Raw genomic sequence first — 115,343 nt, 5'->3', positions numbered from 1 at the left:
TCCTTCAAGAAGGGCCGCTTCCGTGTCCTGGTTGCCACCGATGTCGTGGCCCGCGGCATTGATGTCGATGGGCTGGCCTTCGTCATCCATCACCAGCCGCCGGACCAGCTCGAATACTACACCCACCGTAGCGGCCGGACCGCCCGTGCGGGCAAGAAGGGCATCTCGATCACCCTGATCGAACCGCGCGAGCGGCCGAAGATCCAGCGGATCGGCAATGAGCTGGGCGTGGGTTTTACCGAGATGCGCTGAACGAGGCTTACTCCGCCGCCGCGATCCGCTTCCGCGTGGCTTCCGCGAGATCCTTCGTCTCGATTTTCGCGGCCCAAGCTTTCGCTTCCTCCGGTGCGCTGAGCGCCAGTGCTGCCGCATAAGCAGCGCAGGCTTCCTCTTTCGTGATCCCGGCAGGCAAACCCTCAATCCACTTTGCCGGAGCCTCACGTTCCTGCTTCACCCACAAACTTATCAGTGGCTCGACCGCTGCTTTCAACAAGCGCTCGTCCGCAAAAGATCCCACCCACTCTGCCGCCGTTGCAGGATTCCTCTGCGTCCAGCGTTGCACTGTGGCTGCGACCGCAGCCTCCATCACCTGTGGCTGGGCCTTTCCTTCGGACAACCAAGCAGCTACTCTAACAGGATCCTCCTCGGCCAAGGCCGGGAACACCATCCTCTCGATGAAGGGGCGCGCCTCTTCATCGTGTCTCGCTTCCAGCCATGCGAAAACCGCATCGGCATCCAACGCGGCCCATTGCGCCGCGGCAAAGCCCATCGTCTCGCCTCGCAACTTCGGATCCGCAATTGCCTCCGCCCGCTTGAGTGCCTGCACCGGGTCGCTCGTCGCCATCTCGATCACCGTCTCCACCAAACTGCGATCCTTCACTAAAGCAGGGGAGGCTGCCGTCGATTTGTTAGGTTCTTCTTCTCCTTCTGCCGGGTGTCTCCCCGGGTCGGAATTCCGCCCGATTTTGGCCGGGCGGGATTCCGCGGGTTCCCGGCGGCCCAGATCAGGGGCCACCAGCCAGACCCCGGCGGCAAGCACGGTCATCAGCACCGGAATGATCATCACGGATTTCATGCGCGTCATGTCTTGCCGTCGGGGCGGGTGGGGGGGAGTCGGGTCAGGGTGTAACTGTCACGTTGTCGAAGACCGCGGTGCAGTCCGTCGCATTGTTGTGGGCACTTACCGCGAGTCCGATTTGGATGCTTGCGGCCATCGTTACGGTATCACTGCCCAGCGTCGTCCACGTGCTGCCATTCGCGGAGTAAGACACGGTCAGCGTGTTCCCGGTGCGATTGATCTTCAGCCACTGCGGTGCGATGACTCCGGTGGTCGTCGTGCTCGTGCTCGATCCGCTCGCGGTCAGGCGTCGCTGGAAGGAGACCCCGCTGCTCGGCGAGACCACGATCATCGCGTGCTTCGATCCGGCCGTCAGACTCTCACGAATCATGACGCCCGCCTTCGCCCAGGCATTGGTATTCTCCACCGAGGCTACGCGGGCCACGATCTCGCCGTCGCCGCTCAGGCTCTGCCACACATAGTAGAAGGCATCCGCCGTTCCCCAGATGTCAGCGCCGGAGCCATTCACCGTGTAGGTGCCCGCGGAATGCGTAGCACTGCCGGCCACACCTACGCTGCCGAGATCCTGCTTGGCCCAGACCGAAGGCAGTGCCGTCGGATCGTAGATCGACATCACTTCATCCGTGCTGAGTGCGCGCGAGTAGATCCGCACGTCATCGATCGCCCCGGTGAAGTACTTGTTCGAGTCGCGGTAGTCGTAGCCGATCGCCACGGCGAGCGCATTCAGCGACTGCGCGGTGCCGGTGGCCGTGGCTGCCTGCACGCCGTCGATGTAAACGCTGCCAGCGGTTCCATTGCGCACCGCCGCGAGGTAGTGCCACTGGCCGTTGTTCACCGTGGTTGTGGTGGTCAGGTTCACCTGGTAGCCGCCGCTGCCATAGATGAAGAAGCTTACCGTGCCATCCGCGTTCACATTCAGCGAATACTCGCCGATGTAGCCGCTGCCACCCGGTTCGCGCTGCTGGATCACCGTGCCCAGCGGCGAGCCGGCATTCACCTTCACCCAGGCACCCAGCGTGAAGTTGCCAGTGCCGGTGATGGCTGCCGCCGATCCCGCGACCATGCCGTCGTTCACACCGTCGAGTTGCAGGGCATTGCCCTCCTTGCCCGTGGCCCAGGTCGCACCGCTTACTGCGCCAGTCCGGGCGTAGCCGGAGCTGTCTGCTGCCGTCGTGCCGGAGCTTTCATTCAAGCGCCACCAGGACTTCAGCCCGCTGTAGATTGCGGCCGGTTGTGATGCCGAGCTATTGGGGTTGGTGCCCAGCGCGGTCTCCAGCGCATCGGCGTAGCCATCGCTATCGGAATCCGCCGGTGTCGTGCTCACCGTCACGGTGGCCGTGCTGGAGTCCAGGCTGGATGCTCCGTAAACCAGTTTCGCCTTGATCGGGTGGCTGCCCAGCGTCGAGCCGGTTAGCGTCGTCGAGTAAGGCGGTGCATAATCTTCTGCCAGCAAGGTCGCCCCATCGAAGAACTGCACTTTGGTCACGTTGTTGCCGTTGTCGCTCACCGTGGCGTTGATCACGATCGTCGCCGGGCTGGCATAGACCGCGCCATTGCTCGGAGAGCTCAGGCTGATTGTGGGAGCAGATGGTGTGTAGTCGCTGATCGTCACGCCTGGGGCCGCCGGCACCAGCGCGGAGCCCGGGATGACCTGGCGGGTGATGCCTGGTCCTTCCCACGCCACCGCCACGTGGTCGCCGCCGCCGCCTTCGTTCTGGATCGCCTCGATGTAATAAGGCGTTCCGCCCGCGAGGAACATTGTCACGCTCTTCTGCGAGGTCTTCTCATCCCAGGATTGGAAGCTGGTGTAGCCGGAGACCGAGGCGATGGCCGCCTTCGATGCCGAAGTCGCACCCGTGCCCAGCGACAGAGTCGAGCCGTCATCCGAGGCAATCCAGAAGGTATAGAGACCCGAAGTCGGTGGCAGCAACCAGCCGCTCAAGCGGCGGATGTAGTTGTCAGCGACACCCGAGGTCGAGGTGAAGGAACTGAGATAGCCGGTGTAGCCCGGCGATCCCGAGATGACCTGTCCGGTCCAGCGTTCCTCACGCACGCCCAGGCTTCCGTTGGCATACACGATCACCTGGCCGTAACCGGATTGACCGGAGCTGTCGGTGGCGCGCACCGTGAGCTGATAGGCTGCAGGCGAGCCCAGCGAAGCCGGTGTCTGCAGGGTCACCTGACCGGAGGCATTGATCGCGAAGATCCCGCTGCCATTGCCTGCCGTGATCGCCCAGCTGCCCAAGGTACGCGTCGGATCAAGCGCCGCGGTCGCCGTGCCCAGCACCGTGCCGCTGCTCATCGCGGAGGTCGCGGTGAAGAGCTTGCCCGCCACCACCGGGGAATCCGGGGTGTCCGTCACGTTCACCGTGAAGGTTCGCGTGATGCTGTTGCGAGTGCCGCTCAGCGGGATGCTGTCGCCGTAGGCCGTGACCGTCAGCGAGTAGGATGTAGCGGTCTCGTAGTCGAGACTGCGCACCTTCAGCACGCCGGTTTTCTTGTCCAGGGTGAAGGCTCCGTTCGCGTCGCCCGACGTGAGTTGATACTCGTAAGTCTCGCCCGGATCGGAGTCCGTCACCGTGAAGCTATGTACGACGGTGCCCGTAGGGGCATCCTCCGCCACGCTCACGGTTCCCGGATTGCTGATCGCGGTCGGCGCGGCGTTGTCGCTCCACACCGGGTAGCCCTTGGAGGTCACCAAGTCTTTCACCGATTGGGTGATCTCATAGCCCGCACCCACCTTGCCCAGGCCGTAGCGCTGGAAGTAGGTGTCCAGGTTGCGGCCGGTTGCGTCGCAGAACAGCAGGTAGAAGCGGTTCCGAATGAAATTCGGGTCGCTGCTGCTCAGGTTCTTCAGGTCGGTGTCGGTCGAACCGCTCGGGTTCTGGAGGTAGTTCATCAGCCGCGTGAAGGCAGTCTTGTAGGCCACCCAGCCGAAGGCATCGGACAGATTGTAGTAGAAGTCGTAGGATGCCCGGTTGGCGGAATTGATATCGCAGGCACTGGCCCAGGTCTGTTGGGCCGTGGGCAATGCCAGGAAAGCATTGCGGCTGCTGATCCGGTCCGCCGCGCCATAGAAGCTCTCCGAATACTCCCAGGTCGTCTGCTTGTGGACGATCGAGTAGATGATCGCCGGCATCAGGTTCACATCCACCTCGGCGTGAGTGGGGATGCGGAAGGCATTGTCGAAGTTGTCCTGATAGCCGTGGCCGAGTTCGTGGTAGTTGCCCCACGAGCCGTTCACCCGCGCGCCGTCGAGCTGGCCGTTGTCATCGGTGCCCCAGCCCGCTTCAATCGGATAGCCGGCATAAGCGGCCCCGGCCGAGACGTAGCGCGAGGTCGCGATCGCTTCGCCGCGCTTCCGCCAATTCGTATAGCCATAGTACTCGTCGGCGGTATCCATCACGGACTTCCAGTAGTTGCCCACCGCGGTCGGATTGGTCATCGCACTGAGCTGGGCCTTCGGCACGTAGAGCGTCAGCTTGTCGGTCTTCAGGTAGCCGTAGGGCGCCGGTTTGGTGCTCAGGCCGCTGTTCCACTCGCTGTCGGTATTGGTCCCGAGCACGAAGCACGGAGCTTCAAGCGCGCCGCTCACCGTGACATTGAAGGTCCCAAGGCTGCTGCCGGCGGGCACCAGGATCGTTACAAGGCCCCCGAAGACGTTGCCCGTCTGCGTGCTCGTCGCGGTCAGCGGCACGCGCCGCCACAGTTTCGGGAAGTAGCTCCAGGTCGATGCATTCCAAGTGACGTCCTCACTGCCATTGCCAGCGATGTGGACCTGCAAGCCAGCGGCGGTCTTGTCGGAGGGAATCGTTACCGTGATCGTAGCGCCCGGTGCGGCATACACGCCGGTCTCGATCCTTGTCGGCTTGCCGCCTTGATTCATGTAGAAGTCGGTGGCGGTGTTGCCATTCACAGAGACTGTCTTGTTCACCGTGGATCCTGCGGAGGGAGTTCCCGGGAAGTCGCTCGCACAAGGGTGCGCGAACAACTGCGCCGGCGTCATCGCGTCGAATTTCTTCGACTGATAGCGCGCCAGCATTGCCTCCACCGGCTTCGAGGCCCGCGAGATCGTCGCGGAGTTCGTCGGCGCAATCCAGCTGTAGTGGGTCGCGTTGCCCAGCGTCTCCATGTCGTTGTTCAGCGTGGTCACATCACTGCGCACGGCCAGCACTTGATCGATCGAGTTCGCGGCGATGGTCTTGTTCGCCAGAGTCATCGTGATCAGGCCCTCCTTGTCGCGGATCAGGTCGTTGCTGCCATTCAGAGCGCTGTAGTAGGCCGAGGGTGCCGTCGACGGCACCGTGGCCGGGGAGGTTCCATCCCACCCGGAGCCGCTGAAGGTCAGGCCGAAGCTGCCGAGCACGTTGTAGGCATCCGCGCTCGGCGTCGCCCCCAGTGCCCACGGCGTGGCACCGCAGACGATTCCTCCGCCAGCTGCCGTGAAGGTCTGGATCTTGGTCACGGCCGCGGCGCTGTAGCCCGAGTGCCAGTCGAAGACGAAGACATCCACGCCGCTCAAGTCGTTCGTGGATGAGCTCATCGTCGTCGTCACCGACTTCGTCAGGTAGCCGCGGCTGGTCCAGAAGCTGGTCGCGATCCCCGCACCGCAGCCCACCGTGATGGTGGAGGGCGTGGTCTTGCGGCTGGCCCACTTCGCGCTCGCCTCTAACAGGGCGGGCATCGAGTTCGCACCGCCGCCCAGCGGCCCGTTGTGGGCGAAGGCCACCGCGCAGGCGGCTGTTCCGGCGTAGCTGTCACCGTAGCGGCCCGCGGCCATGATGGCCACGCCGTTGGCGTCCATCAGCACCGGGAAGGCCGCAGTGCCATGGCGGGCGATGCTGCCGGGCGAGCCCCAGCCGGAGACAGTTTGTCCGGCAGTGGTCCCTGTGATGCTGGCGAAGTCGGCAGCGAGATCGGCGTGCACAACTAGGGTCGCGGCAGCCGTGGCGGCGAAAAACAGGAAGATGGTCGAGGTCTTCATGCCTTCTGGGGGTGGGAGTTTGGTCGAGGATTCATGTGGTTTTTTTGTCACCCCGCAGCATCCCAAAACCGGCTTTGGGGATTCCTAACCGCTAGATCCAAATCCTCCGAGGTGTCAAGAACGCCTCGCCATGAAGGTTTCGAATATATCCTAAAAGAGCGCAAAAAGGACAATAATGTTGATGTAAGTGTCCGAATTTGGCGATTTTATCTGCTATAAAGACGCCTAATGTCTGTTTTTGCGATGTTGGGCAAAGTGAGCGCCTGTGACGTCGGAGTTCCCGTGAAGTTTTTTTGGCCCAGACCCTGCCGACGCTGATTTGATCGACCTCGGATGCCCTCGGAGCGCATTTTCCGGGCGTGGACAGCAGCGAGCTTCACCCCGCCCTCGGTATCGATCACGGCGACGCCCGCATTGGCATTGCCGCCACCGATCCGCTAGGAATCCTTGCCCACCCGGTGGAGACGATCGACGTCCGCAAGACCGATGCCATCGAGCGTATCGCCGCCTTGGCCGCCTCAAGATCGATCCGAACCCTGGTGCTTGGCCTACCCATTCGCATCGATGGGACCGAAGGCAGCTCAGCAGAGAAAGTCCGCAAGTTCGGCAACCGCCTCGCCAAGCGCCTTCCTCAACTGCCGCTGCTTTACGTCGACGAAGCCTACACCACCATGGATGCTGCAGCGAAGCTCCACGAGGCGGGTCGCAATGCCAAGCGGCAGAAGGCGGTGATCGACCAAGCGGCGGCCGTGGCCATTCTCGAAGCTTGGCTGGCGACCCTCTGATTGCAATATACTGCAATCCTAGTATTTCGGGAGATGGCCCGCCATTGATCCCTCTCCTGTTTCTGGCATGGGGAAATGAGGATTCCGCATGGCGCTTTCCGCAATGACGGAAACATACAGAAGTTCGCTACACCTTGCTTGTTAGGTTGTTGGGCAGCTTCCTGAGCGTTCTCTGCGGATTGCGCCGGTTTGTTTCGTTTTGTGCCGATTCTCCAGTGCCCGGAGCGATCCTTCGGCCCGTGGTATCGGCGTTGCTGGTTCGCAGTCAAAGCACTCCCCGGCGGCGCAGGTACCCGTCGCCGGCCCCGGGGAGTTGCTTCGACCAATCCAACAAAAAATGAACCCCGACCTCAACTTCCCCGAACTCATCATCCCTCGCGGGCCCCGATCCCGAGGCCGCATTCACCTGCTCCTTGCCCTCGCGATGGCATCGCCGCTCCACGCCGCGACTGTTACCCTGGGTGCTGGCAATGGCATTGGAACCACCTCCTTCAATACCAATCTTTCGTGGTCGAATGCCGCGGTGCCAGCCTCTGGCAATGCCTACGTGGTGCCTACCACGATGACTCTCCGCACCCCTGCGGATAGCACTGCCAGTCACACCTTCGCTGGCGACTCGCTGTCGCTGGCGGCTGGAGCGAGCTTGACCTACAAGGGCGGCACCAATGTGAACACGATCACCATCAATCAGTTCACGATGGATGGTGCCACGGTCAACAACGCCAGCAATAGCAGCACGGCCTTCATCCTCGCGGGAAACATCGTGATCGCCGGCACCGGAACCACCACGCTCTTCTCCAATAACGCGACCATCACTGTCACCGCGCCGATCTCCGGCAATAGCGGGACCCTCGCGCTGACCACCAACAACACCACTGGCCGCCAAGTCATCCTCAGTGGTGCGAATACCTACACCGGCAACATCACCGCCACCGGCAACAGCGGCGCGGTGCTGACTTCTGCCGGCAAGCTCGCCTTCGCCTTCAATGCCGGCACGGCCACCTACAATACGATTTCCGGCACGGCTCCCTTCGAGTTCAGCGGCATCTTCACCATCAATCTGACCGGTGCCGGAAACCAGATCGGCGACAGCTACACCTTGGTCAATACCGGCACCCTGACGGAGAACTTCACCGCCACCTTCGCCGTCGAAGGCTGGTATAAGGTCGGCACGGTCTGGGTCTCACCGGATGGCAATTACCAGTTCATTCCCGCCAACGGCATCCTGGCCCGCGTCGAGACCGATGCCGATCATGATGGTCTGCCCGACTCCTGGGAGATTGAGGAATTCGGGTCGATCGCCGCTTACTCCGGCACCGATGACCCGGACCTCGACTACTGCGACAATCTCTCCGAGTACTACGCATTTAGTAGCCCGACCGACATCGCTGACTTCCCGGATACCGATAGCGATGGCCTGCCGGATGGCTGGGAGACTTACAACTTCAACAACCTCGCCGCGCTCCCGGGAGAAGATCCGGACGGCGACTACGCCAACAATCTCCAGGAATTCCTCGCGGATACCGGCCCCGCGGTCCGCAGCAGTTTCCCGGATGTTGACGGTGACCTCATCAGCGACGGCTGGGAGGCGCACTACTTCCCGCCCACCGGCAATTGCGATCCGGCTGCCGATGCCGATGGCGACCTCTACGACAACCTGACCGAGTTCACCTCCGGCAGCGATCCGCTGCAGCAGATCTCATCGCCGGACGGTGATCTCGACGGCCTGCCCGACGGCTGGGAAGTGAAGAACTTCCGCAGCGGCGCGGAGAGCCTCGAGGCAGCACTCGCCCATACCGACGGCACCACCGATGCCGATGGCGACGGCCGCAGTGATGCGGTGGAGTACCACGGCGGCACCGATCCGAAGAGCACGGCGAGCTATCCCACCGCCCTCGCTTACTGGCGCTTCGAGGAGAAGGCCACCGGTGCAGTCGCCTATCCGCAGGTCGCCGATGCATTGGTGGACGTCACCGGTAATGGCAACGGCATGATGACCTGGGCCGACTACACCGCTCCCGCGCACAACGCCCGCGTCTCCGGCAGCATCGTCACCAATACCGGTGCCATGAACGGCAGCTCACTCGTCTTTGCCGCCGTAGATGGCAACCGCTACACCAGCGACAACATCTATACTATGGGTACGGCTCCGATCAATTCGACCGTCTTCACCGGCCTCACCGTGGAAGCCTCCTTCCGCACCACCCGCACCGGTCTCGCGCAGGGGATCATCGGCAAGGGCGGTAATCCGACCGGCGCGGCGGCACCCTACCAAGCGCCCTTCACCCTCAAGCTGAATGCCGCCAACAAGGTGGTCGCCGGTTTGGTCGATGGCTCGCTGACCGCCCGCGAGGTCGTCAGCACTCGCACCGTCGCCGCCGGCAGCTGGTATTCCGCCGCAGTCACCGCGAGTCCCACCACCCTGAGCCTCTGGCTGAAGGCTCCCGGCGATAGCAGCTACGTCCTTGAAGGCTCACTCGCGATCACAGGCGCTTGGCCCGCCGCGGGTGGCACGGCCGCTTGGGTGATCGGCCAGACGGAATACAACGCCGCAGGCAACTTCGTCGGCTTCGACAGCTTCACCGGTGACCTCGACGAAATCCGCATCAGCGGCAGCGCCCTGCCTACCGGCAAGTTCCTCGCGAATGTCGCCAGCGGCACCCCGGACTCCGACGGTGACGGCATGGACGACGCTTGGGAACAGGCCCACTTCAATGGCAGCCTCGACCAAACTGCCGGCGGTGACTTCGATGGCGACGGCACAAAGAATCGCGTCGAGTTCCTCCTCGGTCTCGATCCAGCCAAGGGCAGCTCCCGCTTCCTCGCCAGCCTCAGTGGCAGCACCCTGACTTGGCCCGCCGCCCCTGGACTGAGCTTCACCATCCAGCGCAGCACCACGCTGGGCGCATGGAGCGACGTGACCACCGTCATCGCCACCGGCACGACCGCCACCTGGACCGACCCCGCGCCACCGGCCGGCAAGGTCTTCTACCGCCTCCAGCTCGCCGAGTAGGCCAAACCAGCCTTCACGGGTTGTATCGTCACAGCGGGCATCCGGACCTCCGGGTGCCCGCTCTCTTTATGGCGCGTAGCGGAGCGGCCCAGCTACCGCTTCGCCGGAAACATCTCCGAACACAGCAAGCACGACTTCCCGTCACACCCGCGCGCTGAGCAATGCCCGCGGCCGTAAAAAATAATCTGCAAATGCAGCGCGTTCCACCGCGCCTTCGGGAACAGCTTTTTCAAATCTCGCTCGGTCTGCTCGACGTTCTTCCCTTCCGTCAGCTTCCAGCGCTTTGCCAGCCGGTGAATGTGCGTGTCCACCGGGAAGGCAGGGACCCCGAAGGCCTGCGCCATTACCACCGAGGCCGTCTTATGACCCACCCCCGGCAGTTCCTCCAGGTCCTCGAAATTTTGAGGCACCTCACCGCCATGCTTCTCCACGAGAATCACGGAGAGATCCCGGATCGCCTGCGACTTCCGCGGCGAGAGCCCACAGGGGCGGATGATGTCCTTGATCTTCTCCACCGGCACCTTCGCCATCTCCTGCGGCGTGTCCGCCAGATCGAAGAGCGCTGGCGTCACCGTGTTCACCCGCGCGTCCGTGCACTGTGCGGAAAGAAGAACCGCGACCAGTAGCGTGTACGGGTCGCGGTGATCCAGAGGGATCGGCGTCTCGGGATAAAGCTCCGCAAGCCGCCGGTCCACGTGCGCGGCTCGTTCCGAGCGCGTCATTGGCAAATCAAGAGCTGCTTAGCGGGATGCCGTGGAAGCGGTCTGGCCGGCGGTCATCCGGTTGATCGCAGCATACATCTGCGCGCAGTGCGGGAACTGGGTGCGCTTGGAGAGCACCTCGGCGCTGCGGGCGTAGGAGCCCCACTGCACCACCGTCATCTCCACATTGCGGCGGCCCCAGAGACCCATGTAGTCCTTGGACGGAGTGTAGATGTCCACAGTGCCGGTGCCGGTGAGGGCGGAACCGTAGTCATCCACCACGAAAAGCTGGGACATGCCCTTGATCCGGAAAACGGTGCCGAGCGGGTAGACGGCCCAGTCAGCGGCGGCGCTGCGGACGCGGTCGGTGTAGCGCAGCGGAGTGCCGGCGGCATTCATCGCGCCGTACTCGATATGGTCGGACTCGGATTGAGTGTAGGCCGTGGTGCGGACCAGGCGGGTGCGCTCGGAAGCCTTGTAGAAAGGCATGCCGTGTTTGTCCTTCGCGTGACCGGCGGCACCTTGGACCACAGCAGCGGACGGCTCCGCAGTGCTGTAGGCACCGCCTTGCGCGGTGGCACCGTAGGTGCTCGAACCATAGCGGCCGATGTTGGACTTAGAGAGGACCTTGAGGTCGGAATCCGAGGCGCAGCTGGAGAACAGCAGGGCAGCTAGTGCGGCGGCGGAAGCGAGGCGGAAAGTCATGCAGTAAGTTGGGCGAGCTTGATAATGAATGGATCGCGTTAATCGAGGCTCCATTTACTAACGGTCTCGGAAGGCCGGGGCAACCCTAAAATGGACTGTTAGTGGTATCCGCCCAGAAGCTTCTTGCGTGCCAATACGTATCGTTTAGATTCCCCAACCCCGGATTCTGTTCATGAATAACGGTTAGTAAAATGCCGGAAACGGCTGCCCCGGAACCCCTTCCGCCTCCCGTTAGGCGGCCCTAACATGGTTAGAAAAGGCCGGCTCCCGAGCCCTTCCGGGCCGGCGAACGGGCTCACTGTTTTTTCGGATTTTCAAAAAATTCCCGGCAGCGGGCGACCACAAAGTCCACCGAACGGGCCTCTTGGAGCGTCGTTCCTCGTTTGGCGTCCCAGCCGGAGACGCTGTCCTGAGCCATCCAGTTCTTCTCGATAGCCAACAGCAAGGGATTGAACGCCAATAGGATAGTGATCGCGAGAAGCAGCGGCAGGCTGGCGGCTCGAGCGGCCAGCACCCCCGGCAAGGCATTCAGCTTCGGCCCGCAGAGCAGCGCGCAGCCACGCCACAGGATCCAGAGCAGCGGGATGCCGCCGGCTGCGCTGAGGATCTTGATGAAGTCCTCGATCTGGCTCTGGGGCAGCCAACGGCCGATGCCGGCCGCCGGGACCAAGGCCGCCGCCATCCCCACCATCAGCCATCCCAGCCAAGGCAGCCCCGCGCGCAGGCCGATCACCTTGGCCCGGACTCCCACCCGCCACTGCGAGGTCTGGATCACCAAGCTCAGGCCCAGCAGGAGCGTAGCCGCGGCTTGGAAGAGGATGGTCGGATACTTGAACTGGACTATCCCCACCTCGCGCAGGCCCATCGGTGTCAGCCGGGTGATCAGCCAATACCAGGCAAGGGGTGCCAGCAGGCCGAGACCGATCAGCCAGAGCCCGTCACGGCCGTCGAAGAGCGGAGACAGCCCTGAAGCCAAGCCATTCACCCGGCGACCACGACGCACGCCTTCGATGCCGAGGACCGCCAGGAAAGGTAGGAGCAGGACAGCCGCGCAGAGGGCCAGGAAGCGCTCGGCAGCGGCATACTCCATCATCCGGCCCGGCTTGTAGGCTTCGGTCGCCGGGAGAGGGCCCGCGAGATAGATGCGCTGGGCGATCACTCCCAGCTCCGGAGGAGAGGTCGACTTCGTCAGAATCTGAGACGCCGCGAGGGCTTTGATCTGGGGAGAAAGCCTTTCCTGCTCAGCCGTCAGTCCCAGGGACTTGGCAGCCGAATACAGGCTCTTCCCTGCCTCGGACATCTTGAACAAGAGGATCAAGTCCTGGCGCTGAGTGCTCTCTTGGGCGAGGCGCAGGCAAAGTGTCTCCCAAGTTTGGATTGCAGACCTCAGGCCATCGGCATCCCTTGCAGCCTCCTGGGATCCCGCCACATCGTAAAAAAGCGAAGCCATAAGCTCGCCCTGATCTCCTCCCCGCCGGTGGTAGGACAAGCGGGCACGGTTCCCCAAGCCGATGCAGGTCTCGGGAGGCCCAAATGCTGCGATGGCCTTGGCATCGTGTTCGGGCCGGTAGAATTCAAAGCGGGGCGCCGCCGCCGCTTCCTCGATGAGCTTCCATGCCTCCTGGACGCCCTCCTGTGGCCGGGAGGACGAGGCCATCCAGCGATCGAACTTGAGGAGGCCTTGCCGCCAAAGCCAGGCACCGTTGCCCGGATCGAGCTTCACCCCCCAGGCTTCAGCGTCGTCCGGGGTGGTGCTGCCTCCCGAGAAGCGGCTGTCGAGATACGCCTCGAGCTCCGCGAGATCAGTTGACGGAGCCAAGGCCGAAGAACCGGAAGCGGTGGCCTCCTGCTGAGCTTCGTAGCGGAGAATCTTCTCCTCGTGGATCTCACCGTAGAATTCAAAGCCCAGCCCAACCGCGATCCCGGCCAAGACGAACCAGGCGGAGACGATCCCGAGCGCCTTGCCGCGCCATGAGCCGGGCTGGACTTTCGCGAGGCGTACGAGCGCCGCTTCTGCCATCGCTTCCCGCTGGCTCGGATCCTGGCGGGACAACCGCTCCATCAGCTCGCCCCGCGCCTCATCGCGAACGTCCGGATGATCTTCGAGCGGTCGCGTCGCCAACTCGATGAAGTGGCGCTCGGCTTGGGATTCGGCTGTGGGCTCGGGAGGGGTCATACGCTGGGCCTATCTTTCCTGCTGGGTCATGCCTCGGCTGGTCTCGCTAGCTGATCAATAACAACCGCGCCGGCTCACCGGGAGGATTCTCCGGTGCGCGGTGGACGCAGGGCGGCACCAAGCTTCCCGGCCAGTCCACGGCGATGCGCCAGAGATTGCCGATGCCAAAGGAGAAGGGCTGAGCTCCCGGGAGCGGGGCGTAGTGGAGGTCATAGCTGCACTCGCTCAGGTATTCGCGAAACTCCTCGCCATCTTCGCCTCCGAATTCCTCCAGCAATGCGGCCCGGATCCCGGGCAGGTCGATGCGGCGTTGGGCTTCTTCTTGGCGCAGGCCCTCGCTCGGCGCCCCGTGATAGGTGCACAGCCAGGTATCGGCTTCCACCGGGGCGCTGTCGGCGTGGAAGGAATACACGTCGGTGGCCACCACTCCTGGTTCCTCGTCGCGCGGATAGGCGCGGATGCAATTGAGCTCGGGCAGGCGGCCTTGCTCCCGCAGCAAGCGCAGGTCTTCGAGCATCACCCCGATGGCCAGCTTTCCCGCCGCACTCAGCGGGAGACTCTCCAAAGTGGCTTCATCCAGAGGAGTGATCCCTTCGCCTGCGGCCAATGTTTCGACCACCTCGGCGAAGTCCCCCGCCAGTTCGCGTGGCCAGCAGAGCGCATTCACTCCGTCTTCGAAGCGGGTCGCGAGTAGCTCGTCGAAACTGTTCACCAATTGAATGCGGGGATAGGCGGGCGGGAGCATTGGCGGGAAAGGCAGGAAGAAAGGCAGTGTGCCGAGTGATCAGTGAGCGGTGATCAGTGAAAATGCAGGATAAGGTCGCGAAGGGACGTGGAGAAGATGAACCGCTTCCTCCTCTGCGTTTCCTCCGCGACCTCTGCGCCTCTGCGGTGATCTTCTTCGAACCCATGGCGGATTCCGCTTGGAGCATTCACGGCTCTGCGAGATAGGCCCGCACCTCCTTCGGCACGAACTCCGCATCCGTCGCCTCCTCCGCGGCGATCCGCATCTGGGCGCGGATGATCGCGGGATCGACCGGCGGCAGATAGCCTTCGAGCGAAGCGCGGAGCGCATCCACGGCGGCGGGGGTGCCGGTTTTGGTGAGTCGGTAGGCTTTCACGGCGAGCGCTTCGGCCGCACCGGGCGTCAGCCATTTGGGAACGAGCGGGAGTAGCGCGGTCTTGGCCGAATCGTCGAGCGGAATGCCACGGCGTTTGCACAGAGCGGCGAGCAGGATCATGCCCTCCTCCGGCGTGGAAGTAGGGAAGATCGGCACCTTCACGTCGATCCGGCCGGGGCGCTTGAGGTCCACCTCGATCAAGTCCGGGCGGCTGGAAGCGAGGACCCAGAGGATCTTGCCGCGGTTGCGGGTGTTCGACATCTCGGCGGCGAGCATCGAATACACGCGGCTCGAAACTCCGGAATCGCCGGAGCCTGAAGCGCGCTGGCCAAGGGCTTGGTCCGCTTCGTCGACAAAGACAATGCAGCGCCCGAGCGCATGAAGCAGGGCGAAGATCTTCTCAAGATTCGCCTCGGTGGAGCCGACCCAGCGGTCGCGGAAGTTGCGCAGCACCACCACCGGCACCCCGGCCTCACCCGCCAGGCATTCGGCCAGGTAGGTCTTGCCGGTGCCGACCGGGCCGCAGAAGAGATAGCCCATCGGCAGGGCCCCTACTTCATCCTGCTGCCAGAGTGCGAGGTCTTGCTTGAGGCGTGTCTTTACGCCTTCCAGGCCGATCACGTCGTCGAGGCTGCGGTCGGGCTCGATGAAGTCGATCAGGTCCCCGGCGTCGCGCTCGACCAGGGCCTTGCGCAGCTCGCCGAGATCAGCTTCTAACAGAGGCTTGCCGGCATGATTCTGCAGCCGCAGGAATCCTTCCAGCGCGGCGATCGAGGTGCCGGAAAGGCGCGAGGCGATTCGGGCGAAGTCGGGGCTGCCTTCTAGCGCCTTCGGGCATTCCGGGGCGAGGACTGTTAGCCCCCCCTCCAGCTCCGCGGACTCGGGCAGGGGAATCTCGATCGCGGCGGCGCGCGGGTTGGCGGCGACGAGCGGATGGAGGTTGTTGAGGCGGTCGGCAATCAGGAAGACCGCCTGACCGTTGGCAGCGAGAGTGGTATCGCTGCCCCAGGAGCGGATCAGCGAGACGATGGCGCTGAGCTCATGGTTCAGCGTCTGCGGCAGCACCGGTGCATAAAGCTGCGCATCCCGCATCACCACCGCCACGGTCACCGGCTTGGCCCCGACGGCCCGCAGGTTGCGGGCGAACTGGAGATAGCGCGCGATCACTCGCACCGCAGGCAGCGGCAGGGAAGGGATCTCGCCGAGTTCCTTCAGCGCCGGCCAAGTCGAGAAAGTCTCCTGCCCGCGCTCGACCCGCAGGCCGAAGCCGGGATCGTAGCTCAGCACCACCTGGAAGCGCGGCAGCAGCACGTCTAGCAGGTAGTCGTTCAAGCGGCCGAGCTTGGGGCCGCCGGGCAGTTGCATCAGCATCCGGTCGGCGACGTTGCCGTGGAGAATGAACTGGCCCGCCGCACCGCTATCGTAGCGTGCGACGATTTCAGTGGCCCAGAGGGGCAGTCGGGAAGCGTTCTCCATTCGCGTGATTCAGAAGCGGTGGAGGGAGCGCTGTCGATGGGAAAGCGGGGGCCGCATTTCCACGACCGGCTGTCATGGATAAGGAGCGGGGACATTCCTGTCCCCGCAGCGGGCCCCAAGCGCGGCTTCGCCCGGATGGTGCCAGCGACAGCAAGGTCGCTGCTCCTTATCTCAGCACTCTCGCTTAGCGAGCCCCTTACTTCACCTTCACGGTGACCTGCTCCTTCGGCTCGTTCCGCACTCCCGGGGTGTCCTTGAAGAGAGCGGCACCGGCGGCGGGGTTTTCACCGCCCATTTCGACGAGCTTCTTCAGCTTCTCCGGGTCCTCGATCAGCTTGCCGAAGTCCACGTCCATCATCACCACGGTATTGCCGCCGTCCACATAGGTGGCATCGGACTCGGAGATGCCCCCCGGAAGCTCGACCTTGAAGGACATGCGCATGTCCTTGAAGACGTCCTTGGCCTGGGCGATCTTCTCAAGATCGATGTCGGGCTTCGGCGCGGGTTTGGCATTCGCGTCAGGAACCGGAGCCGGAGCGGGAGCCGCCTGGCTGGACGGATTGACGATGGTCAGGGTGCCGTCGGCATATTTGAAGGTCACCGGCTTCTGATCGGCCTTCGCTTCTTCCGGCAGGTTGGCGGGGATGGAGGCCTTGTTCGCTTCCTGCATGGAGCCGCCCATGGTGTAGGCCACGGAGTTGATGTCCTTGAAGTGATAGACGATCTCGGTGCCCTTCTTGTCGCCACGTTCGACCACGCCGGCTTTTTCCAGCTCCACACCCGGGCCGATCTTCGCGGCGTAGGCACCGGCCTTCGCCTTGTCGGTCATCTTGGAGAGCGGGCTTTGCTCGCCCATATTGTCCAGGAGGGCGCTGATCTTCGCGCTGAGGAGCGTGGTTTCGGTGATGGTGCCGCTGCCGTCCTTGTTCACCTTGATGACCACGGATTGCTCGAAACAGGAGGTGCTGAGCAGTGCGAGCAGCAGGGTCGCGATGCCGCCAAGAAGCTTTCGGATCATAAGTGCCGGAAGCTGCACCCGTGCGGGACCGATGACAAGGAATCCCGCGTGCCGGTTTTGTCCGTTGTTTGTAGGTCGGCTCCGCCCTTCACGCAAAATTCACCGCCCCTCCTCGGTCCGGGGCAATTGGGCTCGGCGAAACACGTTGCCTGCGTCGCTCTGCCCTCTACAAGCTCCCCGCGCATCCATGGACCTAGCAGTCGAAATCCAAGACCTCGTGAAGGAATTCCGCCCGGCGGGTCGCAAGGAACCGCTGCGGGCCGTGGACCAAGTGTCGATCCGGATCGCGCCGGGGGAGGTCTACGGGTTGATCGGGCCGAATGGCTCCGGGAAATCGACCACCATGAAGGCCCTGCTGGGGCTGGTCCGGCCGGACTCGGGGATCTGCCGGATCTTCGGGAATGACTCGATGCGGGTGGACTCGCGGCAGGACGTCGGCTTCCTCCCGGAGAACCCCTATTTCTACAAGCACCTCAGCGGCTCGGAGACCCTGCGTTTCTACGGCAAGCTCTGCGGTCTGCGCGGGTCCAAGCTGGAGGGTCGCGTGAAGGAGCTGCTGGCGCTGGTGGACCTGACCGAGGCCGGCAACCGCCGCCTGGGCGGCTACTCGAAGGGGATGCTGCAGCGGATCGGGCTGGCCCAAGCGCTGATTCAGGAGCCGCGGCTGGTGATTCTGGACGAGCCGACCGCGGGTGTGGACCCGGTGGGCTCACGGGAGATTCGCGACCTGATCCTGGACCTGAAGCACCGCGGGATCACGGTTTTCCTCTGCTCCCACCTGCTGGAGCAGGTGCAGGAAGTTTGCGACCGGGTGGGCATCATTTTCCGGGGCCGGATGGTCAAGGAGGGCCCGATCGAGGAACTGCTGGCGGTGGGCGACCAGAGCGAACTGGTGCTCAAGGATGCCAGTCCCGAGCTGATGGCCAAGCTGCGCGAGCTGGTGGCGGCGGACGGGAAGGCCGAGCTGGTCCGCTCCGGACGGCCGAAGACGACGCTCGAGCGCCTCTTCCTCAAGGAGACCGTGAACCGCGACGAACCCTGATCTTTTCCTGACGCTACTGATGAGCCGACCCGCCAAGAACCGTCCGCTGAATCCCCGCCGCATTGGCGTGATCGCGGGGCATACCTTCACCCAGCTGGTGCGGATGAAGATCTTCTACTTCCTAGGGATCTTCGCGGTGATCATCCTGGCTAGCAATCTCTTCAACATCCAGGGCCTCGGCCGCCCGGACTTGGAGGGGATCGATGTGCTGCGCATGATCCGCGGCACCTCACTGGGGACGATGACCCTGTTCTCAGTCGTGATCGGGGTGGTGGCCACAGCCCTGCTGCTGCCGAAGGATGTGGAGGACCGCACGCTCTACACTATTTTGGCGAAGCCTGTGCCGCGGCTGGACTATCTGCTGGGCAAGCTGGCCGGGGTGATGCTGCTGATTTTCGTCTCACTGGTGGTCATGGACTTGCTGATGACCGGTGTCCTATCACTCCGCACCAACATGGTGATCGGCGAGCAGGCACCCCGGATCGCCAACCTGTCGCAGACGGAACGGGACGCATTTCTAGCAGAGATCCGGGCGCAGGGGGCGACTTGGAGCCTGCACGGGGCGACGCTGGCGGTGTTCTTCCGCGCGGCGGTAATCTCCTCGATGGCGCTGCTGCTTTCCACGGTCTCCACCAGCACCCTGTTCACCACGATCACCTCCTTCGTGATCTTCTTCATCGGCAACTTCCAGGCGGATGCGCGCGAGTTTTTCCTCTCCTCGGGGGATGGCATCACGTTACCGGCCCGTCTGTTGGGTCTGGGAGTGGCGGTGATTTTCCCGGATTTCCAGCAATTCAACGTGATCGATGCGGTGATCGAGGGCCAGACCCTGCTTGGCATGGATCTGGTGGCGCTGGGCGGGATCGCGCTGTTCTACGTGGTGCTGCACAGCTTCGTGTCCTGGCTGGTATTCGCCGGAAAGGAGTTTTGAGATGATCTCCCGCCGCCTTGTCCACATCACGGCACTGCTGGTCATGCTGGCAGGGGGTGCCCTGCGCCTGCCGCTGGAGGCGCGGCTGACGGCGAAGTTCCGGGACCAAGGGCTACTGGCCAAGCCGATCGACATCGATCTGCGGGAGAAAATCGGTCAGGAAAAGTGGTCGGTGGCGCTAGCCGGGCTGCGGACCCTGGTGGCGGGGTTTTCCGCGCTGCGAGCGACCGAGCAATTCCACAACACTGACTGGCCGGGGCTGGCGGAGTCCGTGAACACCACGGTCGAGCTCGCGCCCAAGACGGAATTCTACTGGGACATCGGCGGCTGGCACATGGCCTATAATGCCGCCTCCTCCTACCGCTACGACAAGGATCAGGACCGTAGCAAGTTATGGCGGGAGGCGAAGGCCCGGGCTTGGGTCGAGAAGGGCCGGGAGTTCTACCACCGGGGTGTCCGCAACAACCCGGGGGACCCGAAGCTGGCAATGCTACTGGGGGACCTCTACTCGGACCTTTTCCGCTTTCCGGACGATGCGGAGGCGCTGAAGGCCTACCGCCAGGCGGAGGCGACCGGGAAGGCGCCGCCGCAAGTGAAACGGCGGATCCTGCAGGCCCGGGCGCGGCTCGGGGAGGACCCAGCGACCCTGCTGCCGGACCTGAAGAAGCTCTTCATCGAGGACCCGACCAGCCGGGTGCCGACCTTGCTGTGTTTGGCCTACGTGCTGGAGGCCCAGCTTTCGCCGCCGGACGACTACCTCGCCCGGGCGGTGCAGATTTTCGGCTCGGAGAAGCGGGCGTGGCAGCTACTGGGCACTTATTTCGGAAATGTGGGCGACCGGATGCCGATGACGGCGGTTGAACCTGCTGTCCGCCTGCTGGAGCGGAAAGCCGGGATTTCCCCGGACGACAGAGAAAGCTATATCCACGAGCGGGAGAAAAATGAAATGATCGCCAGATCGCGCCGTTTGGGCCGGTAAACCCGGTTGAGTTTGACTCGACAGGTCCCCGGCCCCTCTCCTAAAGCCTCTCCCGCCTTACTGATTCCCCATGCGACTCGCGCTCTTTGGAGACATTCACGCCAATCTCGAAGCCCTAGAGGCAGCGCTGGCGGATGCCGAGAAGCAGGGCTGCACCGATTACGTGTGTCTGGGCGATGTGGTGGGCTACAACGCCGATCCGGCCGCCTGCCTGGAGCGGGTAAGGGCGATGAACTGCCCGGTGGTAAAGGGCAACCACGACGAGGATGCCTCCGGGACCCACTCGCTGGACGCCATGAACCCGGTGGCCGCCGCCGCGCTGGAGTGGACCCGCCAGCAACTCAGCGATGAGCAGCGGCAGTGGCTGCGCCGCCTGCGGATGGTCCGCCAAGTGGAGGATTTTACGGTGGTGCACAGCACCCTCGATCAGCCAGCGAACTGGAACTACGTGACGAACCGCTTCGACGCGATGTCGAACTTCTCCTACCAGTTCACCCAAGTCTGCTTCCACGGCCACACCCACGTGCCGCGGGTGTATGTGAAGACGGACAAGGTGCAGGAAGTGCCCGCGGAGTCCGTGGTGATCGAGGAAGGCTCGAAGTATTTCATCAACGCCGGCTCGGTCGGCCAGCCGCGCGATGGCGATTGGCGGGCCTGCTACGCGATCTACGATCTGGATCACCACCTCGTGGTCTTCCGCCGCGTGGAATACGACATCGCGACGACGCAGAAGAAGATCCTGGATGCCGGGCTGCCGCCGATGCTGGCCGAGCGCCTCGCCGACGGGCGCTGAGTGAGCCATGATTGAGGTCGTAGCCGGGCTGATCCTCGATGAGACGGGGCGGCTGCTGGCCTGCCGCCGGCCGGAGGGCAAGCACCTCGGCGGAAAGTGGGAATTTCCCGGCGGCAAGCTGGAGGAGGGCGAAGACGCCGCCACCGCGCTGGTCCGGGAGCTGGAGGAGGAGCTGGGAGTCACCGTACAGACCGGAGAGTCGCTGACGCCGGTGATCTGGGACTACGGCAAGGGCCCCATCCGTCTGCACCCGATCCTATGCCGGATCGCCAAGGGTGAGCCGCATCCGCACGAGCACTCGGAGATCTGCTGGTGCGACTTGGAAGAACTGACACTGCTGGATTGGGCGGCGGCCGACTTGCCGATCTTGGAGGAGTGGCGGGCGTTGCTGCAGGCTTGTCCCGATGTGGGCCAGCTTCTCGAGAAAAAGCTCCGGCCACAGCTTTCCCCGGTGGAGAGGATCCGGGAACTGGTGCTCGAATTGATCGGGGCGCATGAGCAGGGGGGGCAAGCCTCGGCCTACCTGAGGCAGAATGTGCCCGGGATCGAGGACGGCACCTTTTTCGACCTGCCGGATCACCGGAAGCTCGAAGCCTTGCAGTGGCTGAGTGCTGCGTATTTCGGCCGTGGGGAAGCTGCCAACGAACTCTTGGAAACGGGGGCATTGCGCCCCGATTTTCCGGGGGAGTTCTCCGCGGCCCTCAAGGCGCTGGGGCCGTGAATTAAATTTGCCGGCCTCTGCTTTATCGGCGTTGTGAGCGACGAGTTGCCGCTCCCGCGGTTTTTCGTCCGGGATGAGCGACTCTCCCTCCTCTGGATTGGGCTTGGTGGGGATGATTCTGCTCGTGCTGATGATTCTGTTCGGCCTGCCCTTGGTCCTGTCGCTGCTGGTGGACACGGGTGGCCTACCGGGAAAGGAAGAGACCGTTCAGTCGATCGGATTCCATCTGACGCTGGGCTTCGCCTTGTTCCTCTTCCGGGAATTTTCGGCAATCGTCGCGGATGTCCGTGTGTGGATGGCGTTCGCGGTACTGGTCGCAATAGCCGCAGCGCTCACCTGGATTCTCGGCAGGCTCTGGATGCGGAGCCATGGGAGTCATTGGTCCGCAAGGCAACGGCTTTTGCTGACCCTTCTTCTTACGACCTGGTTTGCGGTTTCCTTGTTCGTCTGCGAAGGAGCCCGGCGTGCCGCTGAGTTCAGGCACATGCGATGGACCACCGCCACCTATGCCACCCACCATGGCAGCGTGCAGGGCATGATGACCCAACTGCGCTTCAAGCTCTGGCTCATCGCGAAGGAAAAGGACCGCTTTCCGGAATCCCTCGCAGGCCTGCAGCCCAGAGGCTCGGGCCTTGAAGGACTTTTGTTCCACCCGGATGCGGAACTGCCTCCAGAACTGCCAATCTATCTGGCAGGCGGCCTACCCACCAGGCTGGATCCTTCCTTTACATTGCTCATCTCTCCCTGCTACCGCGGGCAAGCGGGCATCTGGAAGCGCACGGTCAACACGGCGGATGGCAAGGACCGTGAGATTGACGATTCGGAGACCGCCGAGTGGATTCAGCGTGCCCTCGACCTGCGGCGGAGCCTGGCTTCCCCGTGAATTTCACGCGCTCTTCACCGCCGCCGCCTTGCCAAGCCTTCCCTAACAGGACCATCTTATGACCGTGGCAAACCCGAGACACGCCGCTGCCCTCATCCCCTTGCTCTGGCTTGCTACCTTGGGCCAAGCCTCGGCGGGGATGACGGTGATCACCCTCACGGACATCGCACGGGCGCGGCTGGATGCGCTGTCCTTTTTCCTCTTTGCCTACCTCTTCATCTCCTGGCTGGTGAAGCTGCTGTGGAACTACCTCGGCAAGACCTTCACGGCGCTGCCGAAGCTGAACTACCGGCGTGCACTCGGCTTGGTATTCCTCAGCGGGATGATGTTCTACGTGGTGCTGACCATGATCTCCGGCGCGCGGGAGGTGATGACGCCCGGCGCATGGGAGAAGCAAGGCATCGGCTATCGGACGCGCGAGGGCGGAGTGGCTTACCTTGGCAAGGACGAGCGCCGCAGTGCGCTGCGCGAACTGCAGGAGGCGATCTGGGCTTACGCCAAGCAGCACGGGGGCAAGGCTCCGCCGGGGCCTTTGGTCGAAGGAATCACGCCCGAGCTATGGCAATTCCGTGGCGGCGGCCTGTATTGCCTGATGTCGGATGTTCGCCCGGGAGGCGGGCGCGAGGTGTTGGTCTATGAGCCTTCAACCGCAGGTGGGCGACGCTTCATCCTGCTTGCGGATGGGAATATCGAGGACCGCGACGAGGGGACTCTGAAGAGTGACCTGGAAAGGCAGTTCCGCAAATGAACGGCAACGAAGAGCTGGGCCCGCCCAAGCGATCCTCCGCCCAGCGGTGGCTGCGATGGATCGGCGGCCCGGTCCTTTTCCTCGGGCTCTGCTTCCTGTTGGCCTTGATGGGAAATGCGGTTCCTTTCTTGTTTGTCAGCCACATGGGGATCGGCTGGTGGTGGCATGCGGAGAATGTCTTGCCTCCGCTACTGCCACAGTGGCCTGCGCTCCTGCTGCCTTTGGCTTGTCTGGGGATCGCAATCCCGGTCGGGCATCGCTTCATGCTCTGGCTAGTGGCTTCCAGGGAGCGGGCTACGATATGGCGGCTGCCGCAGACCCTTTGCGTGATTGCACTGCTGCTCTTGGCGAGTGCCGCCGCGATCGCAATGAGCGGGATCACCCATCAGCTTGCCTGGCTGCTCAGCACCCAGTCGATCGATTCCACGGGGCCACGTTCGAGCTCCAGCAAGGTCAGGGACGCCACGAGGGATTTGTTGGATGGCGTGCTCGAATTCAAAACGAGCAAAGGGAGATATCCCGAAACCTTGGCGGAGGTGGAGGAAGCATTCCCGAAGCTTCGCGGCTGCTCGCGGATTGCCCCCTCCGCGGGGCGGCCGCTTGAGCCCTTCATCTATCTCAAGCCGGGCTCTCATGAAGTGACGGAGAACTACGTGCTACTCGTCTCCCCCGGACGTCCTGGCCTGGGTGGGATGGTCGTCGTTGGATTTGCCTCGGGCTCGGTCTCGATGCAACCGGCATCGAAAGTCCAGGACCTGATGGAAGGGGAGGTCGAGCCATGACAACCGAGCGGAAAACATGGCGAAGCAATTCCCTGGCCCTGGTGGTTTCCATCTTCTGGGCGGTCGTGATTCTGGTGGGGCTTGTCGTCGCGCTCTTTCTCTTGGCCCTCGGCAGTCAGTTTGGAGCGACGCAGCTCTTGTTCAGACTGCTCGTTGGTTTCTGGTTCTTCCTCGCGACGAATCTCCCCTTGATTTCCACGAATGCAGCGACCTGGGTGCCGGGTCTCGCAGCCTTTGGGCTCGCGGTGGTGGGGATTCACGTCTTCTTGCGCCCGTGGGCGGTGAAGAAGGGGAAGCGCTGGCCGGTAGGAAACTCGCTCGCCTTGGGCGCCGTGATTCCGGTGCTCTTCGTGATCGCCTTCCTCGTGCCGGGGATCTTGCTACAGTTGCAGGGACTTTCCGGGTGAGCTGGTTCTACCGGGAGCAGGGGAAAGGCAATAGCAGCGCCAGGGGTCTCGTGAGAGGCTACTCTACCGCAGCTCTCATGTACTCCCTGGATCACGACGGAAAATTCCCGGAGACGGTTGCGGAACTGCCGGTCGATAGCGGGATCCGATACCTCCAGGACCTTGAGAAACGCGGGCAGCACTACTGGGACCGGGATATGCCGCACGAGTCGGTGATCTACTTGGGAGGGGGGCTGACGACTGACAGCGACGCTTCCCTCGCGCTGGCGATTTCTCCGCCTTTCTCGGGTTCGCACGGTAGGGAACGCTGCGTCGCGACAATCGTCGGTGAAGTGAAATCAATTCCTGCGGACGAGGCGGACCTTTGGATCCAGCGCTCGCTCGAAGCCCGTCGGGGCGAGCCCCGGCCATCTCCGTAGATTCCGCATTGGCCCCGCAGCGAATCGGGTCCATGCTGCCGGCGTGCTGCCGGCGTTGACAGGTTATGACCCCGCTGCCTTGGAGGCCTATTTGGCTACCGAGGGGCAACCGGCGTTCCGCGCCGGGCAGATCCTCGACTGGATCTGGAAGAAGAAGGCCGACTCGGTCGCCGCGATGAGCAATCTGCCCGCCACCCTGCGCGAGAAGCTCGCCGCTGGCTTCCGCCTGCATGCCTTGGAGGCCGCTCGGACCCAGGGCAGCGCGGACACCACCCGCAAGTTCCTCTTCAAGCTGCAGGACGGGCGCTATGTGGAAAGCGTGCTGATTCCGGCGAATCCGGCGCTCTATGGCGAGAAGTCGGACCGGCGGACTCTCTGCGTGTCCTCGCAGGTCGGCTGTGCCTATGGCTGCAAGTTCTGCGCCTCCGGCTTGGCAGGCTTCAGCCGGAATCTGGATCCGGCGGAAATCGCCGGACAGGTGCTGATGGCGGAGCGGATCTCCGGCGAGCGGGTGGACAACCTGGTCTTCATGGGCATGGGCGAGCCGCTGGCGAATCTGGACAATCTGCTGGCAGCGATCTCGATCATTACCTCGCCCTGGGGCTTGCACCTCGGCGCGCGGCATCTCACGATCTCGACCTCCGGTCTGGTGCCGCAGATCCGCAAGCTGGCGGATCACCCGCAGCAGATCCGCCTGGCGATCTCCTTGCACGGCGCGACGGATGAAGTGCGCGGGCAGATCATGCCGGTGAACAAGAAGTGGGGCACAGCGGAACTCTTCGAGGCGCTGGACTACTGGAACTCGAAGAAGAAACAGCACCTCACTCTGGAGTACATCTTGATCGAGGGCGTGAATGATCACCTCGAGCAGGCGCGCATCCTCTCCAACCACGCGCGGCGGCTGAAGGCGAAGGTGAATCTGATCCCCTACAACACGGTGGAGGGTCTCGATTGGAAGCGGCCTTCCGAGGCCCAGTGCCGGGCCTTCCGCGATATCCTCAAGAACGCGGGCGTCTCCGCGACCCTGCGCTTGGAGAAGGGCCACGACATCGACGCAGCCTGCGGCCAGCTCCGGCTCAAGCAAGAGACGGAAGAGGGGATCATTGAGGCTCCGGTGAAGAGGAAGTGAGGTCGGGGTCGGAACGAGGTGTGGGCGCGCTGGTTTGACACTTGGGAGCCGTGTCCGTATGAATGTCTCTGTGGAAATGATCGTCGAGCTTCCCGACGAGCTCCTGCATCGCGCCGAGAAGGTGGCGATGCAGCGGAAGACCACGCTCAATAAGTTGATGATTGAGGGTTTGGAGAAGGCTATCGAGGTGCCTCAGGCCGTGAAGGCGGAGCCAGTTCAATTATCCCCGGAGGAAGCGGAGTTCTTTGAGATCGATAGCTACGGAGTTCCGGTCCTCAAAAGGCGAGATGTGGAAGATTGTTTCGAGATTTGTGAACTCGGATGCCCAGTGCTGAAGAAGGAGCGTGGCGGGGTGATGACCAACGAAATGGTCAATCAAATGCGCGATGAACTGGGCATTTGATCCGCTTCTTCGAGGTCTGTTCCGAGTAAGCCGATAGATCCGTCGAACGTGGTCAGGCTTCCATGATCCCGAAGGGATCAAAGCTGCAGTAGCCGGTGGTTGAGCGAAGCGACACCACCGGTATGCGGCCGGGAAGGATTTTCCGATCCCGAAGGGATCGCAGCAGGGCGGGTAGAAGGTCTAGATCCGCGGATGAAGGAAAGCACCGTGCGCTGGTGAAGGGTCTCGGGCTGACGAATCGGCAGATTGGGCAGCGCTACGATCCCTTCGGGATCGCATATTCTTTCAGGCAGGGAACCGGGGGGTGTCGCTCGTGCCTCGCTCAACCCCCGGCTACTGCCGCTGTGATCCCTTCGGGATCAACGGAAGACCGGAGTAGAGCGATCTAACAAAGTGCCCGGGCTTGATTGTCGAGCTCTCACGCCGCCGTCTTGCTCTCCACCAGCCGCCGACACGCCGCGATCTTCGGATGCCGTGCCGCCTCCAGCTCGTAGTAGGCTTGCAGCAAGCCTTCCTCCACGCCTACACGACGGCGCACTTCACGCAGCGGGTAATCCATGAGCGCATCGAAGTCGACCTGGTCGAGCGGCTGGCAATTCGAGATCGCGGCGAGATGCACCGCATCCCGGAAGACCCGACAGGCTAGCGGCGGAAAGCGGTAGGCTTTCGGGTAGAAATGTCCCGCGACCGTTCCGAAAAGCTCGGTGGCCGAGCTGCGCATCCTCTTGGTCGAGCCCATGGTGAAGCCGACGACGAAAGCCTCGTCCATCAGGGTCGTGCCGCGACCGAGCAGCAGATGGATGCAATCGTGCTGCTGGAGCGTGACCCGCCCGCGGAAGAGCGATAGCGGTGGCACGTTGAAGGCGGGGTTTTCCATCACCCGCACGATCCACGGCACCTCCGACTGGGGATTGCCGATGGACAGGAGCCGTTCCATTCCCTCCCGCAAGGTGACATCGCCTTCGCGGAGAGGCAGAAAGAAGGTCTGCAAACCAGGATGGTACTCTGGCATGGGAGACTATCTCATTTCTCGTGGCGCGAGGCAAGCCGCCAGCTCGCAAGAACCGGGATGTATCCGGATACTTTCAAATTGCAGCAAGCTGCGGGTCCCGGGAAAGATAGCGCATGGCCGATGACCACGCTTGGATCACTCCCGCGCTGATTGCAGTGGTGGTGCCCGTGGCCATGGCAGCCTTCGTGAGGGCTGCCGATCGTCCGGCCCGGGTCTCCGGCGAGGTGAAATGGGTGGAGTATGGAGTGGCGATGAAGGCCTTTTCGATCGCTGCCGGATTGATTCCGGTGGGGCTGATCGTCGCAATGTTCCTGCAGTCCGCCTTTTCCAAAGATCCAGTGATCGCCACCCTGCTCTTCACCGGTCTGTCCGTGCCGCTGCTGTTGGAGAGTTTCCTCGTGAAGATCAGCTTCGATGAAAACGCGATCTACACGCGCTCGGCGTGGCGGAGGTCGCGGGTGATCCCCTGGTCTGAAGTTGGGGCACCGATTCGCTCGGATCTCCTCCAGTGGTGGGTCCTTCCCACCAAGAAGCAGGGCTCGATCCGCCTCCACGACTTCATCTCCGGGAAGGGGGAATTCTTCGCCATGGCGTTGAACAAGCGGTTGGAATCGCAGAAGGATCTCAGCCCGGAAACGCCTCCCTGATCCGCACCAGCAGCGCATTCACCTCTGCGCGGTCAGGTTGCTCAGGCAAGGACGACTGCTCGAACGCCGCTTGCACCTCAAGCAGCTGGGCCTCCGCCTTTGCCACGAGTTCCTCATACTCAAATTCCCCGGCCCGCACCCGGAGTAGATACTCGCGGTTCGGTCTGCGGATGCGCAGTGCGCCTTCACGCGCGATCTCGCCGGCCATGTCGAGCAGTCGCAAAGTATGCATCAGGTTCTTCGAATCGTAGCCGCGGCCGTGCTGGGCATTGGTGGCGTAGCGCTCGGGGTTCCGTTGCTCGACCCATTCCCAATACTCGCGGTGGGCCTTGCAGTGGGCCTGGAAGGCGTCCTGGTTGAAGTGCATCCAAGTCACCGGCTGGGCTTCCTTGGCCACGCTGCTGAAGATCAGGGCGTCCGGGTCCTTCGGTGAGACCAGGCCGCGCGACTCACTACGGGGATCATCGTAGATGGCATACATGCCCGCCGCGTGCTGCACGGCGGTGAGGCTGCAGCGCTTCGGGTCGATGCCGCGGGCGGCAAGCCACTCCAGCACTGGCACGCTGCCCTGGCCTTCCGGCACGTGGCAGAAGTCGAGCATCGCGCGGCGCTGCTCCGGCTGTGGGTTCACGATCTTCTTGTTCAGGCCTCGGGCCTTGCGGATCTGGCCCATGGCATACTCGCCGAAGGTCTTGGCGCAGAGCTTGGAGAGGAAGATCCGAGGCTCCAGCAGCGCGAAGGCCGGGTGACGGTGGCGGATGCAGTCCTCCGGCATCGCCAGCAGTTCCAGGGCGTTCGGGTTGTTGCGCAGGAGCAGGGACACGAAATGGCCGAGTTCGTAGTAGACTTCGTCGCCACGCTCGTCGGAGACCTGCTCGATTTCGTCGAGGCCGAGCAGGAAGGGCCGTGGGGCGGCGAAAACTCCGCGCAGGTCTTCGTCGGAGTGATCTAGGTTCGTGCCATAGGCGCGGCTGCCCGCGACACTCTCCATCAGCAGGAGATCCGGCTGGCGGACTCTCTCCAAGGTGAGCTCTGCGGGCGTGAGGATTGCGACACTCTGGCGGAACTCGTTGCGGAAGAGCTGGTCGAGGAGGACTCCATCGGGATCGCCTGCAGGGATGTCCAGGCGTTCCTCCAGGATTGCGTTGAGAAACTCGTCCAGCGCGGCGATCCGCGGCATGCGTTCGCCTTCCATCGTGCGGACCTTGTGTTCCAGCAGGCCCGGGATCCGCGCCTGCACGTCTGACGGGGCGCTGGGGATGAGTTCGCCAAAGGCCACCGGCGGGATGCCCTTGCCCTCCGCGATCCAGCGTGCGCAGAGCGTGGAGCGCAGTGCGTAGAGGTAGTCCTTCGCGCGGACTTGCTCGTCCTGCAGCTTGCCTCTCACCATCTGGCGGGCGAGGCCGAGGTAGTGTTCGCGCGACGACTTGGGGGAAAATACGGCGCGCGCCGTACTTCGCCAGCGTTCGCAAAATCCGCCTTCATTGCGATAGACCACCGGTGAGTGTAGCCATTCGACCAGCGCGCCATTCGACTTGCCGAGCAGGCGTGCGGCCTTGCGGATATCCCAGCCACCGGCATCCAGCTCGTTTTCCAGGGGCAGATCAATCGCGTCCGTGCCTTCCCAGATCGAGAAATACGTGCTCTCAGGCCTCAGGAAGAGAAAGCGGATGTCGTAGTCGCTGTCCGGAGACGCAAAGCCCCAAGCCCTACTGCCCGATTCGCAGGCATAGGGAATGCGGATGCCGTGCTTCGCTTCGATGCGGCAGAGCAGGGCTTCGATCTCCGTGGTCATGGGAGGGGGATCATCACCCCAAGAAGCGCACCCGCACCAGAAGAAATAGGACCTATAGGTCCTATAGGTCCTATGGAAGAGCCAGAGGGACCATAGCCACCCAAGCGCTCACCCCAAGGGCGGAAAATGCCACGGCCGGCACCGGAGTTAAACCCAAGAAACTCCTCGCCGGCCGTGGCGCTAGCCGCGATGGACAGGCAGTTAAACCCAAGAAACCACCTATCCACCGCGGACCATCCGCTAACCAAGGAAAGCTTTCATTGTGCCAAGGCTGGCATATTTTCGAAAATAAACTCGTCGGGGATTTTGCCCACGTGGTCGATGATGATATCCGGCTGATAGGCGAAGTTCTTCAGGTCCTGGCGCTTGGTCCCGCCGCTCAGGACGAGCACGCTGCGATAGCCCATCTGCACCGCACCGAGGATATCAGTCTCCATGGTGTCACCGACCATGATGGTCTCATCGGTGCGCAAGCCCATCTCCTTGCGCGCGGCGCGCATCATGATGGGACTAGGCTTGCCTACCGAGAAGGCCTGCACGCCGGTGGCGCGCTCGATCATCGCGACGATCGCACCGCAGCCGGGGCGCGTTCCTTGATCCGTCGGGCAGCTCGGATCGATGTTGGTGGCGATGAGGCGCGCACCTTTCTCTACCAGGCGGACTCCGCGCTCGATCATCTCGAAGGTCATGGTGCGGCCTTCGCCGATCACCACGAAATCCGCGTCGTCATCGACCACTGTCAGGCCATTACGATGCAATGCTGCGGCCAAGCCGTGCTCACCGACCACATAAGCGGTGCCATTTGCCTTTTGCGAAGCGAGGAAACGTGCCGTCGCCATCGCACAGGTGAAGATCTCGCTCTCGCTGGCCTCGATGCCGAGACGGTGAAGCTTGAGCGCCACATCGCGGCGGGCGCGCTGGGAATTGTTCGTGAGGAAGCGGAAGGGAATTCCGTGCTTTCTTAATCGGGTGATGAAATCGGATGCACCGGGCACCAACCGGGAACCCCGGTAAATGACCCCGTCCATATCCAAGAGAAATCCAACTCGTGCCATGCCCCGATACCAGCGGCTGGCGTGCCACCGTGCCAAGTGCCGCCGCCGAAGTGCTGAGGCAACTTCATGCCCCCGCCGGATTCACGTGATCCGATTGAATGTTACGATAAATTAGCGAATCGATTCTGCGATTTTGCACCGGCGACTAAACGCCGGTGCCAATCTCGCGGTTACTCGCCCTGCTTTTGGAAGGGATGCTCCTTCAGTAACTGCTCTGCTTGATAAGGAGGCACGTGGTCCTTGAGCGCTTCGCGGACCTTCGCGACCTTCGCGGGATCCACTGCAGGTGCCTGATTGCCGAAGCTATTGCGAATATAGGTGAGTACACCCGCAAGTTCGCGGTCGTTCATGAGCAGACCGAGGGGAGTCATCGGTGGGACGCTTGCATTGATGCCGTACTTCTCACCCTTAACGGTGATTGGTCCTGTTAGACCGTGCAGGGTCAGCTTGATGAGGCGCTCATCATCGCTGCTAGTGACCCACTCGCTGCCGGCGAGCGGTGGATAGATCGCGGCCTGGCCCTTGCCATCCGGCTGGTGGCAGGTGAAGCAATGGGCATCGCGGCCGTAGACTTCCTTGCCGAGGCGCCAGAGTTCCAGCTCCGCGGCGGGCAGCTTCGGTTCCGGTTCCGCCTTGGTGGTTTCTTCCGCTTCGATCTTCAGCTTGCCGGAGAGATAGTCGGCGGCGCGCGGGTTGTTGGATAGGTCGAGCTTGCCGTCCTTCTTCAGCAGCTCGATGTCATCTCCGAGGGTGAGGAAAGCGGTCTTGATCGCTTCCGGCATCCACTTGTCGATCGGCGACTTCAGCACTTCTAGCGCGATCTTTGCGCCATCGGTATTGTCGAGCCATGATGCGGCGGCAAGGGCTTCCAGCCGCACCTGCGGATCGGGATCCGCGGCGGCCTTCATCAGGAGTGCAGCGTGGTCGGGGATCTTCCGCCAGGCGTTGCGGATCACCTCCACCGCGGCGGCGCGGGCCTGATGGGCCTTCGCGTTGAGACATTGCTCTAACAAGTCGTGGTCCACCTGGTTCTGGCCCCAGGTCACCCACAGTGCTTCGGCGACGTGGTGCTCGTAGCGCGGATCGGCCTTGTCGAGGGTCTCCACCCAGGCCTTCGCGGCGGGCACGATCACCTCGGCCTTGAGTCCGCGGAGTTCGCGGCGGGCACGGTAGCGGGTGCGGTATTCGGGCTCCTTGAGCAGTTCGAAAAGCTTCGGGATCTCCGCACCGGCAATGGTCACAGGCTTCACCAGCGGCTTGCCCTTGTAGGCCACGCGATAGATGCGGCCGTGCGTGTGGTCGCGGTTTGGGTCACGTGCCGAGTGCTGCATGTGGCCGATCAGCGCGTTGTGCCAGTCGGTGATGTAGAGCGAGCCATCCGGTGCGAACTCAAGGTCGGCGGGGCGGAAGTTCGGGTCGGAGCTCGTGACCAGATCGGCGAGGTGCTTGCCGGAGAAGCCGCCGCCATCTTCCCAGATCTTGTGGATGCTGGTGCCCAGGAAGCCGATCGAGTTGTTGGTCATGAAGCCGCCTTGCAGCTCATCCGGGAAGTTGCGCGAGGAAATGAACTCGGCACCGGCGGTGGGGCGGGAATACTTCGGCGCGAACTCGGCAATCTTCCCGGTCTCGTAGCTGAAGGGAGCCTTGATCGAGATCGGCAGCGCCCACCAGTTGTTGCCGCCAGATGCATCGGCGATGAAGCACTGCTGCCAATCATCGAAGGCGATGCCCCAGGGATTGTTGAAGTAGGTCTGCACGTAGCGCTCAAGGCGCCACGTCTTGGGATCGAAGCGCCAGATGCCACCGCCGGTGCAGCGTTGAGGGCCGTAGGGCGTTTCCACCTGTGAGTGCAGGAAGACGCCTTCACCCATGTAAAGCGCGCCGGCGGAATCGGTGGAGAAGGCGTGGATCGCGTGATGGGTATCGTGCGGGTCGAAGCCGTGCAGCAGGTATTCGCGGCGGTCGGCCTTGTCGTCGCCATCGGTATCACGCAGCAGCATCAGGTTCGGCTCCTGGGAGACGAAGAGGCCGCCGGGGGTGAGCTCGATGCCGATCGGCAGGTGCAGGCCATCGGCGAAGACGGTTTGCTTGTCCGCGCGGTTGTCGCCATCGGTATCCTCCAGGATCAGGATCTTGTCATTCGGCATCGGATCGCCGGGGCGATAGTGCGGATAGGACGGCATGGTCGCCACCCACAGACGGCCCTTGTTGTCGAAGGTCATCTGCATCGGATTGGCGAGATCCGGGAAATCCTCTTCGGAAGCGAAGAGGTTGATCTCGAAGCCATCCATCAGCTTGAAGCTCTGCAGGGCGGCCTTCTCGCGCAGGTACTTGATCTCGCCCGTGAAATTGGTGGGCACCGGGTCGAGCGGGCGGGTCTTGGCATCGAGTTCCGCCAGGTTGGGCGTCTCGCCCTTCGCCGTTTTCCAGACCGCGATGTCGCGGTTGGCGGTCATCTGGCGGATCTTCTCGATCTCCTCCGGGTAGTTGAAATCGCCGTAGGGCTTCCAACGCCGGCCGTAGGCATGCACGCCATTGAGCATGCGGTAGTCATTCTGCCAGAACCACGCCTTATCGTTCACGGCCTTGAGGACCTTCTCGGGATCGGCCTGGAGGATCAGATCCTTTGGCTGATAGAGGGCATCCGCCAGCACTTGGGAGAGTCGGCGGTCGCCCCCCGCGGTGAGTGAAAAGCCGTTCAAGGTGAGCGGCTCCTTGATGTCGGCGTAGAGCTTTTGGGTGGGGTGGAAGAGATCGATGAAGCCGACCTGACGCTCCGCGGCGATCTGTTGGATCACGCCGCCATACATCTCCAGGTTGGCGTTCTCCTGCTTGCCGTCGGGCAGGTCGAAGTACTGGGTCAGATCCTCGAAGGCGATCGGCGAGACCAGCACCAGCTTCGGGGCGGAACTGCCATTGTACTTCTGCGCGAGGGTGTGGGTGACGAAGGCGTCTAGCTCGGCGCGGAACTTGGCGAGGCCCTCGGAGCCTTCAAAGGATTCATTGTAGCCGAAGAAGGCGAGGATGGTGTCCGCCTTGCAGACCGTGAGCCACTCGTCCTCGGAGGGGTAGTGGCCCTCGCCCTTGTGCTGGGCATATTCGGGACGGAGCTTCTCAGCCCCCTCGAAGGCCCACGGCGTGCTGCGACCGGCGCGGGGGCGGTAGGCCGGGGTGTCGCCCGGGAAGCACATGTTACGGAAGACCAGATGGCTGTCCGGGTAGCGCAGGTGGAGCTGGGTCTCGAAGTTCCCGTAGTACTGCATCCGCTCTCCCAGGCCGTCGCCGATCATGACGATGTGCTCGTCCTTGGCGGGCTCTTGGAAAACCGCGGCATGGATCGGAAGAGCAGTGGCAAGGGCGAGAAGCAGCGAGCGAAGGTTCATGGCGAAAAGCGGTTCTGGGCCGGCAGCAAGCGACGCGGGATGCGCATTTTTGTCGCGAGAAGGCGATTCGGCTACCGCTTTTTCATGTGACGGCGGTCGCTTCCCGGAGCGCACTTGCAAGGATTCCCGGACCGGCTCAAACTGCAACCATCATGAGAATCATCGGCGGGGTGGCAGCGGCCTTCCTGCTCTCCGCCGGTCTCGCGGCGGCGGGCACTTGGGAGGACCTCTTCAATGGCAGCGATCTCACGGGCTGGGAGGCCCAGAGCAAGGCCGACTGGCGCGTCGAGGGCGGCGCGATCGTGGCCAGCAAGGGTCAGGATGGCCTGCTGACGACCCGGGCCACCTATCGCGACTTCGAGCTCGAGCTCAGCTTCCGGGCCGGGCAGGACACGGAGAGCGGGGTGATGCTCAACAGCCCCAAGGAAGTCGCGAACCCCGGCAGCGAGTGCTACGAGGTGAATATCGCGCCTACTTCCAGCGCCTACCCGACCGGCAGCCTGAACGGTCGCCTGCGGACCAATGACCCCGCAGACTCGCCGGACTGGCGGAAAATGCGGGTCAAGGTGGAGAGTGGCAAGGTGACCGTCTGGATCGACGGCAAGGAAGTGGTGAGCTACGCGGACCGCCGGCCGCTCGGGTCAGGCCACATCGGCTTGCAGTTCACGCGCGGGCGGGTCGAGTTCCGGGGCATCCGGGTGCAAAAGCTGGATCTGCCGTGAAGCCGGATGCTGAAACCCGCGCGATCGCGGCGGAAGTCAGGGCGATTTATGCCGAGTGGGAGGCCCGCCCGATCGAGCGCAATTGCACCGGGCGGGGCGATTGCTGCCGCTTCCGGATGACCGGCCGGACGCCCTTCCTGACCAAGGGCGAAGCCCTCGTGGCGGCGATGGCATGGCGGGCGGCGGGCCGCACCAGCGTGCCGGAGACTGCGGATGGGGCCTGTCCCTTTCTGAAAATGAACCGCTGCCAGATCTATGAGGGCCGCCCCTTCGGCTGCCGCACCCATTTCTGCGACGCGGCTGGCGGCCCCGCGACCCGCAAGGAAGTCAGGGACTTGATCCAGCGGTTGGAGGCGATCGACGCCCGGCTCGGCGGCAGGGGCGGAGTGAATCTCCCGGGGGCCGTGGCGGCGGCAATGGCTCCGCGGCCTAGAAAATAGGCCCTCGCAGGCAAAAAAATTGCCGCCGGGGTCCCACCCCCGGCGGCTAAAACCATCAACCCCAGCCGAAGCCGGGAGCTGACAATATATGCTGTTCACCCTTACATGAAAACTCACGCAACGCGCGGTCTTCATGGATTCAGACAGCGGTCCGGAGTGAATGTTCAAAGATTCCGAAATTATTTTCCGGAATTTTGCGGGGACCCTCAGGCCCTCCGGTAGACTTCGCTGTCGGCCACGCGGCGGCGGATCGCCTTGAGCAGGGGCCGGGTGCCTTCGTCGAGGCGCAGGGTTTGGACATGGGAATCCATTTCACAGCGCTCGGAGATGCGTTCGAGCAGCTGCTTCTGCATGCGTTCGGAGACCGCCTTGAAGGCGGGCCAGCGGGCATCGACGATGAGGACGAGGTGCTTCCAGCCGGGGAAGTGGTTGACCTGCTTGGCCCCGAGCCACGCGCGCTGGATAACCGGTTCTGCGGTCAGGACCTCCCTCAGGCGCTCCAGCTCGGCGGGGCTGAGGTCGTGGGGCAGGAAGCAGTCCTTCGGCTGCACCTGGCTGCGCTCGATCAGGGCGGCGCGGAGTTCGCGCTCGTGCTGCTCGGCGCGCTCCTTGAGCCCAGGCATGGCGGCGGGGTCCCCGAAGCGGGAGTGAAATTGCGCGAGGGTCTCGAAGGCGCGCGGGGCTATGATCGGATCCGCGGCGGCCCGTTCCAGGAAATCGGCGGACTGGATGTCGCCCTTCGCCGCCAGATGGCAGCCGCGCAGATAGAGGGCTCCGGTATGGTCGGGCCGGCGTTCGAGCAGGGCGACGACTTCCGGCTGGATCTTTTCCAAGCCGTCCAAGCGGGACAACGCGCTGATCCGCTTCCAAGCATCCCGCACGCCGCGGGCTTCCTGGGCATCGCCTGCATTGGCCGGGCGGAGGGCGGCGCGGGCACGCCGGGCCTCTGTGAGCCACTTGGCGCTGAATTGCCGTCGGGCACGGATGATGAAGTCCGGATCAAGGAGCTCTACGGCGGCGCTGGCAGAGGGCAGCAGCGGGCCGAGGTCGAAGGGAGGGTTGCCCAAGCGGACGAGACGCTCGGCCAGGGAAGGGTGGGTATCCGCCGGATCTCCCGGGGTGGCCATGGCGCGGGTATGCCAGTGCTCTTGGGTCTCTTCCGTGACAGCGCTGCCGATAAAGACAGAAAGCCGCTCCATGACGTCGCCGGGCAGCGCGCCGCAGCCCGTTACGGTGCATTCCAGCGGCTGCCAGAATTCCTCTTCGAGCCGCTGCCCTTGGATGGCCAAGCGTCGCAGTCCGCATGCGAGGGCTGCGGTGGAGACGATTTGGGCCGCCGCCCGGTCCGCTTCCAACTCGATGTGGCGGGAGAGCAGAAAGGCACGGGCGTTGAAGCGTGGCCAGAACCAGTGGACGAACTTCGGCAGCAGCGGGCAGATGCGGCTGGCGGTGAGGCGACCGGCGATCTTCTCCCAAGTCACGCGGGTACGGTGAAGCCAAGCGAGGATCCGGCCGTCGCGACCGGCGAGGTGGGCGAACTCGTGGGCGAGCACGGCACGGAACTCCTCCCGTGGAAGCATTTCCATAAGTGGCAGGCCGATCACCAGATAGCTGCGGTACCAGCCGAAGAGGCCGAGCCGGGGATTCTGCAGCACGGCGGCATTCACCTCCTCATCCAAGACCACCTTGTGGAAGCGCACGCCCCCGGCCAAGCGCCCGGTCTCGTGGATCAGGCGGAGCAGCTCCGGGTGCTCTTCCTCGGTGAGTTCGATGCCCTGTGGCGGCTTAAAACGCATCCACAGGCAGCCGATCACGAGCACGGCAGCCATGAACCCGGCCAAGGAGATGCTACCGGCGGCCAAGGTGTCCGGGATCGTGTCGAACTCGATGGCCAGGATCACTCCGGTCAGCGCGAACAAGGCGCAGGCCGCGAGAGCGGCGAGCAGCACCCCATAGCCGAGTAGGGCCCACGCCACCGTCTCTCGCAACAACTCCCGCGGCTGGTCGCTTCGGGAAAGCGCCAGCTCCGCCATGAGGTTGTGGAAACGATCACGGGTCATCCGAAGTAGGGGAGACTACGGGCGGTGGTTATTCTAACTACAATACCAATACAACCGAAAAATAATATCTGTGACGCGTCGAAGTTGAATCATGAATGGGATTGCGAATCCACGCATCCACAAGAGAATCAGCTGCATTTGAAGGCTTTGAGAGTCGTGTGAAAAAGCTGTGAAATAGGACTATAGGTGACATGGGGAAGAAGCTATCTTTCATGACTCCCTAAAATGCGGGGGTCAGATTATAAGCGGATAAACGGGGGCAAAAACGGCCATGATCTGCAAATGGGAGGGGCGCTTGCAGGATGCACGGCGTGGCGAAGCAGGGTGCATCCAAACAGGATGGGAGGATTCCAGGCTGATGCCCACGCAACCCCCGTAGCTGCACGGATTGTGGCCGCGCAGGGCGGCCCGGGCACGGGGTCTGCGAAGCGGGATGTCGCAACTGACACTACCATGAAAACCAAAATCGCTCTTCTCACCTTGGGCACTGCCACCGCGCTGCTGAGCAGCTGTGTGGAAACCTACACACCGGCATCCGGGGCCGTGGTCACCGCCACGACTTATCAGCCGGGCTACGTGGTGCACACCTTGCCAACAGGCTATCGCACCGAGGTCGTCTCTGGCACCCGCTACTACTCTCATGACAACGTTTACTACCGTCCGCAGGGCAGTAGCTACGTGGTCGTGAAGCCACCGCACCCGGGTGATGCTGGATGGGACGGCAAGCCGCGCGGCTATGACAACGACTGGGATGGCGTGGATCGCGACGGAGACGGACGCGACCGCGATGACTTCCAGCACGAGGGCCACGTAACGGTCATCCGCACCCTGCCGAGCGGCTACGTCGTCGTGAACCGTGGCGGCCAGCGCTACTACCGCGCGGGGAATGTTTACTACCAGGCTCGCTCCGGCGGGTATGTGGTGGTAGAGCGTCCGTTCTGAGGGCGGACTGCGGTTTCCCCGAATAGGTCTTATAGGTGCTATGAGACCTATCGGCGGACTCTAACACTCCACCACATTGACGGCGAGGCCACCGCGGGAGGTCTCCTTGTACTTCGACTTCATGTCGCGGCCGGTGTCGCGCATGGTCTTGATGACCTTGTCCAGGGAGACGAAGTGAGAGCCGTCGCCTGCCATGGCGAGGCGGGAGGCATTGATCGCCTTCACCGAGGCCATGGCGTTGCGCTCGATGCAGGGAATCTGCACCAAGCCCCCGACGGGATCGCAGGTCAGGCCGAGGTTGTGCTCCATGCCGATCTCCGCGGCATTCTCCACTTGGGTGGGTTTGCCGCCGAGGTATTCGACCAGGCCGGCGGCAGCCATCGAGCAGGCCACGCCGACTTCGCCTTGGCAGCCGGCTTCCGCACCTGAGATCGAAGCGTTGCGCTTGTAGAGCATGCCGATGGCGGCGGCAGTGAGCAGGAAACGGTGCACGCCGTCGGGATAAGGCGAGCGCCGGAACCGCACGGCGTAATGGAGCACGGCGGGGATGATGCCAGCTGCGCCATTGGTGGGCGCAGTGACCACGCGTCCGCCAGCGGCGTTCTCTTCGTTCACCGCGAGCGCGTAGAGATTGACCCAGTCGAGAATGGTCAGCGGATCAGTGAGCGAGGCTTCCGGGTTGTTGCAGAGCGCGGCATGGATCGCCTTGGCACGGCGCTTGACCTTCAGTCCGCCCGGCAGGGTGCCTTCCTGGGAGCAACCGCGTTTCACGCAGGCCTGCATCGCGTTCCAGATCGCATCGAGCCTGGCGCGGGTCTCTGCCTCCGGGCGGAAAGCCGCTTCATTCTCCAACAAGAGGTCGGCGATCGAGAGGCCGGTGACCTCGCTGCGCGCCATCAACTCCGCGGCACAGGTGAAGGGATGGGCGACCGCGATCCCGGGCGCGGCGGGCTGCTGCATCTCCGCGTCCGTGGCGATGAAACCGCCGCCGAGGGAATAGAAGATCTCATCCGCGAGCGGATTTCCCGCGGCATCGAGCGCGGTGAAGTGCATGCCGTTCGGATGCATCGGCAGCGGTTTGAGGCGCTTGAAGTCGAGATCCGTCTTCTCGTTGAAGGGCAGATCCGTACCCCAAGGCGTGCGCAGCACCCCGGCGCGGATGGCGGCGAGCTGGTCCGGAATGCTGTCGATCTCGATGGTCTCCGGTTCCTGGCCGCAGAAGCCTAACAGGATGGCGGAGTCGGTGCCGTGGCCCTTGCCGGTGGCGGCGAGCGAACCGTAGAGATCGCAGTGCAGGCGGGCGACCCGTGGGGCCAGGCCTTTCTGCTGCAGCGCGAGCACGAAGCGGCACGCTGCCCGCATGGGTCCCACCGTGTGCGAGGAGGAGGGACCCACGCCGATGGTAAAAAGGTCGAGCGCGGACAAGGTCATGGCCGCGGGCCATCATCCGCAGGCGGCTGGGTAGGTGCAAGAACGCGGGGAAAAATTGACCGAATCAGCAGAGGCCAGCGGGTGAAGCTGCCAAGGCTCAGGGGCAGGGCATATCCGGCTAAGGTCTTATAGGCAAAATTACGGAAATCTGCCATAAGCGTTCACCGGCAGAAACCAAGCCTGCCGCTTTCGTCGCCTCGCAAGCCTCCCAAGCCTCCCAAGCCTCCCAAGCCTCCCAAGCCTCCCAAGCCTCCCAAGCCTCCCAAGCCTCCCAAGCCTCCCAAGCCTCCCAAGCCTCCCAAGCCTCCCAAGCCTCCCTCACTCCAGCCATGCCCTCCTCCATGCAATCTAACAGGACACTCCTGCTCCTCGCCGCTGCTACCGCCATTCTCGTCCTTCCCTCCGGGGCCATCTGGAAGGACTTCGACGACGCCGAAAAGATCATCGGTCAGCCGGGCCTGCCCTCGCCCACCCGTCTCTTCCAGCCGGAGGACATCACGATCAGTCCGGCGAGCGGCAAGGTCTTCGTGGCGGACGGGGGTAACAACCGGGTGCTGCGCTTCAGCTCCGCTGCGGCACTGGCGAATGGCGGCGCGGCGGAAGCCGTCTTCGGGCAGCCGAACCTCTACAGCTCTGACCGGGGCCTGGCCCAGGACAAGATCGAATACCCGTCTGGCCTCGCCATTGATTCCGCCGGCCGGCTGTGGGTGGCGGACCACGAGAACAACCGGGTGCTGCGCTGGGACAATGCGGATACCGCGGCCAGCGGCGCGCCGGCCGCGCAGGTTCTCGGTCAGCCGGATTTCACCAGCCGCGTCGCGGATGCCACGGCGGTCAGTTTGTCGCGCCCGCAGGGGCTGGCGGTCGATGCCCAGGGAAGGCTGTGGGTGGCGGACTACTTCAATAATCGCGTCCTCCGCTACGATAATCCTAGTAGCAAGGGCAACGGTGGCACGGCCGACGGCGTGGTGGGCCAAGCGAACTTTACCAGCGGCGTTTGGGCCGCCACCGCCATCAATCTCAATCAGCCCTCCGACGTGGATGTGGACGCCCAAGGCCGGCTCTGGGTCTGCGACTTCAACAACGCGCGGGTGCTGCGCTACGACAATCCGACGGCTCAGAACCAGCCAGTCGCGAACGGCGTGCTCGGCCAGGCGGACTTCACCTCCGTCGTGAAGGGGGCCGGTCCGGCGCTCACGGATCGGGCGGTCACGATCAAGGTCACTCCCTCCGGGAGCCTCTTCGTGATGGACACCCAGAATTCACGGATCTTGCGCTGGGACAATGCCGCCGCCAGGGGCAACGGAGCCAATGCTGACGGGGTGCTGGGCCGCGCGGGCTTCGAGCAGAATGCCTTCTACTCGAACCTTCCCGGAGGCATCAGCGATGAAACCCGCGGGATGGCTTTCGATGCTGCGGGGCGCCTGTGGACAGTGGACCGCCACAACGAGCGCGTGCTGCGCTGGGACAACGCCACGGCCAAGGCCAACGGGGCCAACGCAGATGGGGTGATCGGCTTCGCGAATACTTCCTCGATCGCGAGTAGCCTCTACAATCCCGCGACCGCTCCCGGCCAGGTGCGGGGCGGACTGGAGGATCCGGTAAGCGGGAAATTCTTCCTGGCGGATTACGGTCGGGTACTCCGCTTCGCCAGCCGCGGTGATGCGGAAAACGGCAATCCTCCTGAGGCGGCCCTTGGCAAGCCCAGCCTGGGCGACATCAATTTTGAAGGTGCCTCTGCGACCGATCTCGGCAGCACTTGGGGCCTGGCCATGGATGCGAGCGGCAAGCTGTGGGTGAGCGATCCCCAGTGCAGCCGGGTGGTGGCCTTTGCCAATGCCACGACGGCACCTACAGGCGCGGCCATGGCGATCGTGCTGGGGCAGCAGAACTTCACCTCCACCGGCGACGGTTTGTCCTCGACCACCCTGGACACTCCGCGCGGCCTCGCACTCGATTCCGCGGGCAATCTCTACGTCGCGGACTACGGCAATAACCGGGTGCTGCGCTTCAATAACGTGGCGGCAAGGACCAGCGGTGCCGCTGTCGCCGCCGATGCCGTGATCGGGCAGCAGGACTTGGTCACCTCTGTCGGGGGCGCCAATGCAGCCCTGCTGAGTGGCCCGAGCGGGGTCGCTATCGACTCTGCAGGCCGCCTGTGGGTGGCAGATACCGGGAAAAACCGGGTCGTGCGCTACAATACCCCCCTGACCACTCAGCCGCTGGGCGCAGCCTCAGGCATCTTGGGTGGTGACGGTGTCGCGGAAGCCTACGGCATGTCGCTGCCGACTGCTCTGGCGGTGGACGCGACGGGGCGGCTCTTCGTGATGGACCGCGGCTTCAATCGGGTCCTCATTTTCAACAACGCTGTAGCCAAGGCGAACGGCGCGGACGCCAACAATGTTCTGGGGGCTCCTAATTTCAGCTATGCTCCCTACGGCGGCCGCAGCAGCCGGTCCTTCGCCCATCCCTATGGTCTGTTCCTTGATGCGGGCAGCAATCTCTGGGTGGGCGACGAAGATAATAGGCGCCTGATGCGCTTCTCGCCGGAGTCGACCGCTTACATTACGCAATCGGGTTCGAGTGGTGCGCAATTCACCCTCACCTTCCATGGCGAAGCCGGGATCCCATACAAGGTCACCTCATCCACTGACCTGAAGATCTGGCAGGAGGAGGGCAGCTACACCTTGGGGGCGCCGGGCCTGCAGGTGTTCGCGAAAAACCGCAGCGGAGTGAAGCGCTTCTACCGGGTGGAAGAGCCCTGAGGAAGGTGACGCACTCCGGCGGTTGACGCGGCGGGGATGCGGGGCGATGAGCAGCCCTGCCCGCCCGCCTACGCTGCCGCGATGTTGAAGGATTTCTCACTCTCCGCCCTTGTCGCGGGCTTTGTCTCTGTGCTGGTGGGCTTCACCAGCTCGGTGGCGCTGATCTTCCAGGCCACGCAGAGCCTGAACGCGACGCCCGAGCAGACGGCCTCGTGGATCTGGGCAATCGGGATCGGGATGGGCGTGCCGACGATTCTGTTTTCCCTGATCACGCGGAAGCCGATCCTGATCGCGTGGTCCACGCCGGGCGTTGTGGTGATCGCGGCTGCGGCGGGAGCGGGGCACCTCACCATGCCGCAGGCGATCGGGTGCTTCCTCTTCAGCGCGGTGCTGATCACGATTGCGGGTTTTAGCGGCGGCTTTGAAAAGGTGATGAATCGCCTGCCCTTGCCTCTGGCCTCGGCCCTGCTGGCGGGGGTCTTGGCGAAGTTCGCGCTGGATGCTTTCAAGGCGATCCCCGCGGATCCGGGGCTGGTGCTGCCGATGTTAGGAGCCTATGTGCTGGGGCGGCGCTTCTGGCCGCGGGCGAATGTGCCGCTGATCCTGCTCTTGGGAATCGCGATCGTGGCAACGCGCGGGCAGTTCCATGCGGAGAAGGTGCCGTGGAACATTACCGTGCCGGTGTGGATGAATCCGGAGTTCTCCGTGGGTGCCTTGATCGGGGTCGGGATCCCCTTGTTCATCGTGACGATGGCCTCGCAGAACCTGCCCGGGATCGCGGCGATCCGGGTGGGCGGCTATGAGGCACCGGTGTCGAAAGTGATCGGCTGGACCGGGATCGCGACCTTCCTGTTAGCTCCCTTTGGCGCCTTCGGGATCAATCTGGCGGCAATCACGGCGGCCTTCGTGGTAGGGCCGGAGGCCCATCCGAACCCGGCGCGGCGCTACTGGGCGCCGGTTTGCTCGGGCTTCTTCTACCTGCTGGTCGGGCTCTTCGGGGCCACGGTGGCCGGCTTGTTCGCGGCCTTTCCACGCGAGCTGGTGCTGGCGATCGGCGGGCTGGCACTGCTCGCGACGATCGGGAATGCGCTGTCGGCGGCCTTGGGCGAGGAGCGCTACCGGGAGGCCTCGGCGCTGACCTTCTTCGTGACCTTGTCGGGGATTACTTTGCTGGGAATCGGCTCGGCATTCTGGGGAATCGTGGCGGGGGGAGTGGTTCTCGCCTTGGCGAAGAGGAGAGCGTGAGACCGTCCCGGGAAAAGTTTCCAGGGTCCTGGAATCCAAGCATGGAGGGCAGTCTTCGTTGCTGCTTGACTAGGTGTTTTAAATAGTCAGGATACGGGTGCTATGAACCCTATTCCCTCCCTGTCACGTACCCTCGCGCTCACGGCTCCGGCCGTGGCATTGACCCTCGCCAGCGCCCACGCGGCCTCCGACTACCTCTTGGAGATCGAGGGCATCAAAGGCGAGTCCAAGGACTCGAAGCACCGCGATGCGATCGAGATCGAGAGCTTCTCTTGGGGCTGCAGCAACAGCGGCAGCGCGGCCAAGGTCATCAACCTCGTGCTCAGCAAGCCGCTGGATAAGGCGAGCCCGCAGCTCTTCTTGGCCTGCGCCAAGGGCAACCACATCCCGCAGGCGATCCTGACGCTGCGCAAGACCAACGCCAGCGGCGGAAAGACCGACTACTACCAAGTGACCTTGACGGATATCCTAGTCAGTTCCTACCAGAATTCCGCTGGCGATAGCCAGAGTGGTGGGGGCGGTGGTGCCGGTGGTACCGCAGTTTCCGCGCCGGCGGACCGGCTGTCCTTCTACCCTATCAAGCTAAAGGTGAGCTACACCCGTCTCGATGAGACCGGCGAGCCGATGGAAGAGCCGGTGGTGGCGGAATACGACTTCAGCGGGGCGCCACAATGAAAACCCCGCACCACCGCTGGCCGCGGCGAATCTTCGCGGCGCTTGCGGGATGGGTGGCGGCTCTGGCGTTTCCCGTCTCCGCAGCACCCGCCATTCATGGCTGGCTGAGCTTCGGCCCCGAGGTTCCGGGTGAATCGACTTCTCCGGGCCATCTGGAATGGATGGATTTCGAGGCCGCTTCCGTTGCCGGCGCTTCGCCGCTGCCGGGCAGCGAGCTCAGAATCCGCAAGGAGATCGACAAGGCCTCGCCGCTGCTGATGAAGGCCTGTGCCACCGGCAAGGTTTTCGAGGAGGCGAAGGTCCACTGGGCGGTCGAGTCGGAGAAGCTGCCTTCCGTTTTCTTCTCCCTGGTGCTGAGGAAGGTGCGGGTGATTTCCGTGAAGCACGAGGGACCGAACGGCAACGCCGGCGGGCCGCCCTTCGAGGATCTCGAACTGGCGCACGATGGCGTGCGGATGACCTACATCCAGCTCTCTGATCCCACGCAGCTACCGTTGATTACGAATCTGCCCTACACGGGCGATGCCGATGGCGATGGGATGCCGGACTCCTTCGAGGAGCAATACGGCCTGCAAGTCCACTCGGATGACGGTGATCTGGACTCGGACAACGACGGGCTGACGAACCTGGAGGAATCCCAGGTCGGCACGGATCCGACCAAAGGCACCTCCTTCTTCAAGGCGACAGCTGAGCCCTCCCCGGCCGGACTGGTCCTGACCTGGAACAGTGTGCCGGGCGGGAAATATAACATCCTCTACAGTGCGACTCTGGCCGAGCCCTTCGAAGTGATTGAGACGGTGCAGGCCACGGGACCGAGCACCTCGCACACGCTGCCGCGTGCGGGCATCAAGGGATTCTACCAAGTGGAAAAGGCCGAGCCCTGAATGTTCAGCGAAGCAATCCTGCAAGACTGGGATCCCGCGCCATTCCGCGCCGCATTGGTGCGGGCGGGCTACACGCCGGCGGACCTGGAAGCCGCCGATCTGCGCCGGCGGGGCGATCCCATGGCGCGGGTCCATCTGGCGGCCAAGCTGCTGCCGGCGGACTCGCCGATGCTGACCTGCGTGCAGCTCTTCGATCTCGGCGAGCCGGTCGGTGGCAAGGCGGCGATGGCAGTCTTCGGCTCGGAGATGCTCGGGCTGATGAGGATCGGGCTGTTAGAAGGGCTGGGCAATGACCTGGTGCGATCCGCCGCGAAGCTGGATGCGAATGAGCACGGCTGGTTTGCGTATGATCATCCGTCTGCTCTGGCTTCGGGCCGTGCGGACTATGTGATGGGTGAGGGGAATTCCTCGCGCATGCTGGCGGCGCTGGCGACGGCGCAGAAGGGCGAGCGTGTGCTGGATCTGGGCGCGGGAGCCGGTTGGGGGGCGCTGCGGATGGCGGAGAAGGGATGCCTGGTGACGGCTGCGGACTTGAGCGAGCGGGCGCTGGGCTTCGCACGCTTCAATGCAAAGCTGTTAGGGCGGAATGGCATCGAGTTGGCGCAGGGCGACCGCTTCGAGCCACTGGCCGGGCGGAAGTTCGATGCGATCGCGAGCAATCCGCCCTTTGTGATTTCACCGCAGAATACCTTCGTCTTCCGCGATGGCGGTGGGCTGAAGGGCGATGGCTTTTGCGAGTCGCTGGTGAAGCTTTTCCCGGACTATCTGGAGGACGGTGGGATCGCGATCATGGTTTTCAATTGGTACGACCAGGATGCCGATCAGTGGGACCGGCGTCCGTTGGAGTGGGCGCGGGATAGCGGCTGCGATGTATGGCTCTTCCGCAGCGAGCGCCACTTGCCGGCGGACTATGCCTTCCGCTGGTTGCGCGAGAGTGGCCGCGGGAAGATGCCGCCCAAGGAGGAACTGAATGCCTGGATCAGCTACTATGCGGAGCTGGGCGCGGTGGGGATCAACCTCGGCTTCATGGCGATGCGCAAGCGCCCGGGCGGGAGGAACTGGCAGCGCAGCGACTCGCGCACTGAGCTCAAGATCGTGGTGACGGCGGGCGAGGAAGTGCGGCGGATTTTTGAGTGCCAGACTTGGCTCGAGGAGAGCCCGGTGGCGGAGGATGAGGAAGCGATTCTCGCCAGTCGCTTCCGGGTGCCGGACGGGATCTTCGCGGAGACCGAGATGAGCCTGGAGAAGGGCTGGGCCATGCGGACGATCCGCCTGAAAAGCTCCGGCGGTCTCAGCTACGACGGGCAAGTGGATGAGTTCATCCTGCGTCTGTTAGAGTGCTGCCGCAAAGGTGGTACGCCTGGGGAGATGCTGACGGAGATTTTGGCCAAGCCGGAATTCGCCGGCGTGCAAGGCGTCGGCGGGCAGATCGCGGGGCTCGTGAGGGAGATGGTGAGGCACGGGCTGATGCTGCCCAAATAGCGGCGTAGCCCTTGGACTGCTGCGGGTTCGCTTCACCCCCCACACCCACTTCCGTGCATTCTGTGTATTCCGTGGTTTGATCTTCGGCTGTTCAACTTTCGCGGATTTCACGTCTTTTAGCGGTTGAGATCAAAAGGCTGCCGGGATGCGCGTTCGTCATTTGACAGCCCCTCTGCCCGCGCTTTCATGCCGGGAGCCATGAAGACCAAGACTCTCCTTCTCTCCCTGATGAGCGCAGCTACCACCGCAATCTCCGCCTCTGCCGCACTGGTTGAAAAGCCGGTGGAATACAAGCAGGGCGACACGACCCTCGAAGGCTTCCACGTCTATGACGATGCCGTGAAGGGCAAGCGCCCGGCGGTGCTGGTGATCCACCAGTGGACCGGGCTGACGGATTACGAGAAGGGCCGCGCGCGGCAATTGGCGGAGCTGGGCTACAACGTCTTCGCCGCGGACATCTACGGCAAGGGCATCCGTCCCGTGCCGCCGGCCGCGGGACAGGAAGCCGGGAAGTACAAGGGCGACCGTGATCTCTTCCGTGCCCGTCTCAAGGCTGGCCTCGAAGTCCTGCAGAAGGAGGAGCACACGGATACCTCGAAGATCGCGGCGATCGGCTACTGCTTCGGCGGCACCGGCGTGCTGGAGCTGGCACGCAGCGGTGCGGACATCGCGGGCGTGGTTTCTTTCCACGGCGGGCTCGATGCCGCAGCGGGCAAGGAAGCCACGGCCGGTGGGGTGAAGGCGAAGGTACTGGTGCTCCACGGCGCGGAGGACCCCTTCGTGCCGACCGAACAAGTCATGGCCTTCGGCAAGGAGATGACTGAGGCAGACGTGGACTGGCAGTTCACCGCCTACAGCGGTGCGGTCCACGGCTTCACCCAGAAGATGGCAGGCGACGACAAGTCGAAGGGCGCGGCCTACAACGAGAAGGCTGACAAGCGCTCGTGGGAGGCGATGAAGGTGTTCTTCGCGGAGATTTTCAAGTGAAGGTAAGAGGAGGTGGCGGGCCTTAGTAGGCCACCACGAGAACCGTGCAATCCGAGGCTCGCTCCATGGCGTCAACCGCAGATCCCGTAGCTGGCGCATCTACGGACTCAAAGGACACGGACTTTGACTTCAACAATGCCAATACCTGGCTCGCCTTGATGGCGTAGTTGACGTTTTGAGGCAACGTGCCAGTAGACTGAGCAACGGCGATCTGGTCGAGTCCAGCCACAACCACTCCAACCAGATTTCCCGAAGAATCGCAAAGTGGTCCTCCGGAATTGCCTGGTTGAACGGCTGCATCGATTTGGAACCTCGTCTCGTCATCTCCAAATCCTTTTCCACCGCTAATGATTCCTTTGGTGACCTTTACATCCTTGCCCTGAATTTCAGGTTGCGGGAAGCCGATGGCGAAGACGTCCAATCCCGTCTTTGCCTCCGGTTGGAGGACAGCGAGGCCTTTCATCTTCTTGGCCACCTTAAGGAGTGCGAGATCTGCGGTCTTGTTGACGGTAATAATCTCAGCGTCGGTCAGCGAGTCATTGAGCAAGATCTTTGCCGATTTCGCGCCATGAACGACGTGTTCGTTGGTGATTAGGTAGCCCTCGGAACCTACAAAAAATCCAGACCCGCTGGCTTTTGCTCCAGCTAGTACCCCGACGTCGGGATGCTTGGCAGGCTGATCTGCTACGCCTCCGCCCTGCTCCACTTCGCTGCCGCCGGGGTTAGTGGCTTGATTCTTTAAGCGAGTGATCGCGTCGTTCCTGTTGAGGCAATAGGAGTTTACTGTTCGGGTGGTGCGCCCTCTCGTAACATAGGTATAGTTTCCGCACCAAAAGAGATCGCTCCGGTAAGCATCTCCATCAGCCGCGCTCGCGGTGTTCACTCCGACGAGGTAAGCAAGAGATGAATTGATTCCACCCTGTTTCGATTGGCCGCTCTCTACCTCAATCAGGAAACCGCTTTCTGTGACTTGGAAAACTGAATAGATGGCCCCGGCAATAGTCTTCGAATCCACCGAATTTGCGAATCCAGCGTTGATTCGATCGCGTTCGACAAGTTTCCGCACTTCCTCCACCGGCAACCATAGGCCGTTGTATTCTTCGAGGCCTTGTGCCCTTTGCTTGGCTGCGAATTCATCCATGCTTTTCCGATCCGCAGTTCGCAAGGCGGCCATTCTCCTTTCCCTATCGTCGATTGCCCTTTGGGAATCATCTGCCTCTTCCTTAATTGGGGCATATTCCGCTTTGGTTATCCATTTGGATTCATACCGCACCATTCCTGTGTCAAAGTTTTTGACGTGAGTGGAGTAGGCCTCGATGTAGGGGCGCATTATAGTTTCGGATTTTGGAAACTTTGCAGCAAAGGCCTTCATCTCATCAAGAGTCTTGCGTAGGGGCTTGATCTGCTCCTCGTTTGCGATCGTCTTGGGGAGTTCTGCCGGAATGGTTACAATCCCGGCTACCTTGCCTCTATCGACATTCCGGGTCGATTTTCCAATCTTGAAGCTGAACATAGGGCCGCCACCGCCTCCTACCTCAGAAAATGCAAGAGGCTGTGCTGAATTGTCTGAGTGGAAGGGCTGCTCTTTCAGAGCGGCTACGCCCGCGCCCGAGGCCATATGGCAAAGCGCGGCAAACAGGAAGGGAAGTGTCTGATGTTTAGTTGTTCTAACAATTGATTTCAGCCGGGGGAGGTGCATGACGGTTAGGTTAAAAGTTATTTCGGGTGAATGCACAAGGATATTTGGCCATCTACAGTTAAGGGTAGTTGGGCGGCTTTCTTGAGCAAAACGAAAGAAGCCGCGAGTGGGGGGGCCGCGGCTTCTTTGTTTTACCGAACCTTACCGGATGCGCCCGGGGGATCGCTGGGAATTGTTTTTCTGTCGAAGGAAGGTCCGCGCTTGAGCTTGCTCTAACGCTCGTCGCCTTCCGCTTACCGATCACCACAGCACCTTGGCGCCGACGATGAAGTTGGTGCCGGGCTCGTTGGTGCCGGAGCCGTGGTTGCGGTAGTCCTCGTTGGTGATGTTCTCCACCCCGCCGGTCAGCTCGAGGTGCTCGTTCACACGCCAGCCGGCGTGGACCATGCAGACGACGTAGCCGGGGGTGCCGAGCGAGGGGATGCGCTGGTTGTCGGCGCGGTCGCTGGCGCTCAGGCGATCTTCTTCACCGGCGGCGAGCACCCGGCCTTCGACCCAGAGGACTTCATCGAGGGAGGTCCAGCGCAGCGCCACGGAGCCGGTGAGCGGCAGGAGGCGGGAGCCGGGTTCATCCACGATCGGACCGCCGAGATAGGCAGCGGTTTCGGTGCGGCCGTCTTGCCAGGCGGCGAAGCCGGAAACGGTCCACTGCGGGTGGAAGCGCCAGGCGCCTTCGAGTTCCACGCCATAGACATAGCCGTCGCGGCCATTGGTCGCCACCGTGGTCGCGCTGGCCGGGGCTACCGGCACGCCGACGATCAGGTCATCAATGTCCGTGTAGAAGGCGGAGAGGTTGACCGAGGTGCACTCGGTCAGGTGGCGGGTGCCGATCTCGTAGGTGATGTATTTTTCCGGATCCACATCCGCGGAGCCGGTGGAGTTCAGGCCCGAGCGGGCGGTCAAGTTGCCGGAGAGGTCATCCAGGTTTGGCGCGCGGAAGGCCTGCGAGGCACCACCGTAGACGCTCCAGCAATCGTTGAAGTGATAGATCGCGCGCAGCGAGCCGACCACATCGTCCCAATCGCGATCCACGCCGTACTGGTCCTGGGCGGCGGCAGCATCCCAGAAGCGGCCCAGCTCGGCTTGCGCATAGGTGTAGCGCAGGCCGCCGGTCAGTTCGAAGGGATCGACCGGCTGGTACTGGTACTGCACGAAGGCACCGAAGAGCTCGTAGTTCGAGTCATCCGCGAGCGGGCGGGTGGCCGGGTCATACTTCAGCGGCGGCGCGGCGCGGCGGCGGTAGCCTTCGGACTCGGTGGAGTCGTGGTAGTAGTCCACGCCATAGACCAGCTTGCCCGGCCCCATGTTAGACTCGAAGGAGGTGTCGAAGCCTACGGTATTGAGCTCCGCGATCTGGTAGCGGCGGTCGGTCTTGGTGCGGTATTGCTCTTCCGAGTCGCGGGTGGTCTGGTAGGAGACCGTGGCATTCCAGTGCTGGATGAAGGCGTTGTCGTCGTTGTTCTGCTCGATCCGGGCGTAGGTCAGCGAGCGCTCCTGGTCATAGGTGCGCGCCAGCCAAGTGCCGGGCTGCACGATATGACCGCTGTGCTGCCAGCCGGGATTGAAGAGGGTGGAGTGCCAGCGTGAGATTGCATCCTGGTTCACCTGCTGGTGGACGAGCGTCAGCGTGGTCTGCGGATTCAGCGCATAGTCCAGGCGGAAATCGAGGTCCTGCTCCGGGTAGCCGGTGTTCTTCATCAGGCCCACCGCGGAGTCGCGGATGTCGCCGTAGTCCTTCGCGGAGAGGCCGAGGTGGACGCCATACAGGCCGCCCACGCCAAAGGAACTCTCGATGTGGCCGATGTTGGAGTCCTCGCCATTGCTACGGTATTCGTAGTAGGCTTGGCCGTGGGTGAAGAAGGCGCCGTCCGGCTGATCGCGGAAGTCCGAGGACTTCGTGAAAACATTCATCGTGCCGCCGATTGCGTCCGACCCGTAGAGCACGGATCCCTGGCTGCGGACCAGCTCGAAGTGGTCGATCGAATAGGGATCAATCGTGTTCCAGTACTGCACCGGGCCGCTGCGCCAGGCGGAGTTGTTGACGCGCACGCCATCGATCATCAGCAGGTTCTGGCGCCCCGTGAAGCCGCGGATGTAGGGCGAGCCATGGCCCACCGTGGTCTTCTGCACCAGCACGCCGGGAGTGAATTGCAGCGCATCGGGCAGGGTCCGGCGGGTATTTTCCTGGATGTAGTCCGCATCGATCTCCGTGACCGTGTAGGGCACGTCTTTCTTTTCGTCCTCCGTGCGGGAGGCGGTCACGATCATCGGATTCAGCGCGTCGGCTTCCGGGGCGGGATCGGCTAGGACCGGGGGGACACTTGCCAGCAGGGGCAGGAGGAGGAGTTTTCGCATTGGTAGGACCCGAACGCGCAACCCTGCAATTTCTTAGACAAATTTTCTTAGGGACATCTCCAAAGCTGGTTTGGAGCGCCGGGAAATGGAGAATTCCCCCCTCAGTGCTTCAGCGTCACCGGCACCTGTGAGCTGTTGTGCTGCAGTTCACGCAGCACGCCGGTCTCCCGCTTGGTCATGTTGTAGGGACCGGCGAAGACGACTTCAGAGTTCTCCACCCGGTGAGTGCGGCAGATATAGCCCTTCCGCTTGTCCAGATAGTAGAGCACCAGGTATTGCCGGTCATCGCTGGAGGTCTCCGCGATGAAGTCGGGCAGGCCCTTCTGGCTCAGGAAAACCTTCAGATCGGGGTGGGTCGCGGACTGGAAGACCAGGCGCCGGTGGCCGAGGGTCTCCGGCGAATTCCGCACCAGCATGATCCGGTCCTGCGCCGCGCGTTCCGTCCAGCCCGCTTCCCAGCCACCACCGCGGAAGGGCGTGCACGAGCCCGCCAGCAGGGGCAGGACCGGCGCGAGCAGCAGCGGCAGAAAAGACTTCATGGAGCAGGGGCGGGGGCTGGCGGCGGTGTCGCAGGTTCCGGATTCGGGTAGGCGCTGGCGGGTGGTGGTGGCGGTTGTGGAGACGGTGGGCCGCTGGGGACCACCGTCGGATTCTTTTTCCGGTCCGCCTCGATCATCCGCTGCAGTGCCGGGACGTTCGGCCGGTTTGCTTCCGATTCAATGAAAAATGCGGTCTCAAGCGGGACCAGGAATTCCACCGCCGAATTGATTCCCACCAAGCGGCCATGGGCATCGATCACCGCGCCACCGCTGTCGCCTGGCTCAAGGGGGATATCATACTTGAAGCGCGCGGCATTCTTGCGGCCCGGCGGAATGCCGGTCACCAGCTTGCCCGGCTCACTGCGGAAGCCGGTGGCAATGCCGGCATGGACCACCGGTGTGCCGGCCGGCACCCACTCGTTCGGCGGGGTCCACTCGTAGTAGCGTGGTGTGGCGATCGGGATGTGCAGCACTGCCAGGTCGGTCGAAGCGGAGCGCCAGACGATGCGGGCCTTGGTGGCCTTCAGCCCGCCTTGCTGGCCGTGGATCAGGAAGACATTCCGTCCCTCCGAGCGTGCCAGCACGTGGTCCGCGGTGATGAAGTAGCCGTCGTAGCTGATCGGTGCCGCGGAGCCGCCATCGGCATCATCCGGGCTCTGGCCGGAAGTGAAGCGGCTCTCCACCCAGGGTGATAGTTCCGCCTTCGATGAAATGACCACCGCAGTCAGGCGCGAAGCGGCCAGGCGCATCACCTTGCGGCCCGGCTCGGCGGTATCCGGCGGCGGGGATTTCGGGGTCCCGGCACACCCGGAAAAAATGGCTGCCGCGAAGGCGGCCGGGAGGAGGCGAGCGAGGAATGGCATCCGGGAGAAATGAAGCAAAAGGTTGATTGGGTCTCACGCGATTTCTTCCGCGCCGCCAAGAACGGCGGTCAGCGCGGCTCGGTCTGCGGGCGGGATCACGATTTCATCCAGCGAATCCAGTGCCACCCATGACTCGCCGGCGTGCGGCTGGGCCATGGCATGGCGTGGCGGGCACTCGTGCACATGCAGGCTCACCCGGTAGCGGGTGATGCCGTATTTCCGGCGGTGTAGCAGGGGCATGATGGCGGCAGCGTCCTTGTCGCGCAGCGGCAGCCGCCACATGCCCTCGCGCCTGCCGCCCTTGCCCTGCTGGCAGAGCAGAACCTTGCCGCGCTGTTGGATGAAGATCGCGTGCTCGTCGATCTCCTCGATCGTCTGGCGTTTGGCCTTCACCGGTAGCATGGCGGGCTCGCGGGTCTTGCAGAAAGTGGCCACCGGGCAGGACAGGCAATCCGGGACGCCGGGGCGGCAATGCGTCTGCCCCAGCTCCATCAGCGCGGAGTTAAAGGCGCGGGGGTGCTGGTGGTCGAGAAGTTGTTCCGCAGTGTTCCACAGCCACTTCAGCATCGCCGTGGAATCGATCGGCTCGGCGCGGTCGAAGAGGCGCGTTAGAACCCGTGCGACATTGCCATCCACCAGCGGAGCCGGCAGGTCGAAGGCGAAGGAAAACAGCGCACCCGCCGTGTAGCGGCCGATCCCCGGCAGCGCCAGCAGCGCCGCATGATCGCGGGGAAATTCCCCGCCGTGACGCCCGATCACCGCCCGTGCGGATTCTCGCAGCATCCGCGCCCGGCGGTAGTAGCCGAGTCCTTCCCAGGCTTTCAGCAGCGGATCATCGGCCGCCGCCGCCAGTGTGGCCACATCCGGGAATCGCTCCAGGAAGCGGGTGTAGAAGCCCCGCCCCAACACCGTGGCGATCTGCGTCTGCTGGAGCATCACCTCCGAAACCAGCACCGCGTAGGGATCGCTGGTGCGCCGCCAAGGGTAGTCCCGTGCGTTTTTCTGGAACCACCCGCGCAGCGCGGCACGGAAGCCATCGGGATCCTCCAAGGGAGTGATTCGGGCGATTGGCTTCAGCACGCGGGGATAGTGGCGCAGCTTTGGGAAAATGCCACCACTGGAATGACGCCCGGCTGGGAACTTTGGCTTCCCCCGCCTCTTTTCAGGGTTCCCGCCCTTAGCGCTTGCTTGCCTTTCGCCTCCAGGTTCTAGGGCCGCAGGGAAAAAACCTTGGCGCACCCAGCGTCTTGGCGGTTCATAGAGCCGTGGCCCTGACCTCGCACACCGCTCCCCTGACCGCCGCGCAGGCCGAGCGCCTGCGCGAGCTGCTAGAGGAACGCGGTTACGAGTTCGAGAAGAAGGAATACACGCTCTACGCCGCCAAGAAGGGCAAGCTGAACGTCTCCGTCTATGCCAAGGGCCCGAAGGTCCTGATCCAGGGCAAGGAGACCGAGGACTTCATCCGCTTTCTGCTAGAACCGGAGATCCTAGGCGAGGCCAAGCTCGGCTACGAGGAGGAGTTGGACCCGGAGATGTTCGCCCCGCACTTCGGCATCGATGAAAGCGGCAAGGGCGACTATTTTGGCCCGCTGGTGATCGCCGGAGTTTATACGGATGCCCCCGTGGCCCGCGCCCTGAAAGCCGCCGGGGTCATGGATTCCAAGCGCATCGCCAGTGCCAAGCGGATCCGCGATCTGGCGGAGAAAATCCGCAATGTCCCGGGAATCGCGGTCTCCGTGGTCGCCATCGGCCCGGAGCGTTACAACGAGATGTTCGCCTCTTTCGGCAACTTGAACCGTCTGCTAGCCTGGGGACACGCCAAGGTCATCGGCAATCTAGCGGAACAGCGCCCGGCCTGCCCGCGCGCCCTCAGCGACCAATTTGCCCGTCCCGAGGTCCTCGCCCGCGCGCTCAAGCAGCAGAAGATCGAAATCCAGCTCGATCAGCGGACGAAAGGGGAGTCCGACATCGCCGTGGCCGCCGCCTCGATCCTCGCCCGCGAGAGATTTGTCGACTGGATGGATAAAACCTCCACCGCTGGCGGCGTATTGCTCCCCTTGGGCGCATCGGCCGCGGTGATTGAGGCTGCCCGTCAGGTCGTGGCCAAACATGGTACTCAAGCGCTCTCAAAAGTGGCGAAACTCCACTTTAAAACGACCGCCGCCGTGAGCGGTGATTCAAACGTCTCTGGCACGGATTCCGCATGATTTTGGATTTTTTGACGGGACAAAGGGCCCTTCCTATGATGTCCAATCCCCGCGCCGCATTCACCGTCTCCTCACCCATAAAGCTATGGCAACCATCACCAAACGCGAACTCGTCATCAAGATTTCAAATGAAACCGGGCTCACGCAGCAGCAGGTTTTCGACGTGATCCAGCGGACCCTCGACTCGATCACCGACTCACTTTCGAATGGCGATACCGTGGTGATGCGCAACTTCGGAGCCTTTCAAGTGAAGGAGACCAAGGCCAAGATCGGCCGCAACCCGAAAGATCCGGACAAGGACGTCCCGATCCCCGCCCGCGCCGTGGTGAAGTTCAAGCCCGGCAAGGAAATGAAGGAGCAGGTCGCGCGCACGCTGCCCCTGATCCGCGAGCGGCAGAAGTGAGGAAGGGATGGCGAATCCAGAATTCCGAATGACGAATGAAGTGTGCTGAAGAGATGGCAGGAAGTTCCCGCTCGTCCCTTCACACTCCATTCGACATTCGGAGATTCGTCATTCGTCACTCTTGGTTGCTCTTGCTCGCTTCCTGCGCCTACCCCGGCGGCGACTACAAGGGCTACATGGCCAAGTCGTACTCGGTCCGCGGCGGGACCTATCATCCCATGAGTGTGGATGAAGCGCTGCATTATCAGGAGACCGGCACCGCGTCTTGGTACAACGAATCGAGTTTCTTCGGCCTCAAGCGCGGCCAGACCTCCCTCGGTGAGAAGGTCATGCCATGGCACCTGATCGCCGCCCACAAGACCCTGCCGCTGCCCTGCATGGTGGAGGTTACCAATCTCCAGAACGGCAGGTCCGTGAAGTGCCGCGTGAACGACCGCGGCCCCTTCATCGGTGATCGCATCATCGATCTCTCGCCCCGCGCCGCGAAGAAGATCGGCTTCAAGGACGAGGGCCTGGCCGAGGTGCAGGTGAAGGTGCTGTCCGTCGGCGACGGCAGCTACAAGCGCAGCGCGAAGCGGAAGTGGTTCTTCGGGCTGTTCTGAATAAGGAGCGCGCCTTTGCAAGCCGCACGAGTGCTCCCTTGCAGCTCGCCTTCAGTGGTAGAAGGAGCCACGAAAACTGCCGCATCCACCCAAGGCCCTCCGTACAGACCCGCCGCGAGAACTGCTCCGTCCGCCTGAAGGCGGGACTACGTACCACTGATGGCGGGCTTTCCTGGCAGCTTCAGTAAGCCACCCTCCCGGGCAGCGCCAGATACTCGCCTAATAGCTCCCTCGCCTCCTCGCTCGCCAGCTCCGCGCAGGGCACCTCCCGCTCCGCTAGCGGCAGCGTGAACTGCCGGTAGAACTCGCGGTCATCGAAGCCGATCGCCGCCGCGTCGGTAATACTAAATCCATAGTAGATCCGGCTGATCCGGGCCCAGTGGATCGCCCCCAGGCACATCGGGCAGGGTTCGCCTGTCGTGTGGATCTCGCAGCCATGCAGGCTGAAGCTGCCGATCCGCGCGCAGGCATTGCGGATCGCCACCACCTCGCCGTGGGCCGTCGGGTCGTTCCTTCCCACCACCTGATTGTGGCCTTCGCCGATGATCTCGCCGTCCTTCACCACCACCGCGCCGAAGGGGCCGCCCGCACCCGAGCTCATCCCCTGGCGGGCAAGATCGATGGCACGGCGCATGAAGACGACTCGGGAATCAGCAGGCATTGCGGGGAACTCCCTAGCGGATCGCGTGCCGGGCGGGAAGCCTGCACTTGGCGCGCCCGCTTGCCATCACCGCCGTCGCGAGATACATCATGCGAGTGGGTCCAAAGCAACGGCATCCCTATCTGGCGATTGGCTCGCTGGCCGTTCTCGGCTTTCTTGCCGGCTTCGCGGCGCGGCACCGTGATGGATCGGCAGCCTCGGGGGAATCGCTCTCGCCGAAGGGGCCTGCGGCCAGGGAGCACAAGGCGGAAGCGCCACTGCAGTCCCTGCCGGCCTTGAAATCCACCGATACCGTCGAGGCCTTGTCGGTGGAGAGGGGCGACGGCCATTATGATAGCGTGGCCCTTTGGTTGCTGGATGCCCCCATCGAGGAAATTGCGCAGCTCGGCCAAGCTCTCATCCAGGATGGCCGAGTGAGCGAGGGAACCGTCGAGCTGCTGCTCACGCACTGGACCCGCAAGGATCCCGCCGCCGCGCTGGCCGCAACCAAGAGCACCCGCTTCGAGCGAGCCGCTTGGTGGGCGTGGGCCTCCAATGATCCAGAGGCCGCCTTGGCAGCTTCCCGCAATGGTGATGTCGAAAATCGTTCGGCGGTGCTGTGGGCGCTCACGCTCTTCCATCCGCAGCAGGCCCTGAAGGCTTTGGAAGATCCGGCGCTGGCGGCTTCGATCAGTTCGGTGACCCTGGCCGAAAAGATCGCCATCCGGGACCCGCGGGCTGCGATGGAGTTGCTCAAGAAAGAAGGCTGGCCGGATATGCAGGGACCGCTTCGGCAATGGGCCCGCCGGGAGCCGCGGGCAGCACTCGAATGGCTGATCGCGAATGGGGCGGGGGACCGCCCGAAACTCAAAACCGCCTTTGTCGAAACCGTCGAGCGCGAGAACCCGGAAGAGCTGGCCAGCTTGGCGGCCGTGGCCTCCGCTGGCGAGGTGAAGCGCCTGCTGGAGGCGGCGGCTTTCCGCTACCTCGCTGAGACCGATCCTGCTGCCGCCTTGGCAGAGGCGCGGGCGAGTGAAAGTCCCATGCTTGCAGCGGAGCGGCTGGTAGTGCTAGGTCGCGGGATGGTCGGGCAGAATCCGCAGGCCGCGCTCGGGCTGCTCGGCGAACTTTTGCAAGCTTGCCCGGATGCTGCCTCGCGTCGCGATACCGTGGCCCTTCCCGGTGGCAACTCCGCCGGGGATCGTCGTGACGTGGAAGGCCTGTTCGATTTCGTCAAGTCACTCGCGAACGCGGATCCGCGCACCACTGTGGAAGCGGTGGATCGGATGCTGGCTGGCCAGGCTCCCGCCCTCTACGGCGGGGACCTCAGGACCTGTGCCGCATGGGTGTGGGCCAGCCGCGATTTGGAGAGCTTCACTGCATGGCTCGCCGCGGATGCGGACCCCGCGTTCAGCGAGGCCGGCCATCAGGTGGTGATCGGGCAATTGGCCGAGAGACGGCGCTTCAGTGAAGCAATGGCACAGCTAGAGACCCTTTCCGGAAGCGACGCTCGTCGCGGGACCGCCATCGATACTTTCGAGCGGTGGTTGAGGGCGGACGCGAAAGCGGCGACGAGTTGGTTTGATGAGTCCGCAGTGCCGGAGGAAACCCGCCAGGCAATCTCCCACTTGCTCCCGCGCAACCAATGAAGACCAAGCCGCTATTCGCATGGGGCCTCGCCGCCTTTGCGTTCGCCGCAGGCGCGGGTTGGCTCGCGGGTGGAATGATCAATCCCGCTCCTGCGGCTGCCCACGGCGAGGCGGCCGTCAAAGCTTCCGCTCGCAAGATGGCGAAGGCCAGCCCACAGCGCATGCCGGATCAGGTGAAGGCAGCCATGGCTGCGATCCGGAATGCCGCGACTCCGGAAGAGCGGCAGCGTGCCACCATCCAGCTTGCGCGAAGGCTGCCGGTTGACCAGCTGGCGCTTTGGTACAAGCGCAATTGGTTCGATCTCGAGGGTGGAATGGAGGAGACGATTTTCGAGACCATCACCCGCGAGCGCTGGCTTGCGGAGGATCCCGAGGGGCTCCTTGGCTACACCTTGGAGCGGGAACGCAATGATCTCCACAATGACACTCGCGAGCTGGCCGGAGCGTGGGCCCGCCGTGATCCGGATGCGGCCTTTGGATTCCTGGTGGAGAAAAAGGGCGATGACGACTTCGGCTACTTGCTCACCGGGATGGGTCAGGCCCTTGCGAAGGAAAACCCGGCGCGGGTTTTGGCGGAGCTCGGCAAGCTCTATCGCGATCCTGCTTTCAATGAAGGCTTTGGAGAGCTTGGCGATTTGTTCGAAGCACTGGGAGAAGCCGCGCCGGATGCTTTCGTTCACGAGCTCGCGGCATGGCACGAGCCGATCCGCGGTCATGCCTTGGAGAAATACACCAGGACCGCTCTGAAGAAGGACTTCGCCGGGACCGTGGCTGGTCTAACAGGCGTGGAGAACGGCAGTAAACTCGTCCTGGATGCGATCCGCTACGATCAGGACCTTGAGAAACAGGTTGCAGCCTCGAGAGCCAGCTTTCCCCCGGCATGGTTCGCCGAGATTGCCAGCTCTCTGGCCTATCGGGTAGTCGCGGAGAACCCCGGCCAGTGGCTCGCGGAAGATCTGGCCGCAGCCGGCTTCAGCGCAGCGCAGACCAAGGAAATGCGTGATGCGGCAATTGAGCTGATGGCGCGCGATCCCCGTCGCCTGGCCTCGCTGCTGGGTGAGATTGCATGGACTGGCGACGAACGGAACATCGCGGTGTCCAAGGCGCTTCAAGCCTTCCCAAATGCCGAGGATGCTGCGGCGTGGGCCGCCGGACTCAGCGATCCGCAGGACATTGCCGCCGCGCAGAGCAGCCTCGAGTGGCAAGCCAAGCAGGCCTTGGAGAAACAGCGCGACAAGTCGCCCGGCTCGTGGGTCGACAAGTGGTCGGAGAATGCCAGCTCCTTCGATTATTGGGCGACCGAGCCGTTGGCGAAGTGGACCCAGCAGGATGCCATTGCCGCCGCCAAGGCCTTTGATGAATTGCCAGATGAGCGGAAGCAACTTCTGGCGACCAAGTTGGAATCCCGCAGCAAGTTGCCGGAGCCGCTGCAGGCACAGGCCTTGGGCTACTTGGTGGAAAAGACAGATGCGGCGAATCAATCGGCAATCCAGAGGCTCAATCGCACGACTTGTGAATTCGCGGCACGCTGGGGTGCCAGCGATCCGGAGTCGGGCGGCAAGTGGGTGCGCTCCTTGCCTGCTGGCGAGATCCGCAGCTGGGCGGCCAAGAACCTCGCGGCGGCATGGGCGGAGCAAGAGCCGGCGGCGGCCCGGCACTGGGCTGCATCCCTGCCATCGGCCGAGAGAACCGCGGTGGAGGATTTCCTGAAGGAGCATCACTGAGCTCCTGTCGGCATGGACCGCTTGCCAGAGGGGATGGAGTCAGGATAGGTGATGTCCGCTTGTGAAATCTCGTCCCTATCTTTGGCTTCTTGTCGCCGGCCTCGGCTTTGTGGCCGGGCGCTTCATGCCACGGGCGGGGCCCGCCGGAGAGGATCACGCAGCAGGCAATTCCCCGACGGCTCCGTCCTCCGGGAAGAACCGCCAAGAGGCAGTGCATGCCACCGCTGCTCGCTCCTCCGACACCGCCGCCAGCTTGCTTGAACTGAGCGACCCCTCGGATCTCTACGTCCGCCTTGCCCTTTGGCTGCCTCAAGCCAGTGCCGACGATTGCGCCGCGTTCTGGGAAACCTATTCCAAGCGCCAGCCCAAGCCTGACGAGGAGACCGCGGCCCTTCTCTTCTCCCGGTGGGCCGAGTTCGATCCTCCGGCTGCCATTGCCGCGACCAAGGGCATGGCTTACGAGAATGCGGCATGGGACGCTTGGGCGCGGCGTAATCCCCGCGCTGCCATTGCGGCAGCCCGGGAGGATGCCGATAAATGGCGAGCATCGAGTGTGCTCGGCAGCGCAGCGCGCTTCCAACCGAATCTCGCCATGAAACTTCTGGGCGAAAACCCGGACTTGAATCACTATGAAGCCTTTTCGGCCATGGCCTTTGCTTTGGTTGACGACCAGCCGGAGCGCTCGCTCGAACTGCAGCTTCAGCGCGATCTTTCGGACGGCGGTGCCGCAATGGCCAGTCTTGCCCGTCAGGATCCACGTGCCGCCTTGGCATGGCTGCTGGATCATCCCGGGAAAGATTCGTTGAGCGAGGGCTTTGTCAAAACCCTGCGCGAGGAGAATCCCGACGCACTCGCCGAGCTCGCGGCTGCCACCCCGGCCGGCAAGCTGAAGCGCCTGCTGGAAAGCGCCGCATTCCAACAGCTCGCCAAAACGGATCCTGACAAGGCCTTGGAGCTGGCCCGCGGCAGCGAAGCTCCGCGTATTGCCGACGAGCGCTTTGCCGCGATCGCCATCGGGATGCTTGACGCGAAGGACACGCACGCCGCGTTGGGAATTCTTGAGGAGATCTACACGAAGAATGCCGTCACAGCCGGGACCGTGCAGGCGATTCGCGGCACCGTTATGCAGCGTCTCGTTGGTGATTTCGTGAAAGCCGATCCCGTCGGCACCATGCAGGTGATGGCGCGGGTGGATGCGGATTCAGCCGGGGAAGCTAGTCCATATTCCATTTCCCGGCCTTTCAATCAGGCCGCCTTTGCGTGGGTTCGCTCTGATCTTCCGGGTTTCACCGCGTGGGTTGAGCAGCAGCCGGAAGGCGCAATTCGCAGCCGTGCGGCGAGTGTTATGTCGAACGAGTTGCTGAAGCAGCGTCGTTACGCCGAGTCGATGGATTGGCTTGGCCAAAGCTCAAGCCTGCCTCCCGATGTGGACAAGATGGATCAGGTTATGGGAGCGTGGGTGAAGGCAGATGCTCCTACTGCCCGCACCTGGCTCGACAACTCGAAGCTGCCTGAAGACATTGCCAAGCGCTTGGCGCGCCGCTTCCAGCAACAGCCCTGAAGTGATGAAATCGCGCTTGTCACTACTGCTCGTCTTCCTCGCTGCCACTTCTCTTGGCTGGCACACGAGTTCTCGTCGTTCCGGGCTTCAATCGATCCCGCTGCGGGGGGAGACCGGATCTGGCGGGAAGAGCGCCGACCGCGCCAGTGCTCTAAACCGCTCTTCGGGAATTCCCGAAGAAGTGAGCCGTCTGCTCGTCCCGGTCCGCGGAGCACGCAGCGCCGCGGAGCGCATGCGTGCTACCGTCGATCTCGCCCGCAATCTGCCACTATCCGATGTGAAGGAGTGGTATGCCAAGGGCTGGTTTGGCATGCCCGGTGCCATTGAGGCGGAAGCTTTCTTACGTATCATCCGCGACCGCTGGATCGCCGCGCAACCGCAGGAAGCCATGACCTTCTTGCTGACCCGCGATTCCCGGGGTGTGAGTGCCGGCATGAAGGAATGGGCTCGCTTGGATCCTGCTGCCGCCTTGGACTTCGTGAGCGGTAACAAAGACCCGAGGCAGTCGAATAACATGCTCTGGGCAATAGTGCAGAGCCTCGGTCCGGAGACCGATCCGGCCCTGATCATGGCGGCTCTACCCAAACTGAGTGGCGCTTCCTTCTACATCCAGGTGTTGCGGCCCTTGATCGCTCTGGCTGCCGGGAAGTTGCCACCGGAGCAGTTGGCCGCGCAATCCGCAACATGGCCCGCGGAACTCAAGCGCGCCGTGCAAGGCGTTCTTGATGGTGCTGCATTCCTGCGTGATCCCTCTGCGCTCATGGCCAGTTTCTCCGGCATGGGTGAGGAGGAAGGCATGCTCCGTCTCTTCGCCGCTCTCGATGCCAGCGTTGAGAACTCCGAGGCCATCCTGTCCCGTATCGACAAATGGCCGCAGACATGGCTAAAGGACGTCCTTTCCCATCGTTCTGCTTGGGTGATCAACCGTGATCCCCAACGCTGGTTGAAGGAAGATCTTACGAGCTTGGGCCTCGATGATAGGGCGGTCTGGCGGGTTCGGGTGAGTGCACTTGGCAAATTGGATCCGGAGTCAGCCTTGGCGGCTCTCAAGGAGATCCAGGAGGGCACAGCCGAAGAGCGCCGGTATTTTGTGGCCTCCCTCCTTCAGAATCTTGCGAGTAAAGACTTTGCCAAGGCTGAGTCCTTGCTCGCCAGCCTCAGTGACCCGCTCGATGTCGAAGCCGGCAGGAAAAGGCTCGATCTCGTGACGAAGACCCAGGCAAAGCAGAACGAATCCGCAATCCCGACCTTGGACCAGCGGATTGATCGGCTCTTCGCCGGCGAATTCGGTGGCACGGATAGTCGGGAATCGATGGAAAATTGGTCAGTGGCGGAGGGGGCGGCGGCCGTGAATAACTTCCGTCGACTCACGCCGGAGCGAAAAGATGAACTCGCCAAGAAAATGGCGGACCGTCACTTTCAAGGACTGCAATCCGTCTTTCAAGGTGAGCTGATCTCCTGGATTCTCGCGAATCCGCCGCCGCTTGCGGAAGTCAGGGTATTCCCGCCACCGCTGGTGGTAGAGTCGGTGCCCTTGGTCGCCTTCAATTGGAGCAACGAGGACCCCATCGCCGCCAGCCATTGGGCGCAGTCCTTGCCCGCTGGCGCGGACCGTAACCAAGCGTTGGCCACCGTGGCGCAGAAGTGGGCGGAGTCCGAGCCCGCTGCCGTGCGCAAGTGGCTCACCACGCTTCCTGAGGAAGACCGTGCTGCGGTGGAAACCCTCGTGAAAGGGAGCTGGTAAAGAGCCGCGGCGTTCCCTCTCCCACCCGCAAGCAAAAGCAGGGCCCATGTAATCACATCACGGGAAATCCACCGCGTTTTCACAATGCACCGCTTGCCAGCCTTGAGGGGGCTCGCTAGCAGATGATAACTCATGGGCTCCCGCTCTTATCTTCTGCCTGCGGCCGCGGTCCTCGGTTTGGCCGGCGGCTTCGCTGCCGCCCGTCTCGGTGGTCGCGCGGATGCAGCCGTGGCGACCGCGGCGGAATCCTCGCCAGCCCCATCGGTTGCCGCTTCATCCAAGCGCGGCGGCCCCCAGAGCAAGGGCCGGGACGGTGTGGGGAAGGACAAGAAGATCACCTTGGTCAAACCCGGCCCCCTGCCGAAGTCGACCGATACCGTCGAGTCCCTGCTCAAGCTCGAGCGCGGTCCACTCTATTCCCGCCTCGGCCTGTGGCTGTTAGATGCGACCGAGGAAGACATGGCCGCCTTCTGGGATGGTTACCACGATCGCGAGGACCCGAACGATACCATCAAGGACCTGCTCTTCACCCAGTGGGGCAAGCTGAATGCCGCCGGCATGCTCGCCGCTGCCCGGAGCACTGGCTGTGAGATTTCCTCGATGTGGTCTTGGGCCATGAGCGATCCGCAAGGCATGCTCGCCTACATCGAGGGCAAGGATCCGAAGATGCGGAACTACGGGTTGCGCGGCCTCGCTTACTTCCATCCGGAGCTCGCGCGCAAGATGCTCGATGAGGATCCCACGCTGGCGAATACCTTCGAGATGGAGCAGCTCGCCGCCCAGCTCGGCAAGGGTGACCCGAAGGCCGAGTTCGACTTCCTGGCCAAATACCGGAGGGATGAATACTACCTCCGCCAGGCCCTCGGCAAATGGGCGGCTCAAGACCCCTACCGTGCCTTCGACTGGCTCACCGAACATGGCGGATTTGAAGGCTACGAACGGGTGGAGTTTTTCAACGCCATTAAAAAGGAGCGTCCCGAGGTGCTCCCCGAGCTTGCCGCCCTGCTGCCGAGTGGCGCCGAGCGCCGCCAGATCGAGGCCGCGGCCTTCGCTAACCTGGCGGAGACGGATCCCGACAAGGCTGCGGAAGAAGCCGCCAAGATCGAGGCCCCGCGTCTCGCGGCGGAGCGCCTCTCGACCTTGGGCAAGACGCTGGCGGAAAAGGATCCCGACCGCGCCTTGGAGCTCCTTGGCCAGCTTTATGCCATCTGTCCTGATGTTGCCGGGCGCATGACCTGGATCCGCTACCCCGATGGCGGTGCCAGCGGCGGAGGCGGGGTGCAGGGCTTTTCCGAGTTCATCTCTGCCATGGCCGCGAAGCAGCCCGAGCAAACGCTGCAGACCTTGTTGACCCTGGAGGAAAAGGAATCCGCTGCGCAGAGGGGCATGCGCCCCGATCGCGCGTCCCGCCAGGTGGGGGAGCAGTGGGCCCAGCGGGATCTCCCTGGCTTCAGCGATTGGGTGGACACGCAGACCACCCCCGAGCTCAAGGATATGGGCGCGAGCATCGTGACCGATCAGTTTCGGAACAAGAGTGACTTCGCGAATGCCAGCGCCTGGGCCATGCGGATTGCAGACCCGAACGTCCAAAGCAACTCGCTCGTCAATTTGATGAGTTATTGGACGAGAAGCGACAAGGCCGCAGCCCAAAGCTGGTACGACCAGGCCGAACTGCCTGAATCGACCCGCAAGCAACTCGCACACTATTTCCGGCCGAATCAGCAATGAAAACGCCCGCTCATCTGCTCCTGGCCGTCGGGGTCTTCTCGCTCTGCGCCGTCGTCGCTTGGCTGGCTTCGCGCACGCCCGCTTCCTCCACAGCTACGGCGGATGCCGCTGACGCAGGCAAGGCAGCGAAGACGGCCCGGGTTGCCGCAAAGTCGGCCATGCCTTCCGAGGTGCTCGCAATGCTGGCGCCGGTGCGGGCCGCCCAAGACACGGAGGAGCGTCTGCGGGCGACCATCCAGCTCGCCACCAATATCCCTATGGCGGACATCGAGAAGTGGCTGAGCGCAACTTGGTTCGATGGCACGGAGGACATGCAGTCCAGTCTCTTCACCCGCACCTTGCTCTCGCGCTGGCAGGAAGAGGACCCCGCCGCCATGCTGTCCTTCTGCCTGAAGAAGCAGATCCGCATCACTTATGAATTCGCGGGCGAGTGGGCACGCCGCGATCCCGCGGCAGCGCTTGCTTGCATCGAGGAGCAGGCGGATCCCACGCTGCGTTCTTCCATGCTCTCCTACATGGGAGATGCCCTGTCGAAGGCCGATCCGCAGTTGGTGGCCTCACACATCGTCTCTCTCTCCGCAGCCTTCGACTCGCAGAATCAAAGCTACATGGTGAGTAACATGATTCGCAATCTGGCGATGTCATCGCCGGAGCTATTGCGGGCGCAGGCGGCGAATTGGCCTGCGGCACTCCAAGGCGCGGTGAGAAACAGCCTTGCCGCCGCTTCGCTGAAGAAGAGCTTCGCCAGTGGTCTGGCCGAGTTGAGCAGTCAGGAGGGGGGCAAGGCCATCTTCATGAGCGTGGTGGGAAACGATGATGCCTTGATGAAAGAGATCAGCCGCAATCCTTCCGCGTTGCCCGAGGGCTGGTTTGGCCAACTGCTCTCCAGTGGTAGTGCTGGCTACTACCTCGTCCGCGAAGATCCCGTGAAATGGTTGGATATGGATCTTGGCGAGCTCGGCCTCACTGCGGAACAGGCACGGAACTTGCGCAGCAACGCGTTGAACGGTCTCGTTTCAAAGGATAAGGAAAAATTGAAAGCGTTGATCGCTGGAGGGGAGCTGGATGACAATGAGCGCACCCATGCGATCAGAAATCTGGTGATGAACATGAAGCAGGAGGACGCGGACGCATGGATTGCCGGCCTCAATGAGGAGGACCAGAAGATCGCGAATGCCACCTCATCCGGCAGATCCCAGTCTAGCGAGAAGGACGTCACTCCCGCCGGCCTCCTCGGCGACCTTGCGCAGGCGGACCGCAAGATCGGTTGGAACGAGGCCCGTGCCGTCGGCAAATGGGGCAGCGAGCAGATGCAGGTCCTCAACAGCCAATTCGACTCCCTGCCCGCGGATCAGAAGGCGGTAGTCGCGGGCAAGTTCCTTACCAACGATCACTCGGAACTTCCCGCTCCCTTCCGCGCAAAGGCCCTCGGCTATCTGCTCGCAAACCCCCAGCCAGCCCCCGCCGAGGAGGCCCCAGCCCCGCGGAACGGCTTCTCGCAGCGTCGTGGGGATCCGCTGGCAAGTGCCGCCTGCAATATCGCGGTGAAGTGGGTGGCGGATGACTCCGTTGCCGCAGCAGCATGGGTGAAGGGTCTGCCCACCGGCGAGGCGCGCAAGTGGGCCTCTAGGAATCTCGTGGTCCAGTGGGCTGAATACGAACCTGCCGCCGCCCGCCAATGGATCGCCAGCATGCCCGCTGGCGAACGGGGTGATCTGGAGCAAGCGCTTCAAAACCGCAACAGCTCGCCCTGATGCAGACCCGTCCTTCCGCCGTCGCTTGCGCGTTTGAACATGTTACCTTGATCCAATGCCGGAACCAGGGCCCTTGCACCAGTGTCGCATGATGCCAAAGTCAGGTCGCCGTCGGATTCCCTTGCAACAGCCTGTTGCATCCATGGTCTTGTACGCAGCAGTCTCGCTCGCGACCGCTGCAAGCGCGAAGGAGAAAACCAAAACCTCCTTCTGCGATCCGGAGGATGGAGCTTTCGATGTCAGTTCCTTCCTCGATCAACCCTTTGGTTTCATTCCCACCGTGGTGCCGGTGACGGAGCCGGCTGTTGGTGCAGGTGCAGCGATCGTTCCTGTCTTCATAAACCTGCCAGAGAATGGCGAAGGCAAACCGGACATCTGGGGCGTCGGCGGCATGCGCACCTCCAATGGTTCGGAAGCTCTCTTCGCGGGCCACTCGGGCTATTGGATGGATGGCCGCTTGCACACGCTGGTAGGCGGCGTCGATGGCTCGATCAATCTCGACTTCCACGGCCTGGGGCAGAACCTCGAACTCAGCGGCCAACCGCTGACCTACAATATCGACATGACCGGCGGCATGGTCGCCGGCTACTGGGCGCTCGATTGCGAGAAGCGCTGGAACCTCGGCCTGGAATACACCTATGCGGAGGTCAATCTCTCCGTCCCCGATCTGGCCAGCAACTTCCGCGTGCGGGGCGATCCTACCGGCCAGCACTTCGGCCTGGATATCGGCCAGCGGCGCGATGCCCATGGCTTCAGCTCGGAGATTGGCAGCGTGGGGCTGAATCTCAGCTACGATAGCCGCAACAATATCTTCACGCCGACGGAGGGGCTCTATTCCGGCCTCATCGTGACCTTCAATTCCGAGGCCTTCGGTGGTTCCTCGGAATTTCAGCGCTACCAATGGACGAATCTCTACTACACTCCGCTCTTCACCGATAAACTGATCCTCGGAGTGAAAGCAGACCTGCAATCCAGCTCCGGGGATGTCCCCATCTACATGCGGCCTTACGTGCAGCTTCGCGGCGCTCCGGCGATGCGCTATCAGGGCGCGCACGTCGCCTATGCGGAGACGGAGCTGCGCTGGCAATTCACGGACCGCTGGAGCGTGCTAGGCTTCGGTGGCATCGGTGCCACTTGGTCGGAGCGGCGCTTCCTCTCAGACAATGACACGACTTGGACCGGCGGCCTCGGCCTGCGCTACCTGCTCGCCCGCAAGTACGGCCTGCACATGGGCCTCGACGTGGCCTATGGCGAGGAAGGTCCCGCCTGCTACCTCCAGTTCGGCAGTGCTTGGTTCAAACCCTGATCCCCCAAGCCCCGCTTGCAAGACGCTCCTCGCCCCGTTACCCACTGATATCTCATGAGCCCCCATCGCCTCCATCTCTGGCTTGCCCTCGGCGGCGCGCTCGGTTTCGCCACCGGCTTCGTGATCCCTCGGCTCACTCGTCAGGCGTCGCCACCCGCGGCGACTGAGGCAGCGGCGGCACCTGCCAAGTCATCACGTGAGGGCGGTGGATCTAACAGCAAGCGCGGCGCTGCCCCTCCCTCGTCCCCAACTCTTACTCCGGACGAACTCCCCGTCTCCACCGATACCATGGAGACCCTGCTCGCACTGGAGGGCCCCGATCTCTATCCCCGCCTTGGTCTCTGGCTGCTCGATGCCACGGAAGAGCAAGTGGCCGCCTATTGGGAGGCCTATCACAAGAAAACCGGCGGCCAGCCGGACATGTGGCTGAAGGACCTGATCTTCACCCAGTGGGCGAAGAAGAACCCGCGCGGTCTCATCGAAACCGCCAAGCGCTACAATGAGGAAGGCCCCGCATGGTGGGCATGGACCATGAGTGATCCGGATGCCGCGCTGGCCGCGGTGGATAGTGAGAACATGCGTGGCTTCGTCCTCCGCAGCCTCTCGAACTTCTACCCCAAGCGTGCGCTCAAGATGCTGGAGGAGGATCCCACTCTCGCCCGGAAGCTCGATATACCGGAGATTGCCGAGTTCGTCGGCAAGAAGGACCCGAAGGCCGGCATGGACTTCCTGACCAAGTACGCGAATGGCAGCGACTACGGCCTGCGTAAGACCTTCATCCGCTGGGCCGGCAAGGACCCGCAGGAAGCCTTCGAATGGCTCTCCGGCCGCGGCAAGGACCAGTCGCTGCGCAAGGCCTTCTTCGATACCGTCGGCTATGAGCATCCGGAGGCCTTTGCCGAACTCGCTGACGGCATGCCCTCGGGTGCCATGAAGCGCGAGCTGGAGTCCGCCGCCTTCGATCACCTTGTCTCCACTGATCCGGACAAAGCCCTCGCCGAAGCCCGTAAGATCGATGTGCCTCTCCTGGGAGCGCAACGCCTGGCCCAGGTCGCGAGTGAAATGGTGAGCGAGCATCCGGAGCAGGCGCTCGATCTGTTAGGCGAGCTGCTCGGCAAGTGCCCGGATGCCAGCTACCGCATGAAGATGGTCCGCTATGCCAACGGTGCCAGCGGCGGTGGCTACGCGCTTCCACAAGTCAGTGAACTAGTGAATCAGTTGGCGAATTGGGACCCCGCGCAGACCATGGAGATCATGCTGCAATCGGAGAAGGACAACCCGGGCCAAGGCGCTTTCTCGACGGGCAGCCGTGGCTCTGGCTCCGATCAAGTCGCTCGCACTTGGGCGATGCGTGATCTGGATGGCTACACATCGTGGTGGGAAACCCAGACCGATACTGCCGCTCGCGATCGAAGCGCAGCCCAGACCATTGAGGTTCTAACCGAAAAACAGGATTACTCCCAGGCTGCTGCTTGGGGCATGCGCATTTCGGGTAGTGACCGGCAGATCAACTATTTGAGCAACACTCTCTCCACGTGGGCCTACAACGACCGGAACGCCGCCGAGGCGTGGCTGGCAAAATCCTCCTTCACGGAGGAGCAGCGCCAGAATATCCGCCGCAATTTCCCCAGCAACTCCCGTAACGAGGAATGAAACCAGCCCTCGCATTCTCCCTGGTCTTCGCACTGGGCCTGCCTCTTGGCTGGCTGGCGGCGCGTGCGAACCCGGGTGCTTCCACTTCCGCTGCCACTGCCGGAAAAGAGGAGGCCAAGTCCGCCAAGTCCCGCCGCGGCCCTGCAAAATCCGCTGTCCCGCCGGAAGTCACCGCGCAGCTCAACCGCCTCCGTCTCGCCAAGAACGTGGACGAGCGCCTCCGCGCCACCATCCATCTCGCGCAGACCTTGCCGGTCGGCAATCTTCTGGAGTGGTACGATTCCGAGTGGATCGACGAGGGCTCGCAAGACATGCAGAGCTACCTCTTCTACCGCACCATCCGCGCCCGCATGCTGGAGTCCGATCCGCAGGCCTTGGTCGATCTCTGCCTCCACAAGGACAGCGTCCATCTCTACGACTTGGCTCGTGACTGGGCCAGCAAGGACCCCGGAGCTGCCTTGGATTATCTGAAGACGATCAAGGATGCCTCCAAGCGCGGCAGCTTGGCTTCGTCCATCAGTGCGGCGCTGGCCAAGGCCGATCCCCAGCTCCTGCTTTCCCGCATCCCCGAACTCAATGGCCTGCTTGGCAGCGGCAACTCCGACACCCTCGCCCAGATCGTCCGCGACTTGGCCAAGGCCTCGCCGGATCTTGTGAAGGCTCAGTCCGCCAACTGGCCCGACTCGCTCCGCACCGCCGCCGCGCAAGGTCTCGCTGCGAATTCGCTCAAGCGCGACTTCGTTTCCGGGCTCTCGGAACTCAGTGCCATGCCGAATGGCAAGCAGCTCTTCACCGGCATCCTCAATCGCGACTCCAGCTTCATGAAGGAGCTCGGCCGCAACCTGCAGGCCTTGCCTCCCGGTTGGCTAGAGGCGGCGCTCCGCAGCGGCGGCAGCTACTACCTGGTGGAAGACGATCCGCTCAAATGGCTCAAGTCGGACCTTTCCTCCATGGGTCTCACGCAGAACGGCATGATGCAGCTCCAGTCGCAGGCCGTCAGGCAGCTCGCCTCGAAGGACGTGAACCGTCTTCTCGAAATGCTCCGCACCGAGGATTGGGATGCGAGCATGCGGCGAAATGCCCTTGGCTCGATGGGATATTACCTCTCGAAGGAGCAGGGCGAGGCCTTGCTGGCCAGCCTCAGCGACCCCGAGGAGATCAAGACCGCCACGCAGTCGATCAACTCCCGTAGCCAACAAGAGGGGACCAAGACCCTCACTCCCTCCAGCCTGCTGGAGTCACTCGCCAGTCCGGATTCCTCCCGCTCATGGAACGAAGTGAGGGCCGCCGGGACCTGGGGACCTGAGCAATTGGCAACCCTCGGCAAGGAATTCTCCGCCCTCCCCGGTGAGCAAAAAGCCTTGGTCGCAAAGAATGTGGCGGAAGGCCGCTACGGTGGCTTCCCCACCAGCTTCCAAGCCCAGAGCCTCCAGTATCTCCTGGAGAATCCCGCGCCTCCAGCCGAAGGCCAGAACCCCTCGCGCGGAGGCGGCCGCCAGATCATGAGCCAAGTCTCGTCCCTGGCTGCTAACTGGGCGGACGAAGACCCCGCAGCCGCCAGTAAGTGGGTGAGTGGATTGCCCGCCGGTGACGAACGCCTCTGGGCCGCCAAGAATCTCGCGACCCGCTGGGCGGACTACGAGCCCGCCGCCGCCAATCGCTGGGTCTCCTCGCTCCCCACCGCCGAGCGCAAGGAAGTGGAGACCTACCTCAAGACCAGCCCAGGCAACCGCTGACCAGCGGGGAACCCCGCGCATATTTCCGTGGCCATGCGCCGGGATTGGCCGATGATCCCGCCAGCCATGACCCTCCGCCTTCTAACTGCCGCGGCCGCCGCCCTCGTCTTCGCTTCCTGTGCTGGCTCTGGTTCCGGTTCAGGCCCCTCTATCAGCTCCGGCTCCGGCAATAATTTGAGCCACGACCAATGGGGCCACCGCCCTGGTCCCAAGGGCTTCAGCACCGTGATCATCGATGCCGGCCATGGCGGCAAGGATTCCGGCGCGGTTCACAATGGCCTGCGCGAAAAGGATCTCGCGCTCGATACCGCGAAGCGCTTGCAACGCCAGCTCGGCGGCAAGGTCCGCACCGTGCTCATGCGCAGCAGCGATGAGTTCATCGACCTCGATGTCCGCGCCGCCCGCGCCAGCGGCAAGGACGGCACCATCCTAGTCAGCATCCACTACAATTCCAGCGGCTCCGCCGTTCGCGGCCCGGAGACCTACTACTGGCGCGTCGATAGCCATGGCCTCGCCACCCGCATCCAGCGCAATGTCGCCAGCGTCTCGCCCGCCGAATCCGGCAACCGCGGCATGGTCCGCCGCCGCCTGCGCCTGACCCGCAATCCGGACGTCCCCTGCGTGCTCGTCGAGATCGGCTACCTCAGCAATGCCAGCGAGGCCAAGCTCTGCGGCGACCCCGCCTACCGCGACCGCATGGCCGCCGCCGTCGCCCACGCCATCCTCGACCAGCAGGCGAATGGCGATGCCGGCACCGGCCCCCTGCCCAAGCCCATCTTCGCCCCGCCGAGCCGCCCAACCGACGCGCCGGGATCCTAGCGCTCGAATGAAATGGAGATCAGTCTTCACGACAACTGGATCTACGCGCATCAGGTGGATCATGACTCGGGAGTGATCGCCCTGCGGACGGTCTTCCCCCATACCGAGCCCCACGAATTCACCGACGTGATCTTCGAGGGGCTGCTCGCTCATCACTTCCAGAACCAGTGCATGGGCCTTGGCGGCCCCTATCCCTTGAATGTCCTTTTCGATATTGAAGAGGGGAATGCCCGTACCACGCTCGACCTTTACCGGGTTTTATTCTCACCCAGAAAAACTACGGTTGGCCTGCCAGCGGCTGGAACACGGTCGAGGAATTGGCTCTCATCTTGATCAAGGACGCCACCATTGCTTTCACATCCACGGCCGGGTGGGATTAGATGGTTTTGTCTTTGCCAAACGAATGCGGCTCGAAGCCCGGGGCTCTCGCTGGGTTTTATCCTGCACGATATCGGAGAAATCGTGGCGCAGGAGCGGTGAGGAAGGGGTGCGCTTGGCGTCGGTAAATTTGAGATTTCATTCGAATATCTCTGCCTCCCGCACGTTCTATCCTTCGCATGAAAAAGCTCATCTCCCTTCTTGCCGGCCTGGCGACACTTGCCGCCGCCGCTTCCGCCTCAGCCCAGGATCCTGCTCCTGCTCTCGATCTCTCCCATCCTCCCACCTTCGGCGAGCTTTCAAAAGCTGCGCTCAAGTTCCCGGTCCCCAATTGGATGGGCAGCTTGGTCCGCAACGGACGGAACCGGCAGCCCGGGGTGCCGCAGCCAGGACAGCCGCAGCCCGGCTACTACAACAGCGAATCCACCACCCTGGAGCTGTCGGCGGAGCCCGCCTCCCTCGCCATCCGGCAGGCCGACCGGCAGTGCGATGCGATCTCCTGGAAGTCGATCCAATGCAAGTTCCCGCCCTCCGAACAGGCGGACACCGGGAGGTATTACCCACCCAAGCTGCCGATCACCGATACCTCGCACGTCTCGACGATGTCCTTGAGGGCAAACGGTGAAGTGGCCACTCTCGTCAAGCAGGGCGCGGCCGCACTCAAGGTTCTGGGCATTGTCGATCCCAAGCTCGATACTTGGATCTCCAACGAACTGTGGAAGAACACGGGCAATTTTCAGAACGAATACCAGAGCCAAGTCCCAAAGGTGAGCTTCTACTTCTCATCGGATTCAAACATGGCCGGGGAGCAAGGGGCCGTCCTCGAAATGAAGCTGGATTGGAGCAAGGGCGAATAGCTTTTGCCTCAAGGTTCAGCAGGCCCGCCCTCCACGTACGACATCAATAGTAGCAGCGCCGCCCGGATCGAATCGAGCGCCGCCGTCTCACTGGCTGTGTGATACCCGGTCGTCGGGATCTGCAAGGTCGTCCCGCTGATCTCCCCATTACTCGCCGCGATCAAGCGTCCCAGCTCAGTCCGCCCTAAGGACAGCTTCTTGACCCGCGTCTCGTTCAGCGCATCCACATACGCATCCTTGTAGGTGCTCGTGAGCCCCAGCGCCGCACAGCGCTCGCCCAGTTCCGCCGTGATCTCCGGCGCGAAGGCCGCCGTGGCATCCTTCCGCCGCAGCACCAGATGCTGCGCCTCCGCGGCCTCGCGCGTGGGGTAGGGGCTCGTATCCAGCACCAGCAGCCGCTGCGTGCGGATCTGTTCGCGCAGGAACCACGCATGCGCATAGCGCCAGCTTCGCCCCGCCTCCTCCTGCGCGGTGAAGAGCGCCGTGCCTTGGAAGCCGTGGCGGAACAGAAACACCAGCATCGCCACCGAGACCACATTATCGAGTTGCGCGGACACGCAGCCATTCTGCACGTTCAGCCGGTCCAGGAAGGACACCGGCGTCCCTGGTTGCAGGAAGCCCAGACCCTCGATCTCGAAAATCAGGTTGTTGCGATACGGGCAAACGTAGGAGCGCGTGATCGTGCCCTGTCCCAGATAGGTCCCCGCATAGGGAAAGTGCGCCTGCACCCGCTGCCCGCCGAAGCGGTCCTGGATCATCCCCAGCATCTGCTCGGATACCGAGTCGCCCGTCTGCTCACTGCGGTTCGCCGCCAGGAAGGCGGAATACTGGAACTCGTTCGGCCCCGTGCACACCAGCCCATTGCGATCGATATGCGCGGATAGCATCAAGCTCTGCGGATCCTTTCCCTGTGCCACTAACAGGCCTTGGTAGTAGGTAAGCTCCAGATCCAGCTCTCCTAGCTCCCGCATCAGCACCCGGAAGAAGGAATCCTCCGCGCCCGTCACTGCCGGCTCCCGGACCAGGTTCCGCAGCAGGTCCAGGTAATCATTGAGCAGGATGGGATCGAGGGCGATGGACATGAGCGGCTCACCCATTCAAGCATACCGAATGCCGGATTCCCATCTCCGGATGCAGAATTCGAAAGCGAGGCTTCCCGTCGCTCCCGCCTTCACATAGGCATCCCGCATGGAAGCCTATATCCTGGACGCGGAGCAGGTCCAAGAAAACGCAATCAACTACCACGCCGCATCCCTCGGTTTCTACCGGTTGGGATACTACGTGGAGAAGTTCCAATTGCCCCAGCTTCCGGAGCTCAAGGTCACGGAAGAAACGCCCGTCTTTGGTGGCACTTCCTGCATCAAACACTTCTTTCCCGACTACGTGAGCATCCCTCACTACCCGGACTCGCTTCAGGCCTTCCTCCATCGCGAGATCGAAGTGCGCGCCGCCAAGGACATCCGCGATGGTGAGTTCTTCAAACCGCTCGAACCTGACCACAAGCTCTTCACCCCGAAGATCAAGGATGGCTCCCTGTCCTCGGATCTCGCCTTGCAGGCCGTTCCTCCGGATCGTCCGGTCTATGTCACCCGCCCTTTGAAAATCCTCGCGGAGTACCGCTGCTACGTCCTCCACCGCGAGGTCCTCGCTGTCAACTTCTACAAGGGCGACTGGGCCGTCTTCCCGGATCCCGCCGTCATCAACTCCATGGTGGAGAAATTTGAAGATGCTCCCGTCGCCTATGGTCTGGATGTCGGTGTGTTAGATGACGGGAAAAACGTTCTCATCGAAGTGAATGACTTCTGCTGCCTTGGGAACTACGGCATCCGCCCGACTCCCTACGCCGCCGCCATCGCTGCCCGCTGGGAGCAGCTATGGAAGACCTACCGCGCCTGATTCTCCTGCTCCGCCTTCTGCGCCTCCAGCCACTCGCGGAAGCCCGCATCCGGATCCATGGTCACCACCTCCTTCGGCGCGGCCCCGGTGACCACGGGAAGCACCAGGACTTCCCCCGTGCGGTCGATCTTCACCGTCGTCTTGCGACCGGGCCCAAGCAGCCGGACCGTGCGACCGAAGACCGCCGCCGGATCCTCGCCATCGAGCGTCTTGCCATCCACCTCCATCAAGATGTCGCCCACCTTCAACCCGGCGAGGTTGGCGGCCTTGCCCTCCAGCACCATCAGGAGCTCGATGCCTTGGCGCGTCTTGCCGTCCTCGTCGAAGTACTCACGCGCGCGGTACTGCACCCCCAGGAAGCCGTAGCTCTCCGTTGCCAGTTCACGCAAGATGGTCTCGCAGCGCAGGCGGATCTCCGGATCGGGGTTCTTGAAATAATGATGGAGCACCAGTGGCCTCACTATTCCGGGCTCAGCCTGACCGCGGCGGACCAATTCTGTGGTGCTCTCTTCCCGGGTCTTGAAATCCTCGTTCGCCAGCCCTTCGACCAATGTCTCCAGTTCGCCCGCTGCCGCTTCCCCGAGGGTAGCGGCAGCCAGCGCCAGAACTCGGGCCGCGCGGAACCACATGACCCACCCTTATCCCGGAAACAACTCCTTGCCAAGTTCGCCCGCGCCGGTAGCTCTGGGTGGTGGATCTGACCCGGAATGCCGCCATTTTTGCCGCATGCCTCGCCGCGGTAGCAAGCGCTCGCGCGCAGGTCGCACCAGAGATGGAGCGCTGGAGCGTGAAGCCCCACCTCGGCTCGCTCGAGGCGGCCAGAGCCGGAGCGCGTGACCTGGCTCCGGACAAGTTGCCCTTCGCAGGCAATGATCTGGCTTGGCCCGAGATCGCCACCATCGACACCCTGATCCGGGTGCGCGGCGTGCTGACGATTCCGGCGGATGGCGACTACCGTTTCGCAATCGCGGGTGATGATCTCGCGGAACTCTACCTCGCGACCGACGCGCTGCCGGTAGGGAAGCGCAGGGTCTCGGACCTGAGCTCCTACACGGGCCCGGACGATTGGAACCCTTCGAAGAGCCATCGTATCGGTGAGCCCATTTCCCTGAAGAAGGGCCAGCAGTGCTACGTGGAAGCCTGGTGCTTCAACCAAGGCGGCAAGGGCCGCTTTGAGGTCGGCTGGCTGGCACCGGGCTCCGCGAAGTTCGCACGCATTCCATTGAAGGCCGCGGATGGTTCGCTGCTGCTGCGGAAATACGAAGTGCCCGCGAACGATGCGGACGACGACGAATTGCCGGACGATTGGGAACGCGCGAAGGGCTTGGAGATAGGCAAGGATCCCTTGCAAGGTGCCGATGGTGATCCCGATGGCGACGGCATTTCCAACCGCGAGGAATTCCTCGCCGGGACTGATCCGCGCCAAGGCGATTCACTGGCGGGCGCGGTCCGGACCGAGATCTGGCCAAGCCGCGGCGATACCGGCCTGGAACAGCAATTCCGCTTCGGCGTACAGCGTCTGCCCCTGCCAGCCCCGCAAAGGCGGATCGAGCGGACGATTGCCGTGACACCCTTTGCCTTGCCCGGCTTCCAGCGCACGCGGGCCCTGCTGATCCCGCCTGCCAGTGGCACCTACCGCTTCCATCTCTCGGGCCAAGGCGTCGTCAGCTTGGATCTCGCGCCGGACGGAGACCTTCTGAACAAACGGCAGATCCTGCGGGGCGGAGATGTCCGCGAGCGGATCGATCCCGCCCGTATTCCACCAGGAGCCTATCCATCGAGCGGGCCCGTGATCTTGGAACACGATGCCCCCTGTTTCCTTGAGCTCGTCCTCTATCAATACGCCGGGCCCTACTTCTTGAATCTGGAGTGGACCCGTCCGGACGGCGTGCGTGAACCGGTGCCCATGTCGGCGCTGAAGTCTTATGTCTCACCTTTCCCCGATGCGGATCAGGACGATCTGCCCGATGCTTGGGAACGCGAGAAGCAGCTTGCCGTGGATGGCCAGAAGTTCGCGCACTTCGCCAGTGGTGATCCGGATTTCGATGGTGCCGACAATGCCGCGGAATACCTGGCGAAAACCGATCCGCTCAAAGCCGATACCGATGGTGATGGTGTGAGCGATGGCGATGAGATCGTGACCCTCGGCACCGATCCCCTGAATGGCGAAGCTCCACTCGGCGAGCCTGTCAAACTCGACCTTTTCTCCGCCACGGCGCTGACTCCCGGATGGGCCAGGACGGAACCCGGAACCTATGAGTCCTTCAGGAAGCTGGAAGGGCCGATGCCCGATCCCAACAAGCCCTCACTGTCGAATTTCCGCGGCTGCGGTACCTTGGAGTGGAAGTTCGAGGTGAAGGAAGAAGGTTTCCATCTGCTCCGTCTCCAGATCCAGCCGGTCTCCCAATATTCCACCCACGAGATCGGCCAGGTTAGCCAGTTCTGGATCGATGGCCAGCGCTTGCCGGATGTGAGCACTTGGGGGCACGCGGTTGCTTTGCAAGCGGTCAGTCAAGTCACCCCCAAGCTTGGCAAAGGCGAGCACGTGCTGCGGCTGAGGCTGCGCCCGGCCTACGTTGCCACCTTCACCCGCATCTTCGACATCCGGATCGATCCGGTGAAAGCCTCGCAAACCGAATTCGTCGCGAGCCATCTGCGACCCTTCAATCTCTTCGCTTCCAGCAGCGCCAGCCCTGCTAACCCACCTGATAAGTCCCCGGCTCCGGTTTTGGCGCGGGTAGGCTCAGGTACTCCCGTCGGTGCTCTGCCGGAAGGCGTGGAGATCGATGGCGGCGAGGTGGCACGCATCGAGCAGGACAGTGCGGGCAAGACTTTCATTGTCCCGCTGATGCCGGGCAGTTTCGCTTTGCCACTGCGGGCCAAGGGCGGCGGTGCCAGCGCCGTTTCCCTGCCGCTCCAGGCTTTCAAGATCCAATACGCCGACGAAGTCTATTGGGGCGGGCGGCAAGGGCAGACCGCCCTCGGTCGTGCCTTGCATCTCGTGGTGGACGATGCTCCCGCTGACGCGGTGATTCGTGTGACCTGCCGCGAACCGGACCGCTTCTTGCCCTTCACGGTCAAAAGTGGCAACAGCGTGGACCTGCCGGTGAAGGCCATCGGCCCCGATGGTCAGGCGACTCTCCACTTCCGTTCCTTGAAGAATGCCTCTGATTGGCTGCGGGTCGATGTCGAGCTGGTGATGCCCGATGGCCGCCGCTTCTGAAGCTGCTCGGAGGGAGCCTCAGCGGCCTGACAAGTGGTTGATCGTTTTCTCCAGGACCCGGACCCCTTGGGGATCCACCTTCCAGAGTTCCTCGATATCTTCTTCGGGTTCGAGCGCGCCCTCGGCATTCTTTGTCTGGCGCTGGATCAATTGCCGGAGACCCGGCCCCTCCTTCCAGTAGATGCGCTGGAAGGTCTCTCTCGCGATCAGCTTCTCCGGCACAGCTTCAGCGCCGGAATATTCTTCCCTCACCAGCAAGCTGCGGTTTGGGTTCACCCGCAGCGTGGTCTTTGTGGCGACGGTGCCTCCTTCGGGCCAAGTGGCGACGCCAAGCGTCTCCTGAACCCCCTTGTCGGGATCATAGGATAACTCGTCCACCCGCGTCACCGAGAAAGGCGCGATACCCGGCAGTGGCTTGCGGGCACCGGGGCGGGCGCTGTCGTATTCGGTCTCCTCGATGTTCCACATGTCCACTTCCCAGCCTTTGGGCCGATACTCCACCTTGGCCACCAGCACATCGGAGATCACCTGATCGATGCGGCCTTGCTGATCGCGGAGAATGTAGAGGCCTTCGGTCATGGTGAGCTTCGGCTTGACCTCGGACGCCCGGTCCATCGCGCTATAGGTGAAGACCAAAGCCGCGTCGGACTCCAAGCCAACCCCCATGCCTTCGGAGTTGCCGAACCACTGCGCCGCCTTGCGGCTGATCGCGCCCACATTCGGCTGGTTGCTGGTCAAGACGGGCGGCGGAGAGCCGCGGAGAAAGGTCTCCAGCATCTTGCCCGTGAAGGGACCTTTCACATTTCCGGAGCCCGCAACCTCGATCGGCTCCGCGTGTGCAGCACAGGCGATCGAAAATAGAAGTAGCACGGGCCTCATGAGAAACCATGCTAGGGCGATTTCCCGCTGCTCCAAGCTCTTCCCGCGGCGCAGCCGCCTTGGAGTGCGTGCAGCCCGCTGCCGCTTTCCGGCAGGCAGCCTGCTGCCGTGTAGCACCTAAAAGACTTCCGCCTCACCACCGGTCCTCCCCAAGTCTACCCCTGCGGCCTCCAAACATCTCCTCTTTCCCCCAAAGGAATTCCATCCGCCCCGCAACCATTCCGCATCGCCCTCTATCGAACCGGGAAATAAATCGAATAGCGCTCCAGCCCGATCTTGTAGAACGGCACCAGCGTCGTCTCCCCCGTACTCGTCTTCAGGCTATACGCGGTCTCCTTGCCCTTCACCTTCACCGGCAGAGCCACCCCCGGCACCACGGTAGGCACTTTCGCCTGATCCATCTCCCTGCGGCCGAGCTGAATGAAGTCCTTGCTGCCATCCGCATAGAAGTCGTCCTTCACCAGTCCCTCGTTCCCCAGCTTCGCCGCCAGCAGGATCGGCCCGTGGAAGAACGCCGCATACCCATTGCCCGAGGACTTCTCCATCCTCGCCTCCAAAGGAATATAGGCTTGGAGCACATCGCCGTTCTGCCAGCTCTGCTTCACATCGAGATAGCTCCCAGCACTCGCCTTGAGGTCGAGCTCCTTGCCATTGACCCGCAGCCGCACCTTCGATGCATCCGCCCATCCGGGGCATCGAACCGACAGCGTGAACTCCACCGGCTTCTCCGCCTTCACCGTCAGAGTGACAATCCCATCGTCCGGAAAGCCCGTGGTCTGCCGCAGCTCAATGCCCTTCTCCTTCCAGCGCGCTACCGAAGGAACAAACAGATTCACCATCAGCCGCTCCGCCGACACCGAGTAGATGTATGACCCATAGCGGCCGTGATTCTCCATCCCGCTGCCCACGCAGCACCAGAAGGCATCGAATGGTTTTGAGTAGCGCTTGTAGTGCCCCGGTCGGGTCGGCGTGTAGTAGGCGAAGCCGCCCTCTGGCCCCGGCCCTAGTGAAGTGAGGATGTGATTGTACAGCGCGCGCTCCATGTAGTCCGAATACCGCGCCTGCGGCTCCAGCTCGTGGAGCTGCCGCGTGAGCTTGAGCAGATTGTAGGTGTTGCAAGTCTCGGGCCCGCAGATGTCCACCAGCTTGCGGTCAAACTCCGCCGACTTCACGAAGGCCTCCCAGATGCTGTTGCCGCCGAAGGCAAAAGTCTGCTGGCGCTGCACGCCCTCCCAGAAGTTCGCCGCCGCCTTGTGCCAACGCTCCTCGCCCGTCGCCTCATAGATCCGCTCGTAGCCGACGAAGAGGAGGATCTCCGTATTCGCATGCCGTCCGCCCAGGATCTCCGTATTGTTCTTCTCCAGGGCCGCGACCATCGGCTCCTTGCGGAAGCGCTTGGCCAGCTCCAGATACTCCGCCTTGCCGGTGGCAATGTAGAGGTCCGCCAGCACCTCGTTCGGCGCGCCGAATTCCTTTGAGGTCAGGTCACTCCACTGCTGGTCCGTGAGCTTTGAGGTGATCTGCACACACCAGTCCGCATAGCGCAGCAGCACTTCCTTCGCTTGCTCGCTGCCTCCGGTCAGCCAGGCATCGCGCGCAAGCCTGCCAAGGTCTTGTGACCCACATACCACGGCACCACGTTGCTCAGCCGCAGGCGCCCTTGGCCGAGGTCGGCATACCAATGGTCCGCCTCCCATGGCGACGCATAGAGACCGCCCTCGTTGCGCCCGTTTTGGCACTCCGCCATCTCGGCCACGATGTAGTCCATCTTCGCCTTCACCTTCACATCGGCGGTGGCAGCATACATCCAGGCACAGGCGCTCAGGTAGTGGCCCACGATCCCCGAGCCGCGCGCCTCCCAGCCGCCGTAGAGGGGTGCCTTCGGTTGCAGGCGCGCCGCCGCCCGCATTCCGGAGAGCAGGCGGTCCGGCTCAAGCTGGAGCAGGTAGTCCAGGTCCCGCCGCTGGGCATCGTAAAAAAGCCCCGGCAAAAGCCTCACATCACCCCCCGGCAACCCCTTTATTGCCCCCACAGGGGGACTGGCATTTGCCACCGCGATTCCGAAAATCGCGACCATACTCCAAACGCGTTTCACTTGCGGATGCTCTCCGCAGCTGCGGGGAGACGCAAGCGCCCGCCCGGAGATGAGCTTCGTAGGTGCCGGAAATGTCGCAAAACCATTGAGCGCACGGGCTTTTCTCACTCTCCGCTCTTGGCTCCCGGCGCTTCGCTCCTAAACTCCCGCATGCCGGACGACGAAGCCACCCTACCGCTCGAGGAGTTGCTCCGGGCAGTAGCGGCGGAAGACCGGAGCGCGGTCCGCGCGCTGGCAGAGGACGTCCACTACGCGGACCTTGCGAAGGCCTACCAAGAGCTTGATCCTGAGAAACATCCGATCTTTCTCAAGACCATCGGCCCGGCTCTGGCGGCGGACATGCTGGTGGAGCTACCGGACTCGCTGATCGAGGAGGCGCTGGATGCCTTCACTCCCTCCGAGCTGAAGGTGCTCTTCCGCGAACTCTCGGACGACGACCGCGTGGACATCCTGCAGGACGTGGGCGATGAGGCGCGGCTGCGCTTCCTCGGCCTGCTGGGGCCTGAGGATGAGGAGCTTACCCGCTCCCTGCTGAAGTACGACCACGATACCGCGGGCGGCCGCATGACCACCCGCATCGGGCGGGTCTTCCTGAACCAGACGGTCAAGCAGGCGATCGAGATGCTGCGCCGCGGCCAAGAGTCCACCGAGACCTTGAGCCGGATCTTCGTGGTCGATGACAAGGGCCGCTTGGTCGGGAAACTCCGCTTCCGCGACCTGGCCTTCAATACCTGGGACACTCCGCTGCGAGATATCATGCGCGAGATCGGCCCGGAGCGCGTGCTGGCCACCGCCGACCAGGAAGAGGCGGCCAACATGTTGCTCAAATACGACCTCATCGCCCTGCCGGTGGTGGATGAATTCGGCCACCTGCTCGGCATCGTGACGCACGACGACGCGATGGAGATCATGCAGGAAGAAAGCACCGAGGACATCGAGAAGATCGCGGGTATCGGTGGCGAGCAGTCGGAGGAGACCTATCTGAACACCACCATCCTCACGCAGTTCCGGCGCCGTGCGGGTTGGCTCACCGGTCTAGCCTTCGTGTCGATCCTCTCGGGCTACGTGATGATGCACTATGGCACGGTGCTCAGCCAGGTCTTCCTGCTCTCGCTCTTCCTGCCGATGGTGGTTGCGGCGGGCGGCAATACCGGCGGCCAAGCCTCGACCATGGTCATCCGCGCGATGTCGCTGGGTGAGATCGATCCGGGCACGACTTGGCGGGTGGCATGGAAGGAACTGCGCACCGGGTTTTTCCTGGGGGCTCTTCTGGGCTCCTGCATGGCGCTTTTCACGGTGCTGCTGCTGCCGCTCTTCCACATGCCGATGCCGCCGACACTGAGCTACGCGAAGGTGGCCCTGACAGTGGCGGTGGCGCTGACCACCCAGGTCACCTCCGCGACCTTTCTCGGTTCGCTGCTGCCGCTGGGCGCACGCGCCGCGAACCTCGACCCCGCAGTGGTATCGGCTCCGGCGATCGCGGCAATCGTGGACGTCTCCGGGATGGTCATCTACTTTACGGTCGCTCGCGCGATTCTCGGCTTATGAAGGACCTCAAGGATGGCATCCGCGCCCATGTGCGCCTGGATTGGATGAACCGCGTGCACAAGCGCTTCCGCGGCACGGATGCGGACAAGCGCTATGCCAATGAAGTGGAGGTGCTGAAGGTGCTTGAAGAGCGCGGCTGCCCCTACGTGCCCCGCTTGCTGGAGGAGCATCCGGAGGAACTCTACTTCGTCTCCACAGGTGTGGGTAAGCTGGCGGACACCATCAGCAAGGAGCGTGCGGACCAGTTGTTCGCGGAACTGGAGCGCGACTACGGCGTGCGTCATCTCGATTCCGAGCCGCGCAACATCACCTACGACACGCGGGCGGGTCGCTTCTGCATCATCGACTTCGAGTTGGCGGAGATTTTGCCGGACCCGAAGGCCCCATCGCCTGTGCCCTGATCAGGCACTGACGGGGACCATCGAAACCCGCGCAAATTCCTTCGGTCGTAGTACCTTGCTCGCCGGTTCAGGCATCCGGCCCAGGCACCAGTCCACGAAGCTGTCAGCGATCACGTGGACGAGGCTATCTGTGCTGAAGCGGTCGGGATCAAGGTGCATTGCCGGCTCATCGGAACGGCAGTCGCCGCAATTCGAGACCAGCACGCGGAAGACACCGCTGAGGTCGCGGGTGGCTTCGAGGCAGGATTGGCCGGCCAGCACCGCGCCTCCCAGGGAGGCGGCACTGCGAATGATTCTCTCAAAGTCGCAGGCCGAGGAGGCTGCGGCACCGGAAGCGGCCAAAATTCTTGAGCGCCAGATCGGGTTGCCAGCCAGGCGGCGGATGGCTTCGCGATCGAAGGCGATGGCTTCGCCGGTGTTCGCGATGCGCTTCGCGTTCAGCCGGTCGCGGATCTCGATCCCGAGCCGCGAGACATCGCAGCTACAGGTGGTGGCAAAGGCCAGTGAGCCTGGCCAACGTGAATGCCCGAGCCAATTCTCGAGGCGGGCATTGTCCAGTAGTTCCCCCGGAGTATGCATGGCGTGTCAGAGTCAGCGCAATCGCACCAGGATTCCAAGCACGAGCTGAAGAATTTGCACTGAATGTGAATAAGCTCCGTTCCACGGAAACCGTTTCACATTCTCATGTCAGTGACTTGGCGCAAGTTTCGCCTCCCATGCCTTCGCCGCGGCGGGTGAGTACGATGACCATCGTAGCACGACGTTCTTCGCCGCCCAGTCGCGCTGCTCGCCCGCCGGCAGGGCCTCGACCCATTTGGCAGCGGCGGCGGGATCCTGTTCGGCCCATTGGCTGACGATCTGGCAGTAGCCTTTCATTGCCTGCGGTCCCGACCAATCTTCACCGGCCGCCTGCGCCAAGCTCGCCTTCACCGCGGGTGGCAGCCTCAAGTAGTCGGGAGAGCCTTTTTCCAGGATTTCGGCGGCGCGGGCGGAATCCAGCGTCTTGGCCGCGGCGACGGCCTCAGCCACCTGAGGTGCTGACCACGCGGCCAGGCCATCGCTAAGATTCCGCGCCGAATCGGCGGTGAGTGCCTTGATGAATTCACCGGGCCTATCCACGAGAGGCTTGATATCGGCGTTCGTCTTCTTCTTGCGCATCTCCGCCAGCTTGGCCTCGGCCTCGCCTCTCACCTCTTCATCAAGAGAAGCCACCCATGCTTCCGCTGCTGGCAGCCCATCGCGCCAAGTATTCAGGATTGCAGCGGCAAGCTTGGCTCGCGTGGCGAGAGGTAGCCAGTCGCCTTCTTCAACGAAGCGTTTGCCGGACTCGAGCTTTTCATTGTCCCAGAAGCCTCCCGCGGCGGCGTCGAGTTGGATCTTCGCCAGTGCCTCGGCCGAGATGCCGGGCACGGGACCGCGCATGGCCATCCACTCATCGCCACAGCCGATGTCCAGGGAGCCGGAGGCAGCCAATTCATCCATCCATCCGTCCGGCAGGGAGCTGGCGTTGGCGGTGAGCAACTTGGCCGGTTTGCCCCAGCCATCCTGATTGAAAAGATCCTTAATGGTGCCCGCACCTTTGCCCTCGGCCTGGAGGAAGCCAACCGTCCAAGCGAAGTCTTTTTCCAGCCATGCGTTTCCCACGGCCTTCACTGCCCACTCGCGGTCGCTGCCCTTCCAATCCTTGATGTGGGCGAGCACCGCCTCGCGATCTTGCGTCGCGAAGGAACCGAGGAGCTCGCGAGCGCGGTAAGTGTCGGAAGATTTCGAAGCAAGCACTTCGTCGAGCAACTCCAGCGCCCGCGGTAGATCGGTCTTTGAGATGACGCGGGTCAAGGATAGAGCGAGATTCTGGCGGTGGGCCGGATCAAGCGAGTTGATGTAGGTCATCGCCGCGGCTTCGTCCGCCTTGAGCCATGCAGCCAGGGCTGGGTCGGGGTTGCTTTGCTTGGAGTCGATCTTGTAGCGGGCGAAGGTGGCGGGATCCGCTGCCATCCAGCGTTCCTCCACGATCATGTAGAAGAGGCCTTCGGTGTCGCTATCGAGGAACTCCAGATAGTTGCCCTCATACCAGCGCTGTAGATCCGCGATGGGCAGCGTGGAGGCCAGGCGCATGGTTTCGCGCATCCGTCCCTCGCGATCCTTGATAGCGCGGATGGAGTTGATCTCGCGGCGGATGGAATCGGGAATGCGCGAAGCAGCGCGGAAAGTCTTCGCAGATTTCCCTCCAGCAGGTCCCGGTGCATCAACCGGCTTCGGTCTCGGGACGGGAAATGCGGTGCCCAGCGCGACACCCGCTGCCACCAGGAATACGGCATGCAGGCTCTTCACTGCCGCCCTCCTTTCGATTCGATGAACCTCTGGAACTCGGCCTTTTGATCAGCCGCCGCCGGACCATCCGGGCCGAAGTACTGCGTCGTCTGCTCGCGATACAGGGAATACCATGCTTGCATCAGATCCTGGGCGGCTCCGGTGCGAGTGTCTTGATTGGAGATCTTGGCAGTCCATTCCATGGCTTGGGAGAAGCTCTCCTTGGTGGGCGAGCCCATGCGGTAGTCCTGTGCCAACTTCGAGTAGTGCCCATCCCTCGCCGCTTCATCCGAGAGCGTGGAGACCCATTGCACGAAGCCATCGCGGTCACTGCTTCTCCAGCTTTGCATGGCCTGCTCCTGCGTCTCGCGCGGCAGGACATCGATCACCCCGGCGGGGTCCTGTTTGAGTAGCGGCAGCACCCAAGACTGAAGCGTGTTGTAAGAGGAGGAACCGTTGCTGCTGCTGCCATTCGGATAGATCACAGGCACGACGGTGAAGCCGCTCCCGGCGAACTCCCGGAGCAGCGCCAGCGATTTGGCAGGATCGCTCTCGAGCAGTGCCGGCCCTGCGATTGCGAGCAAGCGGTTACGCGGTCCGCCCGGCTCCGCGGCATCTGCCATGGCCATGACTGCGGCAGGATCGCTGGCGGCGAGCGCGCGGGCTTTCTCCACGGTGATCTCGCTCCTCAGCTTGCCTGCTGGAAGCTCCGCAATGGCCGCATCCAGTTTCGCGGGCTCCTGATCCAGCATCTCCTCGACCAGTCCTTTCCATGGGGATGAGTAGCTGCCCATTCGGGAGGTGTTCTCCAAGGCCCACTCGAAGGCCCGCGCTGGTTCGTATCGGGCCCACTTGGCGAGTTGGCCGCTGTCGAATTGATACTCCAAGGAGGTTTGCCAATCGACATTTTGGAAGCCTTCCCCGATGGCGCCGGTGACCGCCGGGTAGTCGTAGCCCGGATTCTCGGCGAGGAGCTTCTTCGCCAACTCCGGCTGCGCCCAGCCCGCCCCTTGCAAGACCCGCCACAAGTAACCGGACTTGCGGGCCTTCGCTTCCCGCACGCCGAGTTCAGGGTCGATTTTTCCCCATGCGACCCATGGCAGATATTCGTCTTCAGTCCCGGCGGTCTCCTTGAGGGCATCGTCTGGCGCGATGCGCATCCAGCGGTCGAGCAGAAGGTTCTTGAGGCGGTTGTCGTTGGATTTACTGGAGACGAGCTGTCGCCAGAAGGCGCGGAGTTCTTCGGGTGTTGCGTTAGGGAGCCAGAGAACGGTCTCGGCGGTGCGCATCGCACCCGGTGGCAGGACGGCGATCTCCGAGGGGGGGCGGTTTTCGGGGATTTGCCACTGGTGGGTATTAGGCGGCGCTGCGGTGGGGGCGGGGGAATCTTGTTTCGGAGCGGGTGTGGTAGCCGATGGTGACCACCCTGGCGCGAGAGCGCGCTTGATTCCATAGCCGGAGGTGGCCCCGAGGGAGATCAGGGAGATGGCAAGGAGGGTGGTCCGCATGTCACTTATTTACCTACCCCGTGAGAAAGTCACAAGGGGCTGGGTTTGTCAGGAGATATGTGGAGGAGGCGAGAAGGAAGGAATCCCAATTTCAAATTTGAGATTTGAAATTTCAGATTTGAAATCCGCTAGAGGATCGCCCGGAATCTCTACATGGCCTCCTATGATCGCTTTGAAGACCTGCCGGTTTGGCAGACAGCGATCAAGCTTGCGGAGGGTTGTGAGGACTTCCTGGTGTTAGCGAGGGATAGGATCACTTGGTCGAAGCGCGATCAGCTTGATCGCTGCTCTCTATCCGTATCGAACAATATCGCGGAGGGATTCGAGCGCGGTTCGACGAGTGAACTGCTGGCGTTTCTCTACATCGCACGTGGCTCAGCGGGAGAGACTCGCTCAATGCTCGCTTACTTCGAACGGCGGCCCGCCCTTGTGGATTTCAAATCTCAAATTTCAAATTTGAAATCGCTTGCGGAGAATTGCTCGCGGCAGCTCCGGGCGTGGGCGGACTCACTCCAGAACTCGGAAATCAAGGGCCAGCGGCATCTCAACAGTCGCTCCCGCGAGGATTATCGGAAGAGGAAGGACGCAGAGGTCAGGCGCAAGACCTTCGAGGAAATGGAGCGCGCCATGATGTCGAGATTTTCGCCCGATCATCCGCTACGGCGGGAGTATGAGCGGAAGAATGGGCCCTTGGACGATGCCAAGGGAGAACAAGGGCCGCAGCTGTGAGTCTTGGAATCTCAGATCTGAAATTTCAAAGCGGAAGAGACGGCAAAGTGCTACCTTCAAGTCTCACCGATATCCTCATTCCACACGCTCGGATACGCCTCGATGAACTTCTTCATCAGGTCGATGCACTCCTTGCTCTGTACCACCTCGAGCTGCACGCCGCGGCTCTTGAGGAGCTCTTCCTCGCCCAGGAAGGTCAGGTTCTCGCCGATCACCACCTTGGGAATCCCGTAGAGCAGGATCGCACCAGAGCACATCGGGCAGGGGGAGAGGGTGGTGTAGAGGGTGCACTCCCGATAGATGTGCGCGGGCAGACGCCCGGCATTCTGGAGGGCATCCATCTCACCGTGGAGGACCGGGTTGCCTTGTTGCATGCGGCGGTTGTGACCGCGGCCGAGGATGATTCCCTGGCGGACCAAGACACTGCCGATCGGGATGCCACCTTCGGCAAATCCCGTAGATGCCTCCGCGATCGCGGCTTGAAGAAAGGGGTCCATGTGCGCTATGATCTGGTCTGCCCCGCCGCCCGGCTGCCCCGGCACGGCGTCTGCTGAATCACCCTGCATCAGCGAATCTCATGCCTAAAGTACGACTTTCTGGAACCGTTCTGGGGACCGATGACCCGGGACGGGAAGCCCGCGCACGCCTTCTATACCTGCTCTTCAGCAAGGGCTGGGACATCTACAATTCAAACGGCGACCAGCGGATCACCCTCTCCAACATCGAGCGCAAGATCATCGAGGCGGAGTCCTTTGTCTTCACGCCCGGCGCGACGCTGGAAGACATGTTCAAGGCGATCTCGATCTTCGTCGGCTACCAGACCTTGGACCGCAATCTGGCGGGCAAGCCGACGGTGATCCTGAACACCGACGCCTCTTGGAATCCCTTCTTCGCGGTGCTCGACCACCTGAACAAGATGGGCACCATCAAGCAGGATCACCGCGACTTCCTGCTGGCAGCCGAGAGCCCGGAGGACGTGATCGAGACCCTCGATCTGGTCCGCATGAAGGGCCTGCCCGACGCCGGCCGGGAGAAGATCGGCGAGAACAAGGCGGGTTCCTTCGAGGACCCGGTGCCAGCCGACTACATCGGCAATGTCTGTGTCTTTTGCTCCGCCACCCTCGAGGATCCTGGCTATCTGGCTGATGGCCGGGCGCTGGGGCGGACCCTTGCGGAGAACCGGCTGGGCTGCGTGTCCGGAGCCGGTCGCTCCGGAATCATGGGTGCGGTGGTGGAGGGCTCGGTCGGGGCCGGCGGCTGGACCGCGGGCTCGAATGTGCCTCACATCATTGAACTGGAAGGACTTCCGGATGGTCTTTCGAGTTTCTGGCTGCGGCCGGACATCTACACCCGGATGGAGGTGATGATCGAGAATTCGGACGCCTTCGTGATCTTCCCCGGCGGTGCTGGCACCGTGCAGGAGTTGTTGGCGCTCATGATCTTCAAGCATCAGGGGAATCCCCTCATGGTGGGCAAGCCGGTGATCCTCTTCAACCGGGAGAATGCCGACGGAGTGCGTTTCTGGGACCCTCTGATCGGCCTGCTGGGGGATCTCTGCGAGCCCGGATCCTTCGGCGTGGCGGAATCCTTGGACGGGATCCTGCCTCTGATCCGGGAGGGCTTGGAGGCCCGGGAGCCCGCGGAAGCCTGATTTTCGCTCAGGAAAGTTCGTGGAAAGTCGGATTGCCCTAGTCCGTAAGAAGTGGCACAATTTCAACGGATGAAGATCAATTCAGGGAGCTGCCCCCCCGGTGGATTGCTGCGCCGCGTGCGGAGCTTGGGCTCGGTCGTGCTGGCGTCCCTTCTTCTGTCCCAGTGTGCCACCCAGTACAAGCTGGTGGCCGATCGTCCCGAGGAATCGCTGCGGCGCGAGACCTTTGGCTACCGCAAGTGGCTCAAGGACGGCGTGCAGCCGGACACCGTGGTGATCGCCCTCCACGGCTTCTGCGGCGCGGCGATCGACTACGAAAATCTGGGCAAGCGCCTGCTCAAGGAGCAGCCTAAGACCGCCGTTTATGCCTACGAGATCCGTGGCCAGGGCAAAGACCCGCTCAAGGAGCGCCGCGGCGACATCGACGACCCGGAGCAGTGGTACAATGACCTGAACCGCTTCTCGGAGATGGTCCGCGAGAAGCACCCCAAGGCGAAGATCATCTGGTTCGGCGAAAGCATGGGGGCGCTGATCGCCTCTCACACCTTCAGCAAGGACGTTGCCAACGGCGGCAAGTCGCCTTGCGACGCGCTGGTACTATCCTCACCGGTGGTGAAGTTCCGCGATGATTTCCCGCAGTGGAAGAAGGACCTCGTCCGCCAAGTGGCGGCCGTGGCCCCGATGGCTAGGCTGTCGCTGGAAACCTTGGCCGGTGGCCAGGAGGTCCAGATGACCCATGACACCTTCCACTCCCAGCAGTCGGAGACCAATTCCTGGCATATCGACAAGCACACCCTGCGCCTGCTGGTGGCCCTCGGCACCTTGATCGACGGGATGCCGGACTGCGCCAAGACCTTTAATGTGCCGACCCTGGTGCTGCACGGCGACAAGGACTTCTTCAGCCGCACCGAGGACGTGCAGGCCTTCTTCGGCAACATCCCGGACAAGAAGACCCGCCAGCTCAAGCTCTACAACGACGCCTACCACTTGCTGATGTACGACAATCGCAAGGATCAGGTGATCGGGGATGTGGAGCGATGGATCGGCGGGCTGAAGAAAAAGAAGAAGGGCTGAGCCTTCCTTCTTTCCCCTCCGATCATCGCTCTGATCGATGATGTCAGGGGCCGAATCGATGGAATACCATGAAGGGGATTCCGGTAAGATTCCGGCGTGAATGATGAGAGCAGCTCCGCGGCTTGGAGCGAAATCCAACGACTCCGGGAACGATTGGCGGGCATGGAGTGTCGCCATGCGGAGGAGATCCAGCAACTGAGGTACAAGCTGCAGGCCTTGGCGGAATCCCTGCTGACGCCGGAGCCGGAAAAGGCCCCCGCTCTGCCAACTTTTGAGACGCGAGCTCCTCTAGTGCCTGAGCCAGCCCCGGTGCTGGTGGTCGAGCAGAAGCCGGTGCCAGTCAGCGCGCCGCCGCCGCCGCCTCCCTACCCAGTCCAGCGGGCGGCCCGGGCTTCGGCAGAGGCTGCGCCCCTCGAGGTTCCGAAAGCCGCCAAAGGCTCGTTTGAGCTTCAGCTCGGCCGCGTGTGGTTGGTCCGCATTGGGATCGCGCTGCTGCTCACCGGCTTGGTGCTGTTGGGGAACTACGCTTACAGGAACTGGGTCCACGATCTGCCGCCGATCGTCCGCCTCGTCGCGCTCTATTGTGGGTCCTTCCTCATGTGCGGTGCCGGCTACTTCTGCAACCGGCGTGACGATCTCCGGAAGTTCAGCGAGGTGGTGATGGCCGGTGGCTTGGCTTTCTTCTACTGGTGCACCTTTGCCGCGCATCACGTGCCGCGCCTACAAGTGATCGAGTCGCGGGTGACCGCAGGGGTGATGCTCTTGGGTGCCGCTAGCGTGATCGTCGGTGTGGCGCTGCGCCGCGATTCCCGGATCACGGCGATGATGGGGCTGCTGCTGGCCTGCTACGCCACCATCCTGCAGCCCCTGGGCTGGCTGTCCGCGGCCTCGAATGTGGTGCTCGCCGTGGCCGCGACCGGGCTGATGATGCGTCGCGCCTGGGCTGGTCCGGGCATTGCCACGATGGCGGGTATCTACCTGTCCTTTCTGTGGTGGCAGATCGCCGGGGCAGCGGGCGGCGGTCCGGTGGATCCCTCGGCACTCTACTTCCTCCCGCCGGTGTGGCTGGTCTTTGCGCTCTCGGGCCTGCACGGCATCGGCCATCGCTTCAGTGCCCTCAGCGAGCGCGGCCGGGCATTGCTGGCCTCGGTGAACAACCTCGCCTTCTTCGGTCTCTTCACGGGGGTTTGGCTATTGCACCATGGCAGGGCTGACTACTGGCAAGTACCGGCGGTCTTCGGTTCGGTGCTTGTGATCTTCGGGGTGATCGGCCGCTGGAAGAATCCCGCCTCCGCCGCTCACCTGGGACAGGGGCTAGCCGCGCTAACGCTGGCGATGGTGCTCAAGCTGGAGGGTGATGCGCTGGCGACCGGCTTCGCGATCCAAGCGCTGCTCCTGAGTATCGCCTTCGCGCGTTTCCGTGGGCGGATCGAGGTGACCTTCGCGGCCTTGGCAGCGGTGGGCGCGGCGGCGTGGTTGATCGCCTATCGCATCGGCGAGATCCCGGTTTGGAGCCGCGGTGTCTGTGCGCTGCTGATCAGCAGCTCCGTCTTGCCGCTGATCTACGGTTCGAGCCGCAGCGATGTGAAACCGGATCTGCAGGCGATCGGCCGCAGCGCCACCTCGGTGGTCTTGGCAGCTGCCAGTGCCGCGATCTTGCTCGGCTGGAGTCTCTATCTGGAACCGGGCACCCGCTACCTGACTCTCATCAGCGTGGGCATGGGCATGTCCGCTGCCACGCTGCTGGCGGACAAGCAGCGGTGCCTGCGGGATCTAGCTTTTTGGGCCGGTGCTTTCCACGCCGCGGGGATCATCCTGCTGCTTGGAGCGAAGGAAGTGTCGGCAGCGACCCCGGTGTACGCGGTGCTGATCGCCATGGCCTCGCACTGGCTGTGGGTCCATCGCGTGCCTGCAGGTGAGTTGGGCAAGAGCGACCCCCTTCGGCGGGCGGATATCTTCCAGTGGCTCACTGCCCTGACGGTGAGCGTGGGTGCCTATCAGGCAATCGACTTGCGGGAACCCGCGCTCATTCCGCGGATGCTGATCTTTGGTACGGCGGCGCTGGCGCTTGCGGCGGCCGGGAGATACCTGCTGCGCAGTCCCGTGCTGGTCATCGCCGCGGCGCTGTTGATGCCGGAGTTGATCCGTCTCCAATTGGAACGCGGATCGCAGGCTTGGATTTCGGAATTCCTGCCGCTGCTGGCCTGCGGTGGCTTGGCGGCGATCGCGCATCTGCCAGGACTGGGCAAGAAATCGCTGGTTGCCGGGACTATCGCGCGGGCCTTGGGCACGATTTCCTGGACTCTGGCGTGGCGGGAATTGAGCCCGGAGCACTGGGGCGAGATCATGGCGCTGAGCGCACTTGGGGTGATGGCCATTCCGAAGAAGTGGTCGAAGGATAGTCCCTTGGAAGGCTGGGCCTTTCTCGTGCTCACCAGCTATTGGCTCGGCCTATATCTGACCGTCTGTCCCTGGCACGAAGCGGACTTCTCGAACGGGCCGCAGGGTTGGGTGATTCCGCTGGTGCTCTTCACAATACCCTTCGTTGCACGCGTCCCTGAGGCCTCACAACGCATCATTCGCCAAGCACTACTGGCACTGGCCTGTGCGGTTCTCGCCGCATGGTCCACCGAACTGCTGGTGCGTTACGCCGGCTGGAAACCGGTCGCGCCGCTATGGACGGTGCTGGGCTTCGTGCTGGTCTCTACCGGGCTGTGGCGGAAGCTCGCCGTGCTGCGCCACGCGGGCTTCGCGCTGCTGGCCTTTGCGGTAGCGAAGCTCTTCATCTCCGACGTCTGGGACTTCGGGACCTTCTATCGGATCGTCGCCTTCATTGCACTGGGCGTGGCACTGGTGGTGCTGGGCTTCTTCTACAATCGCTTCGCGGAGGTGCTGAAGAAGTTGTTGGAGGCGGATGAGGCGTGAGGAGAAGTCCTTGAATGTCGAGGACCAAGCTCCACTCACTTCTCGCTCTGCTCCGCTTCCCCATTTCCAATCATGGGGCCGACACCGCTGCCCATGCCCACGGATGCAGCTCCTTCGGCGGTGCCGGGTTCTTGTGGGCTCTTCTCCGGCGAGCCCTGCGCGAAACGTGCGGCGAGCTCTGGATCACGGAGCGAAATTCTCTCCACCAAATCATGAACCATCCGGTCTCGGTCAGGAGAATCGGGGTGTTCCTCCAGCCAATGTCCGACCGCCTCGTAGTCGGTGCTGAGCCATTGGCTGAAGATGTTCTGTGATTGATCGCGCGCCGTCTCCTCATCCAGATGTTCATGGAGCCATTCGATCCATTGCCCGCCGTCCTTAAGGTCAATTCGGTTAGTCAGGTTCTCGCCGATGATCTGATATTCTTCGGTTGTTAGATCGGCTTGGGCCATCCATGCGGCGCTGGGCGTGTATTCCCCATGTCTGTCGGGAAGGCTGCTATCAAGGCCGAAGGCCAGAACCTCGAGGGCCCCGCGATGAGCCTTGTCACCGGCGGGAGCTTGTCGTGATACCTGCCATTCGCGGAGCACAGCCAGGGAGGAATTGCGCTCTTCCGGCGTCGTCCGCGCCAAGATCATGGGAATGAGGGCTTCCGGCTGACTCGGCTTGAATTCATCGATCAACTTGAGGGCCTGGCGTGGATCTTGTTTTCCGATTCCTGCGATCAAGTCGCGGGTCGCACTTTGCAGTAGGTCGGGGCGCAGCTTGGCCCGGTTTGCAGTGAACCAATCCAAGGCCGCTTGCGGGTCGCGGGCGACCATCTGGCGTGTGGTTTCCGAGACCACGCTCAAGGGCAGCATCCATTCCAAGGTGTCCAGTAATCCCTGAGTATCCAAGAGCACCGCCAAGGCCCGGTCGGGGTGATCCTTGGCCAACTGGCGAAGCGCGAGTCCGATCAATCCTTGGTAAGTGGGGGGATGATCTGTGCGGGTGAAGACTTCGCGGATCAGCATTTCCCATTGCCCGGCATCCAGGCCGAGAAGCTGGTCCATCTGATGCGTGATCTTCTCGCGCAGGGCTGGATCCGATGCATCCAGGCTCCCGGCCTTGGGTCGCATTTCATCAATGTAGGCGATGAATGAAGTCGCAAGCTGCCGGGTTTCCTCTTCCCGGTTAGGACGCGGAAGCTTGGACGGCAATATGACACTCGTGGGATTCTGCGGGTCCACGGTGATGCCACGGCTGGCAGCTTGGTCGAGGAGCTTGTCGCGCGTCGCGCGACTGACGGCGAGTTGCTGGTGATTGTGCCACGCCAAGCCGGCGCTGATTGCGAGGATCAAGGCGGCGATGCCAGGTTTTCGCTTCATTTGCCGTTCGTGGATTGGAGATCTTGTAGTACATCCGCGCGGAGGACCGGGTCGGAGATCCTTGAGATGACTGTCTGACGCAAGGCCGCGTGTTCGGGACTGTGTTCGGCGAGCACAGGGCGCAACACGTCGTCACTGCAGCCTTGCTCAAGGCAGTGAAGGGCGAGTGTCACGAGCTCGGGATATTTCATGCTATTCGCAAGCTGCCCGATCGCCATGGTGATCGCCTTGTCCGCCAGGTCGGGAGCCTGCTTGCCAACCCAACTGCGGAGCGCGTCCAGGTCTTCGGGAGCCACTTGCATGGGCTTTCCTGACTTGCGGGGGAAGTTGATGTCGTTAGCGACTCCGACGATGATCGAGCGGCGCTCTTCCTCAGTGGCTGCAGTCCTCTGCCAATAGCTCTCGATTTCCTCGAAGCTCCCGTGGAAGCGATGTTCCACCGCTTCACCCACGATGGCGCGCGAGGCATCCTGCGCTGGCAATTGTTCCCGCACCATTCGCGCGAAACCGGCGTCGTGTTCCGCTTGCAGGGCAGGGAAGTTGCCTCCGCCTTCGAACATGATGCCGTAGCGCATCCTCTCTGGCAAAGCCGCGAGCCTGCGTCCGGCCAGATCCACATGCGTGCGGATGAGAGGATAGATCAGCTTTTGCTCGAGGCTGATCCGCAAGTCCGAGAACTTGCCTACGCCCGACCCATCGTGATCGCCGGCAGCAAGCCGGGCATCAAGCCAGACGGAAGCCTTGTCTGCGGCCTTGTCGGCCCACTGCCCGAGCAGCTCAAGGGAGAGCCGGTCGATCTTCGACTTGAGAGAACGGGTCATCGCGGTCTCCGGATCTATTTCCAGCAGGCTCATGTAGAGCTGCTTCTCGAGTGCCTCGCGCTGCCTCGGCTCAAACTTCAGGCCCTCGATCTCATCCAAGGCTGTCACCAGGCGTTCGCTACTGAGTGAGTAGAAGCCATTGAAGAGATGCTGCCGCAGCGTGAGGTAGGATGCGTCTTGGCCGGTCCACTCGTGATCGGCGAGTTCCTTGGCCACGGCGAGCCAATCCAAGGGTTCCGTATCAAGGGCGGTGGGGATTCGCTTGCGGGTTGCTGGAGTTCTGCTTGGAGCACTGGTCGAAGCGAGGGTCGAGATGAGCGTGGCGTTCCCGCCCTCCAGTTTTGCCAAGGCCAGGCGCTGGCTAACCAGCCAAGTGATGGCGAGGATCAGGGTGGCGGGGATCACATAGGAGCTGGCTTTCACAGAGAGTGTGGTGATGAAGGTGGAGGAGCCCACGGTGGCAGTGCTGCTGGCTGCACTCGCGGCCAGGACCTTGCCAGCGATGAGTGGGCCTGCCGCGGCGGCGGCCTGGGCATCCGCGGTGAAGCCGGCGAGCAGTAGGGCGCCGAGTGAGGTCCCGGCCACCGGGCAGCCGAGGCGCACGAGCTTGTCGCGAAGACGACTGGTCGCACGGTCGATGCGCTTCTGCGCGGCGTCCGTGGAGATACCCAGCGTCTCGCCGATCTCACGGACGCCGAGCGAGCGGTAGAAGCGCAGTAGAAGTGCCTCGCGATACTTGTCCGGCAGTCCGGCGAGGGCTTCATCGAGCACCGGCTGAAGATCCTGCCAAGGATCACCTGGTGACGCGGGAGGATGGGTGTTCATGGTAGCGAGGAGTTTCTCCCGCTTGCGCGTCTCACTTTGGGTGGCACGTAGGAGGTTCTTCGAATGCATGAGCGCGGCGCGGTGGAGCCAGCCACCGAGGGAGGCGCAGGTGAGCAGTGACTTCGCCTTGCGGGCCAAGAGCAGGAAGGTGAGCTGCGATGCCTCCTCGGCCAGGGAGTCATCGCCCCCACAGGTGCGACGCGCGGTCATGAGGACCAATCCGGCGTAGCGGGTGACCAGCGTGCGGAAGGCCGCCTCGCGCTGCTGCTCCAGCCACTCGGCGAGCAGTTCAGGATCGGATGGACCGGAATTCTCCATTTCTGCCAAGGAGTGTTTCCCTGGCGATCAAACCGGACAAATATTTTCGCCGGGCACCCCGGATCGAATCGCTAGGGCCATTCAAGCTTCGGTAGGAGTCTGGGCGCGGGTGATACTCATCATGAGCTGCCACGAGACCAAGAAGGTCACGAGCGCCCACAGGAGGGCGAAGAGTTCGAAGCCAAGGGGCCTTACGATGGCCAGCGCCATCAGGAAGTTGCCAAGATGGCCGATCCACCAGAGAGCCACCCAGCCGATCCAGATGCCGGATGCTCGCGCGATGCCAGCCATCGCGCGGCATGGTGTTACCAGATTCACCAGCGGGATGAAGTAGGATGCCACCGCCATGACGGGCGAAACGGTCATGAGCTCCGGTTTCAGGAACCTGGCGTTGAAGGCCGCGCGATACTTCCAGTTCAGGAATAATACGGCTCCAGCCAAGGCCGAGATCAGCATCGGCCAGTCCAAAGGTCCGGGGCCTACGGAGTAATAGGTGTCGTGGAGCTGAGGATTCTTCGCCTGCAAGGACGGCATGAAAACCTTCATCCGATAGGCTTGATTGGCCAGTGCTATCAAGATGGCGAGGCCGTAGAAGAACAAGCTGACCTCGGCCTGCAAGGCCAAGGGCAAGAGACTTCCTCCTATGCGCGGCGTGGCTTCGGGAACCGCGTCCGGGACAGGCGGTTTGTAGGGTTCATCCACTTTCGTCATGGCGAGCGGAAGTGAGCTGCCCGTCAAGGGTGGATGATCCCCAAGGTGCGGCTGAGCCGCGAATGGGGACACATCCCGTGCTTACTTCACCGGCTCCTTGTCGAGCTGGAAGGCATCGTGCACCGCGCGGGCGGCGTCTTCGATACGGGTCTCGTCGACGGTCACGGCGATCTTGATTTCCGAGGTGGAGATCATGCCGATGTTGATGCCCGCTTCGCCGAGTGCCTTGAACATGGTGGCGGCCACACCGGAGTGCGAGCGCATGCCGATGCCGACAGCGGAGAGCTTGGCGATGCCCGCCTCGGTCTCGATCTTCGCGTCCGGGCTGATCTCGGCCAGCACGGCCTTGAGCGAGGCCTGGGCCTTGCCGAGATCGTGCGAGTGCATGGTGAAGGAGTGCCGTGCGAAGCCGTCGTGCGCGATGTTCGACACGATCATGTCGAGGTTGATCTCCGCCTCGCCGAGGCAACCGAGGATCTTGCCGGACATGCCGGGGACATCCGGGATGCCGGTGATGGTGACGCGGGCTTGGGAGCGCTCGATCGAGACTCCGCGGATAACGACGTTTTCCATGGCAGGGTGTTCTTCGCGCACCAAGGTGCCCGGGTTATCATTCAGAGAGGAGCGGACTTCGAAGACGACGCCATACTTCTTGGCGAACTCGACGGAACGGGACTGCATCACCTTCGATCCGGAGGATGCCATTTCCAGCATCTCGTCGTAGGAAATCTCCGGCAGCTTGCGGGCGTTCTTCACGATCCGCGGGTCGCAGGTGTAGACGCCATCGACGTCGGTGAGGATCTGGCAGACATCCGCCTTCAGGGCCCCGGCGATCGCGATCGCGGTCAGGTCCGAGCCTCCGCGGCCGAGGGTGTGGATCATGCCCTCCGGGGTGACGCCCTGGAAGCCGGCGACGACGAGGGTCTTCCCCTCATCCAGCGAGCGCTGCATGAAGTCTGGCGAAATGTCCTGGATCCGGCCGCGGGTGTGCGAGCCGGTGGTGTAGATGCCCGCCTGGCGGCCAGTCACGGAGACGGCCTCCAAGCCAGCCTCGTGCAGGGCCATGGTCACCAACGCGATCGATTGCTGCTCGCCGGTGGCCAGCAGCACGTCCATCTCGCGTTCGGCGGGCGTCTCGGAAAACTCCTTGGCCATCTTGATCAGGCCATCGGTGATCCCGGACATCGCCGAGACCACGGCGACGACCTGGTTGCCCTCGTCGCGCGTGCGTTTCACGCGTGCGGCGACGTTGCGCATGCGGTCGATGGAGCCGACGGAAGTGCCGCCGTATTTTTGGACGATGAGGGCCATGGCCGGTGAACGGGGCGGGGAGTGAAGGAAAGCGGGCGGGCGATGGCAAGCCCGGGGTTGGGCAGCGTGGACAGAAACCTGAAAAGCCGAAATGAAGCCATGGGCGCACCAGCTTATTTGACGCCTCGTCTCACCACCGCCTCGACTTGCAGGGCTGATTCACCCGTTAAAGAACAATGCTCCAGTCAAGTTCATAAGGGAGTCATGGCCCAGCTTTCCCTAAACCGAAACACGACAAGGAGCCCGGGCAACCGGACTCCTTGTCATTGATCGGTTGAATCAATCCCGCCCCGCGCGACTCAGGTCGTTTTCTTCGCGGGTGTCGGCGGCGTCTTGGGCGTTGCTGGTTCTTTTTTCGGCTCCGGTTTTTTCGCCGGTTCCTTCTTCGGTTCCGGAGTGGCTTCCTTCATGCCACCCGCGGTCCATTGCACGATTCCATCAAAGGTCTTCTTACCGATGCCATCGACCATGATCAGATCCTCCACACCCTTGAGAGGACGCGCTTTTTTGATTTGAGCGGCCTTGCTGTCGCCAATGCCCGGAATCGTTCCAAGCGCCTTGTCATCGCCGGTGTTGACCAGATCGAGCAGCTTCTTTTTCTGATCGACACTCAATTTGCCCGACTCCTTGGTGGCGTGCTCAACCAGTGCCTTGTCCGAGTCCGACAGTTCACCGGGCTTCTTTTCGGCGGGTTTAGCCTCCGCCCCTTTTTTCTCGGCGGGTTTGGCTGCGGCCTCCTTGGCTGGAGTCGCTTTTTCCGCTGCGCTCAGCGAGCCCGCCGAGCAGAGCAGCGCCGTCAATAAGATCATGGATCTTTTCATCGCTTGGATTGGGTAGCCGGGAAACTTCCCGGGGTTCTAAACTTCTAATACCTCACGCGGAAAATTCCAGCCCCAAAGAAAGATCGCGCGGCATCGTAAGGAGCACCGGAAGCTCGACGGGCCGATTTGGTTTGGAATCCCGGGAATTCAGGGTATGCGAATCTGTCTATCGATGAGCTATCGCCCCTCCCGCGGCTTGGTCCTCTGTCTTGCTCCGCTGCTTGCAATCGGCGGCACCGGTGCGTGGGCATGGAGCAAGACAAGCCAATCTGCACTGCACGAGCATGCCGCAGGGGACTTCATGGCTCTCGCCAGCAAGAGACGGGAAGGCGGCGAAGAAAGAAAGGAAGACAGCCCGGCTGCCCGCAAGGCCATGCGCGAGGGCTGCGCCGCATTGAAGGCGAAGATGCTTGAGGAGTATCCCGGGCTGCGGATCGAGCAGAAACCTGTCCCGGACGAGGTGAATGCCTTCCTCCAGTTCTACAAGATCTCCTGCATGCCGCAGGGCAGCAGGCCCACGATGTCGGATTCGCTGCGAGCCTTGCTCGATGCCAATAGCCCTTGGGATCTCGAGAAAGTGAAAGCCGCGCTCGCGGAAGACCCGGAGTTTGTGGCTCTCGCGGAAAAGATCGCTGCGATGCACGACCGCTCCAGCTCCCACATGCCGGAAGACTACGTCGGCTTCATCGCTGCCAGGACCGCCAAGGAGATGTCCGACGTGCTCGTGCTGAAGGCCCGGGTCGCGGCCGAAGAAGGGAATGAGGTCGAGGCCCTTCGTCTGGTTTCAGCCATCAGGAATCTGGGAGCGGACTTCCGCGAGATCGAGGAGCGCAACCTCCTTACTGAAACCGTTGCTATCCTGGTCGATCTGAATGCCCTCAAGTCCAGCTTCCAGCATCTGCTGCCGAGCTTGGGACCTGACATCGACCTTGCGCAGTGGAAGGAGGCTTTCGCGACGACGAAGGGCTACACGCCGGCAGACTTCGCCGATGTGAGGCGCGGCGAGTGGAGCACGACTTCAGAGTTCTTCCTCTACCCCGCGATTCTCCGGCAAAAGCCTGCGGATGGCGAAGCGCTGGCGCGGTTCGATGCGGCGAGTTACGAGAAGCTCGTGAACGAATTGCCCGGGACAAGCTGGGCGGAATTCGCCAAGAAGGGCAGCCTTTCCTTTCTAGGGGAAATGGATGGGTTCAGCAGCAAGAGCCGTGAGATCGCTGAGGCTTTCGCTACCGGCAACTCAGAGTGGAACAAAGGATACATGCGAGCCGTATCGCTAATGGCGATCCAGCAAGCCGCCTTGGACTTGCTGATTCTCGAACAGAACGGCGAAGCGCTGGGAATGGAGTCTGCCTCGAAGCTCAAGCCCGACCCTGTCAGTGGGAAGAGCTACCGCTTCGACCCCGTGACAAGAACGCTCTCGCCGCCTGAGGAGATCGCCGAGTCGAAGGTGGAGTCGGTGAAGCTGCCGTGGTGACGGCTGCGGCTCTTCCGCAAACCTACGAGTTCCTGAGACGAAAGGTCGCATGGCTTCCCTGCGTTCTGGCGCGGTGCAATTGGATCCCGAATTGAGGCAAAAAAGTGGAAAACGTGTCGCAATTCTTGCCGCAGCGATGACTTGGGGCGGGTGCCTTTGGGCTTCCGATACGGGGATCTACACGGAAGAAGCGGCCAGGTTGGCCGGAGGGGACTATGTGCCCGGCTACTCTGAGCCGACTGCCTTTTCCAAAAAGCTCACCTACGACGATATACGGAAGCTCCACATCGCCCGCCGGCACTGGCTCTTCAGCGAGTCCAGCGGCAATCTCCAGGTGGAGCCGCTGCTGGCGGGCAGCTTCAACAGCCGTGGCATCAAGCTTCAGTCGATCCAGAGTGGGAAGGCGACCGATGTTCCTTTCGCGACGGAGATGGTGGAATTCCCTGCGGATCTCAAGCGGGGTGAAGGCGACCAGCTTGCCGGATTCCGCGGCTTCCGGGTGATGGGACCGTCCCATCGCGGTGGCGGCTCCTACGAGCAATTCACCTTTGGCGGGGCAACCTATTTCCGGGGTCATCCCGAGGGCCTTAACTATGGCCTGAGCGCCCGCGGGATTCGCCTCAAGCGGGGGAGCAAGGAGGAGTTCCCGATCTTCGAGCGCTTCGCCTTGGAGGAGCCGGCGGAGGGCAGCTCGACCATCACCATCCATGCGCTGATGAACGGACCCTCGGTCACGGGGGCCTACCGCATCGTCAGCATGCCGGGGAATCCGCATACGATGGAAGTCCATGCCAGCATCCATCCCCGCAGGGGCGTGAGTCCGGACGAGCTTGACCTCGGAGTTGCCGCCTTCTCCTCAATGTTCTGGTTCAACCCGGCGTCGCTCACGCCGGTGAGCGACTTCCGCGAGCGTGTGCATGACTCCGAGGCATTGCGGATCGAGAGCAATTCCGGCGAATGCTTGTGGCGGGTGTTGGCCAACCCGGAGAAGCTCCGCGAGACGAGCTTTCCGGTGGAGGGGCTACGGGGCTTCGGGCTGGTCCAGCGCGAGCGGGAGTTCAGCGCCTACGAAGACGGCACGGCCCGCTACGAACGCCGGACCTCCGCGTGGGTGGAGCCACTGGCCGGAATGACGAATGGGGCGATCAAGCTCCTGGAGATCCCGGCCAAGGGCGAGTACGACGACAACATCGCGGTCGCGTTTCATCCCGCGGCGCTGCCTCCGGCGGGTGAGCCGCTGGAAATTTCCTACCGGCTGCAATGGTGCGACGATGCTCCGCGAGGTCCGCTGGCCCGCATCCTGCAAACCCGCGCCGGCACCCTGCCGGACCAAGCGCAGGGAAAGCTTCTTGCCGTGGATTTCGAATATGACCCCGCCAAGGGGATGCCCGTGCCCGCCATCACGATGCCCGCGGGACTGGAGGCGAAGTTCAGCTACCTCAAGCCACTGCCGGATGGGAAATCGCTGCGACTCCATCTCTTCGTGAAGCCGGAGGAAGGTTCCGGCCATGCCAGCATGGAGATCCGTGCCTGCCTGCGGCGGGAGAAGGAGGTGGTGAGCGAGACTTGGGTCTATCCTTGGCAAGGGTGAGCGGTCCCCGTCGGAGCGTGAAGTTACACTTTGGTATAATTGCCGCGTCTGCCCGCTTCTGGCTCCCTCTTTGGGATGGGAAAATCCATCCCCGGCCTTGCCGGAGCCCTGCTGTTGTTGTCGTTGCCCGCGTCCGCCCAAGAGGACTCGACAGAGGCGTTGCGAAAGGAAATTCAAGCGATGCGCCAGGACTACGAGTCCCGCATCCACAAGCTGGAGAACCGGATCGAGGAGCTGGAAACGAGGCCCGCTGCGCCGGCGGAAAGCGCCGCGCATTCGGGCTCCGGCTCCGCCACCAAGCCGCGCCGCAGCAAGTCAAAGGCGGCTCTGGAGGAGTCTCCGGCAGCAGCCGCCCCGGCCAAGGGCACGACGGATGAGGATGCGGCGGTCGCCGCAGCGGCGCGCCAGTGGCGGAAGCAGGCGGATGAGCAATTCCGCGGCGACACCGAGGTCCGCGACATCGCCCGTCAACCGGCCAAGGAAGGGACGCTTGATGCCCGGATTGAGGACGTGCTGGAGGGCTATATGGACATCACCGGCTACTTCCGCGCCGGCTACGGCCGCTCGGATGCGGGCGGCCCGCAACGAGCCTTCGGGATCCCGGGCGTGGCCAAGTACCGCTTGGGCAACGAGGCCGAGAACTACGGCGAGCTCGCCTTTGCCAAGACCTTCTTCCCTTCCGGGCTGATGTCCTCGAAGGAGGCCACGGCGAATGATCCGGTGGCGCGGGTGAACGTGCGGCTGGCGATCTACAATCCCTACGACAACTACGGCTCCGCTTCCGACACCGACTTCTCCCTGCCCGAGGTCTGGGCCTCGATTGGCAATGTGATCCCCGGCATGCCGGAGGCGAAGTTCTGGGCGGGCAACCGCTTCTACCGGCGCCACGATATCCACATCAACGACTTCTACTTCTGGGATATGAGCGGCGGCGGCGGGGGCATCGAGGATGTCCCCCTCGGGCCCGGGAAGTTCGCCTTCGCGTGGATCGGCGATGGGGCGGAGAGCGCGATCTACAGCGACATCGCCGTGCCGGACCCGGTGAATACCGCGGGCTTCAGCAAGAGCAGCTTCGACTTCCGCTGGTATGACTGGCCCTTCGGCGGCGGGGCCAAGGGTGAGCTGGGCTTCGCCTATGCCACCGCCGATTCCGGCGTGGACTCGACCGGACGGCAGGCGGAGGACGCCGATGGCTTCTCGCTCAGCCTGGTGCGGACCAAGGAGGACTTCTGGGACATGGAGAGCCTGCACAAGACCTCGCTGCAATTCGGTACGGGTCCGGCGAAAACCTTCAGCACCGGCTTTGAGAACTTCAGCACGCCGATGGGCACCTTCATCCGCCCGGATCCGGATGAATCATGGCGTGGCCGCGTGACCGACCAATGGGTGGTCAAGCCCTTCGACCACCTCTCGATCGGCAGCGCACTGGTGTATCAATACACCGAGTTCGGCGACAATGCACCGTACCAGCACTGGGCCTCCGCGGGTGTCCGCCCGATCTGGCATTTCAATGACGTCTTCAGCATCGCGCTGGAGCCCGGCATCGACTGGGTTTCCGGCACGGGCACCGGTCATAGCGGCATGCTGGGCAAGATCACCCTCGCGCCGCAGGTTTCCCTAGGGGACGAGTTCTTCAGCCGCCCGGTGCTGCGCGCCTTCCTGACCTATGCCGCATGGGCGAATGGCCTGGAAGGAGCGGTCGGGGGAGTCGACTACGCCCGCGACACCGAAGGCTGGAGCTGGGGCGTGCAGATGGAGTCCTGGTGGTGATACTACAGCTCAACGGGCCGCCTTCGGATTGCTCAGCTCCCATTGCAAGGTCGTGCCCGCGGGCATGAGCCTCACGGCGCGGGCGATGTCCCAATTCGTGAGGCGGAAGCCGCCGATGCCTTCGAGCGACTTCATCTGCCCGGGGATGCTGGTGCCGTGGAGCCCGTAGGGCAGGGGCGTGTTGCTCTTGGCCTTGGCGAGGTTGATCCAGACGATTCCGAGGGGATTGTTGGGACCGGCAGGCAGCACCTGCTCGGCGGCGGGAGCAGGGGCGGTACCGTCAGCGGGAGCAGGCGGGGCTTTCGGCGCTTCGCGCGGCTCGCGCTTGGTGCTCAGATGCGGTTGCGGGATGGCATCGAGGATGGTCCATGTGCCGCGGCCGTTCAGGCCCGGGCGGGCGGAGGCCACTGGCAGGACGGCGACGAGCTGTCCTTCGCGGGTGATCTTCAGCAGCGATAAATCGACCACGGCGGCAGTCACCGGCTTCTGCGGATCGGCGGCCGGTTGGAGTGGCTGTTCGAGCGCCTTCTCGATCTCGAAGGGGATGACGTTCGGCACTTGGAAGATCGCTCCGACAGCGGGTGGGTCACCGAGTTTGGCATTGAGGCGGCGCAGGAAGGCCTCGTCGCAGTGGAAGCGCTCGGCGACGAATTCCCAGGCGCTGGAGTAGCCGAGGAAATCGGCGGCGACCATTTCGTCGTAACTCAGCGGCGGTGGTGGCCCGGGCGGGAGTTTTGGGTTGGCTTTGCTGCCCTTCTTTTTCGGGGCTGGAGCGGAATTTTCGGCGACAGGAATTGCCGCCAGTGCGGCCTTCCGCGGCTTGATGAAGTGGAAGTCCTCCGTGCGCAGGACATAGTTGGTGTATGGCTGTTTCACCGCGGCCAGCGCCTTGGCCTTCAGGTTCTGCCAAGAGGCGGCATCCGAATGAGAATCCTGATAGAGCTGGCTGACCTTCTGGAACATCGCGCCACCCTTGCCATCGATCGCGCTGGACGCGAACAACTCGCGGTCGAGAAAGACCTGCAGCAGCACGGTCTCAAGTTCGAGTTGCTCCGGGGTGGCGGGTTCCTGGACCAGATCGGCTTCGGCCTTGTCGCCGTCCTTGGCCTTGCCCTTACCCTTGCCTTTGTCCTTGTCGGCCTCGGATTCAGGCGGCGCGGGTGGTGGCGGCGGTGGTTGCATCGCGAGCAACTCGCCCGGGGTGGGAATCTTGAGCACTTGGCCGATGATGATGCGGTCGTCCTTGAGCTCGTTGAATTGCTTCAACTGCGCGGGGGTCATGCTGAACTTCTTGGCGATCTTGATCAGCGCGTCGCCCTTCTTCACCTCGTAGGTGGAGGGGCGCTCCTCAGCCGCAGGTGCCGGCGCAGGGGCCGGGGTGCCGTCGGAGGTGGGTGCGGCCGGAGGTTTCGGTTTCAATTCCTCCGGCAGCGGCATGCCCCATGGCTTCCCGTCGGACGGGGTGACGCTCCATTTCCAGTGCACCGCCTGCTCAAGCCCCGGCTCGACCTTGGACGGAGGTGGGGCGGGTGCCGGGGCGGTCTGGGCGATCAGGCAGCCGCAGGTCGATCCAATGGCAGTGGCTTGCGCGAGGAGACGCATCTTCGGGCGGTACATGTTGCCTAGATTACGCGAAGCGAGGGAGGCCGCAAACAGAGAGTCGGTTGACGAAAGGTGTACGGTGCGTTTCCGGAGGCCTTGGTGCTGGCTCCCAGCGCCTTCCAAGGCCGTCGCCAAGCCTTGCTTGCCGTGAGGCACTTCTCGCGCATGCTCCCCGCGCATGCCTTTCCCGCCCGGATTCCTCTTTGGCACGGCGAATGCCGATCACCAGGTAGAGGCGCATGATCCGGCGCGGGAGGATGTGTGGGATGTCTGGGAGCGTTGCCAGGGGCTGACGCCGCGGGGGCGGGGAACGGATTTCTGGAACCGCTACGTGGAGGACATCACCGCGGCGGCCCGGATGGGTTGCCGTTTGTTCCGCTTCTCGATCGCGTGGGCGCGGGTGGAGACGGTGGCGGGAGTTTTCGATGCGGAGGCGCTGGCGCATTACCGGCGGGTGGCGGAGTGCGTGAAGGCGCACGGCATGCAGGTGATGGTGACGCTGCACCACTTCGTGTGGCCGGTGTGGCTGGAGCGCGATCACGGCGGGATGATCGGGGAGAAGTTTCCGGATCTTTTCGCGCGCTATGCGGCGCAGGTGGCGGATGCGCTGGGCGATCTGGTGGATTGGTGGATCAGCTTCAATGAGCCGAGTCAGTTGACCTTCGGCTACATCCGGCCTTGGTGGCACAACCGCTACTACATGCCTCCGGGCTTGCCGCGCGGGACGGAGGTGGATGCGGAGGCGGAGGCGGTGGGGCGGCTGATCCCGAATCTCTTCCGCGCGCACGCGCGGGCGAGGCGCGAGATCAAGGCGCGCAAGGCGGACGCGAAGGTGGGGGTGAATCCGCTGGTGACCGGTTTCCCGACCTGGCTGCAGATGCTGATGGATTTCGGCGCCTGCCACCGGCGCCTTCAGGAGGCGGTGTTCAAATTCACCACCGGTGGGGCGCTGGTCAGCGAACGCGGCGATGTGGATCTGGTGATCGGTGGTGTAACCGAGGGCGACCAGACGCGCTTCGAGTTCAGCGATCCCTATCTGCGCACGGGCAAGGCGGTGCTGGTGCGCGCGGAATATGCCGGCACGGAGATCGCGGAGCTGAAGGAAGTGGCCGTGATCGCGGTGGGCAATCAGCCGGACGGCTGGAAGCGCGATCTGCCGCCGCAGGCGCTCAAGAAGGTTTTCGCGAACTACGATGAAGCCCGTAGTGCGCTGGAAGCGGGGAAGGTGGAGGCGGTGTATGGCGACGCCTTCTTCCTGCTGCCCTTCGAGCTAAAGGGGCGCGAGCGCTTCCGCTTTTTGGCCACAGGCCTGAGCGACGAACACTATGTGGTAGTGGCTCCCCACGGGCACCATCGCTTGCTGGAGCGGGTGAATCGGGCGGTGGCAGTCTTCCAGCACGACTTGGCGGGAGCTTGTGAGGTGCCGTGGATTTCGCAGCCGGAAGTGGTGGCGAAGGAGGTGCACCGCCCTCTGTCATTGCACGAGGTGTTTGCCGGGGAAGATAGCTTGCCAGAGAGCATGTCCGGCAGCCGCGGGATGCGGCGGATCCGCCGTCGTGGGAAGATCCGCATCGGGATCCGCACGGATGCTCCGGGGGTCTCGAATGCGTGTGAGGCAGAGGGTCTTGAATTGAGGTTGGCGCGCCTGATTGCCCGCGAGGTGCTGGGGGACGAATCGAGGCTGGAGATCGAGAAGCTGGAGCCCTGCGAACGTTTCGAGGTGCTGGAATCAAAGTCGAGCTGGCTCAACTGGGCCTGGCGCTTCTGGGGCACCACCAGCCTGATCGCGAATGTGAACTGGTGGTATCTAGGCACCTCGGGCCGCTTGCCGGAAGAACTCTGCCCGGAGGAGGCGGTGGGCGCGCAGGACTTTGTGGGGCTGGATTATTACTGGGGTCTGCCGACTTGGCGGCTGCATCGCTTCCGTCTGTTAGAAGAGGCGGCGCACGGGCGCTTCTTGCGTGCACCGGTATGGCCGCAGGGTTTGTTCCATGCCTTGCAGCGTTTCCACCGCTGGTTTCCGGAGCAGGAGATCCTGATCGTGGAGAACGGCTGCGTGCCTTCCGCGGATGGGATGACCCGCACGGATTACATCAAGGCTCACCTCGCACAGGTGGAGCGGGCCTTGAAGAAGGGCGTGCCGGTGAAGGCCTACAATTATTGGTCGATCACCTCGAACCGCGAGTGGGGACATGCCTTTGATCCGAATACGGATTTCGGGCTGTACTTTGTGGACTTGGATAAGGATGGGGAACTCAAGCGGAGGGAGACGAGTGAGGTGGGACTGTTGAGGGATTTAATCGGAAAGGCGAATGTGGAATAAGGGCTAGCTCCGGCTCTGCTCTGCTGACTCGTTGGGACAAAGAGCAAATTGATCAGCGCGCGATCTGAACTTCGACCTCCGCATCGGCCAAGCGGCGGTAGAGGCGGGCGGACTGAAGTTGAGGCCACCATCGGTAGAGTAGGATTTCGAGCGGGTGCCACATGGCGACCCAGCCGAGGATTGCCAGGCCTTCGCGCAGGATCCCGTGCCAAGTGCCGGGGCCGGGAGTGAATAGGGTGCCGGCGGCATGGCAGGTGGCGAGGAAGGCGAGGCCGATCAGCAAGGCAGTGCGGCCTTCCCGCAAGAGTTGCTTCAATTCGCGGCGGACGATGCCTTCGCGGTACTCGAAAAAGTGCCGCAGGGACGTCTCCACCAAGCCTTGTGGATCGGCAGTGTCAGGCGGCGGCTTGGCGAGGTGGATGACGATGCGGATGACCGTCTTGGCTGGATGCTCGCGCGCCCAACTGACGATGAACTCCTCGGCATCGTCATCAAGGTCCCTTTCGTGGAAGGGTGAGGGGTCCATCGAGTTGAAGAGCTGGAGCATGTCCGAGACCTTCACCTCGATGGGAGGGATGGAGCCTGCTTGTTTCACGGCTATCTCCAAGCTAGCATGAACAAACCGTACCGCGAGAACCAGGATGCTGGGGGGCGCTTTTCGCAAGTGGCGCTTGGCGACTTTCGGTGCTGCGGTTCCCGGTGGAGGAGGGGAATTCCTACTATGGCCGTGGTAGCAGCTCAGATCTCCGCCGCTTGGTCCAAGACCACTTCCTCCGGCTTGTGCTCGCGCGAGAAGACCGCGTAAACGGCAGGCACGACGAATAGCGTGAGAAAGCCGGAGAAAATCAATCCACCTACCACTGCGATGCCCAGCGACTGGCGCGAGCCCGCGGAGGCGCCGAGCGAGAGCGCGATGGGCAGGATGCCGAGGATGGTCGCGAGGCTGGTCATCAGGATCGGTCGAAGACGGGCGACGGATGCATCCAGCACCGCTTCGAGTTTCTTCAGTCCTTGCTCCTTCCGCTGGTTCGCGAACTCGACGATGAGGATGCCGTTCTTGGTGACGATGCCGACGAGCATGATAATGCCGATCTGGCTGAAGACATTCAGCGTCTGCCCGGTGAAGTGCAGCGTCAGCAGCGCCCCGGCCAGCGAGAGCGGCACGGTCAGGATGATGATGAAGGGATCGATGAAGCTCTCGAACTGCGCGGCCAGGACGAGGTAGATGATGACCAGTGCCAGGATGAAGGCAAAAAGCAGGCTGGAGGAGCTTTCGGCGAAGTCACGCGACTGACCGGCGAGGGAGGTGCGGAAGCCTTCCGGCAAAACGTCGGCGGCCACCTGTTTGAGCGCGTCGATGCCATCTCCGAGGGTCTTGCCGGCGGCGGGAGATGCTTGGATCGTGGCAGAGACCGCGCGGTTGAAGCGGAAGATCGCGGCGGGACTGGCGGATTCCTCGAAGCTCACCAGATTGTCGAGGGAGACCATGGCTCCCGCCTTGGTCGGCACGAAGAGCTTCTTGAGATCGCCCGGATCATTGCGGTCCTGGCGCTGCATCTGGCCGATGACTTGGTACTGCTTGCCGTTCTTCAGGAAGTAGGCGAAGCGGCGGCCGGAATAGGCGAACTCCAGGACGCGGGCGATCTGCTCGACGGAGATGCCCATCTCCGCGGCCTTGTTGCGGTTGATGGTGATGATCCCCTCGGGGTGGCTGATCTTGAGGTTGGTATCCACCTGACGGAGCACGGGACTCTTGTTGGCTTCTTCGAGAAACTTGGGCAGCACCTTGATCAGTGCCTCAAGATTCGGAGCTTGGAGCACGAAGGCGAGCGGCTGCCCGGCACGCCGGTCGCCGATGGTCGGCGGCTGCGTGGCGAAAGCCCGAACGCCGGTGAAGGCATTCATGTCCTCCACGATGCTCTTGTAGATCTCGGTCTGGCTGCGGCTGCGTTCTTCGGGGCGGGTCAGGTAGATGTTCTGCGCGCCGACGTTCGCTTCCGAGCTGCCGCCGCCACCCATGATGGTGTAGGTGCGGGAGGTCTCGGGAATCTTGTCGCCCACATAGGTGGCAATTTTGTCGATCCAGCTTTCGGTGAATTCGTAGCTGGAGCCTTCCGGCGCGGTGACATTGATGCGGATGTTTTCGCGGTCTTCGAGCGGCGCGAGTTCGCGAGGAACAACCTGGATGAGCCAAGTGATCAGCGCGGCATTGCCGGCGAGGATCAGGAAGGCAAGCCAGCGTGCCTTGAGGAAGGCCCCGAGCGTGCCGCGGTAGCCCTTGCTCAGGCCGGTGAAGATCGGCTCGGTGAGGTGGTAGAACCCCTTCTTGTTGGGATCGTGCCGCTTCAGCATGAAGCGGCACATCATCGGCGAAAGGGTTAGCGCGACGAAGGCGGATACAAGCACGCAACCGGCGAGGGTGATGCCAAACTCGCGGAACAAGCGGCCGGTCAGGCCGGAAAGGAAGATCACCGGCAGAAAGACCGCGGCGAGTGCGACGGTGGTCGAGATGACGGCGAAGTAGATCTCCTTCGAACCCTTGATCGCGGCCTCCAACGGCGGCATGCCTGCCTCGATCTTCGCGTAGATGTTCTCGAGGACGACAATCGCATCGTCGCAGACCAATCCGATGGAGAGGACGATCGCGACCAAGGTGAGGACATTGATCGAGAAGCCGGCGACATACATGATGAAGAAGCCGGCAATGATGCTGACCGGGATCGCGATGACCGGGATCAGGGTGGAGCGCCAATCGCGGAGGAAGAGGAAGATGATCAGCGTGACGAGTCCGAAGGCGATCAGGAGGGTTTCCTTCACCTCCATGACCGAGCGGCGCACGAAGCGGGTGAAGTCATAGCCGACCTCCACGGCGACGTCGCTCGGCATCTCCTTCTTGACCTGCTCGAAGCGCTTGTAGAACTCATCGGTGATGGCGATGGCATTCGTGTTCGGCTGGGGGATGATCTGGACGCCGATACAATAGATGAGATTGCGCTTGGTGCCGGTGCGCAGGTTCTCCGCGCCCAGCTCGGCATAGCCGATGTCACGGAAATGGATCTGGCGTCCGCCCTCCTCCTTGATGATGAGGTTCTCGTAGTCCTCGGTGGTGCTGAGCCGACCGAGAACGCGAAGGGATAGCTCTGTGGTGCTGCCCTCGAGGCGACCGCTGGGAAGATCCACATTTTGCGCGTTGAGCGCATTCTGGACATCGAGCGGCGTCAGGCCATGGACGGCGAGCTTCACCGGGTCCATCCACAGGCGCATCGAGTAGCGCTTCTCACCCGTGACCCGCACCGACGAGACCCCGGGAATGGTCTCCATCCGCTCGCGGACCAGACGGTCCGCGAGATCGCTGACCTCCAGGATGCTGCGCTTGTCGCTGGACATCGAGAGGAAGATGATCGGCTGGGAATCCGCATCCGCCTTCTCCACCACCGGCGGATTGGCATCGACGGGCAAGCTGCGGGTCGCGCGGGAGACGCGGTCGCGCACATCGTTCGCCGCATTGTCGAGATCGGTGCCGAGGGTGAACTCGACGGTGATCTGGGAGCGCTCCTCGCGGGACTCGGAGGACATCGTGCGGATGCCGGAGATACCGTTGATCACCGCCTCCAGGGGCTCTGTGATCTGGGACGCGATCACCTGCGGATTCGCGCCCGGATAGGTGGTCTGGACTGAGACGATCGGCGGATCGATCGCGGGGTACTCGCGGACGCCGAGGAAGTAGAAGCCCGTCATCCCGAAGAGGACGATGGCCAATGCCATGACCGTCGCGAGGACAGGTCGCTTGATGCTGGTTTCGGCAAGACTCACGACTCCGAAAAACTAGGGGGCGACGGTTTTGACTTCGACGCCGGGACGGAGGCGGAGCAGGTTGGTGGTCAGGACTTGGTCACCCTCGGCGAGGCCGCGCAGGACCTGCACCTGGCCTGAGCTGCGGATGCCGATCTGGATATCGCGGAACTCGGCCTTGCCGTCCTTCACGACATAGACGCCCTGCCCGCGTGAGGAAGGCACTACGGCCTCGCTGGGAATCGCGAAGCCATTCTCCAGAGTGTCGAGATTGAGTGTCACCTCCGCGAAGCCGCCGGGGAACAGGCCCTTCGGTTGGTCGCAGATCCCGCGGACTTGCAGGCTACGGGTGGTCGCTTCCATGGCGGGCTCGATGACCTGGACATGGCCCTCGAAGCGCTCGGCATTGCCGGCCACGGTGAAGCTGAACTTCTGGCCGACCTTGACCTCGGCAGCGTAGCGCTCGGGCAGGGGGAAATCGACCTTGATGCGGGAGAGATCCTGCAGGGTCATGAGCACCGTGGCGGGATTGAGCAAAGCGCCCTCGCTCACGTGGCGGATACCGGTCTTGCCGGCGAAGGGAGCCCGGATCTTGGTCTTGGCCAATTCGACCTCCTTGGTGGCCTTCTGGGCCTTGAAGATATCGAGCTCCGATTTCGCGAGATCGTACGCTTGGCGGCTGATCGCCTTCTCGGGTAGCAAGGTCCCGGTGCGGGATTCGTTGGCCTGGGCGAGCTTGAGCTTGGCGTCGATCTCGGTGATTTCGGCGGTCAAGTCGGCGTCATCGAGCACGAAGAGCACGTCGCCCTTGGCCACTTGGGCACCTTCCTCCACCTCGATTTTCACCAGTCGCTTGGTGAGCTCGGCCACGATGTCGACAGCTTCATTCGCGCGGAGGGTGCCGACCGTGTTGACCGTGGTCGCCATCGGGGTCTGCTTCACGGTGAAGGACTCCGCCGCGACGGCCACGGCGGGGGCTTTGCCCTGCGCGAGGAGCGCGGGCGGTGCGAGCAAGAGCACGCAGGCGAACAAGGTGGAGAGGGGCTGAGGCATGCTTGGGTGCGGACCATCATACGCGCGAGAAACGGACGTATTGCTTCCGGGGCAAAGACTTGTCACCGCGGATCACTTGGCAAAGGAGAACTTTGTCCACCTGGCGGCCCAGGCCTAGCGCTGCTCGACCTTGATCCGTACCTCGTGCTTGGCCCCGCTGCGGGTGTCCGTGGCGATCAGGGTGTGCTGGCCGGGGGTCAGGCGGGCGACCGGTTCCGGCTGGCCGGGGCTCAGGGTCAGGGTGCTGCTGGACCAATCGGCGAGTCCGGGAAGATTGGTCGCGAGGTGGAGCAGGCCGCCATTCGGTAGCTCCGGGTCGAGAATGTAGGTGCTGCCCTCGCGCGGAGCGAGGATCCGCAGGGGCAGCGGCGAGGCTTGGTCACTGGCGAGGGCAAATTCCGAGCGGCGGCGGTTGTGCGCCGAGCCCAGCCACTCGGCGTAGGTGGGGTCCAGTAGGACCTTGCCCTCGGCATCCCGGTCGGTGGTGGCGGCGGGGAGGGGTAGGCGGTCGGCAGGCACCAAGGTGGTGAGACCGGTCGCGGAACTCTTGCCCGTCAGAGGGTCGACCTTCACTTCGATCAGCCCGGGCGGCTGTTCCAGCCAGATTGCCGCATGGTCGCGGTGCAGACGCTCCATCGTGCGATGGAAGATCGGCCCGGCACCGGCTACGCCGGAAAGCTGCTTCATCGGCGAGTTGTCGAAATTTCCGGCCCAGACGCCGACCGTGTATTCGGCGGTGTAGCCGAGGCACCAGTTGTCGCGGAAGTCGGAGGAAGTCCCGGTTTTGGCTGCACAGCGGAAGGGCATTTCCAAGGGACCATTGCGGCCGAAGGAGGGCGCGCGCGCGATAGGGTCCGAAATGATGTCGGCAATCAGGTAGGCGGGCTGAGGCTCAAAGAGCTTTTGCGGCGGCTCTTGCTTGAGGGCGGGGAAGAGGACCACCGGGCGATGCTCACCTTCTTGGGCCAAGGTGGCGTAAGCATTGGTCAGGTCGATCAGGCGCACCGGGGCATTGCCGAGGGTCAGGCCGAGGCCGTAGGCGCGGAAGTCGGGGCCGATGCTGTTAAGGCCAAGGCCGAGCAGCAGCTCGTGAAGCGGTCGGGGGCCGCCGACTTCGTTCAAGGCGCGCATCGCCGGAACATTGAGCGAGCAGGCCAAGGCTTCCCGCACACTCACGGGGCCGCGGAAGCTGCGGTCGAAATTCTCTGGCGCGTCGAGGCCCTGCTCGGTGCGGAAGCGGGTCGGGATGTCGGCGACGATCGAGCCGGGGTGGAGTCCGCCCTTCTCGA

At 63.0% G+C, this 115,343-nt stretch carries 91 protein-coding genes (2 of these 91 cut by a window edge); 52 read left to right on the top strand and 39 right to left on the bottom strand.

The features are described 5' to 3' along the window. On the top strand, positions 1 to 252 hold the 3' portion of the coding sequence (locus BV071_RS15350; RefSeq protein ID WP_035608793.1) for a DEAD/DEAH box helicase. Its footprint begins 861 nt before the window's first position; only the last 252 of its 1,113 coding nucleotides appear in the window; its start codon lies beyond the left edge, outside the window; the stop codon is at positions 250 to 252. A 7-nt stretch (positions 253 to 259) separates the two neighbouring features. Here BV071_RS15350 and BV071_RS15345 read toward each other — a convergent pair whose 3' ends face one another. After that, complete coding sequence (locus BV071_RS15345; RefSeq protein ID WP_265594480.1) at positions 260 to 1,075, bottom strand: hypothetical protein; 816 nt, start codon at positions 1,073 to 1,075, stop codon at positions 260 to 262. A 43-nt stretch (positions 1,076 to 1,118) separates the two neighbouring features. After that, entirely contained in the window at positions 1,119 to 6,062 is a 4,944-nt protein-coding gene (locus tag BV071_RS15340; RefSeq protein ID WP_035608790.1) for a M60 family metallopeptidase, read from the bottom strand. Positions 6,063 to 6,421: 359 nt separating this feature from the next. Here BV071_RS15340 and ruvX point away from each other — a divergent pair, with 359 nt between their 5' ends. Both ruvX and BV071_RS15330 read left to right on the top strand, forming a co-directional pair. Next, positions 6,422 to 6,847 (top strand): Holliday junction resolvase RuvX, encoded by a 426-nt coding sequence (gene ruvX / locus BV071_RS15335; protein ID WP_035608786.1) that lies wholly within the window; start codon positions 6,422 to 6,424, stop codon positions 6,845 to 6,847. 337 nt (positions 6,848 to 7,184) lie between these two features. After that, on the top strand, positions 7,185 to 9,860 hold the full coding sequence (locus BV071_RS15330) for a LamG-like jellyroll fold domain-containing protein (protein ID WP_081886018.1): 2,676 nt from the start codon (positions 7,185 to 7,187) through the stop codon (positions 9,858 to 9,860). Between the two features lie 92 nt (positions 9,861 to 9,952). Here BV071_RS15330 and nth read toward each other — a convergent pair whose 3' ends face one another. The 6 genes from nth to BV071_RS15300 all read right to left on the bottom strand — a co-directional run bounded on the left by nth (position 9,953) and on the right by BV071_RS15300 (position 17,057). After that, the gene (nth, locus tag BV071_RS15325) at positions 9,953 to 10,582 is read right to left on the bottom strand and encodes an endonuclease III (protein ID WP_035608783.1); all 630 of its coding nucleotides are present in this window, start codon (positions 10,580 to 10,582) and stop codon (positions 9,953 to 9,955) included. A gap of 18 nt (positions 10,583 to 10,600) precedes the next feature. Further along, positions 10,601 to 11,266, bottom strand: a complete 666-nt coding sequence (locus BV071_RS15320; protein ID WP_035608781.1) for a 3D domain-containing protein — start codon at positions 11,264 to 11,266, stop codon at positions 10,601 to 10,603. 295 nt (positions 11,267 to 11,561) lie between these two features. Continuing rightward, entirely contained in the window at positions 11,562 to 13,442 is a 1,881-nt protein-coding gene (locus BV071_RS15315) for a hypothetical protein (RefSeq protein ID WP_035608780.1), read from the bottom strand. A gap of 46 nt (positions 13,443 to 13,488) precedes the next feature. Next, a complete protein-coding gene (locus tag BV071_RS15310) occupies positions 13,489 to 14,154 on the bottom strand; it encodes a hypothetical protein (protein WP_265594479.1) in 666 nt (221 codons plus the stop codon). 220 nt (positions 14,155 to 14,374) lie between these two features. After that, positions 14,375 to 16,039 (bottom strand): ATP-binding protein, encoded by a 1,665-nt coding sequence (locus tag BV071_RS15305; protein WP_035608775.1) that lies wholly within the window; start codon positions 16,037 to 16,039, stop codon positions 14,375 to 14,377. A 196-nt stretch (positions 16,040 to 16,235) separates the two neighbouring features. Continuing rightward, complete coding sequence (locus tag BV071_RS15300) at positions 16,236 to 17,057, bottom strand: hypothetical protein (protein WP_035608774.1); 822 nt, start codon at positions 17,055 to 17,057, stop codon at positions 16,236 to 16,238. 187 nt (positions 17,058 to 17,244) lie between these two features. Between BV071_RS15300 and BV071_RS15295 the strand changes: the two genes are divergently transcribed. The 12 genes from BV071_RS15295 to BV071_RS15240 all read left to right on the top strand — a co-directional run bounded on the left by BV071_RS15295 (position 17,245) and on the right by BV071_RS15240 (position 26,294). Further along, positions 17,245 to 18,099, top strand: a complete 855-nt coding sequence (locus BV071_RS15295; protein WP_052573397.1) for an ABC transporter ATP-binding protein — start codon at positions 17,245 to 17,247, stop codon at positions 18,097 to 18,099. Between the two features lie 19 nt (positions 18,100 to 18,118). Next, the gene (locus tag BV071_RS15290; RefSeq protein ID WP_035608768.1) at positions 18,119 to 19,030 is read left to right on the top strand and encodes an ABC transporter permease; all 912 of its coding nucleotides are present in this window, start codon (positions 18,119 to 18,121) and stop codon (positions 19,028 to 19,030) included. A gap of 1 nt (position 19,031) precedes the next feature. Further along, positions 19,032 to 20,009: a hypothetical protein gene (locus tag BV071_RS15285; protein WP_035608765.1), complete on the top strand. Its 978-nt coding sequence runs from the start codon at positions 19,032 to 19,034 to the stop codon at positions 20,007 to 20,009. A gap of 70 nt (positions 20,010 to 20,079) precedes the next feature. Then, positions 20,080 to 20,802: a metallophosphoesterase family protein gene (locus BV071_RS15280; protein ID WP_035608762.1), complete on the top strand. Its 723-nt coding sequence runs from the start codon at positions 20,080 to 20,082 to the stop codon at positions 20,800 to 20,802. 7 nt (positions 20,803 to 20,809) lie between these two features. Beyond that, positions 20,810 to 21,523, top strand: a complete 714-nt coding sequence (locus BV071_RS34305; protein ID WP_075090925.1) for a (deoxy)nucleoside triphosphate pyrophosphohydrolase — start codon at positions 20,810 to 20,812, stop codon at positions 21,521 to 21,523. 73 nt (positions 21,524 to 21,596) lie between these two features. Further along, complete coding sequence (locus BV071_RS15270; protein ID WP_265594478.1) at positions 21,597 to 22,406, top strand: hypothetical protein; 810 nt, start codon at positions 21,597 to 21,599, stop codon at positions 22,404 to 22,406. Positions 22,407 to 22,470: 64 nt separating this feature from the next. Continuing rightward, positions 22,471 to 23,154 (top strand): hypothetical protein, encoded by a 684-nt coding sequence (locus BV071_RS33035; protein ID WP_265594477.1) that lies wholly within the window; start codon positions 22,471 to 22,473, stop codon positions 23,152 to 23,154. After that, positions 23,151 to 23,936, top strand: coding sequence for a hypothetical protein (locus BV071_RS15260; RefSeq protein ID WP_035608756.1), 786 nt, complete (start codon positions 23,151 to 23,153; stop codon positions 23,934 to 23,936). Before BV071_RS33035 ends, BV071_RS15260 begins: the two co-directional genes overlap by 4 nt. A gap of 41 nt (positions 23,937 to 23,977) precedes the next feature. Beyond that, a complete protein-coding gene (locus tag BV071_RS15255; protein ID WP_265594476.1) occupies positions 23,978 to 24,343 on the top strand; it encodes a hypothetical protein in 366 nt (121 codons plus the stop codon). 77 nt (positions 24,344 to 24,420) lie between these two features. Continuing rightward, on the top strand, positions 24,421 to 24,762 hold the full coding sequence (locus BV071_RS15250; protein ID WP_265594475.1) for a hypothetical protein: 342 nt from the start codon (positions 24,421 to 24,423) through the stop codon (positions 24,760 to 24,762). A 46-nt stretch (positions 24,763 to 24,808) separates the two neighbouring features. Next, the gene (gene rlmN / locus BV071_RS15245; RefSeq protein ID WP_035608910.1) at positions 24,809 to 25,891 is read left to right on the top strand and encodes a 23S rRNA (adenine(2503)-C(2))-methyltransferase RlmN; all 1,083 of its coding nucleotides are present in this window, start codon (positions 24,809 to 24,811) and stop codon (positions 25,889 to 25,891) included. Positions 25,892 to 25,967: 76 nt separating this feature from the next. After that, the gene (locus BV071_RS15240) at positions 25,968 to 26,294 is read left to right on the top strand and encodes a hypothetical protein (RefSeq protein WP_035608749.1); all 327 of its coding nucleotides are present in this window, start codon (positions 25,968 to 25,970) and stop codon (positions 26,292 to 26,294) included. Between the two features lie 418 nt (positions 26,295 to 26,712). Here the strand turns inward: BV071_RS15240 and BV071_RS15235 are convergent, their stop codons facing one another. Then, positions 26,713 to 27,306: a hypothetical protein gene (locus tag BV071_RS15235; protein WP_035608746.1), complete on the bottom strand. Its 594-nt coding sequence runs from the start codon at positions 27,304 to 27,306 to the stop codon at positions 26,713 to 26,715. Positions 27,307 to 27,419: 113 nt separating this feature from the next. Here BV071_RS15235 and BV071_RS15230 point away from each other — a divergent pair, with 113 nt between their 5' ends. Continuing rightward, complete coding sequence (locus BV071_RS15230) at positions 27,420 to 27,953, top strand: hypothetical protein (protein ID WP_035608743.1); 534 nt, start codon at positions 27,420 to 27,422, stop codon at positions 27,951 to 27,953. On the opposite strand, the gene BV071_RS34765 is transcribed toward BV071_RS15230, so the two are convergent. The 3 genes from BV071_RS34765 to BV071_RS15210 all read right to left on the bottom strand — a co-directional run bounded on the left by BV071_RS34765 (position 27,931) and on the right by BV071_RS15210 (position 34,186). Next, the gene (locus BV071_RS34765; RefSeq protein ID WP_081886016.1) at positions 27,931 to 29,748 is read right to left on the bottom strand and encodes a nucleotidyltransferase domain-containing protein; all 1,818 of its coding nucleotides are present in this window, start codon (positions 29,746 to 29,748) and stop codon (positions 27,931 to 27,933) included. The genes BV071_RS15230 and BV071_RS34765 overlap by 23 nt on opposite strands. Before the next feature lie 257 nt (positions 29,749 to 30,005). Continuing rightward, positions 30,006 to 30,803, bottom strand: coding sequence for an HAD-IIA family hydrolase (locus BV071_RS15215; protein WP_343123403.1), 798 nt, complete (start codon positions 30,801 to 30,803; stop codon positions 30,006 to 30,008). Between the two features lie 170 nt (positions 30,804 to 30,973). Continuing rightward, positions 30,974 to 34,186 carry a PVC-type heme-binding CxxCH protein gene (locus BV071_RS15210; RefSeq protein ID WP_035608738.1) on the bottom strand — a complete coding sequence of 1,071 codons (3,213 nt, stop codon included), beginning with the start codon at positions 34,184 to 34,186 and terminating at the stop codon, positions 30,974 to 30,976. 152 nt (positions 34,187 to 34,338) lie between these two features. Between BV071_RS15210 and BV071_RS15205 the strand changes: the two genes are divergently transcribed. Both BV071_RS15205 and BV071_RS15200 read left to right on the top strand, forming a co-directional pair. Continuing rightward, a complete protein-coding gene (locus BV071_RS15205) occupies positions 34,339 to 34,908 on the top strand; it encodes a DUF1080 domain-containing protein (RefSeq protein WP_035608736.1) in 570 nt (189 codons plus the stop codon). Next, positions 34,905 to 35,348 carry a YkgJ family cysteine cluster protein gene (locus tag BV071_RS15200; protein ID WP_035608733.1) on the top strand — a complete coding sequence of 148 codons (444 nt, stop codon included), beginning with the start codon at positions 34,905 to 34,907 and terminating at the stop codon, positions 35,346 to 35,348. The genes BV071_RS15205 and BV071_RS15200 overlap by 4 nt, the downstream gene beginning before the upstream one ends. A gap of 206 nt (positions 35,349 to 35,554) precedes the next feature. On the opposite strand, the gene BV071_RS15195 is transcribed toward BV071_RS15200, so the two are convergent. Then, positions 35,555 to 37,408, bottom strand: coding sequence for a M48 family metallopeptidase (locus BV071_RS15195; RefSeq protein ID WP_035608730.1), 1,854 nt, complete (start codon positions 37,406 to 37,408; stop codon positions 35,555 to 35,557). 453 nt (positions 37,409 to 37,861) lie between these two features. On the opposite strand from BV071_RS15195, the gene BV071_RS15190 reads away from it, so the two are divergent. After that, positions 37,862 to 38,350: a hypothetical protein gene (locus BV071_RS15190; protein WP_035608728.1), complete on the top strand. Its 489-nt coding sequence runs from the start codon at positions 37,862 to 37,864 to the stop codon at positions 38,348 to 38,350. Between the two features lie 60 nt (positions 38,351 to 38,410). Here BV071_RS15190 and BV071_RS15185 read toward each other — a convergent pair whose 3' ends face one another. Beyond that, on the bottom strand, positions 38,411 to 39,781 hold the full coding sequence (locus BV071_RS15185) for an L-serine ammonia-lyase (protein WP_035608725.1): 1,371 nt from the start codon (positions 39,779 to 39,781) through the stop codon (positions 38,411 to 38,413). A 329-nt stretch (positions 39,782 to 40,110) separates the two neighbouring features. On the opposite strand from BV071_RS15185, the gene BV071_RS15175 reads away from it, so the two are divergent. The 6 genes from BV071_RS15175 (at position 40,111) to BV071_RS15150 (ending at position 47,819) form a co-directional block, all read left to right on the top strand. Further along, positions 40,111 to 42,546, top strand: coding sequence for an NHL repeat-containing protein (locus BV071_RS15175; protein ID WP_265594474.1), 2,436 nt, complete (start codon positions 40,111 to 40,113; stop codon positions 42,544 to 42,546). An 81-nt stretch (positions 42,547 to 42,627) separates the two neighbouring features. Then, on the top strand, positions 42,628 to 43,791 hold the full coding sequence (locus BV071_RS15170; protein ID WP_035608901.1) for a benzoate/H(+) symporter BenE family transporter: 1,164 nt from the start codon (positions 42,628 to 42,630) through the stop codon (positions 43,789 to 43,791). Positions 43,792 to 43,893: 102 nt separating this feature from the next. After that, positions 43,894 to 44,466: a type VI secretion system tube protein Hcp gene (locus BV071_RS15165; protein ID WP_052573394.1), complete on the top strand. Its 573-nt coding sequence runs from the start codon at positions 43,894 to 43,896 to the stop codon at positions 44,464 to 44,466. Then, positions 44,463 to 45,350, top strand: a complete 888-nt coding sequence (locus BV071_RS33030; protein WP_052573393.1) for a type VI secretion system tube protein Hcp — start codon at positions 44,463 to 44,465, stop codon at positions 45,348 to 45,350. The genes BV071_RS15165 and BV071_RS33030 overlap by 4 nt, the downstream gene beginning before the upstream one ends. Next, entirely contained in the window at positions 45,351 to 46,832 is a 1,482-nt protein-coding gene (locus tag BV071_RS33025) for a methyltransferase (protein WP_052573392.1), read from the top strand. Between the two features lie 198 nt (positions 46,833 to 47,030). Next, complete coding sequence (locus BV071_RS15150; RefSeq protein ID WP_035608719.1) at positions 47,031 to 47,819, top strand: dienelactone hydrolase family protein; 789 nt, start codon at positions 47,031 to 47,033, stop codon at positions 47,817 to 47,819. A gap of 22 nt (positions 47,820 to 47,841) precedes the next feature. Here the strand turns inward: BV071_RS15150 and BV071_RS33020 are convergent, their stop codons facing one another. The 5 genes from BV071_RS33020 to BV071_RS15125 form a co-directional block, all read right to left on the bottom strand. Further along, entirely contained in the window at positions 47,842 to 49,518 is a 1,677-nt protein-coding gene (locus tag BV071_RS33020) for a serine protease (protein ID WP_081886015.1), read from the bottom strand. A gap of 240 nt (positions 49,519 to 49,758) precedes the next feature. Further along, positions 49,759 to 51,873, bottom strand: coding sequence for a TonB-dependent receptor (locus BV071_RS15140; protein ID WP_035608718.1), 2,115 nt, complete (start codon positions 51,871 to 51,873; stop codon positions 49,759 to 49,761). Positions 51,874 to 51,974: 101 nt separating this feature from the next. Next, a complete protein-coding gene (locus tag BV071_RS15135) occupies positions 51,975 to 52,412 on the bottom strand; it encodes a hypothetical protein (protein WP_035608717.1) in 438 nt (145 codons plus the stop codon). Then, complete coding sequence (locus BV071_RS15130) at positions 52,409 to 53,275, bottom strand: serine protease (RefSeq protein ID WP_035608716.1); 867 nt, start codon at positions 53,273 to 53,275, stop codon at positions 52,409 to 52,411. The genes BV071_RS15135 and BV071_RS15130 overlap by 4 nt, the downstream gene beginning before the upstream one ends. Positions 53,276 to 53,308: 33 nt before the next feature. After that, positions 53,309 to 54,355 carry an A/G-specific adenine glycosylase gene (locus BV071_RS15125; RefSeq protein WP_052573390.1) on the bottom strand — a complete coding sequence of 349 codons (1,047 nt, stop codon included), beginning with the start codon at positions 54,353 to 54,355 and terminating at the stop codon, positions 53,309 to 53,311. Between the two features lie 185 nt (positions 54,356 to 54,540). On the opposite strand from BV071_RS15125, the gene rnhC reads away from it, so the two are divergent. The 3 genes from rnhC (at position 54,541) to BV071_RS15110 (ending at position 56,487) form a co-directional block, all read left to right on the top strand. Then, positions 54,541 to 55,482 carry a ribonuclease HIII gene (rnhC, locus tag BV071_RS15120; RefSeq protein ID WP_052573389.1) on the top strand — a complete coding sequence of 314 codons (942 nt, stop codon included), beginning with the start codon at positions 54,541 to 54,543 and terminating at the stop codon, positions 55,480 to 55,482. A gap of 85 nt (positions 55,483 to 55,567) precedes the next feature. After that, positions 55,568 to 55,885 carry an HU family DNA-binding protein gene (locus BV071_RS15115; RefSeq protein ID WP_035608714.1) on the top strand — a complete coding sequence of 106 codons (318 nt, stop codon included), beginning with the start codon at positions 55,568 to 55,570 and terminating at the stop codon, positions 55,883 to 55,885. 131 nt (positions 55,886 to 56,016) lie between these two features. Then, the gene (locus BV071_RS15110) at positions 56,017 to 56,487 is read left to right on the top strand and encodes a septal ring lytic transglycosylase RlpA family protein (protein ID WP_265594473.1); all 471 of its coding nucleotides are present in this window, start codon (positions 56,017 to 56,019) and stop codon (positions 56,485 to 56,487) included. A gap of 181 nt (positions 56,488 to 56,668) precedes the next feature. On the opposite strand, the gene BV071_RS15105 is transcribed toward BV071_RS15110, so the two are convergent. Beyond that, on the bottom strand, positions 56,669 to 57,121 hold the full coding sequence (locus BV071_RS15105) for a nucleoside deaminase (protein ID WP_265594472.1): 453 nt from the start codon (positions 57,119 to 57,121) through the stop codon (positions 56,669 to 56,671). 74 nt (positions 57,122 to 57,195) lie between these two features. Here BV071_RS15105 and BV071_RS15100 point away from each other — a divergent pair, with 74 nt between their 5' ends. The 12 genes from BV071_RS15100 (at position 57,196) to BV071_RS15045 (ending at position 74,036) form a co-directional block, all read left to right on the top strand. After that, positions 57,196 to 58,776, top strand: coding sequence for a hypothetical protein (locus BV071_RS15100; RefSeq protein ID WP_265594471.1), 1,581 nt, complete (start codon positions 57,196 to 57,198; stop codon positions 58,774 to 58,776). Further along, on the top strand, positions 58,773 to 60,500 hold the full coding sequence (locus BV071_RS15095) for a hypothetical protein (RefSeq protein ID WP_035608707.1): 1,728 nt from the start codon (positions 58,773 to 58,775) through the stop codon (positions 60,498 to 60,500). Before BV071_RS15100 ends, BV071_RS15095 begins: the two co-directional genes overlap by 4 nt. A gap of 592 nt (positions 60,501 to 61,092) precedes the next feature. Continuing rightward, a complete protein-coding gene (locus BV071_RS15090; RefSeq protein WP_265594470.1) occupies positions 61,093 to 62,061 on the top strand; it encodes a hypothetical protein in 969 nt (322 codons plus the stop codon). A gap of 181 nt (positions 62,062 to 62,242) precedes the next feature. Next, a complete protein-coding gene (locus BV071_RS15085; protein WP_035608701.1) occupies positions 62,243 to 63,805 on the top strand; it encodes a hypothetical protein in 1,563 nt (520 codons plus the stop codon). Between the two features lie 132 nt (positions 63,806 to 63,937). Continuing rightward, positions 63,938 to 65,533: a hypothetical protein gene (locus BV071_RS15080; RefSeq protein ID WP_035608699.1), complete on the top strand. Its 1,596-nt coding sequence runs from the start codon at positions 63,938 to 63,940 to the stop codon at positions 65,531 to 65,533. After that, entirely contained in the window at positions 65,530 to 67,287 is a 1,758-nt protein-coding gene (locus BV071_RS15075; RefSeq protein WP_035608697.1) for a hypothetical protein, read from the top strand. Before BV071_RS15080 ends, BV071_RS15075 begins: the two co-directional genes overlap by 4 nt. A gap of 142 nt (positions 67,288 to 67,429) precedes the next feature. Further along, entirely contained in the window at positions 67,430 to 68,593 is a 1,164-nt protein-coding gene (locus BV071_RS33015; RefSeq protein WP_052573387.1) for a BamA/TamA family outer membrane protein, read from the top strand. A gap of 54 nt (positions 68,594 to 68,647) precedes the next feature. Continuing rightward, positions 68,648 to 70,246, top strand: coding sequence for a hypothetical protein (locus tag BV071_RS15065; RefSeq protein WP_265594469.1), 1,599 nt, complete (start codon positions 68,648 to 68,650; stop codon positions 70,244 to 70,246). Beyond that, entirely contained in the window at positions 70,243 to 71,982 is a 1,740-nt protein-coding gene (locus BV071_RS15060) for a hypothetical protein (protein ID WP_035608693.1), read from the top strand. The genes BV071_RS15065 and BV071_RS15060 overlap by 4 nt, the downstream gene beginning before the upstream one ends. A gap of 66 nt (positions 71,983 to 72,048) precedes the next feature. After that, on the top strand, positions 72,049 to 72,801 hold the full coding sequence (locus BV071_RS15055) for an N-acetylmuramoyl-L-alanine amidase (RefSeq protein ID WP_265594468.1): 753 nt from the start codon (positions 72,049 to 72,051) through the stop codon (positions 72,799 to 72,801). Positions 72,802 to 72,813: 12 nt separating this feature from the next. Next, positions 72,814 to 73,134 carry a hypothetical protein gene (locus BV071_RS15050; protein ID WP_035608690.1) on the top strand — a complete coding sequence of 107 codons (321 nt, stop codon included), beginning with the start codon at positions 72,814 to 72,816 and terminating at the stop codon, positions 73,132 to 73,134. Between the two features lie 224 nt (positions 73,135 to 73,358). Beyond that, positions 73,359 to 74,036, top strand: a complete 678-nt coding sequence (locus BV071_RS15045; RefSeq protein ID WP_035608686.1) for a hypothetical protein — start codon at positions 73,359 to 73,361, stop codon at positions 74,034 to 74,036. A gap of 8 nt (positions 74,037 to 74,044) precedes the next feature. On the opposite strand, the gene BV071_RS15040 is transcribed toward BV071_RS15045, so the two are convergent. Beyond that, positions 74,045 to 75,133: a hypothetical protein gene (locus BV071_RS15040; protein ID WP_265594467.1), complete on the bottom strand. Its 1,089-nt coding sequence runs from the start codon at positions 75,131 to 75,133 to the stop codon at positions 74,045 to 74,047. 91 nt (positions 75,134 to 75,224) lie between these two features. Here BV071_RS15040 and BV071_RS33010 point away from each other — a divergent pair, with 91 nt between their 5' ends. Continuing rightward, the gene (locus BV071_RS33010; protein WP_052573385.1) at positions 75,225 to 75,932 is read left to right on the top strand and encodes an ATP-grasp domain-containing protein; all 708 of its coding nucleotides are present in this window, start codon (positions 75,225 to 75,227) and stop codon (positions 75,930 to 75,932) included. On the opposite strand, the gene BV071_RS15030 is transcribed toward BV071_RS33010, so the two are convergent. Then, positions 75,920 to 76,561 carry a PDZ domain-containing protein gene (locus BV071_RS15030; protein WP_035608683.1) on the bottom strand — a complete coding sequence of 214 codons (642 nt, stop codon included), beginning with the start codon at positions 76,559 to 76,561 and terminating at the stop codon, positions 75,920 to 75,922. The two genes, BV071_RS33010 and BV071_RS15030, sit on opposite strands and share 13 nt — an antisense overlap. A 62-nt stretch (positions 76,562 to 76,623) precedes the next feature. Here BV071_RS15030 and BV071_RS15025 point away from each other — a divergent pair, with 62 nt between their 5' ends. Beyond that, a complete protein-coding gene (locus BV071_RS15025) occupies positions 76,624 to 79,155 on the top strand; it encodes a hypothetical protein (RefSeq protein ID WP_265594466.1) in 2,532 nt (843 codons plus the stop codon). A gap of 18 nt (positions 79,156 to 79,173) precedes the next feature. On the opposite strand, the gene BV071_RS15020 is transcribed toward BV071_RS15025, so the two are convergent. The 3 genes from BV071_RS15020 to BV071_RS33005 form a co-directional block, all read right to left on the bottom strand. Continuing rightward, entirely contained in the window at positions 79,174 to 80,025 is an 852-nt protein-coding gene (locus tag BV071_RS15020) for a hypothetical protein (protein ID WP_265594465.1), read from the bottom strand. Between the two features lie 242 nt (positions 80,026 to 80,267). Then, complete coding sequence (locus tag BV071_RS15015) at positions 80,268 to 81,665, bottom strand: beta-L-arabinofuranosidase domain-containing protein (protein ID WP_075090924.1); 1,398 nt, start codon at positions 81,663 to 81,665, stop codon at positions 80,268 to 80,270. Then, entirely contained in the window at positions 81,614 to 82,033 is a 420-nt protein-coding gene (locus BV071_RS33005; RefSeq protein ID WP_265594464.1) for a beta-L-arabinofuranosidase domain-containing protein, read from the bottom strand. Before BV071_RS33005 ends, BV071_RS15015 begins: the two co-directional genes overlap by 52 nt. A 246-nt stretch (positions 82,034 to 82,279) precedes the next feature. Between BV071_RS33005 and mgtE the strand changes: the two genes are divergently transcribed. Further along, positions 82,280 to 83,677 carry a magnesium transporter gene (mgtE, locus tag BV071_RS15010; protein WP_035608676.1) on the top strand — a complete coding sequence of 466 codons (1,398 nt, stop codon included), beginning with the start codon at positions 82,280 to 82,282 and terminating at the stop codon, positions 83,675 to 83,677. After that, a complete protein-coding gene (locus BV071_RS15005) occupies positions 83,674 to 84,078 on the top strand; it encodes a hypothetical protein (protein ID WP_035608674.1) in 405 nt (134 codons plus the stop codon). The genes mgtE and BV071_RS15005 overlap by 4 nt, the downstream gene beginning before the upstream one ends. Here the strand turns inward: BV071_RS15005 and BV071_RS15000 are convergent, their stop codons facing one another. From BV071_RS15000 to BV071_RS14990, 3 genes are all read right to left on the bottom strand, one after another. After that, the gene (locus tag BV071_RS15000) at positions 84,079 to 84,657 is read right to left on the bottom strand and encodes a hypothetical protein (RefSeq protein ID WP_035608672.1); all 579 of its coding nucleotides are present in this window, start codon (positions 84,655 to 84,657) and stop codon (positions 84,079 to 84,081) included. Positions 84,658 to 84,765: 108 nt separating this feature from the next. After that, complete coding sequence (locus tag BV071_RS14995) at positions 84,766 to 86,409, bottom strand: hypothetical protein (protein WP_035608670.1); 1,644 nt, start codon at positions 86,407 to 86,409, stop codon at positions 84,766 to 84,768. Continuing rightward, the gene (locus BV071_RS14990; protein ID WP_035608666.1) at positions 86,406 to 87,896 is read right to left on the bottom strand and encodes a hypothetical protein; all 1,491 of its coding nucleotides are present in this window, start codon (positions 87,894 to 87,896) and stop codon (positions 86,406 to 86,408) included. Before BV071_RS14990 ends, BV071_RS14995 begins: the two co-directional genes overlap by 4 nt. Before the next feature lie 153 nt (positions 87,897 to 88,049). Here BV071_RS14990 and BV071_RS33000 point away from each other — a divergent pair, with 153 nt between their 5' ends. Then, positions 88,050 to 88,625 carry a four helix bundle protein gene (locus tag BV071_RS33000; protein WP_052573382.1) on the top strand — a complete coding sequence of 192 codons (576 nt, stop codon included), beginning with the start codon at positions 88,050 to 88,052 and terminating at the stop codon, positions 88,623 to 88,625. Positions 88,626 to 88,681: 56 nt separating this feature from the next. On the opposite strand, the gene BV071_RS14980 is transcribed toward BV071_RS33000, so the two are convergent. Further along, on the bottom strand, positions 88,682 to 89,122 hold the full coding sequence (locus BV071_RS14980; protein WP_035608874.1) for a nucleoside deaminase: 441 nt from the start codon (positions 89,120 to 89,122) through the stop codon (positions 88,682 to 88,684). An 80-nt stretch (positions 89,123 to 89,202) separates the two neighbouring features. Here BV071_RS14980 and BV071_RS14975 point away from each other — a divergent pair, with 80 nt between their 5' ends. From BV071_RS14975 to BV071_RS14965, 3 genes are all read left to right on the top strand, one after another. Beyond that, positions 89,203 to 90,276, top strand: a complete 1,074-nt coding sequence (locus BV071_RS14975; RefSeq protein ID WP_035608659.1) for an LOG family protein — start codon at positions 89,203 to 89,205, stop codon at positions 90,274 to 90,276. Positions 90,277 to 90,345: 69 nt separating this feature from the next. After that, positions 90,346 to 91,350, top strand: a complete 1,005-nt coding sequence (locus BV071_RS14970) for an alpha/beta fold hydrolase (RefSeq protein WP_035608657.1) — start codon at positions 90,346 to 90,348, stop codon at positions 91,348 to 91,350. Positions 91,351 to 91,512: 162 nt separating this feature from the next. Further along, on the top strand, positions 91,513 to 94,275 hold the full coding sequence (locus tag BV071_RS14965) for a DUF2339 domain-containing protein (protein WP_035608652.1): 2,763 nt from the start codon (positions 91,513 to 91,515) through the stop codon (positions 94,273 to 94,275). Positions 94,276 to 94,310: 35 nt separating this feature from the next. Here the strand turns inward: BV071_RS14965 and BV071_RS14960 are convergent, their stop codons facing one another. The 5 genes from BV071_RS14960 to BV071_RS14940 all read right to left on the bottom strand — a co-directional run bounded on the left by BV071_RS14960 (position 94,311) and on the right by BV071_RS14940 (position 100,437). Continuing rightward, positions 94,311 to 95,642 (bottom strand): hypothetical protein, encoded by a 1,332-nt coding sequence (locus BV071_RS14960; protein ID WP_035608649.1) that lies wholly within the window; start codon positions 95,640 to 95,642, stop codon positions 94,311 to 94,313. Beyond that, entirely contained in the window at positions 95,639 to 97,606 is a 1,968-nt protein-coding gene (locus tag BV071_RS14955; RefSeq protein ID WP_035608646.1) for an RNA polymerase sigma factor, read from the bottom strand. Before BV071_RS14955 ends, BV071_RS14960 begins: the two co-directional genes overlap by 4 nt. An 81-nt stretch (positions 97,607 to 97,687) precedes the next feature. Next, positions 97,688 to 98,317, bottom strand: coding sequence for a DUF4328 domain-containing protein (locus BV071_RS14950; protein ID WP_035608644.1), 630 nt, complete (start codon positions 98,315 to 98,317; stop codon positions 97,688 to 97,690). A gap of 81 nt (positions 98,318 to 98,398) precedes the next feature. Next, a complete protein-coding gene (locus BV071_RS14945; RefSeq protein ID WP_035608641.1) occupies positions 98,399 to 99,628 on the bottom strand; it encodes an aspartate kinase in 1,230 nt (409 codons plus the stop codon). A gap of 299 nt (positions 99,629 to 99,927) precedes the next feature. Further along, entirely contained in the window at positions 99,928 to 100,437 is a 510-nt protein-coding gene (locus BV071_RS14940) for a helix-hairpin-helix domain-containing protein (RefSeq protein ID WP_035608637.1), read from the bottom strand. A 184-nt stretch (positions 100,438 to 100,621) separates the two neighbouring features. On the opposite strand from BV071_RS14940, the gene BV071_RS14935 reads away from it, so the two are divergent. The 3 genes from BV071_RS14935 (at position 100,622) to BV071_RS14925 (ending at position 105,284) form a co-directional block, all read left to right on the top strand. Then, the gene (locus BV071_RS14935) at positions 100,622 to 101,923 is read left to right on the top strand and encodes a hypothetical protein (protein WP_035608634.1); all 1,302 of its coding nucleotides are present in this window, start codon (positions 100,622 to 100,624) and stop codon (positions 101,921 to 101,923) included. Between the two features lie 136 nt (positions 101,924 to 102,059). Next, on the top strand, positions 102,060 to 103,514 hold the full coding sequence (locus tag BV071_RS14930; RefSeq protein WP_052573381.1) for a glucan biosynthesis protein: 1,455 nt from the start codon (positions 102,060 to 102,062) through the stop codon (positions 103,512 to 103,514). Between the two features lie 75 nt (positions 103,515 to 103,589). Next, positions 103,590 to 105,284, top strand: a complete 1,695-nt coding sequence (locus BV071_RS14925) for a carbohydrate porin (protein WP_081886009.1) — start codon at positions 103,590 to 103,592, stop codon at positions 105,282 to 105,284. Between the two features lie 9 nt (positions 105,285 to 105,293). On the opposite strand, the gene BV071_RS14920 is transcribed toward BV071_RS14925, so the two are convergent. Next, positions 105,294 to 106,901: a LysM peptidoglycan-binding domain-containing protein gene (locus BV071_RS14920; RefSeq protein WP_265594463.1), complete on the bottom strand. Its 1,608-nt coding sequence runs from the start codon at positions 106,899 to 106,901 to the stop codon at positions 105,294 to 105,296. A gap of 163 nt (positions 106,902 to 107,064) precedes the next feature. Here BV071_RS14920 and BV071_RS14915 point away from each other — a divergent pair, with 163 nt between their 5' ends. Beyond that, entirely contained in the window at positions 107,065 to 109,209 is a 2,145-nt protein-coding gene (locus BV071_RS14915) for a family 1 glycosylhydrolase (RefSeq protein WP_035608629.1), read from the top strand. 52 nt (positions 109,210 to 109,261) lie between these two features. Here BV071_RS14915 and BV071_RS14910 read toward each other — a convergent pair whose 3' ends face one another. The 4 genes from BV071_RS14910 to pbpC form a co-directional block, all read right to left on the bottom strand. Next, positions 109,262 to 109,804 carry a hypothetical protein gene (locus BV071_RS14910; protein ID WP_265594462.1) on the bottom strand — a complete coding sequence of 181 codons (543 nt, stop codon included), beginning with the start codon at positions 109,802 to 109,804 and terminating at the stop codon, positions 109,262 to 109,264. Positions 109,805 to 109,947: 143 nt separating this feature from the next. After that, positions 109,948 to 113,022 (bottom strand): efflux RND transporter permease subunit, encoded by a 3,075-nt coding sequence (locus tag BV071_RS14905; RefSeq protein WP_035608628.1) that lies wholly within the window; start codon positions 113,020 to 113,022, stop codon positions 109,948 to 109,950. 12 nt (positions 113,023 to 113,034) lie between these two features. Further along, on the bottom strand, positions 113,035 to 114,054 hold the full coding sequence (locus tag BV071_RS14900) for an efflux RND transporter periplasmic adaptor subunit (protein ID WP_081886008.1): 1,020 nt from the start codon (positions 114,052 to 114,054) through the stop codon (positions 113,035 to 113,037). Positions 114,055 to 114,168: 114 nt separating this feature from the next. Further along, on the bottom strand, positions 114,169 to 115,343 hold the 3' portion of the coding sequence (pbpC, locus tag BV071_RS14895) for a penicillin-binding protein 1C (RefSeq protein ID WP_265594461.1). Its footprint extends 1,081 nt past the window's final position; only the last 1,175 of its 2,256 coding nucleotides appear in the window; its start codon lies off the right edge, out of view; it ends in the stop codon at positions 114,169 to 114,171.

This window comes from Haloferula sp. BvORR071 (assembly GCF_000739615.1).
Lineage (GTDB): Bacteria > Verrucomicrobiota > Verrucomicrobiia > Verrucomicrobiales > Akkermansiaceae > Haloferula.
The sequence above is the reverse complement of the archived record's forward strand: the minus strand, read 5'-3'. Positions and strand labels throughout refer to the sequence as shown.

Excerpts from the sequence above, each read along its gene's own strand:
- BV071_RS15260 (WP_035608756.1), top strand. The coding sequence starts at position 23,151 with ATGAACGGCAACGAAGAGCTGGGCCCGCCCAAGCGATCCTCCGCCCAG.
- BV071_RS33030 (WP_052573393.1), top strand. The coding sequence starts at position 44,463 with ATGAAAACCCCGCACCACCGCTGGCCGCGGCGAATCTTCGCGGCGCTT.
- BV071_RS15055 (WP_265594468.1), top strand. The coding sequence starts at position 72,049 with ATGACCCTCCGCCTTCTAACTGCCGCGGCCGCCGCCCTCGTCTTCGCT.
- BV071_RS15330 (WP_081886018.1), top strand. The coding sequence starts at position 7,185 with ATGAACCCCGACCTCAACTTCCCCGAACTCATCATCCCTCGCGGGCCC.
- BV071_RS15340 (WP_035608790.1), bottom strand. The coding sequence starts at position 6,062 with ATGAAGACCTCGACCATCTTCCTGTTTTTCGCCGCCACGGCTGCCGCG.
- BV071_RS33010 (WP_052573385.1), top strand. The coding sequence starts at position 75,225 with ATGGAAGCCTATATCCTGGACGCGGAGCAGGTCCAAGAAAACGCAATC.
- BV071_RS15315 (WP_035608780.1), bottom strand. The coding sequence starts at position 13,442 with ATGACCCCTCCCGAGCCCACAGCCGAATCCCAAGCCGAGCGCCACTTC.
- BV071_RS14950 (WP_035608644.1), bottom strand. The coding sequence starts at position 98,317 with ATGACGAAAGTGGATGAACCCTACAAACCGCCTGTCCCGGACGCGGTT.
- BV071_RS14900 (WP_081886008.1), bottom strand. The coding sequence starts at position 114,054 with ATGCCTCAGCCCCTCTCCACCTTGTTCGCCTGCGTGCTCTTGCTCGCA.
- BV071_RS14920 (WP_265594463.1), bottom strand. The coding sequence starts at position 106,901 with ATGTACCGCCCGAAGATGCGTCTCCTCGCGCAAGCCACTGCCATTGGA.
- BV071_RS15075 (WP_035608697.1), top strand. The coding sequence starts at position 65,530 with ATGAAAACGCCCGCTCATCTGCTCCTGGCCGTCGGGGTCTTCTCGCTC.
- BV071_RS15170 (WP_035608901.1), top strand. The coding sequence starts at position 42,628 with ATGTTGAAGGATTTCTCACTCTCCGCCCTTGTCGCGGGCTTTGTCTCT.
- BV071_RS15240 (WP_035608749.1), top strand. The coding sequence starts at position 25,968 with ATGATCGTCGAGCTTCCCGACGAGCTCCTGCATCGCGCCGAGAAGGTG.
- nth (WP_035608783.1), bottom strand. The coding sequence starts at position 10,582 with ATGACGCGCTCGGAACGAGCCGCGCACGTGGACCGGCGGCTTGCGGAG.
- BV071_RS14990 (WP_035608666.1), bottom strand. The coding sequence starts at position 87,896 with ATGCGGACCACCCTCCTTGCCATCTCCCTGATCTCCCTCGGGGCCACC.
- BV071_RS15065 (WP_265594469.1), top strand. The coding sequence starts at position 68,648 with ATGAGCCCCCATCGCCTCCATCTCTGGCTTGCCCTCGGCGGCGCGCTC.
- BV071_RS15090 (WP_265594470.1), top strand. The coding sequence starts at position 61,093 with ATGAAACTTCTGGGCGAAAACCCGGACTTGAATCACTATGAAGCCTTT.
- BV071_RS15185 (WP_035608725.1), bottom strand. The coding sequence starts at position 39,781 with ATGACCTTGTCCGCGCTCGACCTTTTTACCATCGGCGTGGGTCCCTCC.
- BV071_RS15165 (WP_052573394.1), top strand. The coding sequence starts at position 43,894 with ATGAACCCTATTCCCTCCCTGTCACGTACCCTCGCGCTCACGGCTCCG.
- BV071_RS14915 (WP_035608629.1), top strand. The coding sequence starts at position 107,065 with ATGCCTTTCCCGCCCGGATTCCTCTTTGGCACGGCGAATGCCGATCAC.
- BV071_RS15280 (WP_035608762.1), top strand. The coding sequence starts at position 20,080 with ATGCGACTCGCGCTCTTTGGAGACATTCACGCCAATCTCGAAGCCCTA.
- BV071_RS15290 (WP_035608768.1), top strand. The coding sequence starts at position 18,119 with ATGAGCCGACCCGCCAAGAACCGTCCGCTGAATCCCCGCCGCATTGGC.
- BV071_RS15095 (WP_035608707.1), top strand. The coding sequence starts at position 58,773 with ATGAAGACCAAGCCGCTATTCGCATGGGGCCTCGCCGCCTTTGCGTTC.
- BV071_RS15300 (WP_035608774.1), bottom strand. The coding sequence starts at position 17,057 with ATGATCCGAAAGCTTCTTGGCGGCATCGCGACCCTGCTGCTCGCACTG.
- BV071_RS14940 (WP_035608637.1), bottom strand. The coding sequence starts at position 100,437 with ATGATCTTATTGACGGCGCTGCTCTGCTCGGCGGGCTCGCTGAGCGCA.
- BV071_RS15130 (WP_035608716.1), bottom strand. The coding sequence starts at position 53,275 with ATGCCATTCCTCGCTCGCCTCCTCCCGGCCGCCTTCGCGGCAGCCATT.
- BV071_RS15000 (WP_035608672.1), bottom strand. The coding sequence starts at position 84,657 with ATGCATACTCCGGGGGAACTACTGGACAATGCCCGCCTCGAGAATTGG.
- BV071_RS14970 (WP_035608657.1), top strand. The coding sequence starts at position 90,346 with ATGAAGATCAATTCAGGGAGCTGCCCCCCCGGTGGATTGCTGCGCCGC.
- BV071_RS15040 (WP_265594467.1), bottom strand. The coding sequence starts at position 75,133 with ATGGGTGAGCCGCTCATGTCCATCGCCCTCGATCCCATCCTGCTCAAT.
- BV071_RS14955 (WP_035608646.1), bottom strand. The coding sequence starts at position 97,606 with ATGGAGAATTCCGGTCCATCCGATCCTGAACTGCTCGCCGAGTGGCTG.
- BV071_RS15270 (WP_265594478.1), top strand. The coding sequence starts at position 21,597 with ATGAGCGACTCTCCCTCCTCTGGATTGGGCTTGGTGGGGATGATTCTG.
- BV071_RS14925 (WP_081886009.1), top strand. The coding sequence starts at position 103,590 with ATGGGAAAATCCATCCCCGGCCTTGCCGGAGCCCTGCTGTTGTTGTCG.
- BV071_RS15150 (WP_035608719.1), top strand. The coding sequence starts at position 47,031 with ATGAAGACCAAGACTCTCCTTCTCTCCCTGATGAGCGCAGCTACCACC.
- BV071_RS14960 (WP_035608649.1), bottom strand. The coding sequence starts at position 95,642 with ATGAAGCGAAAACCTGGCATCGCCGCCTTGATCCTCGCAATCAGCGCC.
- BV071_RS15195 (WP_035608730.1), bottom strand. The coding sequence starts at position 37,408 with ATGACCCGTGATCGTTTCCACAACCTCATGGCGGAGCTGGCGCTTTCC.
- BV071_RS15285 (WP_035608765.1), top strand. The coding sequence starts at position 19,032 with ATGATCTCCCGCCGCCTTGTCCACATCACGGCACTGCTGGTCATGCTG.
- BV071_RS14945 (WP_035608641.1), bottom strand. The coding sequence starts at position 99,628 with ATGGCCCTCATCGTCCAAAAATACGGCGGCACTTCCGTCGGCTCCATC.
- BV071_RS15205 (WP_035608736.1), top strand. The coding sequence starts at position 34,339 with ATGAGAATCATCGGCGGGGTGGCAGCGGCCTTCCTGCTCTCCGCCGGT.
- BV071_RS33000 (WP_052573382.1), top strand. The coding sequence starts at position 88,050 with ATGGCCTCCTATGATCGCTTTGAAGACCTGCCGGTTTGGCAGACAGCG.
- BV071_RS15230 (WP_035608743.1), top strand. The coding sequence starts at position 27,420 with ATGGCCGATGACCACGCTTGGATCACTCCCGCGCTGATTGCAGTGGTG.
- BV071_RS15050 (WP_035608690.1), top strand. The coding sequence starts at position 72,814 with ATGGAGATCAGTCTTCACGACAACTGGATCTACGCGCATCAGGTGGAT.
- BV071_RS15135 (WP_035608717.1), bottom strand. The coding sequence starts at position 52,412 with ATGAAGTCTTTTCTGCCGCTGCTGCTCGCGCCGGTCCTGCCCCTGCTG.
- BV071_RS15060 (WP_035608693.1), top strand. The coding sequence starts at position 70,243 with ATGAAACCAGCCCTCGCATTCTCCCTGGTCTTCGCACTGGGCCTGCCT.
- BV071_RS15175 (WP_265594474.1), top strand. The coding sequence starts at position 40,111 with ATGCCCTCCTCCATGCAATCTAACAGGACACTCCTGCTCCTCGCCGCT.
- BV071_RS15215 (WP_343123403.1), bottom strand. The coding sequence starts at position 30,803 with ATGGCACGAGTTGGATTTCTCTTGGATATGGACGGGGTCATTTACCGG.
- BV071_RS14935 (WP_035608634.1), top strand. The coding sequence starts at position 100,622 with ATGAGCTATCGCCCCTCCCGCGGCTTGGTCCTCTGTCTTGCTCCGCTG.
- mgtE (WP_035608676.1), top strand. The coding sequence starts at position 82,280 with ATGCCGGACGACGAAGCCACCCTACCGCTCGAGGAGTTGCTCCGGGCA.
- BV071_RS15320 (WP_035608781.1), bottom strand. The coding sequence starts at position 11,266 with ATGACTTTCCGCCTCGCTTCCGCCGCCGCACTAGCTGCCCTGCTGTTC.
- BV071_RS15345 (WP_265594480.1), bottom strand. The coding sequence starts at position 1,075 with ATGAAATCCGTGATGATCATTCCGGTGCTGATGACCGTGCTTGCCGCC.
- BV071_RS15105 (WP_265594472.1), bottom strand. The coding sequence starts at position 57,121 with ATGCGCCGTGCCATCGATCTTGCCCGCCAGGGGATGAGCTCGGGTGCG.
- BV071_RS15250 (WP_265594475.1), top strand. The coding sequence starts at position 24,421 with ATGTACTCCCTGGATCACGACGGAAAATTCCCGGAGACGGTTGCGGAA.
- BV071_RS15080 (WP_035608699.1), top strand. The coding sequence starts at position 63,938 with ATGGGCTCCCGCTCTTATCTTCTGCCTGCGGCCGCGGTCCTCGGTTTG.
- BV071_RS15210 (WP_035608738.1), bottom strand. The coding sequence starts at position 34,186 with ATGAACCTTCGCTCGCTGCTTCTCGCCCTTGCCACTGCTCTTCCGATC.
- BV071_RS34305 (WP_075090925.1), top strand. The coding sequence starts at position 20,810 with ATGATTGAGGTCGTAGCCGGGCTGATCCTCGATGAGACGGGGCGGCTG.
- BV071_RS15140 (WP_035608718.1), bottom strand. The coding sequence starts at position 51,873 with ATGCGAAAACTCCTCCTCCTGCCCCTGCTGGCAAGTGTCCCCCCGGTC.
- BV071_RS14975 (WP_035608659.1), top strand. The coding sequence starts at position 89,203 with ATGCCTAAAGTACGACTTTCTGGAACCGTTCTGGGGACCGATGACCCG.
- BV071_RS14965 (WP_035608652.1), top strand. The coding sequence starts at position 91,513 with ATGGAGTGTCGCCATGCGGAGGAGATCCAGCAACTGAGGTACAAGCTG.
- BV071_RS33020 (WP_081886015.1), bottom strand. The coding sequence starts at position 49,518 with ATGCACCTCCCCCGGCTGAAATCAATTGTTAGAACAACTAAACATCAG.
- BV071_RS14930 (WP_052573381.1), top strand. The coding sequence starts at position 102,060 with ATGACTTGGGGCGGGTGCCTTTGGGCTTCCGATACGGGGATCTACACG.
- BV071_RS34765 (WP_081886016.1), bottom strand. The coding sequence starts at position 29,748 with ATGACCACGGAGATCGAAGCCCTGCTCTGCCGCATCGAAGCGAAGCAC.
- BV071_RS33015 (WP_052573387.1), top strand. The coding sequence starts at position 67,430 with ATGGTCTTGTACGCAGCAGTCTCGCTCGCGACCGCTGCAAGCGCGAAG.
- BV071_RS15295 (WP_052573397.1), top strand. The coding sequence starts at position 17,245 with ATGGACCTAGCAGTCGAAATCCAAGACCTCGTGAAGGAATTCCGCCCG.
- BV071_RS15305 (WP_035608775.1), bottom strand. The coding sequence starts at position 16,039 with ATGGAGAACGCTTCCCGACTGCCCCTCTGGGCCACTGAAATCGTCGCA.
- BV071_RS33025 (WP_052573392.1), top strand. The coding sequence starts at position 45,351 with ATGTTCAGCGAAGCAATCCTGCAAGACTGGGATCCCGCGCCATTCCGC.
- BV071_RS15045 (WP_035608686.1), top strand. The coding sequence starts at position 73,359 with ATGAAAAAGCTCATCTCCCTTCTTGCCGGCCTGGCGACACTTGCCGCC.
- BV071_RS15190 (WP_035608728.1), top strand. The coding sequence starts at position 37,862 with ATGAAAACCAAAATCGCTCTTCTCACCTTGGGCACTGCCACCGCGCTG.
- BV071_RS15030 (WP_035608683.1), bottom strand. The coding sequence starts at position 76,561 with ATGTGGTTCCGCGCGGCCCGAGTTCTGGCGCTGGCTGCCGCTACCCTC.
- BV071_RS15115 (WP_035608714.1), top strand. The coding sequence starts at position 55,568 with ATGGCAACCATCACCAAACGCGAACTCGTCATCAAGATTTCAAATGAA.
- BV071_RS15005 (WP_035608674.1), top strand. The coding sequence starts at position 83,674 with ATGAAGGACCTCAAGGATGGCATCCGCGCCCATGTGCGCCTGGATTGG.
- BV071_RS14980 (WP_035608874.1), bottom strand. The coding sequence starts at position 89,122 with ATGGACCCCTTTCTTCAAGCCGCGATCGCGGAGGCATCTACGGGATTT.
- BV071_RS15235 (WP_035608746.1), bottom strand. The coding sequence starts at position 27,306 with ATGCCAGAGTACCATCCTGGTTTGCAGACCTTCTTTCTGCCTCTCCGC.